This is a genomic window from Brucella sp. LJL56, from assembly GCF_054871705.1.
On the sequence record NZ_JBTXLQ010000001.1, the window covers coordinates 515,918 to 629,023 of the forward strand.

Sequence of the window (113,106 nt, forward strand, 5' to 3'; positions counted from 1 at the left end):
TTCTCGGACAATGTTGTTTCGCCGGATGTCTGGCCAGAGCCATCGCGCTATCTCGATTGTACGGACATGCAGCCGCCTGAGCCGATGGTGCGCATACTTGCCGAGGTGGAAGACATGCCTGCCGGTGCGGTTCTGTTCGCCCTGCTGCACCGCGAGCCTCTGTTCCTCTTCCCCGAACTCGAAAACCGCGGTCACGAGTGGGTCGGCAACTTCGACGAGACCGGCATCACCTATCGTATAATGATCCGCGTTGGAGACGCGAGGTAATTGTCATGCAACACGAAACACATGCCCATATGGAAAAGCAGATCATCGAAAGCCTCCGTCTGGTGCTTGATCCTGAACTCGGATTCAACCTTGTTGATCTCGGCATGATCTACAGCATCGACATTGGTGATGGCGGGAATGTCGATATCAGCATGACGACGACGACACCCGGCTGCCCGGCAGCGGGTTTTCTCACCGATGCCGTTCGTGCCAGCGCCGAAACTGTTGAAGGTGTCCGTGCGGTGAATGTCGAACTGACCTACGAACCGGAGTGGATTCCGGAAATGGCAATGCCTGAAGTGCAAGCGCGGTTCGCACTCTAAGCGCCCTATACGCCAATCACCAAAGCCAGCGAACGGAACTGATCTGTTCGCTGGCTTCACTTTTGATCGAACCTCTTCGTTTCAGCCTTTGTTCCAGCGCAAATAAAGCAGAACACATGTCAAGCAACCAACTTAACTCATTGATATTTAACAATTAATATTACTGAACTTTCCGCATCACCTTGATCGCAGTCAAGGACCATCGAAACATCTCTTTCTATGATCGGCATGACAGAGCAGGAAATGCTCGGTCCTATCGTAAAGGAGAGTATCGATGGTCGACCAGATGCAAATCAGCCGCCGCAGCATATTGGCAGGAGCCGCCCTCGCCGGAGCGCTTGCGCCGGTTCTGGCAACCACATCCGCCTGGGGACAAGGCGCGGTGAGGAAGGCAAGTGCAGCAGAAATAGCGGCACTCCCGCGCCAGAAAGTGGAGTTGGTAGACCCTCCCTTCGTGCATGCCCATAGTCAGGTTGCAGAAGGCGGACCCAAAGTGATCGAATTCACCATGGTGATTGAGGAAAAGAAGATCGTCATCGATGATGCGGGGACCGAAGTTCACGCCATGGCATTTAATGGCACCGTTCCGGGACCGCTCATGGTCGTGCATCAGGATGATTATCTTGAACTGACCCTCATCAACCCCGAAACCAACACGCTGATGCACAATATCGACTTCCACGCGGCGACGGGTGCGTTGGGCGGCGGCGGACTGACTGAAATCAATCCGGGCGAGAAAACCATACTGCGCTTCAAGGCGACGAAACCTGGCGTCTTCGTCTACCACTGCGCACCTCCCGGAATGGTTCCATGGCACGTCGTATCGGGCATGAACGGTGCAATCATGGTGCTGCCACGCGAGGGCCTGCATGATGGCAAGGGAAAAGCCCTGACCTATGACAAGATCTATTATGTCGGCGAACAGGATTTCTATGTACCGCGTGACGAGGACGGGAAGTTCAAGAAATATGATGCGCCCGGTGACGCATATGAAGACACGGTCAAGGTCATGCGCACCCTCACCCCAACCCATGTCGTGTTCAACGGCGCTGTTGGTGCACTGACCGGCGACAAGGCCATGACGGCAGCGGTCGGCGAGAAAGTCCTGATCGTCCATTCGCAGGCCAACCGCGATACGAGACCGCATCTGATCGGAGGCCACGGGGATTATGTCTGGGCGACCGGCAAGTTCAACACGCCGCCGGATGTCGATCAGGAAACCTGGTTCATTCCGGGCGGCGCGGCCGGAGCAGCTTTCTATACGTTCCAGCAGCCCGGCATCTATGCCTATGTGAACCATAATCTGATCGAGGCCTTTGAACTCGGCGCTGCGGCCCATTTCAAGGTCACGGGTGAATGGAACGACGATCTGATGACATCGGTTCTCGCGCCATCCGGCACGTAAAGCGAATGCATGGAGGCGCCTCAACTCCCAGGGTGCCTTCCGCAAACCTTCCCTGAATCGTGCTTTACGAAGAAAGGCTTGGGCTGCATCCATCTGCCTCCCGGATGGATGCACTCCCTCGATATCCGATGAACGAAGGCAGAGGAAAAAAATGCCTGCGTGATCTTGCCGTAGCCGTTCCGGCGGTTGTGCTGGCAGTCGTCGCGGGGTTGTTTGTCGTTGACGCCGTCGGGCGACCAGACCACGCAATTCCCGGTGCATCACCTGTCGGTCCCGAGACGATTGTCATCGCGCCGCGCACCATGACTTATCGGGCGGATGGCGATTTTCAGAAGAACAATTATCCTGTCGATGCCCCGTTGATCACCAGCAAACTGCAGCGGGCATTCGAGATCATGAAGTATCAGGTCAGCACGACCGATTACGAACGTTGCGTCGCTGATGGCGGCTGCCAGCCTGCCGAGACCTTGCCACACAATCACGATGCATCCGCTGCAGATGCTCCCATAGTTGGCGTCAGCTATGATGACGCGCAAAATTATGCGGACTGGCTTTCGCGAAAAACCGGCGAAATCTGGCACTTGCCCACGGACGAGCAATGGGCTTTCGCCGCTGGCTCGCGCTTTCCCGACGATGCGCTCGGCGTCGAGGACGATGCTGCAACCAATCCGGCACTGCGCTGGCTGAGGGATTATGAAAAACAAAGCGCCCGCAAACTGGACAGGAACCCTGCCAGACGTCCTGCCGGTGCATTCGGTGTCAACGAACTGGGCGTGGCCGACATCGCGGGCAATGTGTGGGAGTGGACCCAGACCTGCCACCGCCGCGTCAATATCGATGCCTACGGCAAGCAGGTTGCCGAGACGCCTTCATGCGGCGTTTATGTCGTCAATGGCAAACACCGCGCGGCGATGAGCTCGTTCATTCGCAACCCGAAAACCGGAGGATGCAGCGTCGGAGTCCCACCTGATAATCTTGGTTTCAGACTGGTCCGCGACAATCGCTGGCATGTTGTGATGTGGAAGCGCATCCAGAATATCGGCGCATGAGGGATTAACTGTGAATGCCCGATCCCCGGCCCCGAAAACAATTCCAAGCCCGCATTGCTATGCTAAGGTGGATGCAGGATTTTGGAGTGTGAGAAACGCAATGTCCATGATAGATCGCGGACTTGTCAGGAAACTGTCCTTGTTCGCCAAAATGAGTGATGGCGAACTCGACAAGCTTGTTTCCTATGCAACTACAAAGCGTGTTCCACCGGGAGAGGCCATCTTCGAACAAGGCGACGATGCGGTTCTTTTCTACCTCCTCCTGCACGGTCGACTGAAGGTCAATCAGGTGACACCGGACGGACAGCAGATCATTGTCCGCATGGTGCATCCCGGAGATCTTTTCGGGTTCGCCAGAGCCTTGCAGAGAAGCGATTATCCCGGCACTGCGATCGCCGTCGCGGAAAGCATTGTGCTCGCCTGGCCGACAGAGCTTTGGGATTACTTTGTCGAGCAGAATCCCGGTCTGGCAATGAACGCCATCCAGACAATCGGCAAAAGGCTGGAAGAAGCCCACACGCGTATTCGTGAAATGTCGACGGAAGAAGTGGAACGGCGTGTCGCACACACCGTTCTGCGCCTTGCACGTCATGCCGGACGAAAAGAAGACGACGGTATTCGAATCGATTTTCCAATCACGAAGCAGGATATCGCCGAAATGACCGGAACGACGCTGCATACAGTGTCACGCATTCTCACTAGCTGGGAAGCGCAAGGCTTCGTTCGCGGCGGACGCCAGAAACTGACCGTTCTCAACATGTCGGGTGTGAGGCGGCTTGCCGACGGCGAGCAATAAAGTCAGCAGAAAACGGGAACCTCCAAACGGAAAACGCCCTGCACAAAACAATCAAAATACAATAAAAACAATTAGATAATCTGGTTTTCTTCCAAAGAGATTCGGATAACGTCTTTGCGTCATCCGAAAACCTCCCGTTCTTCGGATTTCGCTGCAAGCAACGCTTCTATCATCAGCTTTTCCGACAGGATATGGCGGCGCACGCTCTCCAGAAAACCACGGAGCATATATGAAATGGTGTCGGAAGCGAGGCTGGAACGGCGCTCTGCAATCGCCGTCAGGGTCTGCGACAATTCCTCGGCGGCCAGCCGGTCGTAGCGATGTTCTGCCTTCAGGCGTTCAATGATAGCGGTAGCAAAATGGGACTGAGCCTGTCGGCTGAAATCGGGAAACAGAACTTCTTCTTCGAGCGCATGGGTTTCGCCGACAAGGCGCGGTATAAGCATGGCTATACGCCGATACTCCTCCATTGAAGCGTCAGTTTCGAGATCACCGGCGATTTCTTCCAACTGCAGACACAGCTCCAGCAAATCGTGATGGTGGGTTTCAAGACGACTGACATCAACCGCGTGCAAAACTGACGATGCTTCCATGGCTTTGTCTCCCCGACCTACTGACCGAGGAAAAGAACGGCTGCAATCACGATGGAAGCGGCAACTGCGGATAGCGTCCCCGCGCCCTGCAATGCCCCCATACGATAGAGAACCAGCGAGAAACCGATGATCGCGGGCGTGGCGACCATGAGTCCGATCTGTGCATCCGTCATTGAAACGTCCTTTGCTGTTACCACCATACAATGTCGTCGCCAGCACATTTCTTCTTTGCCAAAACGCAAAGAAGGTCCGAACTGCGGGCGCTAGGCATGTTCCATGTCTGGAACCGAAGAAATAGCCATAGCTGCAATAAGTTCAGAGGATCGCGCGGAAGACGATCTTCTGCTCTGGATTCTCGTGTGGAGCGAACTCATCGCCTTCGCAATCCTGCTGATTGCGTTCATTGTGATGTCGATCATCAATGTGGAAGGCGTTGCGCAATTGCGTGCGCATCTGAGCCCCGGCCTCGCTGCAACCAACACCGTCGTGCTGCTAATGAGCGGCTGGCAGGCAGCGATAGCCATGCGCAGGCGCAACGATATAAATCAGGCTCGCCGGCCACTTTTGTATGCCGCCTTTTTCGGCCTGATTTTTGTGGCAATCAAACTGGTCGAGTATTCGCATGAAATCCGGTTTGCAGGCGAGGAAGCGACGGGGTCGTTCTTCGAGCTTTATTTTCTCCTGACCGGTTTTCACCTTTTGCATGTGTTGTTCGGCTCGGTCGTACTGGCTCTTGTCGCATGGCGACCGACACGCTCGAATGTCCTCCTCATTACGACACTCTGGCATGCCATCGACCTCGTATGGCTGGTGATGTTCCCCGTTCTTTATCTGGCTTGAGGCCCGCAGTGTCCGATCGCAACCACCCCTCGCTGACCCGCACATTTGTCATTCTGATTCTTCTCGCTCTAAGCGGTGCATTCATCGCAGGCACCAGCGCCGGAATGCTTGTAGCCATCGTCATCGTGTTGATCCTCGCATTTGCAAAAGGCTGGTTCGTTATTCTCGATTTCATGGAAATGCGAGGGACCAACGGCATATTGAAGCCTGCCCTGCTGGCCTGGCCTGCTGTTTTGCTCACGCTTGCTTTTGCGCGTTCCATCATTGTGCGAGCCCTCTTCTGAACAACAGTGTCGGTATTTGCCAAATCGCAAAGAAGGCTTTCCCCTGACCGATAGAACAGTCCTGTCCCGTGATGCTGGCGAGGGGATTGACCAGCCACATTATCGACGGGGGATTTGTTGCCGGGGCTTTGTCCCTCGGCCGATGAAAGGACGAAGGGATGGCAGAACGCCTAACCAAGACCGGCGCTCGAAACGTCTTCTACGGCGGGTCTATTTTCTTTTTCGCGATCTTCGTGGGGCTGACAGCGCACAGCCACTACTACATGAAAACGACTTCCACGGATGAATCCACGCTGACGGAAGCGGTCGCGCGCGGCAAGCACATCTGGGAGAAAAACTCCTGCATCAATTGCCACACGCTGCTTGGCGAAGGCGCTTATTTTGCGCCCGAGCTTGGCAATGTCTGGAAGCGCTGGGGCGGCGAAGAAGACCCCGAAGGCGCACGCGAGACGATGAAAGCCTGGATGCAGGCACAACCTACCGGGATCGAAGGGCGTCGCCAGATGCCTCAGTTCAACCTGAGCGAACAGGAACTCAACGATCTGGCTGATTTCCTCGAATGGACCAGCCGCATCAAGACGCAGGACTGGCCGCCCAACGAGGCAGGCTGAGCGCGGGATGAACGGAGTTACACGATATGAAATATGAAAGCCAAAAGGTCGCGATGCTCTATTTCTATGGAGCACTCGTGCTGTTCATCGCGCAGGTCGCATTCGGCGTTCTCGCCGGTACGATCTATGTTCTGCCCAATACGCTCTCCGAGTTGCTGCCCTTCAACATCGTTCGCATGATCCACACCAATGCGCTGGTCGTCTGGCTGCTGATGGGCTTCATGGGTTCGACCTATTATCTGCTGCCGGAAGAAACGGAAACCGAGCTCTACAGCACCAAACTCGCCGTCATCCAGTTCTGGCTGTTCTTCGTGGCGGCCGGTATCGCTGTTGTCGGCTATCTGTTCCATATTCACGAGGGGCGTGAATTTCTCGAACAGCCATTCATCATCAAGGTCGGCATCGTCGTCGTCTGCCTGATCTTCCTGTTCAATATCACGTTGACGGCGCTCAAGGGCCGCAAGACGACCGTGACCAACATCCTTTTGTTCGGTCTGTGGGGGCTGGCGCTGTTCTTCCTGTTCGCCTTCTACAATCCGATCAATCTCGCGCTCGACAAGCTCTACTGGTGGTATGTCATCCATCTGTGGGTTGAAGGCGTGTGGGAACTCATCATGGCGTCGATCCTCGCCTTCCTGATGATAAAGCTCAACGGTATCGACCGTGAAGTCGTCGAAAAATGGCTCTACGTCATCGTTGGCCTGGCCCTGTTCTCCGGCATTCTTGGAACAGGTCACCATTATTACTGGATCGGTGCACCGGGCTACTGGCAGTGGATCGGTTCGCTGTTCTCGACACTGGAAGTCGCTCCGTTCTTCACCATGGTCATCTTTACCTTCGTGATGACATGGAAGGCCGGTCGCAAACATCCAAACCGTGCTGCCCTTCTCTGGTCTATCGGTTGTTCTGTGATGGCTTTCTTCGGTGCGGGCGTATGGGGCTTCCTGCATACCCTGTCGTCGGTCAACTATTATACCCACGGCACGCAGCTTACCGCCGCCCACGGGCACCTCGCCTTCTTCGGCGCCTATGTCATGCTCAATCTCGCAGTCATGGCCTATGCGATCCCCGAACTGCGTGGACGAGCGCCATACAACCAGATGCTCTCCATGGTGAGCTTCTGGGCCATGTGCACGGCCATGTCCGTGATGACCTTTGCGCTCACCTTCGCAGGTGTTGTCCAGACCCATCTGCAGCGTGTTCTGGGGGAAAGCTTCATGGTCGTGCAGGACCAGTTGGCGCTGTTCTACTGGATACGCCTTGGCTCCGGCGTCGTGGTGGTGATTTCAGCCTTCATGTTCATCTGGGCCGTCTTGGTTCCGGGCAAGGAACGCCGCGAAAATACCTCCGGCTTCGTACAACCCGCTGAATGATCGACACCAGGCCCCGCCATCAGGCGGGGCTTCATTGCCTGATACAAAGGAAAACGGCCATGAACCCCATTCTCAGAAATGTAGAAAATGCCGATGTCTCGATCCCACCATACAGCCCGTCCGGTAATGAATGCGCGCTCTTTGAAATGGCCTGGACGCGTAAGCTGCCATTGCTTCTCAAGGGACCGACCGGTTGCGGCAAGACGCGCTTTGTAAGCCATATGGCCGCAAAACTCGGTCTGCCGCTCTCGACGGTTTCCTGCCACGACGATCTGGCGGCGGCTGATCTGACCGGGCGCTATCTGCTGAAAGGTGGCGATACCATATGGGTCGACGGTCCGCTGACCCGCGCAGTGCGTGAAGGCGGTATCTGCTATCTCGACGAGATCGTCGAGGCCCGCAAGGACGTGGCCGTGGTTCTGCATCCGCTGACCGACGACCGCCGCCTTCTGCCATTGGAACGCACCGGCGAACTGCTTGAAGCGCCTGACGGCTTCATGCTCGTCGTTTCTTATAATCCGGGTTACCAGAACCTGCTGAAATCCCTGAAGCCAAGCACGCGACAGCGCTTTGTCGCCATCGAGTTTGATTTCCTGCCCAAAGAACAGGAAATCACGGTGGTGAGCGAAGAAAGCGGCCTCGCTGCCCAAAACGTTGCGCCCCTGGTGGCACTGGCTCACCGGCTGCGCGGACTGAAAGGCCACGATCTGGAGGAAGGCGTTTCAACACGTCTGCTGGTCTACTGCGCCACGCTGATCGACGCAGGCATGTCGCAACGCGAAGCCGCACGCGCCGCGATGATCGAGCCGCTGACCGATGAGCCGGATGTGAAAGCCGCTTTGATCGAAGTTGCTGATGCAATGCTGAAATAGGCAGAGATACAATGCTGGATTTTCTGGAACTGGAGGAAACCGTTGGCCGGGCCTGGCATCGCCTGATCGGCAAGACCGGATCGTGGCCGCATTATCCCCAGCACGCCGTGCAACTTGGCGATATTCGCCAGAAACTCGCCATCTGCTTTCGTGGTTTTGGTGGCGATGTCGCCGTACAGATTGCCCCGGCCCGTGCCCGAACCTCCGGGCACAGGCTGGGATTGCGGCAGCGCATGGCTTTGGGCGAAGAGAAACTTAGCCACCCGTTGCGGGATGAAGCGACATTGATGCTACCGCAGGAGATTGCGCTCTTCCCCGATCGCACGCTCAATTACGACCTCTATGTCTGGCTTGCGGGTTACATGGCAGTTATGCCGACCGAAGTGGACGAGCTTCCCCATGACCCTTTGCGCCGCAACCTTGTGGCGCTTGCCGTGGCATCGGATACCGTTGCGAAGACTTGCCGGATATTTCCGGGCCTGCAGCAACGTTATGCGCGCCTGTGCGAAGCAGTGCTGGCCGTGCGTCCCAAACGTTCGCTCTATGGTCTAGAGCAACAGGTGGAGGAGCGCATTCTGTCACTTCTGAAACAGGGTGCAGGACTGACGGACGATAGTCTCGCTACAATCTTCCCGCATTGTGCGCCCGCAGGATACCTGCCCGCCCTGCCCGTACCGCTTTGGCCGGAGCTGATAAGACGCGAGGAAACCGCGCCTCGCGACAGTGACGACCAGCCGGTACTCGATAGTAGGGCGAAAGGTGTCGAAACCGGACGGCAGATTGCAAACCGCGAGCAGCAGGACTCGAGGCTGGCCGACAGGAGCCCATTCATTCTCAATCGCTTTGAGAAAATCCTTGCCATGGCAGAGATGGTGAGCGTCGACCGGCCAACGGACGATAGCGACGAACAGAATGCAAAGTCTGCCGATGAACTTGACGATCTGACATTGGGCGAGCGCAAAGGCAGACCTGCAGCCCGTTTCCGTTTCGATCTCGATCTGCCGCCGGAAGCTGTCGACCGAACAGCTCTTACCGCGAAACTGACCTATCCCGAATGGGACTATCGGAAAGGCGTTTATCTTCAGGATCATTGCAGCGTTCTGGCAGCACCGGCGCAAGCCCGAGATGTGCGCATGGAACTGGACGATGAAGCGACGAGCCTTGTGCGCCGGGTGCGTCGTCAGTTCGAGATCCTGCGGCCCGGCCGCGAATTGATGCGGGCGCAGCTCGATGGCAACGATCTCGATCTTGATGCCGTGGTGCGTTCAAGATGCGATTTCGCCGCCGGAGGTCAGGGCAGCGACCATGTGCATCTGATGAGCCGACCCAAGGCAAACGACCTCGCCGTCACAATTCTGGTCGATGTCTCGCTATCCACCGATGCGTGGATCGATAATCGGCGTGTGCTGGATGTGGAAAAGGAGGCGCTTCTGGTTCTGGCCAACGGTATTGCCGCATGTGGCGACCGCTGTTCCATCCAGACATTCACCTCACGCCGCCGCTCATGGGTGCGGGTCGAAACCGTGAAGGACTTCGACGAGACCTTCGGCCCTGCCGTAGAACACCGGATTGCGGCGCTGAAGCCGGGCTTCTACACACGTATGGGAGCGGCCATTCGCCATTCAACGGCAAAGCTTGCCGAACAGCCGAACCGAAAGAAGCTTCTGCTGGTTCTGACAGACGGGAAACCGAACGATGTCGATCATTATGAGGGCCGGTTCGCACTGGAGGACAGTCGCAGGGCGGTCAGTGAAGCACGCACAACAGGTGTCAATGTCTTTGCCGTAACGGTCGACCGGGAGGCGAGCGCCTATCTCCCGGCGCTTTTCGGCCGGAGAAACTATGCGCTGGTCGCCAAACTGGCGAAACTGCCTGTCGCCCTACCGGCAATCTATCGAATGATGACCGGCTGATCTGTGCCAACCCATCTTCATCTCACAGTCGCTCGTAATCTCAATACATCAGACGCTTCGTCCTTCCCTGAAGCGTAGTCAGACCGCCGGGTCTTCGCCCGGCGGCACGGTCATCACATCTGCCCATTCCGGATGCCTGCGATATTGCGCGCGTACATAGGGGCAGAGCGGTATAATTTTCATTCCATTCTGGCGCGCATCCTCAATCATGAACGTTACGAGCGCTGCGGCCGAACCCGTGCCCTTCATACTATCCGGCGCTCCGGTGTGGTCTGCGCTGATCAGGTTGGCACCACGCTTGGTGAAGGTGATTTCAGTTTCACCTTCAATTCCCTCGATACGGGCCACATAACGTCCGCTGCGGGCATCTTCGTCTTCCTTGCCCATCCTCATATCGACCATTTTAGTCTCTCCCACTTTCTGATCTTCTAGTGGTCTGATTCCAACATTTGCATCCCTCGGTTACTGGCGCGGGACAAATGCCGGAACCAAAAGACCATTAGCAAGTTTATGAATCGAGTGGATTTTTCGAGTTTACGTTTGAAACATCGTTTCAGTTGGTCGGAATTCAAACGTCAAATTCAATCCACTAGAACGTTTCGCAGTTTTGCCGGAAACGCTCTATCCTACGCGTTGCAATTGAAGAGCGCGCTCCATATCCACCCGATTGACCATCGCGCCGAACAACGACGTTCCCGTATCGAACAAACGGCTGAAAGCCAGCGGCCCGGCATCGACAGGATCGAACCCGATCCGGTCGATAAAGGCAGCCACCTCCCGGCGCGCATCCGCATCGTTCCCGGCAATGGCCAGCGCACGGCGTTCCGGATCGCCCGCCAAACGAGCTGCCTCATCTATTTCATGATAGCCCATATGGTTAAAGCTCCGCACCAGCCGCGCACCCGGCAGATAATCCTGCACAATTTCACTGCTTGAACGCTCACCCTCAAACTCGGTGATCGTTCCGTCTGTCGGTGCCCAGTAGTTCATCGCATCGATAACGATCTTGCCCTTCAGCAGTTCCGGCGAAAGATTGCGATACTTGGACAGCGGCAATGCGAGAACGACAATATCAGCAACTGCAATCACATTTTCTGCCGTATCGGCCCGTGCGCCCGGCACCATGATTTCCAGCACAAGTGCAATATCTGCTGGCGTTTTGGAGGTTGCCATTCGCACCGCATAGCCCGCCGCAAGTGCACGACGAGCTATGGCGGTGCCGACGCGGCCCGCACCCAATATGCCGATTGTCTTGACCTGAGATGTTGGCATATTCAGTTTGCTCCTGTTTATTTTCCAGAACCCAGTTCCGCATCGACAAGCGGCTTTACCTTGGTACCTAGCAGCTCTATCGAACGCAGGAATGCCCTGTGCGACATTTGTCCGACATCCATCTGCAAGAACTGCCGCATATGGCCGATGTGCTTGTGCAACTCGACGATACGTTCGGCTATTTCCTCCGGGCTACCGGCAAAAAGCGCGCCCGCACCACTTGCCTCACGGTCATAATGCGAACGTGGCGGCGGCGCGAAGCCCCGGATTTTGCCAAGCTGTTCCATGACGGCATGCCAATGGGTCCAGAAGAATTCCTTTGCTTCCGCAGCATTCTCGCCGATGAAGCCCGGTGTTGCGACCGAGACCTTCACTCTTTCCGGGGCGATTTCCGCTTGGGCGGCTGCGCGGCGGTAAAGATCGGCCAGCGGTGCAAAACGCGACGCCTGCCCACCGATGATTGCATAGGAAATTGGCAGACCGAGCAGGCCCGCACGAACCGATGAATGCGGATTGCCACCCGTTGCGAGCCAGACCGGCAGCGAACCGCTATCTGGACGTGGCACGACAAGCGCGTCGTTCAATGCCGCGCGAAATTTACCCTGCCAGGTGACGTTCTCGCTTTCATTGATCTTCAAAAGCAGATCAAGCTTTTCGGCGTAAAGCTCGTCATAGTCGCTGAGATCATGCCCGAAAAGCGGAAAGGATTCAGTTGAAGAACCTCGACCCGCCGTGATTTCAGCACGACCGTGGGACAGCGCGTCCACCGTGGCAAACTGCTGATAGACGCGTACCGGATCATCAGTACTCAGCACAGTTACCGCGCTACCAAGCTTAATGTTCTTTGTGGTCGAAGCCGCCGCACCCAGAATGACCGTCGCAGCCGAAGCTGGCATCTCACGTGTATGATGCTCGCCAATACCGAAATAATCGAGCCCGACCTCATCGGCGAGCTGGATGGCTTCAAGCAAGTTGCGTGTTGCATCTGCGGTAGAGCCGAGCTCGCCGGTAGCGGTATTCTTCTGCACATCCCCGAAACTATATACGCCCAGTTCCATATCGTTCTCTCCTTGAGGCGTAGTGAATATCTTACGCCTAGCGGTATATATTAGTAACTGAGTGTAATATCGGTACTGCTTGTCGGCATACAAGGAGGCACATTTTCGAAACCCGGTATCCTGCAAGTGCCTTTTGCACGGGATAGTTCTACGGGCACATACGCGCTCAAATCAGAAAAACACTATCACCGCCGACCATGTAGACTGCGGGATCGTCGGTCGTTTACCTTAGCTATGAAAAGTATGGAGCAATTCCGTTTTTGCCTGAATTGTTGAAAATGCCTTAACCGGAGACGAAGCCTTAATGATCAAGGGTATAGCGCTTCTATTATTGTTCCAGCTATTTGGCGAAAGCATCATCTTCATGAGTGAGTTCCCCATACCGGGACCTGTTGTGGGACTCGTGCTTCTGTTCGTCGCCATGCAACTGTGCAAGATGTTCAACTGGAATATCTTTGCCGAAGCCGAAACGGCCGCGGATGGGTTTCTCAGCAATCTCGGTCTGCTCTTCGTGCCGGCCGGCGTTGGAGTGGTGGCCATGTGGCACCAGATTCAGGGACAAGCCACCGCAATTCTGGCAATTGTGGTTGTCTCGGCAGTTCTCACATTGGCGGTAACGGTTTGGACCTTCGTTCTCGTGCAGCGCCTCATGGAGCGGAGATAATGCTATGAAACATCCGCTTGAACTATGGGTTTATCTTTCAGCCTCGCCGTTGCTATGGCTGACACTCACATTATGCGCCTGGATCGTGGCAACGCACATTTCAGTCCGGCTAAGACGCCATCCGCTGGCCAATCCTGTTCTGATTTCCATCGTGCTGCTTTCCAGCCTGCTCGTGATCTTCGATGTTCCCTATGCGAGTTTTTTTGAGGGAGCCCAGTTTATCCACTTCCTGCTTGGTCCGGCCACCGTTGCCATCGCGGTGCCTCTATTCCACCAATGGCATCAGGTGCGCAAAGCGCTCATTCCAATGGGAGCAGCGTTGGTTGTCGGCTCCTTCTTCGCAGTTTTTTCAATCGTCGTGATGGGCAAATGGGCCAATCTCTCCAATGACGTGCTGATTTCGTTCCTGCCAAAATCTGCGACGGCAGGCGTGGCCATGGCGATCTCTTCGACACTGGGTGGCACGCCATCACTAACCGCAGTACTGGTCATACTGACCGGTATCATCGGAGCACTGGTCGTCACCCCTTTCATGAATGCGATGCGGATAACGGATTATGCCGCGCGGGGATTTGCAGTTGGGCTGACGTCACACGGCATCGGAACTGCGCGCGCTTTCGATGTTGATGAAACGGCGGGGCTTTTTGCCGGGATTGCCATGGCCCTGAATGCGATTGCAACGTCGCTTGTGGTTCCCCTGCTCGTGAAACTTATTTTTTGAGCGGATCATCCCACCAGAAAAAGGACGTATTAATATAAAGGGCGGCACTTTGAACGCCGCTGTTCATTTTCACTGAGAACTGGCTCTGACTCAAACTTGCTGCTGCCGAATGGCAAACTTTCGCTGCTTCATGGGAGGATCGGCGAACCCAACGGTTAGAGACAATCGTCCACCACCTCGGTTTGGCGCTCGGAGGCAGACCAGCAGCAGCCTTAGCCAATCGTCTTATGATGCCGGTAAGTAACGATACCCTGTTGCGGGTGGCCCGTCGGCATGCCGCCGATCAGAGCGATGATCTGACTGTCATCGGCATTGATGGTTTTGCCTTCCGACGCGGTTAGACTTATGGAAAAATTGTTTGCGATCTGGAACGACGGAGACCTGTCACTCTTCTGCCTTCGGGCGTCGGATACGTCTCGCTTATGGCTCGCCCAGCATCAGACGATCTCAATCGTCGCTCGTGACCGAGGGGGCGGATATGGCGAGGCCATCGCAAAGGCTTTACCGGATGCTGACCAGGTGGCTGTAGCTGGCGCGGCGGAGGCCAACGCCGATAAAGAATGCCCGCACACGACCTGAGCAAATAGGTTGGATTAAGCAAGCCAATGTTCCCTTCGAATGGCTCACTGACCGTATCCTAAATATAAGGCTTTAATTTTAAAGGTAATGGTGGGCGATGAGAGACTCGAACTCCCGACATCTTCGGTGTAAACGAAGCGCTCTACCAACTGAGCTAATCGCCCGACTGTCCCGCCAAATGTCTGGCCAGCCACTGTGAGAGCCGTTTAGGCAATTCGCGCGACAAGCGCAAGTGCAAAAATCAGCATTGGGCGTCTTTCTTGCGTTTTTCTACAGCTCCTTTCAATGCCTCTCCCGATAGAGAAGCCACAGGAAGAACGGTCCCCCAAAAAGCGCTGCCAGAAGGCCTGGCGACATCGGCCACGGATAAGCCAGATTGCGCCCCGCCCAATCGGCGAAGACCAGTAGCGAAGCGCCGACAATTGCCGAAGAAGCAATACGCATCAATGCGTTACGAAACCCGAGCATCGTCACAAGATGCGGCACCATAAGCCCTATGAAACTGATCGGGCCGATGGTCAGGGTCGCTGCTGTGGTGGCCATACCGGCAACGGCAAGAAGCACGGCACGGCTGGCTGAAACCTTGATGCCGATGGAGCGTGCCGTCATATCGCCCAGCGGAAAGATATCGAGCGGACGTTTGAGAAATATAGCCGCGACAAGAACAGCCAAGGCGCAGGAACAGACAAGCACCGCATCATCCCAGCCGATATTGCCCATTGACCCTGAAAACCAGTTCAAAAGCCCAGCGACGCGGGGATTTCCGCTGGCAAGCAACAGAATCATCAGGGCATGGAATATGCTTCCAAGCCCAACCCCGACCAGCAGAACGCGCTCCGGCTGGAAGGCCATGCGCCAGCCGATCAGGGAGACTGCGGTCAGGACGACGAACGCACCGATGGAAGCGATGGCGAGTTTCGACATGCCGCCGGCATCGGGCAAAAACAGCACCGCAATGGCGAGGCCAAAGCCCGCGCCATAGCCGATTCCAAGCAGATCGGGGCTTGCCATCGGGTTGCGGAGCGTGCCCTGGAGGATCAATCCGGCAACCGCCAGGCATACGCCAGCGCCCGCCGCCGCAAAAATGCGCGGAAATCGCCATGTCGTCGCCACAAAGTCCGGGGCGTTTAGCGACATGATCGGGGTGTTTTTCGCGACTAAAACCGACAAAAGCATGCAAATCACGAAAATGCCTAAAAGTTTGCAGAGCGCCAAACCTGGTTTTTTGATGCTTCTCGCTTCAGGCGTCGGTTCGTGAGCCGAAGGGGTGCTCGGCAGCCGTACCCGGCTCGCCAGAATGACGAGAATCGGACCGGTGAAAAGTCCGGCGGCGGCACCGGATGGAATATTGCCGATGAATGGGGTGACTGCCCGCAGGATCTGATCGATGCCGACAAGAAGCAACGCCCCAAGCACAGTTGACCAGACGAGACGGCGCCCATCCTGTCCCGGTGCAAACGCGCGGGCGAGACTTGGCGCAGCCAATCCGATCATGCCGATCAGCCCGAGACTGCTGGTGATGACTGCGGCCATGGCAGCGCCGGCGGCAAGAAGCACCAGCCGCATGAAGGCGGGAGAAACACCGAGCCCCCTCGCCTGATTGTCGCCCAGCGACAGGAGATTGAGCGGCCGTTGCAAAAGGAATATGAGGATCGCCAGCGGCAACAGGCGCGGCAGGAGATAGAGGAAAACCTCCCACCCGCCCTGCTGAAGCGAACCGGCCTGCCAGGTCAGAAGATTGATGAGATAGTCATGATTGAAAAGAACCAGCAGGCTGAAGATTGCATTGCAGTATAGGCCGACCATCAGACCGGCCAGCACAACCGTCGTCGATGAGAACCGCCCGGCAGAGGCGATCAGCAGCGAAAGCCCGAGCGCAAGGGCAGCGCCGGCAAGCGCGATGACTTCGCTACCGCCAGTCCACAGGCCGGGCGCGAAGACCAAAGCCAGAGCGAGCGCAATCTGCGCGCCGGAGGCGACGCCGAGCAGACCGGGTTCTGCCAGCGGATTGCGCAGGACGGTCTGGAACACCGCACCGCCCAGACCGAGCGCACCGCCGACCAGCATGGCAACGGCGAGGCGCGGCAGAAAACTGTAAAAGCCGATGACATGCCGCGGATCGTCCAGATCGGGCGCCGTAACAATCCGGAGCCATTCGCCCGGCGCGGCAATGGTCAGGAAGCCCTGAACCACCAGCAACAGGACCAGCGCGACCGAGACGCCCAGCACAAGCCAGCGCAGTGAGAAGCGGCGATCCTCACGCTCTTTTCCAGATGAAACCGAACCGATGCTCATCGGGCCTCCCTCACGCCATGGTTTTCAGCGCCGACGCAACCAGATCAGCCAGATGCGCTGCAGAAGGCACGCCCCCGAAAGGATGGAACTGGTTCAGCCATGCGACCCGCCCGTTGCGGACAGGACCGAGAAGTTTCCACATGGTGTTCTGCTGCAGGGAGCGTTCCGTCTGGAGCTTTTGCGACGGGATCTCCACCACCAGAAAAGCAGCATCGTGGTTGGCCATCAACTGGTCGAGCCCGGCACGTGCCATGCCGGTTCCGTTCACCGGCCCGGTCCACACATTGTCGAGACCGAGCTTGCGCAGGACTGCATCGGGAAGTGTACCCTTCCCGTACATGGTCATTTCCCGCCCGCCAATATCGGGCAGCATGATGCCGACGGGGTATTGATGCCCGTCTATGGCTGACCTTGCCGCGGCAAATCTCTGTTCAGCCGCTTCGGCAACCGATGCCGCCAACGCGCGCGGCAGGCCGCACAGATCCGCCACCCGGTTCAGAATATCGACCGCCAGTTGATAGCGCTCGACATTGGGCGTCGTGATGCTGGGAACAAGTTCTATACGCGCCACATCCGCTATGCGCGGTGTCATCACCAGATTGTAATCGGTTGCGATGACGAAGTCGGGCTTCAACGCCGCAAGCGCCTCCAGATTGATATCCCAGAACGGCCCGACATCGGCAACGCCGTCCGGCAGAACGGGTGAAGCCATGCGCTGGCGGTAGAAGCCGGTATCTGAAAGACCGACCGGAACGATGCCGAAGGAAAGCATGGCCTCGGCAGCCGCCCAATCGATCGCGACGATGCGTGATGCGGATGCGGCGCGCGCCGGAAAACCGGAAAGCCCCGCGCAAAGCGCGAGGCCCGGACCGGCTGACAAGCCAAGCAATATCTGGCGACGTGTCAGCAAACCTGTTCGCCCATCAGAAACTGACCTTCACGCGACCAATGACCGACCGGCGGTCGCCCTCATAGCAGCTAAAGGTGTCTTCGCAGGTCGTGAAATATTTCTTGTCGAAGAGATTGGTCGCGTTGAGCTGGAAGGTCATGTCCTTGTATTTGTAGCTCATGCCGGCATCGACCAGCGTGCGGCCATCGACCTTGACCGTATTGGCCTTGTCGCCATAGCTGGAACCGACATAACGCACGCCACTGCCAAGGCTGAGCCCTTCGAGAACGCCGCTGCCGACGGTATAGTTGAGCCACGCCGAAGCCTGATGTTCCGGCACCATGGTCGACTGGTTGCCGATGAACTGCGGCGCGTCCTCGGTCACTTCCGTCTTGGTATAGGTGTAGGAACCGATGAAGTCCCAGCCATAGGTGAGATTGACCTTGCCTTCGAGTTCCAGACCGCGCGAGCGCACCTCGCCTGTCGCCTGTGGCCCATCGACATAGCTATAGGAAACCACATTCGATTTCACGATGTCGAACCAGGCAAGCGTGAACAGACCGTCGAAATCCTTCGGTTGATACTTTACGCCAACTTCCCACTGGCGTCCTTCGGACGGATCGAAAGTGTTGCCGCTGTTATCCGTGCCCAGATTGGGAACGAAGGATTCCGAATAGCTGACATAGGGCGCAATGCCCCATGGCGTGACATAGGTAAGGCCGGCGCGGCCGCTGAACTTGCCGATATCCTGATCCGTGTCGCTATTATCAAGCCGGTTGTGATTATCGAGGCTCAGCCAGTCATAACGACCGCCGAGCGTCACGATCCAGCTCTCATTCAGCTTGATCTGATCCTGCGCGTAAACACCCGTCTGATTGTATTTCTGACGATAACTCTGCGTCATCGTGGTCGGCACCGCGATCGGAATGCCATAGGACGGATTGAAAGGATTGAGGCTTGGAGCCGGATCACGATACTGCATCACGTCGGAATCCGAATAGGAATAATCGAGGCCGAACAACGCCTGATGCGCAATGTTTCCGGTTTCAAATTCTGCAATCGCCTGATTGTCGACGACGAAACCGCTCATGTTTTCATCGAAACGGCGCGCTTGACGAGTGATGCCCGTCGGCCCAAGGCCAAGCGCAAGCACATTATCCAGCAGGAAACTGACCTGACCGTAACGCAGGTTCTGCTTCAACGTCCATGTGTCGTTGACGTGATGTTCGAACTCATAGCCGATGCTGCCCTGCTTCTGGACGCTGCGGTTGAAATCCGGGTCGCCCACCAGAATATCCGGCAGTCCCGGATAGAGATTGCTGATGGTGGCGGGCAGCACGCTGCCGCCGCTGTCGTCACGCAAAAGCTGGCCGGAAACCGTCAGTGTCGTGTCGGCATCGGGCGCCCAGGTCAGCGACGGGGCGATCATGTAGCGATCGTCCTTCACCTTGTCGCCATTGGAATATTCGAACTGCGTATCGCTCTTCCGCACCACACCGATCAGGCGATAAAGCAGGGTCTTGTCTTCATTGACGGGACCGGTCAGATCGACGCCGAACTGCTTACGGTTGAAGCTGCCATATTCAATGGAGGCTTCGTGGAATGCCTCGGCCTGCGGTTTCTTGGTGATGCGATTGACGAGGCCACCAGCATCGCTCTGGCCATAAAGCGACGACACGGGTCCGCGCAGAACCTCGACGGAATCCAGTTCATAGGGATCGTTGCGGAAGAAGGTGTAGCTGTTGGAGAGCTGGCGCAACCCGTCCTGATAGGAACTGGTAGACTGCGCGTTGAAGCCGCGCATGAGAATCCAGTCATAGCCCTTCGGGTCGGGGCCATAAGTTTCGATGGTGACGCCCGGCACATAGCGCAGCATTTCCGTCACGCTCTGGGCATTCTGGGTTTCAATCTGCTTGCGGCTGACCACCGATACCGACTGCGGCACCTCGATCAGGGGTGTGTCGGTCTTGGTGCCACCGCTGGACCTGTCGACCACGACGCTCGCCGACGTATCCCCGCTATTGTTGCCCTGAAATGTGATCGTATCCAGCAGAAGCGAACCGTCGGCGGCAACCGTGCCGTCCTCACCCGCCCACTGCGCTGCGATGGTGACGGTGTTGCCGCGAATGCGATAGGACAGGCCCGAGCCGGACAGGATGCGGCCCAGCGCTTCCGACCGCGTCAGGCTGCCCTGCGCACCGCCCGAATTCTTGCCGCGCACGATGTTCGCATCGTAGAAAAGCTGAACGCCGGTCTTGCTGGAATATTGCACCAGAGCTTTTGAAAGCGGCTGTGCCGCAATATCGAATGAAATGCGCTGGACCTGCGCAGCCCCTGCCGTCTGGGCCAGAACCGGATTTGGCGCAAGTGCTGCCACGGCAATGAGTGCAGTGGCAGCGAGCAATTTTACGGGCAATCCGGATTTGAGAAGAGCTGCACGTTTCTGGTTGTTTCCGGTCTGAATTTCGCTCTTCCTATCGACGCGCATGCTCTAATCCCCGATGTCTGACGCCCCTGCCATAAGCAGGATTTTCCCGTTCTATGCTGGCTGCAAAACAGCCCTTCAGAGAGTCAGACACCTCGGAAACGCAAACTAATGATCGGTCAGGAAATTTTTTTGACTTTTTTTATCCACTTATGGTCTGCACATGGAAAAGCTCCAACTATTGGATGCTTATCTGCGCGTCACGACAGTCACCCATCCGGAAGCATTCAGAACTTTGACTGGAAGGGTTTCGGCAATGGTGGTGAGTGCGGCTTCCGCATCGCGCGTGTCGAAGATTGCCGTCACCGGCATGTTGCCGATTTCGGCATCGGTCAGGAAAATACGGCCACGCCGGTAGCGCTCCAGCTCGCTCAGGACACGGCGCAGCGGAACATCCTCAAAGATGACGCGGTCATTGCGCCAGGCTTCCACGATCTGCGTATCGGCACGATGCGGCATGGCGATCTCGTCCCCGCCATAGGTAACCTGCCATCCTTCATCGAGACGGATTGGATCGGCAACACCGAAAGCCACAGAGACGGCATGCTCGACCACCGAGACCGTCACGGCATCATCCGACAGCTTGACGTCGAACGCCGTTCCAAGTGCGGTAATCGTGCCGCCGCCGGCATTGACGACAAAGGGACGTGCCGGATCGGCTGCGACCTGAAAGAAGCCCTGTCCTTGATGAAGCACGAGATTGCGCCGACTGTCCGAAAAATCGACCGAAAGCGCTGAATAGCTGCCAAGTTCCACAGTGCTGCCATCGGCAAGGGTGAAACTGCGACGCTCGCCGACATCGGTTCGGTATGTGGCGAACAATCCCGGACGCGACAGCATGTAAGCGCCAGGCGCAAGGATCGCAGCGGCGAGCGCTCCCAGCACAACGCCCCGACGATTGACGCGGCTGGACCGGCGGTAACGATCATATTCCGGCTTCACCGCATCAAAACGCTGCCACAGCGTCTGTGCGCGTTCATAAGCCACACGATGCGCCGGATCGGAGGCCATCCAGACCGAAAAGGCGCGCCGGTCCTCGGCGCTGGCGGTTTTGTCCTGCAAGAGAACAAACCATTCCAGCGCTTTCATGAAAACCGGATCGGTCTCGAAATCCTTCATGCGCGTTTGAACGTTCCCATTATCGGCTTTGGTTAGAGTGCATCTTGTCCGAAAACCGTTCATACTTTTCGGAATGCGCTCTATTCCGCAAGCCGTCTGTCCAGTTCGGCAAGTGCTGCCACGATCTGCGTTATAACCGTATTGCGGGAAATTCCCATACGCTCCGCGACCTCGTCATAGGTCAGCCCCTCAATCCTGTTGAGAACGAAGGCCTCACGACGGCGCGGTGGCAGAAGCGCAATGGCCTGCAGAAGCTGGCGCAGTTCGCTACGATAAAGCGCCGTCATTTCCGGCGACGGACGGCTATCGGCAAAACGCTCCGGCGCATCATCCTGAACTTCGACGTCGCTGCGGCGGCGCATATCGCGCAAATGATTGAGCGCAAGATTGCGCGCGGCGCGTTTCACATAAGCAGGCCCCGGCGCTTGCATCCCATCGTCGGGTCTGGCCAGCAGGTTGAGAAAGGCCTGTTGCACGACATCTTCCGCCGTGGTCGAGTTTCCGACGATACGCCGCACGAAAGCGTGCAGGCTCGAGCGCTCGCTTTCATAGAGTTCTGTCAGATCCCACAACCGGGAAGTCATTCGCGCCCGCTCTCCAGACTTGCATATGTACAGGCCTGCGCAAACCGTGCGAGCCCTGCATCATGCCATAACCGCCTGAAAAATATCGCGCAATCACAGTGATTTAGAAGGATTCCAAGTGCTGTATATAAACATGCGTATTACACTCATGTTTTATCCAGTCAAAACATGAGCTTCTGTGTGTTCTTACCGAAAAAAACCGGCAAGACCGTGTGGGCAATTTCCACACAACATATTGCAAAAATACAACAAGCTTCTGGAGGGGCGACCAATGCCGCCCCTCGTCTTCATCCAGCCAGTCGTTCGGGCGAACGCAGGATGGAGGCGCCACCTGCCGCCTGTACGGCGAGGCTTCCATATTCGATACCGGCTGCAAGTGCCCGGTGCGCGTCGTGACCTTCGAGCCATGCATCGATAAAGCCGGCATTGAAAGCATCACCCGCTCCGGTCGTATCGATGACCGGTACGTCCTTTGCCGCCATGTGAAGGTCCGTTTCGGCTGTACGCAACCATGCGCCGTCGCCGCCGCCCTTGAGAGCCACGACCGGGAAGTGCCCGGCAAGTGCGTCGAGCGCCGCAGCCGGATCGTCATGGCCGGTTATGGCCTGCGCTTCCTCGCGGTTGGGAAGGAAGATGTCGACGCCTTCGCAAGCTGCGAGCAGGCCGGGATCGTAGATCAGGGTTTCATCCCAGCTCGGATCGAGCGAGACGGAAAGACCTGCCGCCTTTGCCTGCTGCACGAGATCGGGGATTTCGTGCAGCGTGGCGAACTCGGCGATATGCAGATGCCCTGCATCCTTCCATTGCAACGCGGTTTCGAGCGTCGACGGAAGTGCAGAACCGGCGCGGCGCGAGAGGAATGCGCGATCATTGCCGATCACGCTTGCCACCGTCACCTGCGGCCCGGCATCGTCGGCCCGCTCCAGAAAGCGCAGATCGACACCGTCGATCTTCAGGTCCGGCTCCAGCCCGCGCGACAGGCCGTCGAAGCCGAGCCGTGCGACCAGCGCGACCGCCCTTCCCGCATGAGCCAAATGCGCAGCGGAAATGAAGGCGCCGCCACCTGCCGCCATCTTCATGCTTTCGGCAAAGACCTCGCGGCCGGGCTGCGGCAGCGATTGCAGCCCGGTGAAGATGAGGTCGCAGTAAATCCGCCCGATGCTGAGTACTGCCGGACGCCTGAATTGTTGCGGCATCATAGGCGACCCAGACTTTTCTCGGTCTTGGCGTCGAAGAGATAGAGGCTTCCGGCAGGTGCGGACACGGAAAGCATGCCGCCCGTTGCGGGAATGACCTTGCCCGGAGCCGTTGCAATCACCGAAACGCCGTTGACGTCGAGATGCACCAGCGTCTCCGCGCCAAGCGGCTCTACCGCCGTCACTGTACCGGTGAGCGATAAGCCGCTGGCTGTCCCGTCCTCGACTTTCAGGTCATGCGGGCGAATTCCAACCAGAATGTCCCCATCCGGCGCAAGTTCCACACCAGATCCATTGCGGCGCCCCGCAATCAGGTTCATCGACGGACTGCCGATGAAGCGCGCCGTAAACACGTCGGTCGGATTTTCATAAAGCTCGGTCGGCGTACCGGTCTGGAGAATACGGCCGTCTCGCATGACAACGATGCGGTCGGCCATGGTCATGGCTTCAACCTGGTCATGGGTCACGTAAACGGTCGTCGTCTTGAGACGCTGATGCAGGCGCTTGATTTCGATGCGCATCTGCGCGCGGAGCTGGGCGTCGAGGTTCGACAGCGGCTCATCGAAAAGGAAGGCTGACGGATTGCGCACCATGGCGCGACCGATGGCAACGCGCTGGCGCTGGCCACCGGACAGTGCCGCCGGGCGACGGTCGAGATAGGGTTCCAGCCCGAGCGCCTTGCCGGTTTCCTCGATGCGCTTGTCCTTCTCGGCCTTGGACAGTTTCGACGTATAAAGCCCGAAGCCGATATTCTGGCGCACGGTCATATGCGGATAGATCGCATAATTCTGGAACACCATGGCGATGTTGCGCTGCTTCGGATCGCGTTCGTTGACAACTTCGCCGCCGATCTTCAGATGACCGCCGGAAATGTCTTCAAGCCCGGCGATCATGCGCAAGGTCGTGGACTTGCCACAGCCCGAAGGGCCGACAAAAACGACGAACTCGCCATCCTTGATCTGGAGATCGATTGCCCGGACCGCCTCGACCTTGCCATAACGCTTGACCAGCTTTTCAAGTTCGATGGTTGCCATCAGCGTGCCTCCACAAGTGCACTGAATTTTTCATTAAGCTCGCGGGCAGCCTTTGCTTCGGCGGCCGCGTGGTCGAAAGCGATTGCCTTGAAGCGGTCCGCTTCCGCCTTGTGCCGCGCGAGTGCCGCGTTCATCGCGGTTGGTGCCGGACCGCCGAGACGGTCGCGCACGGCTACGAAATGCTGCGGCGAAACCAGTTCCTCGAACTTCTCGCGCCCGAAGGATGGCTCGCGCCCGGCAGACTCGCGGAAAGCATCGAGGAAAGGCTCAAAACCGTCCTTCTCCAGACCGCCGCCCATCGCGACGACAGCGCGCGCGACCTTGGCTGCGATTTCATGCGCCTGCCGGAACGAAAGCCCTTCGATGCGCACCAGCGAATCCGCCAGTTCGGTGATCGTGATGCAGGAGCGGCGGATATTTTCCGCCACGCGGGCCGGGTCGATCCGGATCGCGCCGATGAACGCGGCCAGAAGATCCAGCACGCGGCCAGCGGAAGCGAATGCCTCATAACCCATCGCTTGGGTCTCGCCCTCACTGTCATTCATGTCGGTGAAAGGTGTGTTGTGCATCACGTCGAGGACGGTGCGGGCGCGGCCCATGGTCTGGCTTGCCAGGTGGCGCATATGTTCGATTGGAACGGGATTGCGCTTCTGCGGCATGATCGACGAAATCTGCACGAAGGCGTTCGGCACGTAAATCTGGCCGACCTCGAAACTGGTCCAGAACTGGAAGTCCTGAATGAGGCGCCCCAGATGCACGAACATCAGCTCCAGAGCCGAATAGGTGGAGGTTATGTAGTCTACCGCCGCAATGCAGCTATAGGAATTGGATAAGGGGGCAGCAAAGCCCAACAGGCTCGCCACTCGTGCGCGATCGATCGGGAAGCCTGAGGTGGTGATGGCCGCCGCCCCCATGGGTGACAGGTTGACGATGGCGCGCGCGGCTTCCATCCGTTCCATATCCCGGATGAGAACCTCGATTGCCGCCGAAAGATAGTGACCGAAGGTCGATGGCTGTGCAGGCTGGCCATGCGTATAGGCGACGATCAGCGTCTCCTTTTCACGCTCGGCGGCTGCAATCATGCTATCCAGCAGATTGCGCGCCTGCGTCATCAGCGTATCGATACGATCCTTGAGGCCAAGCTTGAACAGCGTGTGGTCAATATCGTTGCGCGAGCGCGCCGTGTGAAGGCGACCGGCAGTATCGGCACCAATGCGCGCCTTCAGCTCCTTCTCGATGAGGAAGAAGAAGTCCTCCACTTCACCCGTATAGGTGAGCTTCGCAGGATCGATTTCCTTGTCGATGGCTTCCAGTGCACCCGCAATGGCTGCGGCCTGTTCGCGGTCGAGAATGCCGGCTTCGGTCAGCATGACGAGATGGGCGCGGTCGATGCGGCGAAAGCCGTCGACGTGATGGGTCTTGGCGCCGTCAAAAAGCGGGCGAAGCACGGTTTCCTTGTAAACCGGATCGGGGAAGACGCTTTTATCGGACAGCCGTGGATCGAGATCGGACATGGTTCAACCCTTGAGGCCAGCAAGCATGACACCGCGCACGATGTAACGCTGGAGAAGAAGAAAGACGACGAGCGTGGGAAGCGTGGCGATTGCCGCGCCGGTCATAATCATTTCCCACTGGATGGACTGCTCGACGGCGAAGCTCGAAAGCCCGACCGGCAGCGTATAAAGCTCCGGGCTGGTTGCAACGATCAGCGGCCAGAAGAATGCGGTCCAGTTGCCGAGGAAGGTGAAGATCGCAAGCGCCGAGAGCGCAGGCGTCACCAGCGGCATGGCAACTTTCCACCAGATCTGGAATTCGTTGAGGCCGTCGACGCGGGCAGCTTCCAGAAAGTCGTTGGGAACACCTTCGAAGAACTGCTTCATGAGGAACGTACCGAAGGCCGTCATCATGCCGGGGAACATGATGCCCCAGTAGCTGTCCAGCCAGCCGAGCTTGCTCGACATCAGATACCACGGGATCACCAGCATTTCGGTGGGGATCATCAGTGTGGACAGGATGGCGAGGAAGATGAAATAGCGCCCGCGGAACTGGAATTTCGCCAGCGTATAACCGACGAGACTGTCGAAGAAGACATTCGACAGCGTGACCACGACCGCAACGATCATGGAATTCAGGAACCAGCGCAGGAAGCGCCCATCGGCAAGAATAGTGACATAGTTCTGCAGTGTCGGCTCCGCCGGAATCAGGCGCAGGTCATAGACCTGTCCTGCCGTCTTGAGCGAGGTAGAGAACATGAAGGCCAACGGCGTGACCATGATGAGGCCACCGATGAACAGCAGCGTCCATGTCAGGATGCGACCGGGCCGCAGATTCTGGAAAGGGAGCGGTTTGTTTTGAGCGGACGCTGTCATTTCTTTTCCCTCAGGATCCAGAGCTGCAACAGCGAGACGCAAAGCAGGATGGTGAACAGAACGACGGTTTGCGCAGCCGCATAACCCATCGCATAGGAGGAGAAGGCCGTCTGATAGATCATCAGCACCAGCGGCTTGGTGGAGCCAAGCGGGCCGCCGGGATCGTTCGTGGTCATGTTGTAGACCTGATCGAAGATGCGCAGGAAACCGATGGACGAGAAGACGACGAGAAAAACCGTGGTGGGCTTCAGAAGCGGGATCGTGATCTTGCGCAGGATCGCCCACTCACCGAGGCCGTCGATGCGTGCGGCTTCATAGAAAGTGTTGGGAACAGCGCGCAGACCCGCCATGAAGATGATGATCTGGAAGCCGAGACCGGCCCAGATGGACGTCGCCATGATCGCATAGAGACCCTGATCGACCGAGCGCAGAAAGCCCTGCTGCGGAAGCCCGACCGCATTGAGGATATTATTGATGAAGCCGATCGGCGCGGGCTGATAGAACCAGCGCCAGACCCATGCCATGGCGGCAGCCGTGGTGAGGTAAGGCAGGAAATAGAGCGCGCGGATAAAGCCGTGCATGATGCGCACGCGATCCAGGAAATAGGCGATTGTAAACGCCACCACGAGGCTTATCGGCGTACCGACCAGCAGATAGGTGAAAGTGTTCTTGAACACTTTCCAGAATTCCGGATCGGCAAAGAGCTTCTGGTAATTGGCGAAGCCGATGAACTTTGGCGGGTTCATCAGGTCCCAGTCCGTGAGAGACAGCCAGAAGGCCTCTATCGTCGGGTAAAAGCGGATGACCGAATAGAACAGGATCGGGAGAGCGAGGAAGCTCCACACCCAGATCAACCGTCTTGTGCGCATGGAAAGGCGATCCGTCAGGCGATTGCCCGAAGGCCCGTTCGCTCTGCCGCCTGTTTCTGCAGTCATTGTCATGTTTCAAGATCCTTCGGCTACGGATGAGCCGTGCCGCGAGAAGAGCGGCGAGGCCCTGCCCCGCCGCATTTCAAGCCTGTTACTTGGCCGCGTCGAGCACATCCTGCTCGGCCTTGGCCGCCTGGTCGAGAGATTCCTTGACCGGCTGCTTTTCGAGAATGACGCGGTTGGCCATATCGACAGCGATCTGGCGCTGCTTCAGCTCATCCACGAACATGGTCGTGTGCGCATATTCCAGACCTTTGAGGAACGGGCCATAGATCGGATCGGCAAGGTTCGCTTCCGTCAGGGCTGCCGAACGGCGCGCAGGCAGTTCACCCACATCCTTCAGCCAGATTTCCATGGCTTCCGGCGAGGAGATGTAGTTCAGGAACTTCTTGGCGGCTTCGAGTTTCTCGCCGCTTGCCTTGGCGCTGATGCCGTTGGCGAAGTAGCTCGCATAGTTGGAGCGCACGCCTTCCGCATTGGCGGGCAGCTCTGTCACGCCCCATTCGAAGTCCTTGATGGTGCGGAACGAACCGAGGCGGAAGGTGCCGTCGATGGTCATGGCGGCCATGCCAGCGCGGAAAGCAGCCTGGCCTTCATCCATGAACTTGACTTCGCCGACCTTATGTTCGGTCTGGAGACCGGTATAGAAGGCAAGCGCCTTTTCACCGGCAGCGTCGTTATAGGCGACCTTGCGGTCATTGTCGGTATAGGGCTGACCGCCGAACTGGCGCACCAGAACCTCACGCCACCAATGCTGGTCCTGTCCCGGCATATCGAGCGTGATGCCTTCGGCCAGAAGATTGCCGGAAGCGTCGCGCTTCGTCGTCTTCTTGGCGGCTTCGACCATTTCATCCAGCGTCTTTGGCGGATTGTTCGGATCGAGGCCAGCGTCGGTGAACAGCTTCTTGTTGTAGAACAGGGCCAGCGAACGCACAGCGGTCGGCAGACCGTAATATTCATCGCCGCGCTTCATCGCCGAAACGATCGGGAAGAACTCGCTCTCGATCTTGTCATGCGGGAACGTGTCCTGCGGCAATGGCTGCAGAATGCCGCCAGCCACGAACTTGTCGAGCCAGCCATAGAAAAGCTGCATCACGTCCGGGCTCTTGCCCGCCATTTTCGCTGCGATCACGCGCGTCTGATAGTCGTCGTAAGGGAACGTGACCTGCTTGACCTTGATGTCCGGATTGGCCTTCTCGAAATTCTCGATCAGCTTGTCCATCGCCTTGACGCGTGTCTCGAAGACATATTGCCAATATTCGATTTCGACAGCCTGAGCGGCATTGATCGCAAAGGTGCTGAGCCCTGCAACCAGACCTGCCAATAACAGCTTACGCATTTAAACCTCCCTAATGCCCCGCCCACCGGTTCGAATGCGGTCGCCAGGCACGGCTGCGGCAGTGCCTCGCACAATCCGCATATTCCACCACATGCCGCGCAGATCGTGCGCGGCGCCCATTTTCACCCATGCGGAAACCCACTTCCCCGTCATGAGGCCGGACGGTCTTCACCACCCTGCCTTTACGGTTCAACGTTGCGGGCATTTTGTCAATAAGATAATTTAGTTGAATTAATATATTGCTGTTAAAAGCGCCTCGCGTTATCTCTTTTGACGGGAGACAGGAGGGACCATGACATCGAAATCAGATGGACACTCTGGAGACGGATCGCTCATCGCGCCTGCTGGCGCACAGGGCGGGTCGCTTGCGGTCACCCTTGGCAAGAACCCCGAGCGGATCCGCGATCATAACCGGCGCGTGGTGCTTGATGTCGTTCGCCGCCACGGTCCTCTGGGCCGGATGCATATCGCCCGCCTCACCCATCTGACCGCACAGGCCATCGCCAATATCGTCGATGAGCTGGTTTCAGAGAATCTGCTCATGCAGCTTGGACGGCTGAAAACGGGACGCGGCCAGCCGCCGATCCAGTTTGCCGTCAATCCCGACGGTGCGATGACCATCGGTGTCGAAATGGGTTCGACGCATATGGTGACGACAGTGCTTGATCTGTCCGGCAAGCCGCGCATGCAGCATGTGCGCCCCATTCAGGATGTCAGCCCCGACAGGCTCTCCGCACAATTGCGAAAAGAAGTCGATGCCGTGAAGGCTTCATTTCCCGCGCGCCTGCTTGGCATAGGTGTCGTGATGCCGGGCCCGTTCGACATTGAAGGCATGAGTTCGGTTGGCCCGACCACCCTGCCCGGCTGGTCCGGGATCGATGCAGCAGCGGTCCTGAGTGAAGCCTGCGGCGAATCCGTTCTGGTCGAAAACGACGCCAACGCCGCCGCCGTCGGCGAACGCCTGTTTGGTGCGGGACATGCGATTTCCAATTTCGCCATGATCTATTTCGGTGCCGGTATCGGGCTTGGCATGATTCAGGACGGCGCGCCGTTTCGCGGCGCTTTCGGTAATGCCGGTGAAATCGGCCATATCGTCATCACACCCAATGGACGCAGTTGCGCCTGCGGCCAGAAAGGCTGTCTTGAAACCTATGCCTCCCTTCATACCTTGCGCGAAAAGCTTCACGCCGCGGGGGTCAAGGACACCGATTTCGATGCGCTGGAAAAGCTGCATGAAGATCGCAACCCGGTTCTGATGGGCTGGGTGCAGGAAGCCGCCGACCATCTGGCGCCAATGATTGCCATGATCGAAAACATTCTCGATCCCGAGACAATCATTCTGGGCGGCATGGTGCCCGATGCGATCATCGACGACCTGATCTGGCATATGGGCGGCCTGCCGATTTCGGTTGCGAGCCGCCGCGCCCGCGCATTGCCGCGCGTCATTCGTGGGCAGACGGGGCAGTTCACCGCTGCTCTGGGTGCTGCCTCCCTGCCGATGTTCGAGGCCATGACGCCGAAACTCGATACAAATTCGGAAATCTGACCATGCTCACCGCCCACCAGCGCATCGAGCGCCAGAAGTCGTCTCCGGCCCTTGTGCGTCTGCACCGGGCACTGAGCAGGCTGCGCTCGACAGTCACGCTGATGCATACGGGTGCGCATCCTGACGACGAGCAAAGCGGTCTCCTGGCCTATATGCGTTTCGGACTTGGCATGCGGGTGGTGATTGCCTGTTCGACACGCGGCGAAGGCGGGCAAAATGCACTCGGCCCCGAACGTGGCGGCGCGCTTGGCGTGATCCGCAGCCGCGAGATGGAGGAAGCAGCCCGCATTCTGGATTGCGACGTGCATTGGCTTGGGCATGGTCCTGACGATTCGGTTCACGATTTCGGCTTCTCCAAGGATGGTGACGGCACATTCGCCCATTGGGGCGAGGAGAAGACCGTCGAGCGGCTGGTCCGCGCCTATCGCACCGAGCGCCCGGATATCGTGCTGCCGACCTTTCTCGATGTTCCCGGCCAGCATGGCCACCATCGCGCCATGACGCGGGCGGCGGAAACGGCGATACGGCTGGCCGCCGACCCCACCGCCTTTCCACAACACTTTGCCGAAGAGCTAATGCCGTGGCAGGTGGCGAAATTCTATCTCCCTGCCTGGCCGGGTGGCGGCGATACCTATGATGACGAGCTTCCACCACCCGACACAACATTGACGGTTCATGCGGCGGGGCGCGATGCGGCAACCGGCGCCGATTACGACCGGATCGGTGAATGGTCGCGAGCCTGCCATGCCACACAGGGCATGGGTCGCTGGCCGGAAGCGCCGAAGGTTGAGTGGCCATTGCATCTGAAATTGCCGAACAGCCATTCGGAAACGACAATCCTTGACGGGCTTCCCGAAACTCTGGCCGCACTCGCGGAAATCAACGGACTGGCGCTTGAAAGCCGAAAGCAGCTTCTTGATGCCCATTTGTCTGTTGAGGGCGCAATCGCAGCTTTTCCTAACAGAGAAGCCATTATCAAAAATCTGGTCGAGGCTGCGAAAAGCCTGAAAGCTGTGCTAGCCAGCGCACCGGAAGATTTCCTTTTGCAACACGGGCACAGGCTGGAACGCAAGCTGCGGGAAATCGATGCCGCGCTGATCGAAGCCGCCTCGCTGTTTGAGCGCGCTTATCTGGACGAACCTGTGTTGGCGGCGGGCAGCGAGACGCGCCTTGTCGTCGAATACGGACCCGGAACGACGGCAATCGCAGTATCGGCAGAACCCGTATTGCCGGAAACCTGTTCGATTTTCTGTGAAGAAGAGGCGCCAGAGCGAGAAATCCTGACCATTTCCCTGGCGAAAGATACAGCACCTTCCCCGCTTTTCGAACCTGTATGGCGGTCACTCGGTGGCAATGGACAAGCCTATATCCGGCTGAAAGCGCAGTTTGACGGGCATCTTGCAGAACGCAGCTTCGATCTTGAGGAGCCGCTCGCCATTGTGCCGCCTGTCTCGTTGCAGATCGACCCGCCAGCCGTCATCATATCGGGCGAACACGACCCATTGCCGATCCAGCTTCAGGCCAATGGCCCGGCAAAACAGATCACCTTCGCATCGCAGAACGGCTGGGAAGTCGGTGTAAACGGGCTGAGCACCGTCTTGTATCCACCTTCCGATCCGGCACCCGGACTGACCTGCCTGCAGGCATTGGTTGATAGAACTCCGGCCTGGCAAACACACGCCGCCAGCTATTCGCATATCGGCAAAACCGTCTGGCGCGAGCCTGCCATTCTGCCTGTGCTAACCCTCGACGTGAAGCTGCCCGACGCACGCATCGGCTATATCGGTAGTGGCGCCGACAATGTCGGCCTGTGGCTGAAACGCATGGGGCTTGATGTCACCGACATCGAACCGCATCATCTTGCCGGTGATCTTTCGCAATTCCCCACAATCGTGGTCGGCATATTTGCCTTTGGCTTGCGCAATGACCTGGCAGCAGCGACGACCAAACTGCACCGCTTTGTCCATGATGGCGGACATCTGGTGACGCTCTATCACCGACCATCAGATGGCTGGCATCCAGACAGGACACCACCGCGAAAACTGACCATCGGCTCTCCGTCATTGCGCTGGCGCGTTACGAACCCGCATGCGGCAGTTACGGTTCTTGAGCCTGAGCATCCCCTGCTTGTCAGTCCCAATATGATCAGCGAGCGCGATTGGAACGACTGGCACAAGGAACGCGGGCTTTACTTCGCCTCCGCATGGGATGATGCCTATCAACCGCTGCTTTCCATGCATGATGATGGAGAGCAGCCGCTTTACGGCTCTCTTGTTTCCGGCAAGATCGGCAAGGGTCGTCATACGCATACGAGCCTTACCCTGCATCATCAGCTCGACAAGCTCGTTCCCGGCGCATTCCGCCTGATGGCCAATCTGGTGCAACCAGCTTGAGAGAAAAGGCAGGTTGAAGAAGTCGCGCTTTATGTAAGTTAAAGCTAATACAATAAGGAATCTCTATCTGCTATTTTTGTTTTAAATTCAGTAATTTATTAATCATATGCGATGCTCATTTTCCGTTTACCATGCAACTTAAGAGGGTGCACATAATTGCCGCGTAGTTTGCTCCCAGGTCACAGAGACCACCAAACAACCAAGAATGATCTCAGGAGCAACACATGACCAAGTTTTTCGCACGTTTCCGTAAGGATGAATCCGGCGCAACCGCTATCGAATACGCGCTGATCGCCGGCCTCGTCGCTGTCGTCATCATCACCGGGGCAACGACGCTCGGCACAACAATCAGCCAGAAGTTCACAGACATCGCGACCTCCGTAGAAAACGCTGGCAGCACTTCAGCCGAGTAACAAGGTCCCCACGAATAGGAATGCAACCGCCCTTCGGGGCGGTTTTACTTTGTAGAGCCCTTCCGCCCTCACCAGAGGCAACTTTCGAAACCTCAATGCGTTTACTAGATATGCTAGACGCATAATATCGAGATTTGATGGCCTCGGCGTGGAGGTACGAACTCAGCTAACCAAGCTAACGTTCTGCAATCTTTATTGATTATGGGTGCTCGACAGAAACGCGCATAATCCCTCTAAATAGTGGTTCGCCGCGTGGTTGTTGCGTATTCCAGCGCCGACCCCGGCCTTTCGGGAGTAGCGAACATGTCATTGAAATCCATTTTACTGGCGCTCGGCATCGGCGCTGCCGGTTTGACGCTCAGCGGTTGTGTTTCCGAGGGATATTATGGCTCGGGCTATTACGATCCATATTATGTTCGTGGCGGCTATGTCGGTACCGGCGTCGTCTATAATAGCGGCGGTTACTATCGGAACTATCCGCGCTACCCGCGTTATTACAGAGATTCGCGCTATTATCGTGACCGGGATCACTATCGTTATCGCGACCGGGATCGCCCGCGCCGTCCCGACACCAACAGGCCGGATCGCCCACGTCCGCCTCGGCCGGACCGCCCGCCATCAGGCAATGCAGGCCGTCCAAATCCGGGCAATCTGCCGGTTATCCAGCCCATCAAGCGCGGTCCGCATAACTAAAACAAAACACCCGCCGAAATCCGGCGGGTGTTTTTGCATAGAACGAACTGATGTCAGAGCTTGATGACATATTCCTTGCGGGTGGTCTCGATGACGTCCCAGCTTCCCTTGAAGCCCGGACGGATGACGAAACTGTCACCGGCAACCACTTCGCGGGCTTCGCCGCCTTCTTCGCTGACGACGGACCGCCCGGACAGGATGTGGCAGAATTCCCATTCGTCATATTCGATGCGCCATTTTCCGGGCGTGCTCTCCCAAATGCCTGCAAAAAGCGTGCCCTCGGGATTTTCTTCCAGATTCCACGTGCGGAATTTTGGAGCACCTGAAAGAAGGCGCTCCGGTGACGGTGCGCCTTCCTCCGGTTCAATGCCGGTCAGGTCGAAATCGAGAAACCGGCTCATAAATCAGACCTTTGCCAGCGCCTGCTCGATGTCGGCGATGATATCATCTGCATCCTCGATGCCGATAGACAGCCGCACGACATCAGGGCCCGCACCCGCCGCCACCTTCTGCTCGTCGCTGAGCTGGCGATGCGTCGTCGATGCCGGATGGATCACCAACGAACGGGTGTCGCCAATATTGGCCAGCAGCGAAAACATTTCGAGGCTATCCACAAACTTGACGCCAGCTTCATAACCACTCTTGAGACCGAAGGTGAAAACAGAGCCTGCACCCTTTGGCGCATATTTTTGCTGGAGCGCGTGAAATTTATCATGCGGCAACCCCGCATAATTCACCCATGACACTTTTTCATGGCCGTGCAGCCAGGATGCGACCTTCAGCGCATTGTCGCTGTGGCGCTGCATGCGCAGCGGCAAGGTTTCCGCCCCGGTCAATATCTGGAAGGCATTGAACGGTGAAATGGCAGGGCCGAAGTCACGAAGCCCCAGCACACGGGCAGCGATGGCAAAGGAAATATTGCCGAAGGTCTTGTGCAGTTCCAGACCCGCATAATCCGGGCGCGGTTCGGTCAAAAGCGGATAATTTCCGGATTTTGCCCAGTCAAAAGTACCGCCATCGACCAGAATACCGCCCATGGAATTGCCGTGACCGCCGATAAACTTGGTCAGTGAATGCACGACGATATCTGCACCATGTTCGATCGGACGCACCAGATAAGGTGATGCTAGCGTATTGTCGACGATCAGCGGCAGGCCGTTTCTGTGCGCGATTTCGGCAATGGCTTCGATATCTACCACGATACCGCCCGGATTGGCGAAGCTTTCGATGAAGATGGCGCGCGTCTTGCTATCGATCTGCTTTGCGAAATCGGTCGGGTTGGTGGCGTCGGCCCAGCGCACCTGCCAGCCGAAGGATTTGAAAGACTGACCAAACTGGTTGATCGATCCGCCATAAAGCTGGCGTGCGGCAACGAAATTATCGCCCGGTTGAAGCAGCGTATGGAAAACAAGAAGCTGCGCGGCATGGCCGGATGCAGTCGCGACCGCCGCCGTACCACCTTCGAGTGCGGCAATGCGCTCTTCCAGAACAGCGGTCGTCGGATTTGTGATGCGCGTATAGATATTGCCGAACGCCTGCAGGCCGAACAGGGATGCCGCGTGGTCGGCATCATCGAACACAAACGAAGTCGTCTGATAGATCGGTGTTGCACGCGCACCTGTCGTCGGATCGGGCTTTGCCCCAGCGTGAACAGCGAGCGTTTCAATCCCGGGAGAGCGTTTTGACATCATTTCCTCCTGTGTCCTAAACCCCAATCAGGTCCGGACGTTAGGCGTTGCCGTCAGGAAAGCAAAGGAGGATTTTCCGCCAAATGCAGGAATCGCAGAAATTAAATCCGAAAGCTCTTATTCAGCGACCAGACGTGGATATTCGATAGCCGGGCAGCGGTCCATGACGACGGTGACGCCTGCTTCTCTGGCCCTGTTTCCAGCCTCTTCGTGCACGACACCAAGCTGCGTCCACAAGACCTTCGGGCGATGCTTCATTGCGAGAACCTCATCCACGATCCCCGGTAGCGAATAAGGTTCGCGAAAGACATCCACCATATCCACCGGTTCTTCGATATCTGCCAGATGCGCCACGACACGCTGACCGTGGATCTCCTTTCCCGCCTGCCCCGGATTGACAGGAATCACGCGATATCCCTTGGAAAGCAGGAACACCATCACGCCATTGCTCGGGCGCTCTGGTTTTGGCGATGCACCGAGAAGCGCAATTGTTTTGACAGAAAGAAGAATCTCACGAATCTGCTCGTCGATAGGGTTTTTCATCTTTGTTCTCCTCAATCGCTTGAGCCAACGCTTGCATCAAAGCAGGCGCTCTAAGTTCTTTTAAGTGAAGCATAATCTTATCGATCCTCGTTTCACTCCGGTCGGATTATGCTTTATTGATGAATAAACTTGGGAGGAACGCATGAATATCAATACCGCACAGGACCGGAATGTCGATCCGATGACAAACCATTCGTTGAGCCCTGTCATGAATATCGAAGACCTGCGTGCCTTCATGAAGCACGAGTTTCCGCAACTCGGACACGCTTTCGAGATCACGGCAATCGACGACGGTTCGGCATCCATGCGGCTTCACGCCGATGAACAACATCTGCGTCCTGGCGGCACCGTTTCCGGCCCCTCGCTTTTCGCGCTCGCCGATGTGACGGCCTATGCAGCCATATTGGCCCATATCGGTCCGGTGGCGCTGGCGGTGACAACGAACCTCAATATCAACTTTCTGCGCAAGCCCTCCCCCGGTACAGTCGAGGCTGTTGCGCGCCTCCTGAAACTCGGCAAGCGCCTTGCCGTACTCGATATCAGTCTGACTGACGGTGCGAGCGGCGAACTGGTTGCCCATGCAACGGCAACCTATTCGATTCCACCGAGATAAAAGCGTTAAAATATACGGTACTATAATACCAATGCAATAACCTTTTGATTTTACTTGCCTTTTAAAACAAAGCTCTGAATATAGGACTTGACGGCCACGCCGCCATTGTGTATCGACCCGCCAGACGCGAGCAGAAGTGATCTTTTGCCCGCTCGTTCGGGTTGGACACGATCCAACACAAGCAACAAAAAAAGCCCTGATTTCAAGATCGGGGATTAAGTCAAGGAAGACTTCAATGGCAACTTTTTCTCAGAAGCCGGCTGAAGTGGTGAAGAAGTGGGTGCTGATCGACGCCGAAGGTCTCGTCGTCGGCCGTCTCGCATCGCTCGTCGCCAACCGCCTGCGTGGCAAGCACAAAGCAACCTTCACCCCGCACGTTGACGATGGCGACAATGTCATCATCATCAATGCCGACAAGGTTGTTCTGACCGGCAAGAAATACACCGACAAGGTTTATTACTGGCACACCGGCCATCCGGGTGGCATCAAGGAGCGCACTGCTCGCCAGATTCTCGAAGGCCGTTTCCCGGAACGCGTTCTCGAGAAGGCTATTGAGCGTATGATCCCGCGTGGTCCGCTCGGCCGTCGCCAGATGAAGAACCTGCGCGTTTATGCAGGCTCGAACCATCAGCATGAAGCTCAGCAGCCGGAAGTCCTCGACGTCGCAGCGCTGAACCGCAAGAACAAAGGGAATGCATAATCATGGCTGAGCAGCTCAACTCGCTCGAAGAACTCGGCACCGTTGCCAAGACCGAAGCTGCCGCTCCGGTTCACGTCCAGAAGCTGGACGCACAGGGCCGCGCTTATGCCACCGGCAAGCGTAAGGACGCCGTTGCACGCGTTTGGGTCAAGCCGGGTTCCGGCAAGATCATCGTCAACGACAAGGAATTCGCACAGTATTTCGCGCGTCCGGTTCTGCAGATGATCCTGCAGCAGCCGATCATCGCTTCGAATCGTGCCGGCCAGTTCGACATCGTTGCCACCGTTGCCGGTGGCGGTCTCTCCGGTCAGGCCGGTGCTGTTCGTCACGGCATCTCCAAGGCCCTCACCTACTACGAACCGGGCCTGCGCACGGTTCTCAAGAAGGGTGGCTTCCTGACCCGCGACAGCCGCGTCGTCGAACGTAAGAAGTACGGTAAGGCCAAGGCTCGCCGTTCGTTCCAGTTCTCCAAGCGCTAACGCGCTTAGGGCCAGTTCTCCAAGCGCTAATATCTGTCGCTTCAGAGCTTACAGAAAAGCGGGCCTTCGGGTCCGCTTTTTTGTTATGTAAAAGGAGACTCAAGCCAGCACGGAACCAGTCGAATGTCGTCCAGTCGTTTTGCCGCCACACCGGAGCCTCCCTATCTGATCGTCACCTTCGCTTCGCAGCGTATTGCGGGCGAGGATGATGGCTACGGCGACATGGCGGTTCTAATGGGAGAACTCGCGGCCAAACAGCCGGGCTATCTCGGCATTGAAAGTGCCCGCGACGCGGAAGGCTTCGGCATCACCAATTCTTTCTGGGCTGATGAGGAAAGCATCCGCGCATGGAAGCGCGACGTCGATCATCTGGTGGCGCAGAAGCTTGGTCGCCAAAAATGGTACGAAGCCTATCGCGTGCGCATTGCCCGTGTGGAACGCGCTTACGGATTTGATGCCAAGAGCGAGTGAAAGCGCTATAGAAGCCACACTATCATCCGGATAACCGCCATGTCTTCAAAGACCATCGACCACGCGATCACCGCCCGCAGCCTGACCGGGGCAGCAACCGATCCCACCCATGCGGGTGTGTTGTCATTCATGCGGCGCATGTACACGAAGTCGCTGAAGGGCGCGGAAGCCGTCGTCTGGGGTATTCCCTTCGATGCCGCCGTATCCAATCGGCCCGGTGCGCGCTTCGGCCCGCAGGCGATCCGGCGGGCGTCGGCGATCTTCGACAATGATCCGCAATATCCGTTTCAACGCGACCTTTTCGAGAATCTCGCCGTCATCGACTATGGCGACTGCCTGCTCGACTATGGCAATCACTATAAGACCCCAGCCACTATCGAGCGCGAAGCGGCGAAAATCCTGAAATCCGATGCATTCCTGCTGACACTCGGCGGCGATCATTTCATCACATGGCCGCTGCTCAAGGCCCATGCCGCCAAGTATGGTCCGCTGGCGCTGGTGCAGTTCGATGCGCATCAGGATACGTGGTTCGACGACGGCAAGCGGATCGATCACGGCTCTTTCGTGGCCCGCGCGGTGCGCGACGGCATTATCGATCCCGACCATTCGATCCAGATCGGCATCCGCACGCACGCGCCGGAAGATTGCGGCATCAGGATCATTTATGGCCATGAGGTCGAGGATATGTCAGCGGCGGCGATTGCCGATGAAATCCTGAAGCGCACCAATGGCCGGAAGACCTATCTGACCTTCGATATCGACTGTCTCGATCCGGCCTTTGCGCCGGGAACCGGCACGCCGGTCGCGGGTGGCCCGTCTTCGGCAAAGATGCTGTCTGTCCTGCGCAAGCTGACGGCCCTTGACTTTGTGGGCGCCGATGTGGTCGAGGTTGCACCGGCCTATGACCATGCCGATATAACAGCAATCGCGGGAGCGACGATCGCAATGTACTATTTGGGCCTTCTGGCCGAACGGAAAGAACGACGATGAAGCGCAGCGCTTGTTCATAGATTGATTCAAGCGCCTCGAGAACTGATTCCGAATATTGTCGTAACTTTCTGAATTCAAAGGCAAAACGCATGAAACCGAAAATCTTCATTGATGGCGAACACGGCACCACCGGCTTGCAGATCCGCACCCGTCTGGCCGAACGCGACGATCTTGAAGTGATCTCCATTCCGGAAGCCGAGCGGCGCAACAAGGATTTGCGCGCCGACTATCTGCGCTCTGCCGATATTGCGATCCTGTGCCTGCCGGATGATGCTTCCAAGGAAGCGGTTTCCCTGCTCGAAGGTCATAACTCGACCCGCATCATCGATACCTCGACCGCGCATCGCGTGCATTCTGACTGGGCCTATGGCTTTGCGGAACTGGCTAGGGGCCAGCGTGAACGGATTGCAGAGGCACGCCTTGTTGCCAATCCGGGTTGCTACCCGACCGGCGCGATTGCGCTTGTCCGTCCGCTCCGCGATGCGGGCCTACTGCCTGCCGACTATCCGGTGAGCGTCAATGCCGTCTCCGGCTATACGGGCGGCGGCAAGCAGATGATTGCGCAAATGGAAGACAAGAACCATCCGGAGCATCTTGCTGCGAATAATTTCCTCTACGGCCTGCCACTCAGGCATAAGCACGTGCCGGAACTGCAATTGCATGGCCGTCTGGATCGCCGCCCGATCTTCTCGCCCAGCGTTGGACGCTTCCCGCAGGGCATGATCGTGCAGGTTCCCCTGTTCCTGAGCGAACTGAAGGGAACGCCATCACTTGCCGCGATTCATGCCGCACTGACAGAGCATTACGCCGGTCAGGACATCGTCGAAGTCGTGCCGCTTGAAGAAAGCGCAAAGCTTCCGCGTGTCGATGCGGAAGAGCTTGCTGGCAAGGACGGCATGAAGCTTTTTGTCTTCGGCACCGAAGGCGAAGGCGAGGTCAATCTGGTGGCGCTACTCGATAATCTCGGCAAGGGTGCATCGGGCGCGGCAGTCCAGAACATGAACCTCATGCTCGGCAAAGCCTGATGACGACGAAGCCGATGTTTCCCATAGAATGGAATATCGGTTCATCTGAGCCCCTGGCAGATACACATTCAAGCCTCGTCTGGAAGGTCGAACGCAGCGACCATCCGGACGAGATTTTTGTCGTCAAGCAGTTGAAACCAGCCGGAATGGACGAACTGCGCGGCGCGCATTATCTGGATTGGCAGGATGGCCATGGTGCGGCACGATTATACGGCCTCAAGGGCACATCGATGCTGCTCGAATATGCGGGCGACTATCATCTCGATGAGCACCTGAAACGCGGCAAGGACGCCGAATGTCTACAGATGTTCGGCGAGGTTCTGAACGCGCTGCATACGCCCTCTCCTGCCCCGATACCGGCTGACCTGCAACCTCTGGAGAAGCACTTTTCCGGTCTCTTCGCAGTAGCGCATGAAAGCCCCATCTATGCGGAAGGCGCGTCTGTTGCAAAGCGTCTGCTGGCGACGCCGCACAAGGCCATTCCGCTGCATGGTGACATTCACCATGAGAACATCATCAAGGGACCACGAGGCTGGCTCGCCATCGACCCGCACGGGCTGGTCGGCGACGCAGCCTTCGATGCAGCCAATATCTTCTACAATCCGCTCGATCGGGACGATCTATGTCTCGACCTTGAACGTGCCCGGCACATGGCCGAGCATTTCGCACCGGTCATCGGGCACGAACCGGCCTATATTCTGGATTATGCCTTCGCTTATGGCTGCCTGTCAGCCGCATGGCATCGTGAAGACGGCAACGATACGGACGAAGCGCGGGAACTGAAGATCGCGTCCGCGCTCAGACACTTGCGCCAAACGGCTTATACCGCGTAAGCGCCCTTTGTTGCGCGCCAGTGCGCGACCGCGAAGGCCAGCACGATCAGCGCAAAGAACTGATGCGTCAGACCCAGATGCAGCGGAACGCTCATCAAAAGCGTCGCAATGCCGATAACGGCCTGCACCAGAACCAGGCCAACCAGAACAACGGTGCGGCGCGCATGGGTGGTGCCGGGCGCCTGTTTCCAAACCTGCAGCGAATGCAGGGCCGCCAGAACCAGAACCGTATAGGCGAACATGCGGTGCACGAACTGTACAGTTTTCGGGTTTTCAAACAGGTTGCGCCACCATGGCGACTGGATGAACAGATCTGACGGGATGATAGCACCATCCATCAGCGGCCATGTATTATAGGTCAGACCGGCGTGAAGCCCGGCCACCAGACCGCCCAGATAAATCTGCACCAGAACTGCGAACACGACCCATCCGGCAAAGCGCTGGATCGGCCTTTCCGCCGGTCGTTCGCTATAGGTGACAAGCCCGCGCGCAATATAGAACACTGCCGTTATGATGATACAGGCTGTCGTCAGATGGATCGCCAGACGGTACTGGCTGACGCTGGTAAGCTCACTCAGGCCGGAAGCGACCATCCACCAGCCGATAGCGCCCTGCAAGCCGCCGAGCGCGAGCAAGCCCAGCATACGGTACTTAAGACCGCCCCCGAGACGCCCGGTCATCCAGAAGAAGGCGAGCGGGACAGCAACCAGAAATCCGACAAAGCGCGCCAGCAGGCGATGCGCCCATTCCCACCAGAAAATATACTGGAATTCTTCAAGAGACATGCCCTTGTTGATCTGCTGGTATTGCGGAATCTGGCGATACTTGTCGAACTCTTCCACCCATTCGGCGTGGTTGAGCGGCGGAATGACGCCGTGAATGGGCTTCCATTCGGTGATGGAGAGGCCCGATCCGGTCATACGGGTGGCCCCGCCAACCATGACGATAGCAATCAGCACGACGAACACCGCATAAAGCCAGTATCGCACAAGGCGACGGTCTCGATCCTCTTTCGATGATCTGGACCCCTGCCCTACACGCTGCGCCGTTGATGCCGTCATGCCATACACCCTTCGATAATGAGCCGAAGGATACATGCAGCATCGACCTGTGAGTTACAAGTTCATGTCACGCGACATGCCGCCGCGTTTTTGCCCTTTCACTGTCCCTTCTCACGCGCTAGTGATGAGCCGGGAAAAGGAGAGATGCATTATGCCCGTTCGGCTGAAGAAACTGATCGGCACTTTTTTGCTGGTTTCACTGGTCATCATCTATGCGGTGTTCGCGACCATCATCGCCGTGGCGCATCTTGCTGAATCAAGTGCCTGGGTGCATCTCCTTTATTTCTTCGTGACCGGCATTCTCTGGGTTCTGCCAGCCATGGGCATCATCTGGTGGATGGCACAGCCACCGCGCAAGAAACAACACTAATTTAGAGCGCGTTTCGATCTGACTGAAGCAGATCAGCGCTCTAATCATTTGTTTTACGCGCATCTTTCCGAAAACCGTTTCACACTTTTCGGGATGCGCTCACTTGAGGATGCTGCGGACGATGGCGGGCGAAGTTGCAGCGCGCATTCTGACAGATTTCAGCGAGATCAGACGTCTCTGGAACGATATCGTAGCTGTTCACGGCGCGCCGCAATCATTTGCGTGGATCAATAACTGGCGCGCAATCGTCAATGCTGACAGTTTTGTCGTGGGGCTTTTTGACGGCGATGGTCCAATCCTGCTTCTGCCGCTAGAAGTCATCAGCCAGAACGGCGCGAAAATTGCGCGCTTTCCCGGCGGAAGCCACGCCAATTGCAATTTCCCATGGCTGCGAAAGGAATATGGCGGCATCCTCGGACGCGAGGTAGTCCGACAACTGATCGAGGCGATCCGCAAAGCAAGGCCTGATATCGACGCACTGTCACTGACACGTCAGCTTTCCGAACTGCAAGGCGCAGTCAATCCGCTGCTTGCTCTCGCAAAAGCGCCCAATCCAAATCCGGTTCTTGCTGCCTCGCTCGACGGTGGCTTCGATGCTGTGCTTGACCGCGCCAACCGCAAGCGAAAGCTGAAAAAGCATCGTCAGCACAGTCGCCGTTACGAGGAAAGCGGTGGCTGGAGAGTTACCGGGCCGCAAACTCGCGCGGAATCCGACACGATTCTCGATCTCTATTTTGCGATGAAGGCACAGCGCTTCCGGAAGATGGGAATCCGTGATCCTTTTGCCGATGAAAATGTACGCAGTTTCTTCAAAGCTTTCTTCGGTGAAGGACTGGCAAAAGGTCAGAATCTGAATGAACTGCGCTTTCTCGAAGTTGGCGGCACTGTGCGCTCGATCATCGGAAAACTGTTCAGCGATACTGGCCCTACCGTCGAGTTCGCTGCCATCGCAGAAGACGAACTGATGGCGGCAAGTCCAGGGGAATTTCTCTTCTTCGAGGATATAAGCCGCAGTTGCGACGAAGGCCATTCGATCTACAGTTTCGGTATTGGGGATGAGCCATACAAACGCGAATGGTGCGATATCGAGCGCACGATCTATGACACGCTGGTGCCGCTTTCCGCCAAGGGCAGGCTTTTCACGACACTGCAATCAAGCCGCAATGCGATTGCCGGAAGCCTCAAGCGCAATCCGCGTCTGTGGAGCCTGGCCAAGACACTGCGCAGCAGGTTCGCAAAAAGGTAGAGAGTGTTAGCAATCTGATTCAGGAATGCTACCTAAAGCACTGTTCTGGAATCAGATTCGACAATCAGGCGGTTTCGTCCATCAGAATGACGACGTCTTCATACCCCCCCTGATCGAGATCGAGAGCGGCCAGCGCAACGCCCTTATCGTCCGGATCGACGATACTCATCACCACGGAAGCAAGTCCGTCGGCAATGCGTCGGATTTGTTCCGAAGATGACGGACCACATTCCACAACGACAAAATCATAGACCGTTTCCAGCGCATCCAGAATGAGCGGCAGACGATCAGCAGAACGCATGGCGGTTTCAGGATCGGCCTCGCCCAGCGGAACGACGTGAGCCTGCGAGAACCGGTCACTGTGGATGACCTCGTTGAAGCGGCGCTTGCCGGACAGAAGCTCGGTAATACCGGGCAAATGTGTACCGTCCAGCATGGCAAGCCCGACAGTTCCCTGTGCGGTCATATCCACGAGAATTGCGCGTTTGCCACGGTCGGCGAATTCACGCAGCAGACGTACCGTGCCTGCCGATGCTTTATCGCCCTCGGGAGAGACGACCACGATACGTTTCGGCTTTCCGCCGGACAGCAGATCGGCAACAGCTTCCACACCATTTGGATTGCGTGATTTCGTCTCGCGCTGCCTGATCTCACTTTGCTTGGTCTCACCTTGCTTTATCACGGGAAACTCCTCCACGGATTTCCTTGTTTCGGAAACCGGCGGCTTCGCCGCAAACGGCATAGTCCATGAACGGCGCGGCGCCGCAATTGTTTCCTCTAAAACAGCGTCTCTGCCTTCGCCTCTGGACGGCGGCACGGCACCAGCTTCAGCGGCAGCAGCAATAACCGGCATTTCGATTTCCTCGACGGCGGCAACTCTTTGGCCATCCGCGGTCACGAAAGCACGCCCGCTGAACAATTCACGCAGGAGAACGAAAATTGACAGCAAGAGCAGACCGGCGGTGAAGGTCGCGCCGACAATCGGCAATATCATCGGATAATAGGGAACTGCCGGGGCTTCGGCAGAAGAAAATACCCGAGCGTCAACCGGCACATAATTGCGGTCGGTGCGCGATGCAGCTTCGCGATAACGTGTCAGGTAGGTTTCCAGAAGCTGGCGCTGTGCTGTCGCCTCGCGCTCCAATGCGCGCAATTCAACTTCCTGATCGCCCGCCTGCGCCGCCTGTGCTTTCACGCGGTTGAGTTCACGATTGAGTTCGTCTTCGCGCAGCTTTGCCGTAGAGACTTCGTTGTCGAGGCTTGCAACAAGCTTGCGGCCTTCGATCCTGATCTGCTGGTCGAGATCGGCAAGCTGCGAACGCAGTGCCTTTATACGCGGATGGCCGTCCAGAAGTGTCGTTGAAAGATCGGCAATCTGGGCATTGAGCTGGATGCGCCTTTCAGCAAGCCGCTGCATCATGCCGGAAGCAATCACGTCCGGCAGCGTGTCGATGGGCGCGCCAGAGGCGAGTGCTTTTCGAATGCTTTCCGCCTTTGCTTCTGCCGAAGCGCGGCTGGTGCGAACCCGCGTCAGTTCGGTTGAGACCTCAGAGAGCTGCTGTGTCGCTATCGTGCTGTTGCTCTGGCCGGTCAGGAGCCCGCGCGAAGCACGATAATCCGCAACCTTCTTTTCCGCATCGCGGACGCGGTTGCGCAGGTCGTCAATCTCGGGCGCGAGCCAGCCGGTAGCATCGTCGTTCGATTCCAGCTTCGCGGCCTGTTGAAACAGGATATACTGGTTGGCCAGCGCATTGGCGACGTTTTTGGCCGTTTCAGGATTTGCCGAATTATATTGCACCACAATGACGCGTGAAGCGGTAACGGCAAAAACCTGCATGTTCTTGCGAAGCTTCTGTAGAACGCGCTCCTCCGGGGTCAGCCGTGCAGGATCGGTGCGCATGCCGAGCAAGATGAGAACACGAGTCCACGGCTTCACTTCCGTCGTCGTGAAGGCTTCGTTGCTGGTCAGCTTGAGTTCGTCGGAAACTTTCTTGAGAAGATCACCGGAGGAGAACACCTCGACCTGACTCTTCACGCCCTCGGCGTCGAAGACGGGTCGCTCGGCTGCTGTTTCGCCATTGGGACGGGTATAGATGGATTCGCGAGCCTCGATCATGATGCGGGCTTCGGCACGATAATCCGGCGTCAGAAGAAGGCAGATGGCCCATGCCAATGCCGCCATGAAAAGTGCGCCAACCACAATGAACAGCCAGTGGCGGCGCAGGCTGGAGAACAGCGCGCCGATATCGATATCTGCGTCCCTTGATAACGGATCGACTTCTGCCATTCCCCATTCTCCATGGACTTCGCGAGTGCGCTTGCGCACGTGATCGCTCTCGCCCGCGTGGGGTAATGCACCCCCGAATCTGGAGCGCTTTTCGATCTGATTACATCAGATCGGCGCTCTGCATGTTTCTTTTCACAGCGCATCTTGCCCGAAAACCGCGTCGCACTTCTCGGGATGCGCTTTACTGGAAGGTAAAGGAACAAGGTAACCAGAGGGTTAAGCAGGATAAGTTCCCAATTGTCAGCGAGGCATAAAGATTTTGCGCCGAACCCTGTCTTCTTTACCAGCCATTAACCCTAATCAATCGATAACGCTTGCAACCGATATTCGTAATCGCGCTGTCCGTACCGCGTCGATTGCGTTCGTAAGAAATATTGCTTTTCGGAAGAACCGAGGCGGATGATGACGGCGAAGACAATTCACAACAAGCGCAAAGGCCACGCTTTGCTCGTGGCACTCGGCCTTGCCGCCATGACGCTTTCCGCCTGTTCCAGCTATCGCCCTGCCCCACCTGCTTTCCACGAGGCGCTGAACCAGCCTTACATGCTGGATGCCGGTGATCGCGTGCGCATTACCGTTTTCGAACAGCCGAGTCTTACAAACACCTATAGCGTCGATCAGGCTGGCTATATCGCTTTCCCGCTCGTCGGCAGCATTCCGGCACGCGGCAAGACGTCCAAGCAGCTTGAAGGACTCATCGCGTCCAAACTGCGCGGCGGTTATCTGCGCGATCCTGACGTCAGCGCGGAAATCGACCGCTACCGCCCGATCTTCGTGATGGGTGAAGTTGGCGCCGCTGGTCAATATTCCTATGTTCCGGGCATGACCGCACAGAAGGCCATTGCTGCCGCTGGCGGTTACAGTCCCCGCGCCAATCAGGAGAATGTGGACATCACGCGCCAGTTCAACGGCAAGGTGCTGACCGGTCGGGTGCTGATTTCCGATCCTATCCTGCCGGGCGACACGATCTATGTACGCGAACGTCTGTTCTGATGGCGATTGATGGCTGATGACACGAATGTCTCCCCACTGCGCATCGTCCACTGTTTCCGCGAACCGACCGGTGGACTCTTCCGCCACGTTCGCGATCTCGTGGGCCTGCAGGCGGAAAAAGGCCACGCGGTTGGCATCGTCTGCGATGCAACGACCGGCGGCCCGCGTGAAGATGCATTTCTGGAAGAATTACGGCCAAAGCTCGCGCTCGGCCTTCATCGCATCGCCATGCAGCGCCACGTCGGACTGGGCGACGCAGCGGCCGCACTCAAAGCATACCGCATCATCAAGAAATTGCGGCCGGACATATTGCACGGACATGGCGCCAAAGGCGGGGTCTATGCGCGGTTGTTCGGCTCAGTCTTACGGGTATTTAGGTCTCGCGTAGCCCGTATCTATTCACCGCATGGCGGTAGCCTGCATTTCGACCGGAAGACGCGCCGTGGTGGCGCCGTCTTTCTGGTCGAGAGAATGCTGGCTCCGATGACCGACGCGGTGATGTTCGTTTCCAACTTCGAAAAGCGTATCTATGAAGAAAAGGTAGGGCGGCCCCATGGCCTCCATGCCGTCGTATATAACGGTCTGGCGGAAGAAGAATTTGTATCGGTGGCAGACGCGCCCGGTGCCAGTGACTTTCTCTTCGTCGGCACGATGCGTGAGTTAAAGGGACCGGACCTCGTGATCCGTGCCCTTGCCCGCTTGCGCGAACAGCATCAGCGCAATTTCACCGCGACCATGGTGGGAGACGGTGCGGAAAAGCCCGATTTCATTGCTCTCGCTGACGAACTTGGCGTTTCCGGGCAAATCCGCTTTTTGCCCGGAATGGCGGCACGAGAAGCTTTCGGTTTGGGACGGATAATGGTGGTTCCGTCGCGCGCCGAAGCATTTCCCTATATCGTGCTGGAAGCGCTCGCAGCCGGAAAGCCGGTCATCGCCAGCAATGTCGGCGGCATTCCTGAAGTGTTCGGACCTCGTTCCCCGGCATTGGTGGAACCCGAGGTCGAGGCGCTGGAGAACAAGATGCTGGGCGCAGCGGATGATCTCATAACATTTCACGCCGCAATGCCCGATGTGATCCGGCTGCATGAGCGTTTCAGCCTTCCATCCATGGCGCACTCGATCGAAACCATTTACTTCGAGGCGCATCCGGATCGGACAGTACCGGAAGACTGAACACCTCCTGCTCCTACAAACCTGCCATCGCAGCAAAGGGTTCGGATGCGGATATGGTCCTGTCGAACTGTGACCGAAATCCGCCTCGCGCCGCAAAATAGATATAGTGGAACGCATCGGCACGCCCGCCGATGAGCGAAATATCCTCGCGCTGCCAATGCCAGGGCAGCATGTCGAGCTTGTCTTCAAACGGGTCCGATATGGTGGCCGACCAGAAAGCAGCAATACCATTCGGCTTGAGCGCTCTTTCCACCAGCCTCAGACCGCCATCTTCATAGATGGCTCCATTGGCCGCGCGGACGGTAAAATCCGGCCCGTTATCCGTATCCATCAATATGGTATCGTATCGGCCCGGCTCTGCGCGAAGAACATCCATAACGTCGGCAATCCGAACATCGACACGCGGATCATTCAACGGATGGTCGGCAAGATGACCGATATGGGTCCGGTTCCAGTCCACGATTTCCGGGACAAGCTCGCAAACCGTCACCCTGGCATCAGATCCGAGCAAATCGAGTGCTGCCCGAAGCGTGAAGCCCATGCCAAGCCCACCGATAAGCATATGCGACACCTGCCGACCGTAAAGACGCAGCGATCTTTCGGCCAGTACCGTCTCGGACTGGAAATTGACGTTGGACATCAACTCCAGGCCGTTGTAGCGAATTTCGTAGATATGGTCGCGTTTTCGCAACAGAATTTCATCGTCGGCAAGATTGCCCGCTCTAGCCAGTTCGGCCCAAATAGTCATGATCAACCCTAAAGCACCCTGCGAAGCGGCCGAAACCAGTTCGGTTAAAGTGCATTAAAACAAACAGTTAATGCGACCTTGCAGGGTCGCAGCTTGAATTGCTCTCATCAGGATTTTTGGGTCGCTGTGCGTCAGGCGCGCAGCAACCTCATGACATCGTCCGATCTGGTGCCGATCAGGAGCGGAAAGAGGGCCGGTTTGTTGGCGGCAATATGTGCCGAACAGTCCAACGGCGAAATGCCGCTTGCAGCTTTATCTTCCAACGGTTTCATATCGTCGTCCTAGGCAATATAGTCAGACAAGGCAAGCCTCGTGTCGGTTTGCCTTGCGACAACTGGCGCATATCGGTTCCCGTCGCCAATGCTGTAACAGTATAGGCAGAAACCATATTATATTAGCCGTCACTAACAGTAACGACTTTCAGCCGGGTGTTTACCGGGTATTCGCCAGATGTTTAATTGAGTGTTTACCTAAGTCAAAAGCTTGTCATGCTGCGTTTATATTCTGCTTAGGACTCTCGGTCTAATTACTACGCTGTCATTTTACGATCAGGGGCAATGTTGTGCGAGATAATAATGGGCTTTCTCCATTTGGCCGCAAAGCCATGGAAGCCAGCGGCAAACAGGATTCCGGACAAGACTCCAAGCCACGAGGCCCGGTGAAACTCAGTCCACTGGCCCGCCAGATGGCCGAGCAATATCAGCGCGACACGTTTTCGCCGCTGATGTTGAGCGGCGTCATGCGCATGGTGGAGTTCGGGCTGGTCTTTTTCTCGGGCATTGTAAGCTTCCTGCTTTATGTCGGCATCCGCACGCACCTTATCTTCTATTATCCGCTTATCATGGTCGTCGGCGGCGCGCTTTTCGTCCTGCTGATGGAAATCAACGACGGCTACCAAATCAACGTTTTGCGCAGTCCCGGCCGCTATCTGCGGCGGCTTTTCATCAGTTGGGCTGCTGTGCTCGGCACCCTTGCCATTGCCGGGTTCCTGATGAAGGCGTCTTCCGATTTCTCACGCGGCTGGTTTCTTTATTGGGCGCTCAGCGCTTGCGCATTGCTGTTGCTCTCGCGCATTTTCATCGCCTGGAAAATCAAACGCTGGGCACGCAATGGTACCATGGAGCGTCGCGCCGTCATCGTCGGCGGCGGCCCCAATGCAGAAACGCTCATCCGTTCGCTGGAACAGCAGCCCGACAATGATATTCGCATCTGCGGAATCTTTGACGACCGCGACGACAAGCGTTCGCCGCCCATTGTCGCGGGTTACCCAAAACTCGGCAACATCAACGAATTGATTGAGTTCGCGCGCATCGCTCACATCGATATGCTGATCGTGTCTCTGCCGATCAGCGCCGAGGCGCGTGTGCTGGCTCTGCTGAAGAAGCTATGGGTTCTTCCGGTGGACATTCGTCTGTCAGCGCTCAACAATCACCTGCGATTCCGCCCACGTTCCTACTCCTATGTCGGCGCGGTGCCGATGCTGGATATTTTCGACAAGCCGATCAACGACTGGGATTCCGTCGCCAAACGTGTCTTCGACGTCGTCTTCAGCGTTCTGGGCATCGTTCTTCTGTCGCCGATCATGCTGGGCACGGCGATCGCCATCAAGCTGGACAGCAAAGGCCCGGTGATCTTCAAGCAGAAGCGACATGGCTTCAACAATGAAGTCATCAATGTCTGGAAGTTCCGGTCGATGTATACTGAAATGTGCGACCCGACTGCCAAACAGGCTGTCACCAAGGACGATCCTCGCGTAACGCGTGTCGGGCGCTTCATTCGCAAAGCTTCCATCGATGAGCTGCCACAGTTCTTCAACGTCCTTGCAGGCTCCCTGTCGCTCGTCGGCCCGCGTCCGCATGCAGTCGCAGCCCATTCGCATAACGTGCTCTACAATGAGGTGGTCGACGGCTATTTCGCACGTCACCGCGTAAAGCCCGGCGTCACCGGCTGGGCACAGATCAATGGCTGGCGCGGCGAAATAGACAATGAAAACAAGATTCGTATGCGCACGGAGTTCGATCTCTACTATATCGAAAACTGGTCGCTCTGGCTTGATCTCAAGATCCTGTTCCTGACACCGATACGGCTTCTCAACACGGAAAACGCCTATTGATCAGCGTGGCGGAAAGGTTTGACGGCAGTCCGCATCCAGCCATGATTCCGCCGGTGGATGTGGCGCGCAAACGCGCGCTCAACCGTCTCATTGCCAATACCGCAATTGGCATCGGCGTATTTCTGCTCGGCTTTGTGATGAGCGAGCCTGCGCCCTATGAACTTTATATGGTCGGCCTGATCGCGCTGGCATTGCTGTTCGGACTGCGGCTGACCCGCACCAGCCTTGTGCTGCTGGCCGTCTTCGCCGTATTCAATTTCGGCGGCATGATTTCGGTCATGCAGATGGCGGACGTCAAAAAAGCCCCGCTCTATATCGCCGTTTCACTCTTTCTGGCTTTCACATCGGTGTTCTTCGCCGCTGCCATAGAAGGCGATTACAGGCGTCTCAGAACCATCTTCAACGCCTATCTTCTTGTCGGCGTGCTTTCTTCCGTGCTCGGCATTGCAGGCTATCTCGGTCTCTTTCCCGGCGCCGAAATCTTCACACGCTACGGGCGGGCGCAGGGCGCATTTCAGGATCCCAATGTCTACGGACCTTTCCTGATACTACCCTTGACCTGGACACTTTACCGCATCATGCGCGGCAGTGCGCGCGATGCACTTGTATACCTGCCTTTCTGCTGCCTGCTCACGCTTGGGGTTCTGGTGTCATTCTCGCGCGCGGCGTGGGCGATGGTTCCCCTCTCCTTCGCCATTCTGTTCGGCGTGCTCTTTCTGCAAAGTAACAACAATCGTTTTCGCCTTCGGCTGATCGCAATCGGCCTGCTCGCCGTTGTAACGATTATTCTCGCCATCCTGATTATTCTGCAAATTCCCGGCGTTGGTGATTTTTTCCGGGAGCGCGCCCGCCTCGAACAAAGCTATGACAGTGCAAGGCTCGGACGTTTTGCGCGGCATTGGCTTGGAATGATCCTCGCCACACAGCATCCGCTTGGCATCGGTCCACTCGAATTTGGGCCTATGTTCGGCGAGGATACGCACAATATCTGGCTCAAAGCCGTTCTCGACTATGGCTGGATCGGTTTCATAGCCTTTTTGACGCTGACATTTCTGACGCTCGGAATCGGTTTCAAGCTTTTGTTTCGCAATCGCCCGTGGCAGCCATATCTCCTGGTCGCTTACGCGACTTATCTCGGTCATGTTCTGATCGGCAACGTCATCGACACCGATCACTGGCGTCACTTTTATCTTCTTTTCGGAATCATCTGGGGTTGTGCAGGGCTGGAATACAGGTATCAGCTTTCACCCAAACTCAGAGACCAACCAAGAGGGCAGCGTCTTGCAATTCGTGATATACGCCGCAGCAGCCCTCTTTGAAATTGCCGGATGCTTCGCCTTCTGGGCATGGTTGAAGCTCGACAAATCAGCACTCTGGTTGGCACCGGGTATGATGTGCCTTGCATTGTTCGCCTATCTGCTGACCCTCATTGAAAGCAACGTGGCCGGTCGTGCTTATGCTGCCTATGGCGGCATCTATATCATCGCGTCGATCTTGTGGATCTGGTTTGCCGAAGGCGCCCGCCCGGACCGTTGGGATGTGGTCGGCGCATGTATGGCTTTCGCCGGCACTTGCATCATCCTCTTCGCACCGCGATCCTGAGCTTTCAGCAACTCCGGAATGTCATGTGCAATTTGTCAGTTTCCGGAAATTAGGCCTTGCGTGCCAAGACGTTATATTCTACGGCTTTTCCCGGCTCGGAGCGTAGCGCAGCCCGGTAGCGCACTTGACTGGGGGTCAAGGGGTCGTGGGTTCGTTATACGGAGTCAACGAAAGTGTTCATCACTGAGCTTTTTTCCTTCGGGCAGTAGCGCAGCCCGGTAGCGCACTTGACTGGGGGTCAAGGGGTCGTGGGTTCGAATCCCGCCTGCCCGACGGAAAGAAGCTCAGTGATATCAGTTATTTACCCAATTCGTTGATGCTCATCTTTACGTTACCCTAAAAAGAATGCTCGACCGTCGAACGACTATCTGCACGTGTCCGACCGAACGGAATATCCGGAATCCGGTTGGACTGTACACTTGCGGATAACTTATTGATAAAAAGAGAAAATTTTTATTCTTCGTCGCCCAAAAACAGTGACTTGTTCTCTGTTGAACACTTTATTGCGTTATTGGACGGGCTACAACCAACGATTGGGCATTGCGCAGGCTCTAATGCAGTTCCGTTTTGAACGGCCTACGTTATCTCTACTATTAGATCCCATCGAAATCCATTCAGCCCCTGTTCCCATCGATAGCCAAATGGATTGCAAATAATCCGACTTCGGCCAATCTGCACGTCGAATGCATGATGTGTATGCCCGCAGATCCACAGCGCAGGTGCTCGTTCGGAGTGAAGGATGTCATCGAAGGCATCTGATCCGCACGCAAACAAATAGTTGCCGATTGAGTGTGCATAGACTGGTGGTGTGCAATCGGAGTGTGGCATGTGATGTGTGAGAACAACCGTGGGACCAGTAAAATGTTCTGTTAGTTTTTGCCGAATGTAAGCGGCATCTGACAGGTGTAGATCGAGCATATTTTCGGGCGTGAATGACTTCCCGTTTTTCAAGCGGATCGCACGGAAGTCATTCAGTATTGCTCGCGCTTCTTGCATTCGCCGCGCTAGATCAGACTTTAGGGAGAGATTCATCTGAAAATCTACCCATAAGCTAGCCCCAACGAATCTGATGTTGTCGATAATCACCTCGTCCTGATCAAGGCAGTAAAACCGCTGCGGCCACTCCAAAGAGAGGGCTTCGATTGTCTTGATCGTTTGCCTGTCACTCTCCAGCGACCGTTCTCGATCATTCATGAGCCATTTGTTCTGATAGAATTCGTGGTTGCCGGGGACATAGATGATGGGCTTCTCATAGTGCCTGATCAAGAATTCCAGCGTGATGTGAAGGTCAGGCGCTGCATTGAGATCGCCCGCAATGATGATCACATCGCATTCTGGCGCGTTCTCATGTGACGGATAGTCGACTTCTTGCAATTCATGGTGGAGGTCAGACCAGATCCAAAGTTTCATTCCCTTATCCCCTTTGTTGTCCGCAATTGCCGACAGTTCTCATGCCAGTTTTCCTCTGGCAGGCGCTGACGTCTTTCAGCTTGTACGCAGCGAAACTCAAACTGCGATGTCAGTCGACGACGTGCAGCACGATGTACGTTTTTCTCAATTACCGATGTCTTTTTGGCCCAGTCGGTAAAAGCGGCTGAAAGTTCTCGCGTAGTTTCTGTCGAGATCGAGTAGCCAGAGCTCGGACGTGATGCCATTCGGCACGATGAAACCGAGCCTGGGATGCTCAAACAATACGCCTTCGAGACATGTTGTCGGCCGTTTGCTCAGCTTCCAGCTTGTGATTGCTGGCGAATTTGAAAGTTGGCGTTCGTCTGGATGCTCTCCGTTGATTATGCGTTCAAGATCAGTGACCAGGGCTTTCAGCATATTAATTTCGATTTCGAGTTGTTCGCGATTGTATTTTCCATTTTTGATTATGACAGCCATAATAAGATCCTGGAGAATGAAGAAATGAGGGGCCATACGGGCGCGCGACAACGCACCCGTGGATTGGCGTTTCTTGAATTTCAACGTGTTTGATTGATGCTGCGAGCAGACGCTGAACCGTTAAGCGTGGAGCATGCAACAGTCGCAAAATGGCTCAGGAACCCCGATTACAGAGCTCGATCAGGAACGAGTGTTTGAAAGTGCAAAGGTTTTGCTCGTTTCAGTTCTTCGTGCGCCAAGCGATGAAAGATCGAATTGAGCTGTCGATGCTTTTCCATCTCACTGCCGGAAAGGCTGTTACTAAACCAAAAGCTCAGCATGTGTCTTTGCTGTCTCTGTATTTCCAGCACGTGTTGTGCAGTACCCGATCTACCAGTTAGCTGATCCAAATCATGAAGAGCCCACACGCCCTCTAAATACTTCGTCTCATTAAGTAATGGGTCTATCGTGACGAACTCTGTCCGTTCTATCTCAACGCCGAAATATTGTGTTCCAATTCGCGGCAAAAAGCTTGCAAGCTTAGCTTTATCTTCTTCCCACTGGATTTGCGCGCTTCGTTCATTGCCAATCCCGTATGCGATATGAATATAACGCAAGCATTTTTGTTGCAAATCGTAAACGATGAGATCGAATGCAAAGCCGCCTGATAAATAAGTCGGCGTCAGAGAAGGCTGATAGTGCATAATGCCCTCGGCTTCTTCCGAAAGAGCGCCCACCAATTTTCTCATGCTACTGGATGATATTGGAATTCCTGACGTTGTCGTGGAAGTTCTTTCATCAGCGACCGAAATTATACTCTCAAGGTAACCAATGATTTTTTCTCCTTCGCTCCAGATTGCGTAACGAAAATATTCGTCGACACGCTCCGTACTCTGAGGATCGCGTTCTTGCTTGTTAATGCGATTGTGAAGTTCACTTAGCTGCAATGCCGCATTCAATCCACGTCCTGGATGCCGTCGTGGAACTTCATTTTTCATGAGAATAACATGACCGATTGGGGAGTTTTCAGACATAAGTTCTCCTGTCCGGCACATGGGTTACATGGGCCAAATTCGATGTGAAACCAGTTTAGACGATGACGTCATCGACGGAAAAAATGGGTAATCCGCCTATTTCATCAAATCTTTAACTCACTGATTCGGTGTCTGTGTGAGCGATAATCTGGCTTATGTCAGAATTGCCAGAAATAGGCAATTAAATTCCTAAATATGGCAAATAAATACCGATTTAAGGCAAATTAGGGGGTGTAGCAGTTGCATACTCCCTGAATTAAAAGAAAAGGATGGATATACCGATTGCACTTTTGCGAGCCGCAAGACTCGCACTCGATTTAAGTCGAGAAGAGCTCGCCGCAGAAGCGGGGGTAAGCGTGCGGACTATCGGAAGCTTTGAAAGAAATGCAGGCGTAAAAATTGAAACTCAGCGGAAAATCCAATCAGCTCTGGAACGAAAAGGTGTAACCTTTATTTATAGAGATAAATCCAAGGGCTTCGGTTTAATAATGCCGAAAAGCTGGCCTTCATAAATTTCAATTTATTTTAGCTTTTTCATAAAAAATCGCCGCCCTTAACTTTTATGGGCCGCCAAACATAATGCTCGTGAGTACGTTCAAAATCTGGCCATTCCAATGTCGAATTACAATTGGTGGAGTCGCAGGTCGTGCATTTAAACTTGAGGGTATAGGGGTTGCTTCCGTGGCCAAAGATCGATGCGAGATCGCTGGCCAGAAACCGGGCACTCCGTTTGCAGGTACGGCACTCGGCCATTACGAACAATCGATGCCGTGAAGCCTGTCCAAGTGTTTTAATCGTGCTTGTCATGCACTAGGTATAGAACAAAACAGGAACTCAGATAAAGGACTATTCCGACGAACCAATTAGATCTGCGACCAATCGCGGTACAAATTCGCGAGCTGTCCGACCTGCACCGATTAATGTCGCAGATGCCGCACCCGTCCAGTTGCCATAACCAGCAAGCCACAAACCAGGTTCTTTAATGGATCGTTGTTCAATGACTTGAACCCGTCCGTTCGGTTCAACAACGCCGAGGGGTTTCAGGTGATCCGTTGCAGGACGAAATCCTGTACACCAGATTACCGCGTCGATTTTGGTCTCTGTTTGGTCAGCCCAAACGACACCATCTTCTGTAAATTGCTTAAAGGGGCGTACGGCGTTCAATACGCCTCGGTCCCGCGCGGCTTTTACCGGAGCGACCATAATAATGTCCCCAATTGTCGTATTGGCGTCGACATCTCCCCGTACGCGTGCACTGGCGTTTTCAAAAAGCACTCGGCCGTCAATTTCGTCAGGCAGAAACACTGGCGGCGTCAGTGTCACCCAAATTGTTTCTGCGACGGTACTTAAGTCAGCGAGAATTTGTGCCCCTGAATTGCCTCCGCCAACAATAAGCACACGCTGGCCAGCAAAATCATCGGCAGTTTCATAATGTGCAGAATGAATCTGAACGCCTGAGAACAGGTCCTTGCCGAGGTAGTCGGGGACAAACGGTTTCGACCATGTCCCAGTGGCACTGATAACCGCATGGCAGGTTCGGCTCGATCCATCCGCCAATATAACCCTAAGAACATCACTTTCACGGGTGACAGATTCTACCTTGTGTGGGCGTTCGACAGGAAACTTATAGCGTTCCTCATAACGCTGAAGGTAGCTGATCACTTCATCGCGCGTAGGATAACCATCTGATTCCCGACTGGGAGGCATCAGCCAGCCAGGGAGCGAACTGAAACTGGCAGGCGAAAAAAGGCGCAGAGAATCCCATCCATGCAGCCATGCCCCGCCTGGTTCATTGCCGTCATCCAGGATAGTGAATTCTACTTCAGCACGGCGGAGATAGTACGCAGCCGCAAGCCCGGTTTGACCTCCACCGATTATGATCACATCGTGATCGATTTTCGGGCTATCCATGGGTACCGGAGTATTCAGATTTATTGTCACGCTACCTATCCCCGCCAATGTACCATTACAAAGACAATCAATTGCAAGCAGCTTATAATGCCACCTTGGCTAATCGGGCTTTTTCAGACTCATTTTCCAGTCGGACCAATAACCCGAAGGCAATGAGCGAGGATACGCTACAAACAATAACGATTGCGAGCGCCGCCTTTACACCCAAATGCCCCATTGCGAATGCCATCGCAAATGGAGCCATTGCTGACACAATAAGCCGTGCCGACATTATTTTACCCTGCATTGCGCCATATCCTTCGCTTCCGAACAGCGAAAGAGGCAACGTCCCTGACACTATACTGAAGAGGCCGTTACCAAAGCCGAACAGACAGGCAAATATTAACGCCGCAGCTATGAATGGAGCGCCGAGCATCAGGCAGGTGACTGCAAGCGCCATTAGTGAGGAAGAAATGATCGCGAGTTTGATCGGAGCAAGGTTCTTGCCGCCGATCATGTTTATCAGACGGCTGGTCACCTGGGATGGACCAAACATCGCCCCTATCAAGGCTGCCGATCCTGCAAGACCAAGGCCTTTCAACATCGGAATCATATGAACGAGGATAGCTGCTGCGATCAACGATTGAAACGAAAGACCGATTAGCAGGTACATGAAACCTCGCCGACGAAAAAGCCTTGGCAGCGTCCCTTCAGTTATCGTGCGCGATCCATTCGCCGAACTTGTACGAGCTTTCGACGCGAGATTTCGCGCTAGCCAAAAGTGAACTGGCATACAAAGAGCGAAGTGAAGACATGCGAACAGCAGATAAATTTGCTGCCATGTCAGCCATTGCTGAAGAGATGTGGTGATCGGCCAAAAGATTGTCGAGGCAAATCCTGCAATCAAAGTCAGGTAAGTGATGCTGCGCTGTGCAACCGTTGGTGCAAGTTGCACCAGAAGAACAAAGGCCGCGCCGTACTGTACCAGGTTCGCGGCCACTTCGATAAGCGTCAGGGTTGCTGCGAATGTGACCGCATTCGGTGAAAAGGCACTGGCGACCAATGCAGTGGCCGCTATTATTGAGCCAACGGTCATCACGCGACCTGCACCGAGGCGATCAATTAGACGTCCCATCCAGGGTGCCAGGAAGCCCCCCGTCAGGAGAGCGACCGACAACGCTCCGAATATCCATTCATTCGAAACAGAGAAATCTTGCGCCATAGATGGCGCAAGAATGCTGAAGGAATAATATAATGTGCCGTAGCCAATATTCTGGGTCAGTCCTAGACCGACAATGGCGGCGATAGGAAGCCGTTGGACGCTCATGATGATTTTATCGCCATAGTTTTGCAGTTTAACGGCGTCAAAGAACTAAACCTGCATCATGCACAACATTGCGAGTTAGTTGGGTCACAGCAAGAACTGGCTCCTTTTATTTGCTCTGCCAGCCACCGATCTCTGGGTTTGCAGCTGGAAGGACGTGCCGTTAAAGCCACTTCAAAGGTACCGTTGGTCAGAAGCGGTGCAGTTGCGTAATAAAGTGCCATGGGCCGCTTTCCATCGCTGACTTCAAATGTGAGCCTGGCACCGGGTTCCAACTGGACGTGCTTCGATACTTTGTGAATGATTGCCGCGAATTTCGCCGCTGGCATATGGCTTCGGTCGTCTTCGTCTATGTCCCAGAGCTGAACAAACATCTCTGACCATGCTTCCGGATTAGCGCCACAATCCAGAGCAGAGAACTGACCTGCCTTGACTTAGGTAACATGATAGCCGGGTTTCGTTGGATGCCCTTCATAGAAGAACACCAACGGTGCCTCTGGGGCTTCTTGCAATCCATTGAGGAGATCGTCGAGGCTGATTTCAGGCGATACGCTCTTGTCGATTACGTTCATGTTCGGTATCCTCGATTCAATAATTCAAGGATTGTTGAAATATGGATGACCGTCAAGCTCTTTTATCATTTGCGGCACTCTCACAGGAAACGCGTCTTGGCATTATCAGGACGTTGGTCGTTGCTGGACGAGAGGGACTGGCCGCAGGAGCAATTGCGGAACGCATGGGCGTATCTCCGTCAAATGTCAGTTTTCATTTGAAAGAACTGGAAAGGGCGGGATTGATATCGCAACGGCGTGAGTCACGTTCGCTCATCTATGTCGCCAATTATCAATCCATGGCCGATCTCATCAAATTTCTGATGGAGGACTGTTGCGCGGGCGATCAGATCATTAAGGCGACTGTGGAGGAACCAGATGGCTGCTGTACTTCTGGGCGGGAAACGGAAGCTGGGTCACTTCGCTGAAGCAGACTCATTTGTTTCAAAATGGCTGGAATATTGAGCGCTCGCACAACAGGATGTCTTGCGAGACGCTCAATCTTTTTCTGAATTCAGATTGATTTCAACGAAACACGCTTTTCGAGTTTGGCTGCTTCTTCCTTGCGCTCGCTATAACGGTCTGTGAGATGATCCGAGATGCCACGCGTCAGAAGTGTAAACTTCATCAGTTCTTCCATTACGTCCACCACGCGATCATAGAACGACGAGGGTTTCATCCGTCCAGCGTCGTCAAATTCTTGCCATGCCTTTGCGACGGATGACTGGTTTGGAATGGTGATCATTCGCATCCATCGTCCAAGAATGCGCATCTGATTGACCGCGTTGAAGCTCTGCGATCCGCCTGATACCTGCATCAATGCCAGAGTTCGGCCCTGCGTCGGACGAATTGCTCCACCCGGCAAAGGAATCCAGTCGATCTGCGATTTCATGACGGCGCTCATGGCTCCATGACGTTCTGGACTGGTCCAGACTTGCCCTTCTGACCAAAGCATTGCCTCACGCAATTCCTGAACCTTCGGATGCTCTGCCGAACCATCGTCAGGCAAGGGAAGACCATTGGCGTGAAAGACACGCGTTTCAGCACCCATCGCATCGAGCAGACGCTGTGCTTCCAGCGTCAGAAGCCGACTATAGGAACGATCACGAAGTGAGCCATAGAGCAAAAGGATACGAGGCTTATGCTTTGGAAAGTCGGCGCGTAGTGCATCCAGGTCGGGCAATGCGAAGGAATTCTGATCGAGGTTCGGCAGGTCCATGTCAGCGGGACTTTCTTTCATAGGTGATGACTTCTCCGTCCTCTTTGGTGAATGACGACACCGGGTTTTCCAGAATGTCGAGAACCAGTTCTGACGGACGGCACAATTTGGTGCCAAGTGGCGTTTCCACGATTGGACGATTGATCAGGATAGGATGCGCCATCATGAAGTCGACCAGTTCGTCATCGGTCCAGTTTAGATCGGACAATCCCAACTCGGCATATGGTGTGCCTTTCTCGCGAAGGAGTTGGCGAGGCGTCATCTGCATTGCTCGAAGCAATTCAACCAGTCGTTCTCGCGACGGCGGATTTTGCACATATTCGATGACAACAGGCTCTTCGCCGCTGGCATGGATCAAGGCCAATGTGTTGCGAGAGGTGCCGCATTTCGGATTGTGATAGATCGTAACTGACATCAGAGTTTTCCTGTTTCGCTGACTGGCTTTTGATTGGCACCGCGTTCGTACCAACCCTTTGAGCGGTTCACGATCCAGACGACCGAGAGCATGACGGGCACTTCAACAAGAACGCCAACCACTGTTGCAAGTGCTGCGCCAGATGAGAAGCCGAAAAGACTGATTGCGGCTGCTACAGCCAGCTCGAAGAAGTTTGAAGCACCAATCAAAGCCGAGGGACCGGCGACGCAATGTTGCTCGCCTGAAATGCGATTCAACAGATAAGCGAGGCCAGAGTTGAAATAGACCTGGATGAGGATCGGGACGGCCAGCATTGCAATGATCATGGGCTGTGCGATGATCTGCTCTCCTTGAAACCCGAAAAGCAAAATCAGGGTAGCGAGAAGGGCTAGGAGAGAAATAGGTTGGAGAGCATTCAGAAGGCGCGTCAGGGACTGCTGTCCACCGCCCTTAAGAAGGCCACTGCGCAGGACTTGCGCAATTATAACGGGGATCACAATGTAAAGAACGACAGAAATTACGAGCGTATCCCACGGCACGGTGATTGCAGACAAACCTAGAAGCAGTCCAACAATCGGTGCAAATGCGATGACCATGATCGAATTGTTTAGTGCCACCTGAGAGAGCGTGAAATGCGGCTCGCCTTTCGTCAAATTCGACCAGACGAACACCATTGCCGTACAAGGGGCCGCTGCCAGAATAATCAGCCCAGCAATGTAGGAATCGATCTGGTCTGCAGGCAGATAAGGGCGAAACAGCCAACCGATAAATAGCCAACCGAGAAGCGCCATAGAGAATGGTTTGACGGCCCAATTGATAAATAGCGTGACACCGATACCGCGCCAATGTTCTGTGACTTGCTTAAGCGCCCCGAAATCGATTTTCAGAAGCATCGGAATAATCATAAGCCAGATCAGCACAGCGACTGGGATATTGACGTTTGCGACCTCGGCAGAGCCAAGCAGATGAAAGAATGCTGGGAATATATGCCCCAATGCGACACCGGCGACTATGCAAAGCGCCACCCAGACAGTCAGATAACGTTCGAAAGTGGACATCAGTTATTCTCCACATTTGTCTGTGTGCTACCTTCCATGGTGCCGATTTCTTTCAGATTCTTTTGAAGCGCCATGCGGTCTATCGTGGCGTGGGGAAGGCTCAGGAAAGCCGATATCCGGTTCTTCAGAAAGCGGGCCGCCTGTGCAAAGGCGCGCTGTTTTTCTGCGTCATTTCCTTCGGCAGCGGCAGGGTCTTCGATGCCCCAGTGGGCTGTCATCGGATGTCCGATCCAGACAGGGCAGGCTTCTCCGGCAGCGTTGTCACAGACCGTGAAAATGAAATCCATCTGAGGGGCGTCGGTACCTGAAAACACGTCCCAACTTTTCGAGCTCAGGTTCTCGGTGGAATAGCCGAGAGCGTCCAGTTCCTTGATCGCGAGGGGATGCACTTCGCCCTTCGGCTGGCTACCAGCCGAAAAAGCTCGAAAACGTCCTTCGCCATCCTTGTTCAGGATCGCTTCGGCCAAAATTGAGCGTGCAGAATTGCCCGTGCACAAGAAGAGCACGTTATATACATGGTCAGTCATTTGATTAGTCCGTTAGATGAGGGCCAAAATCATCGAGAATAGTTCATTGCGTTGCCGCTTTTGGTTCGCAGCACGGTGTCAGGCTTTCAATTAAAGGCGCACAAAGTTTCGCATTGCCACCACAACAGTCGTTGATCATGAAAAGCGTCAGATCTCGAAAACGATCAAGATCAGCGCGATAGATGATCGAACGGCTCTGACGTTCGCCCCTCACGAGACCTGCACGCGACAACGTCGCAAGATGCGCGGACATTGTGTTCTGCGGAACATCCAGAATGCGTGCCAGTTCCCCTGCCGGAATACCGTCAGGTTCGTGCTTTACCAGCAGGCGGAATGTGTCGAGCCGTGTTAACTGAGCGAGGGCAGCCAGTGCCGCAATTGCGTCTTCGTTTTCCATATATCCAGAATAACGGATATATAGCCGTTGTCAACCTGCTCTGATAAATTATTGGTTTCCAGTCGCACTATGTGGCGCTGCGATTGTTTCGGGCAATGGAGACTGCTTTTCCGAAAATAAAACAAAAAGGTCATCCCCAGTGTTTTTGATAATCTGGGCCCTTCGATTCTGGCTGCTGAGCCTTTTCGGGGTGAGTTATAATCACTGGTAACGGTGCAGGAAGATCGGGTCCGACAATGATTGCTTCACCTTGCGCCAACGATGGAATGAACGCTGCCGCATCACGATCTAGATCGCCGCATGCTCTTTCAATTGTCTCCCGGTCGCGATCATTGGTTAGGCGGTGTACAAAAAGAGTTCCCAACTGGCTTAGAACGTCGGTCGGAACGTCTCTCGGTCGCTGTGTGGCAATAGCAGCCGTTAGACCAAATTTTCTGCCTTCTTTTGCAATCAATCCAAAAGCATCCAGTGAGATACGGTTGGTATCATCACCTATGGAGCGTCCCACGAATTGATGAGCTTCATCCAGGAAGCAAATGAGCGGGCATTCTTTGAATGCTTCTTCTCGCGCTAAATTCAGCAGGTATCGACCGATTGTATTTAGTAATATCTCGCGCGTATTATATTTAAAACTGACGCGTTCAAACGACAGTAAAAGCGCATTCTGTTTTGGGTCGTCAATAAAACTTTTGATGATTTCACATACGTCTTCGCCGTCTTCAGAAAATAAGCATCTCATTTCTGAAGAGGAAAGATAGTTTTCTATTCTGACGATCAACGAATTACAGAATCCTAGCGCGGCATCATCTACCTTGCCATAAAATCCATTAACATTGGCGTCGTAAGAACTATGCTTAACACATTCGTCCCGAATTTGGGCAGAGAGTAGGTGAATATCGAAGTCGCAGAATTGCGAGTCCAGATCGGAAGAATGATTGATCAGAGCCTTACTAATGGAACTCCGACTTCGCCCAACTTTTATGATCGTTCCACTTTCCCTGATCTCAATGAAGTGGTTTTTCTCTTCCAAATATATTGTGTTACCATTTGCTTGTTTCTTAGCGCCAAATTTTTGCGGATCACTTCGTAATAGTGCTGATAATCTGAGGTTTTTAATTGCGCTTCGTAAATTGGGACCTTGCATCTGAGTGGAAGGCGTCAGAAGGCCGTACAGGTCGGTTTCCGACAGATACTTGTAAGGAAACCTTACAAGCGGGTGCTGTGCATCACCTGTCGAGAAACGGTACTCTTTCGCCCCAGCTATTCTACCTTCGAACTCCCCAGTCGGGTCGAACAATATACATTTGCCTTTGAGACGAACCACTTCGTTAACAAGTCGCGATAACGTCCAGCTTTTCCCGCCACCCGTTGCACCAAATATGCCGCAATGTCTGCCAAAGAGTTTTTCTGGCGGGATCATAATATAAGCGTCATTCAGTCCAGAAAGGCGTCCCAGCTCGATGAGGCTTTGAGCACCTTTTTCCGTTGTTGTTTCGCCAGAAAGAGCAGATTGGATCGCCGCTGCGAGTGCGTGTCCTTCCGCTAAATATACGCTGTCTCCAATCCTAGGCTGGGTGTTGATACCGCGAGAAACTTCTTTCGTTGTTTTATCAATTGTGGCCAACAACTGAGCGCGGCCTTGTGGATCGGTGACGATTTCCTGCTCCAGTTGACGTTCCAACGCCGAACGTTGACGCTCCGGAACGATGACTTCTGTCAAACGACCAAGAACTATCGCTGTGTCACAATCAATAAAAAGGAAATCGCCAGTTGTACCTCTGGCGAGACCCCGTTGTCCGGAGATGGCCAGACCTAGCGGAACCGTCAGTTCAACAGACGAGGCTCCCACTCGGGTTACGGTACCCACGCGCTTATCAGGATCGATCAACGCATAATCGTTTGTTGCAGTCATTACACGCCCCCCAGATCTTCCAAACGCATTAGAAGCCTCTGGCGGTCGGTTTCGCCGGACACAGAAGGAATCGCGTCAACCAGATCTTCAAAGCGCCCGTTAAGGACCGTTAGTCTGTTGTCCCCTTGCTGGATCAAGCGCATCAGTTTCAATTGATATTTATTGGGCAGAAATTCCTCTGCTTTCAAAGCGTGATCAGGTTGGATAGCGTCTAGCTTCTGTTCTTCAATAAAGCCTGGATCAACAAGTACTAGTTTTAAGGAAAGGTTGGATTCTACGGCAGACCAGATAGGTGAGCTTATATGATCGTCTGCGAAGCCAAAACCTGCGATGAAGATAGTAGTATCTGGCTCTCTTAATGCAGATTGAAACGCTGCAAACATGTCCAGATAAGGCATTTCGAACGCCTCTTGATACTTCGTTGATCTCGGATAGATCAAAACAGGAGCGAGTTCATTTCCTTCGCCTTTGGCTCGCCGAATAACCGCGCCGTCTGATCTTCTTCTCCAGTCAACGGAACCATGCATTTTGTACAAATGAAAGACGCTGTCGATGTAATCGGCCTTTGTGCCAGACGATGATCTTCGTACGATATCGGTTTGAAAAAAATCTCGATTAAAGCGTTGTTCGGCACTGTGCGAAAATCCGTCAATGAAAACAATGCCTAGCCGCGCTCCAGCTTCTTCCAGACAAAGATCATAGTTGGTGGTAAACAGCTTTACGCGCTGTTTCTCAGCACTTCGCTTTGAAAACTTTCTCAGCAAATTCGAATGAGCGGGGAGAGATGTATTCTCGTTTACAAAACCAACCTCGCTCAAAATAGCGGCTTCGGCCTGCGAAATAAAATCTGTAAGAACGGCTACTTCTGATTTCGGGTCTAAATGAACATCATTTGTCGCACGAACGCTGAGCAGCTCCAGTTTCATTTTACAGAGACTAAGCAGCTTTTCGATATTACCTGCGCTATTCTCATTCGGTCCAGACGGCTTGCCCAGTAATTCATCGGCGATGTCGTCGAAGCTTTGACCGTCTTTAAGTTTTTCTTCGTCAATTTTTTCGCGTACAGCATTCCAGAGTGTTGCCATTCCAGGGGCTTGGTTTCCACCACTAGGATTTACAGCGGAGACAGATGCACCCGACCCCAAGAGAAATATGACATTTGTAGAATTGAAGGCATTGCGAAGCGTCTCTCCGACCTTATTCTTCGCTCCAGGGATTGTCCTGCTACTGACATCTTTAGGATCGGCAGGTTGGTCTTCCCAAGCGAGCCACCTGTCTTCGCGCGTGTACAAACGCAAATACTCGGCCATACCCGTCTTTTTTTTCCAATAACCGGTCACGCCCCCTCCGATTCGATCACGCAAACTGGACGCCATGTTCCATCATTTATTCGAGCTTAGTAAGGTGCAAAGAGCCTTCCTGTTCGCAATCCAAGCAACAGATAAATGAAAATAGCAAATCTTATTAGCCCCGAGCAAAAGGCCTCACTATCATTCTCGCAACTGGGCGCGAATGATCATTGATTAGTAAGAAGGGGAATGATTTAGGAACTCTAACGAAATCACGTGAACGGTTTATCTAGAGTTTCACTTCGGACAACGAGTTCCTTTTACCCAACTTCATACATGCTTGGGCGAGCTCATGTTCCAGCCGTTCGCAGCGCTTTTCCAGCTCCCAAACGTGTAACGATGCATCGTGTAAGCGTGTGGCCAGAACGCCCACATGACGCTCAAGGGTTATTTTATCCTCACGAAGAAGTCTGACGAGTTCTGCAGCCGATGGTGGGCGCTCATCCAAAAAACCCTTGTTCATTGCAGCTAACACTGCTTCCCGAACTTTAGGATAACGGCAACCTGCGGAACCGATTAGTGTTCTGCTTCTACCCGCTTCACGCGCTACTGTAGCGATAGTAACTCGCAAACAGCCCCGGTTTGCAAGCGCTACATTTCGGTCGTCTCTCGGATTACCACTTTTTATCCGATTAAGAGCTTGCATCAATGCAATCTCGGCATCGGACTTTTGTTCCTTTACTTTCTTAGTGAGTTTCATTGTGTATCCCCATTCCCACTTCGTCGAAAGCCCCGTTCGCTTCGACACCGAGCCTTCGAAGGATCACAATCGAAGTGCGGACCGCTTCCGCTGCAACCGCAGCGGCCCCGAATTCGCCCGCGACTCTATTTGATTCGTACACTGCCAAATTGCTGTCGTATCTCGCCTGCCAGAAGTCGAGGTTATCGGAGAAAACTAGGAAATTTGCGCTCTGACAACATATGCCTGGCCGTCTGGTACCGTAGTGAGGATGTCGTGCACTGAGGTCAAAGGCCCCATTCGCTGTGTGGTGACAACGGGCGCATTCACTACGAAATAAGCAATTTCCCCATGGTGCGGGCCAAACGCGAACATCGTCCTCCTTTAGCGAAAGCGCTAGCCTAGAGATACGCTCTCCATCAGTACCATCCCTGCCGATCAGTTGCTCAATAGCCTGCCGCCTTTCGCAAATTTTTTCCGTCATGTTTCCAGCGGCAGGCCTGCCGTTTAAGACATCGAGTATGAACTTTGATGCTGCATAAGTGGCTTCATCATCAATAAGCCCGAGCATTTCCGGGTCCACTCCTAGATAACCCCGCTCTGTCATAGCAATTGACATATGCTTAAAATGATCACGCACGCCGTGCACTAAGCGAGCATCTGAGCGAACCATATAGATAGCGAAACTCTTTCGCCATTGATGCGTCGATACTCGCCAAGACTGCAAGTCCGGCGGAATATCGACATTTTCTTTGATCCATTGATTCTGGGTAACACGCAGTGACCCGCTTAATATCCTGCCGATTGAACCGGCTTCTCTCGGGAAGCCTCGAGCAATCTTAAACGAAACAAGAAGCTCCTTGCGATTATCTAAGTCTCGCCATGGTCGGAAGAGTTTCCATAATATTGTGATTGCTCTAACTGCGGGTGGGATATACTTTGACCCCATAGGTCGGGACCCTGCTAGCCACTCAACGTTCTCAAACACATCTTGTTGTTTAAATACCCGTCCGTGCAAATGGAATAGTTCTGTCAGCCCGCTGATTGACGGGGAGGTACTGATGCAACTCGGCCAAAGGTCTTCTTCCTGCATATTACCAGCGATAATTCCGCAGATCTCGCTAACTCTGAGTCCAAGCATTCCCTGCACGGCTATTATTGCCGCATCTCTAACTTTTATAAATAGATTCCTAAGTTCATTTATCGCATTATTCTTCGATAGAGTTCGAGAACGATTTCCATGCTTTTGGCAAGGCCACTTAAATTTATATTTTGATAGCTCCCTGTTAATATAAAATCCGTAAGAGTTAGATCTTAAATGTAAAACATCTCTGCGTGCCTTCAGGTGAATCTCTTGCAGTTCTAAAACATCGGCGGCTCGAACATCTAACCATTGCAAAGCCTTATTCATACTACCTAGAAAGATGGAATCTGGCACTGCGGGTATGAACCCTATATCGCCATAGGCCCCCGAAATTTCCATAACCGTTTCATTGGCGGTTCTCCCACCAAAAGGATGACGCGCCATTACTAAATCTGGAACATCACGGAACAAATTTGACTGCTCGTATATTCGACAAAGTATATCTGCGTACCTATGAATCGTACCATTTGATGGAGCAGATAAATAATGCTCACCAGACACCATATCCTCAATATAGTTTATACATATAATTGGATCCATCTGGGAGAACTTCGTAAGTTCGTTTGCGTACATCCATTGTATCAAATATTTTAGCTCACTAAAAAGATTTGAATACGTAGCTACTTTTGGATTTCTACCTCTTTGATTATTATTTATTATTGAATAAAATAATAGTTTCGCGTGCTCAAGAAGTCGACCGTTCTCTTTATCAGAAAGAAAAACACCATTTGCTAGTGGAATCTCCCATCGTATAACTACATTTCTACATCCAGCAGTCGTCGCCTCAAAATACCATATATTATCATCCCAACGACTTCTCTCAGAGACATAACATTCTCTTAAGTTAAGCAATTGAAACCGAAAAGAATTATTATCATCAACCAATGAAAGGGAAGTTTTCATTATGTTACTCCAATTCTGGGAATGGAGGCAGTACCAGCGACACTCCATTTCTTGCCGTTTCAGTAAACTTCGGCAACCAATACTCCTGAAGATACCTCAATTGACGGGCCCAACCGTCGAGATAGCGGGCCGGATCGAGAGCCATACGAGCATCGTCGAGACGATCTTTAAATTGAAGTAAACGCGCATATGCACGGGGATCATCACTATCGACGTATGCGAGAGGACATGCTGCGCAGGCACCGAAAGCTGTACACAGTTTTCCTGCTTGCTGATGTGTAACTGGAGAATTATATGGATCGGCACATCCAAACCCAGGCGTTGCAGCTCGCTGCACTCCATTGTTAAGCAGGCCGTCTCTCGAATCTGACTTGCCGTTTGTTAAGGTATACCGTTCCCGCGCAGCCATTGCCTTGGAGAGAAGTTCTTCATCCCGTTTCTTCGCTGCTGTTCCTCGATAGTGCTTAGCTGTGACGTCGAGGTTTGCGTGACCCAACGCCAGCTGTTGCATCTTCATGTTCCCCGTAGCCTTATGCACAAGGTCACCGCCACTTGCACGTAAAGTTCTCAAAGTGAAATGCGGGAGACCATTGGCATCGATAAATGTCCTTAACGCGTTTCTCCAAGTACTACCGGCAGAAGATGTCGAGTTTTTAGACATGAAAAAAGATTTGTATTTACTTGATCTAATGCTTTTTCTTTCATCTGTATAAAAAATGAATACTTTATCCACATCTTGCGGTTCCACCAGATTCCGGGTCAACCGTGTGAAGCGTTCCAGAAGCCTTAAAAGGTTTGGAACGGAATCAAGACCTGTTGGCTTGGTACTGTACGACCTCACATGGCGGTTAGGTCTGGCCTCTGTCTTGCCTAGCTTCGACCTGTTTTTCGGTACCGCTATCTGTAATCGGTCGCTCCCAAAAATAGGATGTTCACCGATCTGCGACCACGTTAAACCAAGTAAACCCTCCGCATTGAAAAGCGTGTCGAAACCTAATAGAACAATATATGGAACGAGGTGACGGACTGAAAAATGTAAACGGTCCATTACTTCTCGAATTGTACCGTAAGGCTGCCTTAGAGACCGACTAAACCCCGGATAGACCTTCGGATCTATATTGGTATAACTCGCATCGAAAATCTTAACCAACAAGTTGAGTTTGATATCCATTTCTTTGAACGGAACGACACTCCGCGAACGGGGATCTGGTAGCGGTATAGTATTGTCATCAAGTACGTTGAAAGTTGTCTCGCGAAGAGCTACATCAGCGGCGATTTCATTTATAGCGGCCGCACGGATTCTTGAACAGGATATTGGATCGAGTATATTAGTCGCGATAATCTGATGATGTGCGCCTGGCCAAAGATTTTTGCTTGTTAGAAATGAGCTTGGCAAGAGGGATTTATAACGTTCAGATCTGGCCCAATACATAAAAATATTTTTAATCTTATTGTAATGTTTCGATTTCACCGACTTCTTTAGTTGCCTTGAAGGACCGTGTTCAAATTCCTGACTGCCATTCAACCAGTTTCCAAACATTAGCAGAACATTTTCGGGGAAATGCGCTACGCTCACCCGAGACCTGGTAGTTTCGAGGTCAAACGATCTAAGGAAAATTCTAAACTTTGTAAGGCTCTTCTTGAACGAAATGCGAGTGCCATGTGCTTGACCACGCCCCCAGTCCGCCAAGTAGTCAGCAATGCCTAAACCAATATCCCCGAAAGAGATCCAATCACTGAGATCTATTTCCTCCGCCGCGTCATTTGGTCCATTATAAAAACGCACCTTGAGCATCCCAGCCTTCGAAATAACGCCAAATTCTTCATTCGCTCGAATGGCGTGAACATTTGAAAACGCCTTTGAAGGACGCTGCGTGAGATGCTTTGGGACACCGTTTGTCTTTCTCTTATCACCGAACGCCATACAAGCTCATCCTGGTATAATGCGCGGCAATATCAGAGATTGTTGCTTCTTCTGTATCGATATACTTTAAGTATATTTTGCGTGTCGTTTCTGCGGTCGAGTGGCCTAAGAGTTGCCTCAGCTTCTCCCAAGGCTCACTGTTGCCCCGCAAAACTTCTGATTTGTAAAACATAACGGCGAACGTATGCCGAAGGTCGTGAAAGGTGTGTGCGGCAAGGTCAATTGAGAACGTGATAGGCCTGCCGTCTGAGTCGACTAGTTTGTCTCCGCTTTCAGGGTCCAACTTAAAGCCTGCGCTTCTGATAATTAAACCTTCAGCCAACACAGCTTTGGTAAATGCTCTCGACGGCGTCTGGGCACTTACTGGATTACCAACATCTCGAAAATTGGCACAAACCCCGTTGACGAATAAATGTGTGGGCTCTTTAAAAGCGAGATGGTCCAGGTTATGCTTTTTCGCGCAAAGAATTGCCTCATACCGTTCCGTGTCGTGGTACGTCACCAACGCTCTTAGCACGACTGAGGAAACAACCACTTTTCGCGTTGCTCGCCCCTTTGTTCGAACCGTAAGAACAAATTGCTGCCACTTGTCGGTCGAACTCAGTTTTCTTGCTTGATTAAGAACGTCCGATGTAGAGATGCTGGCGATTTCATCTACCCGCATCCCTGTGTGATAGGCGATTTCAGCCATTAAACGATTTCTCTTGGATGGATCCCCGACTTTCCATGGCAATACTGCACCATCAGAACCGAATATTCGGGGACCCAACCTATTCAGAACACCACGAAGTTCATTTACCTTAAGCGGTCTAGGATTATCTTCAGGATCCCGCCCTCGTGGACCTCTCCGTTTTCGTTGAACAATACTGGCGGTAGCAAGATGTGGCAAAAGCGCTGATTTCGGGCCAATCGGAAATCTCGATATACTATCTTGACATCCCTCTTGAGGATTCTCCGACAGCATTCCTGTTTGCCACGCCCAAGAGTAAAAGTTTTGGATACTAGCTAATCGGCGACTAACTGTACTTGTGCTGTATTGTCGATGGGTGAATGGCGAAACTGATTCTGCCATCAAATACCCGTACTCTGAAACATCTTCAGCACTAATGGCGTCCCATTCCAGATTATTGACTAAAACAAAACGCCACCATTGTGCCAAATCGTTAGCGATTGCTTTTTGAGTGTTTTGCCAACGAGCACTCTTCATCGGCTTATAGATTCTCTGCATTGAAAAAAGGTTGGCAGGCATGATGGGATGCCAATCGTTTGTGAAAAGCATCTGAAGCTCAGTTGGAGTAATCATCTGTGGCTGAGGTAAAGGGCCAGCAATATCGTGACCATCCCGACGTGCTTTAACTACACGGACATCACAAACGTGAATAGAGATTGGTTCTGACACGTGTTGCTCCTCTCTTCTTTTACCAATTCGAGTGGATTCAATATCTGCATGTAAGCTGCAATTGTCACTTCTCACCGCAATTACCTGCCGCAGCGATACCGGAATAAGTAACAGGATCATGAATGCGAAAAGAAATAAATCAAGTGGAAAGTTCAGAATATATAATTATTTCAATATGTTAAACTAGCAGAAAAACAAATTGTTAATCTAACAAACTAACAATAAACTATACTTCTCAGAACAAAATGGGATTGCAATCAGTCGAGTGTTTGCACGGCAACACCAATTCCTAAATAATTTAGAGCAGATAGTTGGATGAACTCGTCGTGCAAATTCGGCTTTCACAAAAAAGTCTTTCAAGTAAGAATCATCTCAAAATTTGATCGCCACGCGAGAATTCAAAATTCCAAGCGGCGATGCCGCCCGGAATTTCCAATCCTCTTGTGACGATGCTGAAAGGAGGTTGATCGAACGTAGCGCACGTAAAGGACAGCTAAGCTTTCTAATCGTTGTGCACAGTTCGACTCCGTATAAGGTTCGAATCCCGCCGCTCCGACCATTTTTCTTCCCCAAACCTTTATTTTCATACGATCTTTCCTTTGCACCGTGCGTGCAAATCGGATTAGCTCCGCCATGAAGTGCATGGAGGAGAGGCATGAAGAACGTTCTGATCACCGGTGGTAGCCGCGGCATCGGTCGCGCTACAGTTTTGCGCAGTACGGCGCAAGACTGGTCTGTGGCCCTGAACTATGCGGGGAACGAGCAGGCTGCACAGCAGACGGTGGCCGAGGCTACGAAGCTCGGCGCGAAAGTGCTGGCGGTCCGGGGCGACATATCCAGCGAACAAGACGTCATCGCCATGTTCGACAGGGCAGAAGCCGAACTCGGTCCACTGAAAGGCGTCGTCCTGAATGCCGGGATCGTGGCGCAAACCATGCCGCTTGCAGAAATGAGTGCTGAGCGTTTGAAAAACATGTTCGACGTGAATGTTTACGGCACCTATCTATGCGCGCGTGAAGCGGCACGCCGGTTGCAGCCGGACAGTGCCATCGTCATCGTTTCGTCCATGGCCTCGCGACTTGGATCACCGTTTGAATATGTCGATTATGCCGGGGCGAAAGGTGCCCTTGATACGCTGACCACCGGTCTCTCGAAGGAGCTTGCGCCGAAAGGCATTCGCGTCAATGCGGTGCGTCCCGGCCTGATCGATACCGACATTCATGCCAGCGGCGGCAATCCGGATCGAGCGGCAAAACTGGGCGCTGGCACACCTGTTGGACGGGCCGGCAAGGCGGAGGAAGTCGCTGAAGCCATCTTCTGGCTGCTGAACGACGCCCCCGCTTATGTAACCGGAACATTCATCGACGTTGCCGGCGGGCGTTAAAACCAACAGTTGGAACGCCTCGCTCTATTTCTCACGCAACTGATAGGTCTCGGCGACGTAACGATAGCCCTCGCCTTCCCGCTTGAGATAGGCCAGTGCCGGAAACGGCATATGGTAGCCGATGAACGGCAGCCTTTCGGTCGCGATCATGTCGAACATGCGCTTGCGCGTCTGCACGGCGGCTTCCTTGTCGATATCGAAGGAAACGTGCCATTCGGGTCGTTGCAATGTAATCACGAAATGGTTTGCCGTATCTGAGATCAGCATGAGCGACTTCCCGCCCGCTTCAACGCGGAAAGCCAGATGGCCCGGCGTGTGACCGTAGGCCGCCACGGAATGAATACCGGACACGACCTCGCTGTCATCGCCCAGAAAAGTCATCTTCTCAGCCAGTGGCTTGACGTTTTTGGTCACCATTTCGGCAACCATCTTTGCCGGACTGTCGAGCCGGGCTGGATCAGTCCAGAAGTCGAACTCCTTCTGTCCGGCGGCGTAGCGCGCATTGGCGAAGGCCGGCTTGTCCCCCTCCATCAATCCACCGATATGATCGGGGTGGAAATGGCTCAGCACCACCAGAGAAACATCATCCGCCTTGTAGCCCGAAGCCTCAAGCGCACTAGTCAACTTGCCCAATCCCGCTTCGCGGGCTCCTGCTCCCATACCGGTATCAAACAGAACAAGCTCCTTGCCCGTATTGATGAGCACCGGCGTGAAGCTGTTGACGAAACGGTCGGCAGGCAGAAGGTTTTCCTCGAGAAGTGCAGCGACCGCTTTCGGGTCCTGATCGACCGCATATGTCTTTTCCGGCGCTTCACCTGCCCTGCGCCCATCGGAAAGCATGGTGATCTCGAACTCACCGAATTGAAAGCGATGAAAGCCCGGATTGTCTGTCTGTGACGGGATTTGCACTTTGGAACTGCCTGTTTCGGCTGCTGCCCTGGCGAGATCAAGAGGCGACAAGGCCAATCCGGCCCCGGCAGCAGATGCTGTAACAATGAAATTACGTCTTGAGATGGTCATCGATCAATCTCCCGGCATAATCTATGGGTAAGAACGACAGGATACTCGAAAACGCTCCCCGATACATGGGATGCTTGATCAAGTTTCTGTTGGGCCATAACAATGATGGCCCCCTTGCCTCGCCGCTCAAGAATCACTATTTACAGGGCCGCGCGGGACGACCCGTGCCTGTGTTCGCGTCGGGGACGGCCCCATAGGAGGGTGTCCTATGGCAGGGCCGATCGAACAATTCGCAATCAAGCCCATCGTCGAACTTGGCGAAATCGGCGGTCAGCCGGTTGCTTTCACCAATTCTGCACTCTTCATGGTACTGACGGTGCTGGGTGCGGCTGCGTTCATGTTTCTGTCGACCCGCCGGAGTGCTGTTGTTCCGGGACGTTGGCAATCCTCAGCCGAAATCCTCTACGAATTCGTGTCGAAGACATTGCGCGAGAATGCCGGTGAAAAAGGCATGACCTTCTTTCCCCTCGTCTTCTCGCTGTTCCTGTTTATCCTGTTTGCCAATCTGATCGGCATGTTCCCTTATGCCTTCACGGTGACGAGCCACATCATCGTAACGTTTGCGCTGGCCATGCTCGTCTTTCTGACGGTCACGATCTACGGTCTAGTGCGGCACGGTTTCAAGTTCTTCCGGCTGTTCATGCCGGCAGGCGTGCCGGTCGTGCTGGCGCCGATCATCGTGCCGATCGAAATCATGTCCTATATCTCGCGCCCGGTCAGCCATTCGGTTCGTCTGTTTGCCGTCATGCTTGCCGGGCACATTACGCTGAAGGTCTTTGCGGGGTTTGTCATCGGGCTGGGCAGTCTCGGAACACTCGGCATGCTGACTGCCGTGCTGCCGCTTGCAATGACCGTGGCGCTGACCGCACTCGAATTGCTGATGGCGATCATTCAAGCTTACGTATTTACTATGCTGACCTGCATGTATCTCAACGATGCACTGCATCCGTCGCACTAAACCAACGACATTGCGTGAAGGACAACCTTCCCGCCTTCTCAACGAACGGGACGGCCCGTTCAGAACCCTTGTGAGGGAGCATTTAAATGGCATGGATTTATCTGGGACTGGCCGGAATTCTTGAAGTCGTCTGGGCCTATTTCATGAAAAAGTCGGAAGGGTTTTCACTTCTGACACCGAGCGCCATCACTATCGTGACGATGATCGGCAGTTTCATTCTGCTGTCCATCGCCATGCGCAGCCTGCCGCTCGGCACGGCCTATGCAATCTGGACCGGTATTGGTGCGGTGGGTGCATTTCTGGTGGGCATCTTCATTCTCGGTGAGGCTGCGACCTTCTTTCGCGTCGCAAGCGTGTCGCTGATTCTTGTCGGCATCATCGGATTGAAGCTCTCATCCACCTGATCCAGCCCGCTTGCAAAAGAAAAGGGAGGCACCAGCCTCCCTTTTTTCGTGTACCCTAAGACAGGTCAACGCACCTGATCGAGAAGCCGCTTGCATTCAAGAAGATCGAACAATGCCTCTTGCAGAAGCGAGCGATTATCCTTCGAAGGCCGCTTTCCGTCGGCCCCGATGGGACCATCTTCCTCGCCCTTCAACAGACCGAAAAGCTTGCGAGCCGGTTGCGGTGCCTTGATACCGCTCGGCAGAGCCATTTCATTATCTGCCGCCTCTTCAGCGGCGCGCTTATCGGCAGCAGCCTGCTTCTGACGCGTGATCGCCTCAATTGCCTGAACGTCGCCATTGCCAAGCGCGATGATGAACTGGGCGTTGTTTTCGCGAAGCAGACGCTGCACGCCCTTGATCGTGTAGCCCTGATCGTAAAGCAGATGGCGAATGCCCTTGAGCAGTTCCACATCGAGCGGCCGGTAGTATCGGCGCCCGCCGCCGCGCTTCATGGGCTTGATCTGGGTAAAACGCGTTTCCCAGAAACGCAGCACATGCTGCGGAAGATCGAGATCATCCGCTACTTCGCTGATCGTCCTGAATGCATCAGGGCTCTTGTCCATTCCACTTGCCCTTTCCAGTGGTTCGGGTTTCGCCATCACGGCGCAACCTTGCCGATCCAGATAGTTCAAACTCGTTGCCAACGCGAACGCGTCTGCTACACGAAAGGCGCTTGTCACCATCGGATTTTAAGAGACGGGAGTTAATAATCTCCAGCGTGCAAAAAGGCACTGCTTAAACGTCATTCAAAACCAGAGGGCGTTCAACACAAAACCATTTCTGAGAAACGTATCGTCTCTCAGATTTCAATGCCAGCGAAGCGATTCGTTCCGCTACTTCCATTATATAATATCATAGCTTTATAAGCATCCCTTCACGCAGAGCGGAAGGCGACAAGGCCGTTTCCTGATCAGTTCGGAGCCTGTTCGGGGTCTATCCGCGACAAACCGCAATCATCACGCCCTCAAGAACCTGACGGCTGAAACAAAACAGCGTTCTCCGCGCCTGGCCATAGGCCAGGCACGGAAACAATATCAATTTTGCAATGATGTGCCAAAAAACAAAAATGCCGCCCGACAGGCAGCATTTCAGTTATTATTTCTGGCTTTTGGCTTCGCGCTTCTGGTGTTCCTGCAGAATACGCTGCTTGAGAACATTGGAAGCTTTGAAAGTCATCACACGACGGGGAAGGATTGGAACCTCCTCGCCTGTCTTCGGATTACGGCCAATGCGCTCGTTCTTGTCGCGAACCTGAAACGTCGCGAAAGACGACAGTTTCACGGTTTCACCGTTGACGATAGCGTCACAGACTTCATCGAGGATCATCTCGACAAGAGCCGCCGACTCCGTTCTGGAAAGGCCTACCTTCCGGTAAACAGCCTCTGCCAGATCAGCTCGCGTGACCGTTTTACCTCCCATGACCGAACCTGCCTGGTTAGCGTTTGAACAGATAATATCCTTACGTGACAGGACGTTACACAAATAAAAGCGTAACGGTCAAGCCGGGAGTTCCATCAACGCAAATCAAATTTGCTACCTACCAGCGCAACAGAACCGCGCCCCACGTGAATCCGCCGCCCATAGCCTCCAGAAGAACGAGGTCGCCCTTCTTGATACGGCCATCCGCAACAGCGGTCGCCAGCGCCAGCGGAACCGATGCCGCGGAGGTGTTGCCATGGCGATCAACGGTAATAACCACCTTGCCTTCAGCAATATTCAGCTTCTTGGCGGAAGCGTCGATAATACGCTTGTTGGCCTGATGTGGAACAAACCAGTCGATATCCTCGGCAGTGAGCCCGGTATCCTCGAAAGAAGCCTCAATAACGTCCGTAATCATGCCGACAGCATGCTTGAAGACTTCACGGCCTTCCATGCGCAGGTGGCCGACGGTCTGGGTTGTCGATGGGCCTCCATCGACATAAAGCTTTTCCCGGTGATTGCCGTCCGAGCGCAGATTGGCAGCAAGAACGCCACGATCCGAGGTCAGTCCGTTGCCTTCAGCAGCTTCCAGAACCAGCGCGCCGGCACCGTCGCCGAACAGAACGCAGGTCGTGCGGTCGCTCCAGTCGAGAATACGCGAGAAGGTTTCTGCCCCGATCACCAGAACCCGCTTCGCCATACCGCCGCGGATATAGAGGTCTGCGGTCGTGATGGCATAGATGAAGCCGCTGCAGACGGCTTGCATATCGAACGCAAAACCACTGGTGATTCCAAGCTCACGCTGGATTTCCACCGCACTTGCCGGAAAGGTGTGGTTGGGTGTCGAGGTGGCCAGAAGAACGAGATCAATGTCAGTCGGCTGCAAACCGGCACTCTCGATTGCGGCGCGCGCCGCCGCAGTGCCGAGCGAAACCGTGGTTTCGTCGTCGCCTGCGATATGGCGCTCACGGATACCCGTGCGCTGCACGATCCATTCGTCCGAGGTTTCGATAATACCTTCGAAATCGGTATTCTTCATGACCCGCTTCGGCAATGCCGAACCGATACCCCGTACGACAGATCTTATCATCTCTTATTTCCTGTCCTTATGCGACCGGCGCGGCGAACATGCTCGCGCGCAGTCGAGAATTCTGGCCCTACACATAATCGGTAAAAGTTACTTCACCGCTTCGGTACCGAAAAAATAATCGGCAACCCCAAATCTTTTCCAAATGCATCTTCCGGATGGCGTTACCGGAACTAGAGCGGTTTCAGTTAAAACGGAGTCGCTGGAACCACTCTATATATTTGTTTCGTCGCATTATCCTACGCAAAACCGCTTCGCACTTTTGCTGGAAATGCTCTAAGCCTTCGCAGCCTCGCCACCATCGTTCGAAACATGCGGATGACTGTGGTGGAAATGTGCCAGATCAGCCTCGATCTTTTCCAGAAGGCGATTTCTCACCATGTCATAGCCGACTTCCACTGCCGAGCTGAAGCCTTCAGCATTTGCGCTGCCATGGCTTTTGATGACGACTCCGCTGAGCCCGAGAAAGACACCGCCATTGACCTTGTTCGGGTCCATCTTTTCGCGAACGCGATCGAATGCGCCCTTTGCAAAAATATATCCGATCTTCGCAAGCCACGTACGAGTCATTGCCTGCCGAAGCAGTGTGGCCATCTGGCGTGCCGTACCTTCGGCAGTTTTCAGGGCGACATTACCCGTAAATCCTTCCGTCACGACGACATCGACTGTGCCCTTGCCGATATCGTTGCCTTCAACAAAACCGGTATAGTGCAATCCCTCAAGCGGCATATCGCGCAGAATTTGTGCAGCTTCCTTGATCTCGTCGAGGCCCTTGACCTCTTCCGTACCGACATTGAGGAGACCAACAGTCGGCTTGCGTATCTCGAAGAGCGCGCGCGCCATTCCGGCGCCCATCACAGCATAATCCACGAGCTGACGAGCATCGGCGCCGATTGTGGCGCCCACGTCCAGGACAACACTTTCACCACGCAAAGTCGGCCATATGGCGGCTATTGCCGGACGCTCAACATCAGAAAGCATGCGCAGGCAGAATTTTGACATGGCCATCAGTGCGCCGGTATTTCCGGCTGAAACACAGACATCAGCATCGCCCGTCTTTACTGCTTCAATCGCTTGCCACATGGACGATTTGCCGCGACCGGAGCGAAGCGCCTGACTTGGTTTGTCATCCATTTTAACCGCAACCTGACTGACGCGGAATTCGGATGCAGCTTGCAGTTTTGGGTAACGTGCCAATACAGGCTCGACCTGACCGGCCAGCCCGAAAAAAATGAACCGGATGTCAGGATGGCGTTCAAGTGCCTTCGCCGCGCCGGGGATGACCACTTCTGGGCCAAAATCACCGCCCATGGCGTCAATCGAAATTTTAATCACTCTAGATTATTCCTGTGCGATCCCTGCCCCTGTGCTGCATTTGCAGCAGACAGGTTTTCGGCGAAAATAGTGTTTTTGCGTTTCCGCACAACCAAATTCTATCAAACTCACTGTGAACTACGGCTTCTTTTGCCATTCTGAAAGTTTCGCAAACGGCGAAACGGGCTCCTCGTCACCGTCGTCGTCCCCGAAAACTTTCGATTCGCTTTCGTCAGGTAGGCCCGGTTTGCGAGGATAAGGATCAATGGCGAGATCGAAGAATTCCTCCGCAATCGCACCAACGTCGATCTTGTCGCCGACAAAAACTTCCGGACTGTCCGCACCTTCCGCATCGAGCAGCATTTCACCGCTTTCATCAAGCTGAATCCGAGCGAGCCGCGAATTTTCCGGCACGAAGATCGTGTCGACTTCTTCGCCGACACTATTGGTCAGCGGCTCCAGCGTCACAATGCAGGACTGCACGATTTCCGCATCGATACGACCGCGCACGCGGATACCGTCTTTTTTCCAAGGCGTGATCAGAAATTCCGCACTGAACGCGTTTATGGCCTCAAGTCCATGGTCTGCCGCGAGCGCTGCGCGCTCTTTCTCATCCGTACCTATTTTCACCGTTACGCCCTTTTGCGGCAGGTGACGAACCGGAACAGGATAGGTGAGCGCCGGTTTATCAGTCATTCTTTCTGGCCTCGTTATCATCAACCAATGGCGCAAAGTCCATTTGATCAGCATCCATATAGGAAATGTCGCCTGCCGCCAAAGCGTCGTCCGCAATTTTTTGCAGGCGATCACGGCACCCTATAACATATTCGCTTAGATGGTGCGCATGCGGCCAGAATTCGAGATCCGGGCGGATATTTCGCGTCAGCGCGGCCGCCAGCGTATCCGCATCATCTGCGTCCAGCGCCTCACCATAAGCCGCGACGCGGCCATAAAACATGCGCGCAAGCTTCTTCATGCGTTTAGGCACGCCTTGGTCGCCGATGCCCAGCTCGCGCAGCGAATGGTCGACATCCTTGAAAAACTCGTCGGCAATTTCCTGTGCCAGATTGGCAAGCGCCACATTTTCTCCCCTCATGCGATGAAGAGCGAGAAAAATATGCACGGAAAGCATCTCATAGCGACCGAGCGGCGTATCGGGCACCTGAAATTGTGCATAAAATCGTTTTTGCCGCGCCGCCGCCACGATCACCTCGTAAACGCGAAGCATGATTGCCTCGTTTGCTTTCGATTTGCGGCGGAATAGTTGGAGAATCATGTCCGTACGACCGTTCCAGTTGCATAAATAGGCAAGGTGGTTTACCGAAGTTCTCCCGACGGCGAAAGTGCCGCGCTGATTTAGAATGTATGGAGAGGTCTTTGTTGCAGCGAATTTTTCCAAGTGCATCCTCTGGCGTACGCAAGCAGCGTGCCCTTCTTGCAGGCACGGCAATTCTCGTCGCAGTGACTCTTGCAGGGTGCAACACTGCATCCACGCTCAATCCGTCCGAAACGCTGACAGAGGGTTACGTACTCGACCAGCAGGCACTCGATTCGGTGCCGGTAGGTTCCAGCCGCGAGCAGGTGCTTCTGGCGCTCGGTACGCCGTCCACCACCGCGACCTTCGATAATGAAGTCTTCTATTACATCTCGCAGAAGCGTTATCGCGCAGCGCAGTTCATGAAGCCGAAGATCATCGAGCGGCAGATCCTCGCTATCTATTTCGACAAGGACGGCAAAGTCGAGCATATCGCCAATTACGGCCTGAAGGACGGCAAGCTGTTCGACTTCGTGTCGCGCACCACACCGACAGGCGGCAAGGACCAGACCTTCCTCGGCCAGATCATACAGGGCGTTTCCAAGGCCCCGACATCATTGCCGGGCATGGGCTCTTCAGGCGGCGCCAACAACTGATCCGTCAAATATCTACAAAAAGAAAACCCGCCTGCACGGCGGGTTTTCTGTTTTGGAGCCATTGATTCCGTCAGGACATATGCGCCAGAACAGCCAACAGCAGAAGAGCCACGATATTGGTGATCTTGATGGCCGGATTGACCGCAGGACCGGCCGTATCCTTGTAGGGATCGCCAACGGTATCGCCGGTCACCGACGCTTTGTGCGCTTCCGATCCTTTCAGGTGCTTCACACCATCGGCATCTGTAAACCCGTCTTCGAAGCTCTTCTTGGCATTATCCCACGCACCGCCGCCGGAGGTCATGGAAATCGCCACGAACAGGCCATTGATGATAACGCCGAGAAGCGATGCGCCGAGCGCCGCAAAGGCCGCGGCCTTCGAACCCGAGATGAGCAACACGCCGAAATAAACGACAATCGGCGCCAGCACAGGCAGGAGCGACGGGATGATCATTTCCCGGATGGCGGCCTTGGTCAGAAGATCGACAGCACGGGCATAATCGGGACGTTCCTTGCCCGTCATGATTCCCGGCTTTTCGCGGAACTGGCGGCGCACTTCCTGCACGACCGCGCTCCCGGCCCTACCCACCGCCGTCATTGCCATGCCGCTGAACAGATAGGGGATCAGACCGCCGAAGATCAGGCCAGCAACCACGTAAGGGTTTGAAAGATCGAAGGAGACTGGCCCCATATCCGCGAAATACGGATAAGTCTGTCCGTTGGCAGCGAAATAGGCCAAGTCGTTGGAATAAGCCGCGAACAGCACAAGCGCGCCCAGGCCCGCCGAACCGATGGCATAGCCCTTCGTGACGGCCTTGGTCGTATTGCCGACGGCATCGAGCGCATCGGTGGCTTTGCGGACCTCCGGGTCGAGGCCAGCCATTTCCGCGATGCCACCTGCATTGTCCGTGACCGGACCGAAGGCATCGAGCGCCACGATCATCCCTGCAATACCGAGCATGGCAGTAACGGCGATTGCCGTACCGAACAGGCCCGCAAGCTGATAGGTCGAAATAATGCCGCCAACAATCACGATTGCCGGCAGAGCCGTGGATTCAAGCGAAACCGCCAGCCCCTGAATGACATTCGTGCCATGGCCCGTGACGGAAGCCTGCGCGATGGAATTGACCGGGCGCTTGTTGGTGCCCGTATAATATTCCGTAATCACGACGATCAGACCGGTCACGATCAGGCCAATCAGCCCGCACATGAAGAGATTGGTGCCGGTAATGCTTTTGCCGGCCACAGTTCCGATTTCGCCCCAACCGATGGTCAACATGTTGGCGACGGCAAGACCAACAATGGAGAGCAGCCCTGTCGCGATCAGCCCCTTGTAGAGCGCACCCATGATGGAACCATCGACGCTGAGCTTGACGAAAAAAGTGCCCACGATCGACGTGATGACACAGGCACCACAGATCATCAGCGGATAGAGCATGACACTCGGCAGAACGTCCGACCCATTGAAGAAGATCGCACCAAGAACCATCGTCGCAACCACGGTAACAGCATAGGTCTCGAACAGGTCGGCGGCCATGCCTGCGCAATCACCGACATTGTCGCCGACATTGTCTGCAATAGTCGCAGGATTACGCGGATCATCCTCGGGAATACCGGCTTCCACCTTGCCCACCAGATCGCCGCCGACGTCGGCGCCCTTGGTGAAGATACCACCACCCAGACGTGCGAAGATCGAAATCAGCGAAGCGCCGAAACCGAGCGACACCAGCGCATCGATAACGGTGCGGTCCGAAGGCGAGTAGCCAAGCCAGACGGTGAGAATGAAATAATAGACGGAGACGCCAAGCAGCGCGAGCCCGGCCACCAGAAGGCCGGTAATGGCCCCGGACTTGAAAGCCAGTTCAAGCCCTCCGGCTAGGCTCAGCGAAGCTGCCTGCGCGGTGCGCACATTGGCGCGAACCGACACGTGCATTCCGATGAAGCCGGTGACACCAGACAGAACTGCGCCGATCAGGAAGCCGATTGCGGCGCTGATCGACAACAGATACCAGGCTGCCAGAAAGACCACGACGCCGACGATGGCAATCGTTGAATATTGTCTTGTGAGATAGGCTGAGGCACCCTCGCGGATGGCTTCAGCGATTTCCTGCATGCGCTGTGTCCCCTGATCGGCCGCAAGAACCGAGCGGATCGCCCATATGGCGAAGAGAACGGAAAGCACACCGCAGGCAATGACGAGAACTAAGACTGCCACTCCCATTTGCATAAAGGCCAACTCCCATTGAGTTTGCGCTGGCTACCGTCAGACCGCGAGCTGCGATTGTCGGCAGGCACATGCGCAGGATAGGCCCGAAAACCCCTCCCCGGACCCGATTGAGCGGCATGGAAGTGCCTGAAGCCAATACAAGATACCGGGCTTCATCGGTATATTCACGTCTGGAACTTACGCCTTGGAATCAATCAATTGGCGCGATTCCTTGTATTTCAGCATTCTCAATGCCGCACGCCCAACATGCGAAACGGTTTAACAAACGTCAAGTCGTTCTTTGCCAGCGCACAATGAAAGAAGGGCTGCGATTTCTCACAGCCCTTCTTTCGTATTTGTTGTTGCTTAAATCTGATCAGCGCGGCTTCACGCCGCGGCTCTCGCCACGAATGACAAATGCGAGGCGATCAAGCACAGCGTTGACCAGCTTCGGCTCGTCTTCCGTGTAGAAAGCCTTGGCGATATCGACATATTCGGACACGATCACAGCCGTTGGCACGTCCTTACGTGTCTGCAATTCCCAAGCGCCAGCACGCAGGATGGCGCGCAGCGTCGAATCGAGACGCGACAGCGGCCAGTCTTCCGTCAGCGCCTGATGAATCAACGGATCGAGCTTCAACTGTTCATCGACGACACCGGCCACAATCGCGCGGAACCATTGCGGATCGGCATCGAGATATTGCGTGCCGTCCACTTCCTTGCCGAGACGGAAAGCTTCGTACTCAGCCACCACTTCCAGAACCCCCGTCCCGGCAACATCCATCTGATAAAGTGCCTGAACTGCAGCAAGACGGGCAACGCCGCGCTTGTTCGCCGTGCGTGGAAGATTGGGGGTCGGGCGGCCTTCGGTAGAAGAAGTCATGGTAATCAGACTCCGAACTTCTTGCGCAGATCGATCATGGTCAGCGCAGCACGGGCAGCAAAACCGCCTTTGTCCTTGTCTTCGCGGCGGGCGCGAACCCATGCCTGCTCTTCGTTCTCGACCGTCAGAATGCCGTTGCCGATTGCGATGCTTTCCTCGACCGAGAGATCGGTGAGAGCGCGGCAGGATTCATTGGATACTATATCGAAGTGATAGGTTTCACCACGGATAACCGTGCCGAGCGCGACAAATCCGTCATATTCTTTGCCGCCATTCTCTTCGCCATCGAGAGCAAACGAGATAACCGCCGGAACTTCAAGCGCACCGGGAACCGTCACGACGTCGTAGGTTGCCCCTGCCTCATCCAAGGCTGCCTTTGCGCCATCCAGAAGCGCGTCGGCGAGATCATCGTAGAAACGCGCTTCAACAATAAGCAAATGCGGCGCATGCGCCTCGTGCTTGGACATGAGAGACTCCATGACAAATTTTGCGGACCGCAACGATTGCGGTCAACGCTTAAAATCGGGATATGCTTTTACAGCCTGGGAATTTAGGCTGTAAGCCTATTTCTGATATTGCGCAAGCCTTGCTGCGTAACGTGCCAACTGGTCGATCTCGATATTCACCTTGTCACCTGCTTTCCGCTCGCCCCAAGTCGTGACTTCCAGCGAATGGCGGATCAAAAGCACATCGAACTCGCTTCCATTCACGCCGTTGACCGTCAGCGAGGTTCCGTCGAGGGCAACCGAACCCTTCTGGGCGATGAATGGTGCCAGTTCTTCCGGCGCGCGCAGAGTGAAGCGCACTGCGTCACCCTCATCCTTGCGTTCGATGATTTCAGCCTGTCCGTCGACATGGCCCGAAACGAGGTGGCCGCCCATTTCATCACCGAGTTTCAGCGAGCGCTCCAGATTGATATTCCGTCCGCTCTGCCAATTGGAGATCGTGGTCAGGCGCAGAGCCTCTTCCCATGCCTCGACTTCGAACCAGCGGGCATTCGTGCCTTTTTCCGGAAGTGCCACTACCGTGAGACACACACCGGAACAGGCAATCGATGCGCCAAGCTCGATCGTTTCGGGATCATAGGCGGTTTCGATACGCAGAAGAACGCCTTCATTCAGCGGCTTGATCCGGTCAACCTTGCCGATATCGGTAATAATGCCTGTAAACATCAAGTCTTCCTTACATATTCCGCATAGGCATCGTCACCATAGCGAGCCTGCCTCAGAATTTTGAATTCGTCTGCGATATGGGTTTCAAGCCCTTCCACGGCAACCCCGTGTTCGCCGCCGATTTCAACCGGCGAGCGGAAGATAGCAAGCCGATCTACCAATCCCTCGTCCATAAAGCTTTTCGCAACACCTGCTCCGCCCTCAACGAGAACCGATGAAATACCCTGCGCCGCAAGATCATCCATCAGTTCAGGCAAGGCGATGCGGCAGTCGTGTGCTTCTGTTGCGAGAATGCGGCAACCAGCGGCCTTCAATTCATACCGCCGTTCCGGCGATGCCTCTTCACCGCAGGCGACCCACAAGGGCTGCGCATCGGTCGTCTGCACGAGCTTCGAGGAAAGCGGCAGGCGCAATCCGCTGTCGAGCACCACACGAACGGGCGAGCGCTGTTCCAAACCCGGCAGGCGACAGTTCAACACAGGATCGTCGGCCAGCGCTGTTTCAATACCAATCAGGATCACATCGGTTTGCGCTCGCAGAATATGCGACTGCGCACGCGCGATCGGCCCCGTTATCGCAACCTGCCCCTCACCCCGGCGACCGATCATGCCATCGGAGGAAAGCGCAAGTTTCAGAATCACTTCCGGGCGTTTCTTTGCAGAACGATTCAGATAACCGGCAAGATCGTCAGCAGCCTGTTCGGCGAGAATGCCCGGCACGACCTCAATCCCTGCCTCGCGCAGTATGGCAAAACCTTTTCCGCTGACACGCTCATCCGGATCTGTCGCGGCAACCACGACACGTGCCACCCCTGACCGCACCAGCGCTTCCGCACAGGGCGGCGTGCGTCCGTGATGTGCGCATGGCTCCAGCGTCACATAAGCCGTCGCGCCACGAGCGGCCTCTCCCGCATCAGCCAGTGCCTGCGGCTCGGCATGGGGTCTGCCGCCAATTGCGGTTACACCGCATCCGACGATAATACCGTCCTTGACGAGAATCGTTCCAACGGACGGATTGGTGCCTGTCAGCCCTTTATGACGCCGCGCATGACGGATCGTCGCGTCCATGAAGCGAACATCATCCGGAGTTGCGTTTGAATGCGGAAACTTGCTGCCACTCATTCTTAAGCGTCCAGATCGTCCTCGGTTTCAGCAACGGTTAGTTCATCAATGACGTTATGGAAATCGACGGCCTTGCTGAAATTGCGATAGACCGATGCGAAGCGGATATAGGCAATATCGTCGATGCCTTTCAGCGCATCCATTGCCAGCCGTCCTATTTCATCGGATGTCACCTCCGCCTCGCCCGAGCTTTCAAGCTGACGGACAATGCCGGAAATGGCGCGTTCGACCCGGTCGCTATCGACTTCGCGTTTGCGCAGCGCCACCTCGATGGACCGCGTGAGCTTGTCACGATCGAAGGGGACCCGACGCCCGCTTTTCTTCACGACCATCAGGTCGCGCAACTGCACGCGCTCAAAGGTCGTGAAACGACCGCCGCACACCGAACAGACACGGCGCCTGCGAATGACCGCGCCGTCTTCCGCAGGGCGGGAATCCTTCACTTGCGTATCTTCAGACTGGCAATAGGGACAACGCATGGAACTCTTTCGATTTCAATATCGGCAATTTCAATATCGGCAGCTTCAATGCTGGCAACTTTGCACTGGCGACGAACTGCTCATATGTGGGGTTACCCCCGCCAAAAACTCAAGAGCTGTACCACCGGCAACCGATTCCCGGCAATCATAGCCCATAAGCGGCAACCTACCTACCAGATGCGACAATGAAAAAGCCCCGCTCAACAGAGTTGAAACGGGGCTTCATCTTGATCATGGAAACGGGTTTAGCCCTGATAGTCGTACATCGGGAAACGGGCGGTCAAGGTCATGACCTTTTCCTTCACGGCCTGTTCGACAGCAGCATTGCCTTCGTCGGAATTGGCAACCTTGAGGCCGTCGAGCACTTCGGCGATCAGCGAACCGATTTCCTTGAATTCAGCAGCGCCGAAACCGCGGGTCGTGCCTGCAGGCGTACCGAGACGAACGCCCGACGTGACGAACGGCTTTTCAGGATCGAACGGAATACCATTCTTGTTGCAGGTGATGTTGGCGCGGCCGAGAGCGGCTTCCGCACGCTTGCCCGTTGCGTTCTTCGGACGCAGATCAACCAGCATCAGATGGTTGTCGGTACCGCCGGAAACGATATCGAGGCCATTCGACTTCAGTTCTTCGGCAAGCGCGCGCGCATTGTCGACGACGTTCTTGGCATAGAGCTTGAATTCAGGCTTCAGCGCTTCACCGAAGGCAACCGCCTTGGCGGCAATGACGTGCATCAGCGGGCCGCCCTGAAGACCTGGGAAAACAGCCGAATTGAACTTCTTCGCCAGGTCGGCATCATTGGTGAGGATCATGCCGCCGCGTGGACCGCGAAGCGACTTGTGCGTCGTGGTCGTGCAGACATGGGCATGCGGAACCGGCGAAGGATGAACGCCACCGGCAACCAGACCGGCGATATGCGCCATATCGACCATGAGATAGGCACCGACTTCGTCAGCGATCTCGCGGAAGCGCTTCCAATCCCAGACGCGCGAATAGGCCGTGCCTCCTGCGAGGATGAGCTTCGGCTTGTTCTCACGTGCAAGGCGGGCAACTTCGTCCATGTCGAGCAGATGGTCGTCCTTGCGAACGCCATAGGACACGACATTGAACCACTTGCCAGACATGTTGACCGGCGACCCGTGCGTCAGGTGACCGCCCGAATTGAGGTCGAGGCCCATGAACGTATCGCCCGGCTGAAGCAGAGCGAGGAACACGGCCTGGTTCATCTGGCTGCCGGAGTTCGGCTGAACATTTGCGAATTCGCAGCCGAAGAGCTTCTTGGCGCGTTCGATGGCCAGTTCTTCCACGACGTCCACATACTGGCAGCCGCCGTAATAGCGCTTGCCCGGATAGCCTTCGGCATATTTGTTGGTGAGGATGGAACCCTGTGCTTCCAAAACAGCGCGCGAAACGATGTTTTCCGAGGCGATCAGCTCGATTTCATGGCGCTGACGACCGAGTTCGTTGCGGATTGCACCGAAAATCTCGGAATCGATGTCCTCGAGGCTTGCATTGAAGAAAACGTCGGAAGACGCATTCTTGGCGGCGGCGTTGGCTTGAGACATGTTTCACACCCTCCGGGTTAGCCGGTAAAAGCTATATGGATGAGGCGCATTATCACACTTGAACGCACAAGGCCAATGGTCGCAAAGCGAAAAGCTTATTCCAAAATGCGGCAAACCGATTTGATAATTAAACGGAGACGAAAAAGCCGCCCGAAAAGCTTTCGGACGGCTTCGAAAACTCAAACTTAGGATGAGAATCAGGTGTCGGTGCCGAGTGCGAGTTCGGTCGCACCGTCCATCTTGTAGATGTCGTCGCGGAACTGCACCACGCCATCGCCAGTGGACCAGGCGGAAATGTAGACAAAGTGCAACGGAACCGGATCGGCAAGCTGGATCGGGGTGTTGGTGCCGGATTTGATCGTGCTTTCGATGTTCTGACGATCCCAGCCCGCAGTGTTCTTCAACAGCCATACATCAAGATCGCGCACATTCTGGACGCGAACGCAGCCCGACGAGTCGAAGCGCATGAGCTTGTTGAAATAGCTCTTCTGCGGCGTGTCGTGCATATAGACCGCGTGCTGGTTGTGGAAGTTGATCTTGGTCGAGGACATGGCGTTGATCTTGCCTGGGTCCTGACGGAACATCAGCTTCACCGCATCGTCCGTATTCCAGTCAATGCTTTCCGGTGCCACTTCCTGGCCGGACTGGTCGTAGAGGCGGATCTTGTTCTTCGCCAGATATTGCGGGTCTTTCCGCATCAGCGGAATGATGTCCTTCTGGATGATCGACTTCGGCGCGGTCCAGTAAGGATTGAGAATGACTTCGTGAATCTTCGAATTGAGGATCGGCGTCTGACGATCGATTTTGCCGACAACCGCCGTGTGGCGCTGCACGACGCTGCCGCCTTCAACGGCCTCAATGCGCGCGGCCGGGATGTTGACCATCACGAAACGCTGTTCCTGCAGCCCCTGATTGGCCAGAGGCGAAAGGCGCTGCAGGTTGGTCTGAAGCTGTCCGAGGCGCGTATTGGCGTCCACATTCATGGCCGCATAGGTAAACTGCCCCATGACGCCGTCGGCTGGCAGGCCATGACGGGACTGGAAGCGCTTCACGGCAGCATCGACATAGGTGTCGAAGGAGCTGGAAAGTCCCGCTTCCTGCGGCAGATCGCCGGAGATTATGAGACGCTTGCGCAGCGCCTGTACGGACGGATCGGTGACGCCGATCTGGAGCTTTGCATTACCCGGAACGCTCGGCCAGCCGCCGCGACCGGCGATATCGGTATATTGCGCGATAGCGGTCTGGAGATTGCCAACCGTCTGCGGGCTCAATACCGGCTGGTTGGTTGCAACCCGCTGGCCACCTGTCGCACGGGCGTCGAACTGGTCAGCCCAGTTGCCGCGGCGCGGTGCTGCGATGACATCGGTCAGAGCTTGCTGGGCGTAAGCCGAGGAAACCATGGCGGAGGCTGCCACGGAAAGGCCGGCGGTTGCCGCACCGCGCAGGAAGCGGCGACGATCGGCCCTGAAAGCATCGGCTGGTCTGTCGGTCTTGGTCATTTTGCTTAGTCCCAAAAGGCTAACCGCTCGCGCGGGATCTTCCCAGAGAATATCAGCAATAGGTCAACAAGGCGATAACCGGATTGCAAGCAACGCAAAGCTGCTCGCTTATCCGAAATTCGATTTCGAGCCCATTCCTGACTGAAGGTGGCACAATATTGCCCGTGCCATTCTAAAACGCTTATGTCGTTTTTTATGGCTTAATCATGTCGCGGGGCCTGAATTTCAAGCCATGCGCCTTACGATTGGGAGCTTCATAGCGCCTTATTCATCTCAATGGCAGCCTGTTGTGACAGTTCTGCAACAAGGCAGACAGCCAGCAACACTCGGTTTATTTAGAGCCGATAAGCGATGCTGTCGTTCCAGAAGCGGTCAAGACGCTGCAGCGACTTGTTCATTGCCGTGAATTCGTTAACCTGGATGCCGCCGACCTGCTCAATCGAGGAGATATGACGTTCGTAGAGCGAGGCCACCTGATCGGCGATCTCATTGCCCTGGTCCGTCAGGCTGACGCGTACCGAGCGACGGTCAACGCGCGAGCGCTGATGATGAATGAAGCCCATCTCGACAAGTTTCTTCAGATTGTACGAAACGTTGGAGCCGAGATAGTAACCGCGCGAGCGCAGTTCACCGGCAGTCAGTTCCGAATTGCCGATATTGAACAGCAGAAGAGCCTGCGTCGCATTGATATCGCTCTGGCCGTTACGGTCGAACTCGTCCTTGACGACGTCGAGCAGGCGGCGATGCAGGCGCTCGACGAGCTGGAGTGCTTCCAGATAAAGCGAGCGAAGTGCAGTTTCCGGTGTCGTGAGCGGAGCGGATACGTCCGTCTTGCGCTGTGCGTTGATCATTTCTTTTGCCTCTCTGCCGGAGCCGCATTCCATGAAACCATGATGCAGCTCTCTGTCCTGTTTTATTCGGTGTATTGTTTCTCACCGTGTCTGGAGAGGAATTTAGGGGAGATGCATAAAATTCGACTTAAAAGTCAGCCTTAACAGTAACTTACCGGCGAGATTGGCTATTCAGGCTTAATGTTTGCTTACTCCGTGCCATTTTCAGTGCCTGATCAGGAAGCCCTATTCCAGCGCAAAAATGCCTGTTTTCCGGGTGTTCCCAAGGTCGCCACATTAAACTTTCGTCATTTGAGAAGTGTCTCGATAGCAGCTAGATATTGGCCACCAACAATCCATTGGAGGGACCATGGCGCTTCGTCTTGCACAGTATTTTGTGGTCGGCGGACTGTTAAGCTTTACCGGCTTTACGAATTTCGCTCACGCTGAACCGGTTACCACAGCTCCGCAACTGACCATGTATAAAGACCCCTATTGTGGCTGCTGCGAGGGCTGGGCGGAACATATGAAAGCCGCTGGCTTCAATGTCACTGTGAAGGTCGAGGAAGCGATGGATACCGTAAAGGCAAAGTATGGCATCGGTGCCAATCTTGCCTCATGCCACACAGCAGTCGTGGACGGATATGTCATCGAGGGACATGTTCCAGCCGGTGCGGTCAAGCGGCTGCTGGCTGAACGTCCGCAGGCCACGGGACTGACCGCGCCCGGTATGCCGATGGGATCGCCGGGCATGGAAATGCCGGGCAGCAAAGCCGATACCTATGATGTCCTGCTTTTCAAAGGCCAGATGACGAAGCCATTTGCCCGCTATGAAGGAACACAAGCGCTATAAAAGCTAGATCGGCAGGCTCGCGCGGGCTTGCCGTCTCTTCTCGAAGAAGAGCAGAATACGAAAAGCGATGAAAATGACGATGCAGGCCGCGTTGAAACCAACTGTCAGCGGCTTGTATTCGAAATGCCGGGAAAAAACGGAATAGATGGCGATTTCGCCGAGTGCCGCCACGAACCACAGCACAGGCCCCCACGGCGCGCGCATCCACAGCCCGGTCGCGGCAACAGGCATCAGAACCGCCAGAGCAACAACGGCTGTCTGCCAGGGCCACGGCATCAAATCGAAACGCCAAAGAAGCCCCGGGTGAATACCGATCAGCCTGACCCAGTAGAAAACGCCGCTGGCCAGCGCCACAAGAGCGAGTATCCGAACGAACCATGTGAAGGCCCATTCTGTTCCGCTCGGCTGGGTATGCTGGCGCAGCTCGTTCATATGCATCAAAAGGTCAGTTCCTTGTCACCCAGATTTGCAAAATAGGCATTGACCTGTTCGGGCTTCACTTCATCGAGCGTTGCCGGTTTCCACGCTGGTGCACCATCCTTGTCTATAAGCAGTGCGCGAACGCCTTCATAGAAATCGTGCCCTTCCAGCATCCGGTTGGCAATGCGGTATTCCATGCGCATGCAATCATCGAGATCGAGCGGGCGACCGTCGGCAATCTGGCGGAAAGTTACCGCGACGCTGGTTGGCGAACGGGTGGCGATCACCTTCACGATGTCCATCGCAGCCTTGCTGCCCGCTTCGGTTTCTTTTTCCAGTGCAGCCATGCAATCGGCAAACGTTGCGCCGGAAAAGCAATCTGCAATGATCTGCCGCGTTTCAACGGATGTTTCAAAATCAGGATACTGGCTGCGTGTCAGCGCCGCATCAATGTCGGCGGTCGCAATGATGTCGTCCCGTAAATCATGCAGATCACTTGCAGCTACAGCATGGGTTGCAATCCCGCTCTGCAGGCAGTCGCCCCAGCGGATGCGATTACCGGTCAGTGCCAGATAGTATCCGAAATTGTCATGCAGATGCGGCAGGAACGCACTGCCACCCACATCGGGGAAGAAGCCAATGCCGGTTTCCGGCATGGCAAACATGGTGTTTTCCGTCACGATGCGGTGCGAACCGTGAACGGAAATGCCCGCGCCGCCCCCCATGACAATTCCATTGATCAGGGAGATATACGGCTTCGGATAACGGCCAATGCGCGCATTGAGCCTGTATTCGTCACGGAAGAACTCATAGGCGGGCTCTCCGGCCTGACCAGCCTTGAAAGCGGCAACCACATCACCGCCGGCGCAGAATGCGCGCCCTTCGCCTTCGAGAATCACGCAAGCCACCTCAGGATCGTCTTCCCAAGCCTGCAAAGCGCGATCCAGCGCCAGAATCATATTATGCGTGAGCGCATTGAGGGCTTCAGTCCGCGTAAGCTTCACAAGCCCCGCTTTTCCCTTGCGTTCAAAGCTGATTTCGCTGCCGCCGCCGAAGTCAATCTGCATATCCTGTCTCCCGTTCCATCAAATGGGTAGAAAGTGAGACGCCCCGCGTCAATCCTGCACAGGTCAATGTTCTTGGTTTAACCACTTTTCCCATGATAAACGGTGCGCATCCGGTGCCAGCCTTGAGATTTCATATTCCAAGGCATCAATTCTCGGGAATAGCTTCATGACCGACCGCCAGTCCAAATATTTGCCCGCCAATATCAGTCAGCATGTCGATGACGTCACCGGCAGCAGACGTCTGCGTCGCATGCGCAAGGCCGACTGGTCGCGCAGGCTGGTGCAGGAAACCCGGCTGACGGTCGATGACCTCATCCTGCCTTTCTTCCTGACCTATGGAACCGGCGTTGCGGAACCTGTCGAAGCAATGCCCGGTGTCGAACGCTATTCTGTCGATATGGCTGTTCGCATGGCGGAAAAGGCCGCCAAGCTTGGCATTCCTGCCATTGCCCCCTTCCCCCGCGAAAAACTGGAAGTGAAAACCGAGGATGGCGCCTTCGTCGCCAGCCCGGACAACCTGATCAATCGTGCCGTGCGCGCAATCAAGAAGGAAGTGCCGGAAATCGGGATCATTACCGATGCGGCGCTCGATCCCTTCACCACGCATGGCCATGACGGCATCTTGCGAAACGGCGAGATCGTCAACGACGAATCGGTCGCCATGGTGGTTCGCGGTGCTCTTTCGCAGGCTGAAGCCGGTGCGGATATCATCGCGCCGTCCGATATGATGGACGGTCGTGTCGGCGCTGTGCGTCAGGCGCTGGACGAACATGGGTTCTGCCACCTGCCTATCATGTCCTATGCCACCAAATTCGCGTCGGCCTTCTATGGTCCGTATCGCGATGCCATCGGCACGCAGGGACTGCTCAAAGGCGATAAGAAGACTTATTATCTCGACCCGGCCAATCCGGAAGAAGCCGTGCGCGAAGCCGAGCAGGATATTGCCGAAGGTGCGGATATGCTGATGGTCAAGCCGGGCCTGCCCTATCTCGACATCATCCATCGCCTGAAGCGCGAGTTCCGCCTGCCCACCTATGCCTATCAGGTGTCGGGCGAATACGCGATGATCAAGGCCGCCGGGATCAATGGCTGGATCGACGAAGAAAAGGTAATGATGGAAAGCCTTCTGGCGTTCAAGCGCGCCGGTTGCGACGGAATTCTTACTTACTTCGCAATGGAAGTGGCTGAAAAGCTTAAGCAACAGGGTTAAGCTGCCAGCCCGTCGGCGGGAAATCATCATATTTCCTTGAAACCGCCGATTTTGGTTCCCATGTTGATGACTGTTCCGCTGAGGTAGCGGAACAGCGCCGGTTGTCACACTCCCCCGGACGCTTCCTTGGAAACGACTGGAAGGAAAAATGTCCGACCATATTCTGCACGGCGAAGTCATGGGTCCGCGTTATGAAAGCCGCGCATTCTTTGAAGGCGTGCGTACGCGCCGCATTATGGCTTTTCTTATCGATTATCTGATTGTCTTTCTGCTCTGCATCCCTGCAGCAATCGTCATTGCAATCCTCGGCATCATTACGCTGAGCCTCGGCTGGATGCTCTATGGCATCATGTTTCCCATGGTGGCGCTGTTTTATGTAGCGCGCACGCTGGGCGGACCGCAGCAGGCCACCAAGGGCATGCAGATGATGAACATCAAGCTCGTACGACTTGAAGGCGGCACGGTCGATCCGATGCTCGCAATCGTTCACACGGTTCTGTTCTGGGGTCTCAATGTGGTGCTGACGCCGCTGATCCTGCTTGCAACGCTGGTTCTCGACCGCAAGCGCACCGTGCACGACCTCCTGCTCGGCACGGCGGTGATCCGTTCGGATCGCTGAACCGATAGAGTTGAAGACGCATCGTGTTTTGCGAAAATCGATTCCGATTTTCGGGCTGATGCTTCAGATCAAAAAAAATCAGAGCCGGCTGCGCAAAATGCCTATTGACGTTTTGTGCCGTCGGCTCAATCCTTAGAGATAGTATCGTGATGGTTTCGGTATTACCATTTCGTGGATATTGAATGACCCATCAACCGCAACAGTCTCCGCAGTTCTTTCTGACAGCTCCGTCGCCCTGTCCTTATCTCGAAGGTCAGATGGAGCGAAAAGTCTTTACGCATCTGGTCGGCGACAAAGCGAACGAGATCAACGATCTCCTGACCCAAGGCGGTTTCCGTCGTTCCCAGAACATTGCCTACCGCCCGGCCTGTGAATTGTGCAGAGCCTGCATATCCGTTCGCATCCTCACCGGTGAGTTCAAGATGACGCGCAACATGCGCCGCGTCTGGACGCAGAACAGTGACCTGATCGGGCGCGTGCACAAGGCACAGCCCAGCACCGAACAATATGCACTTTTTCGCGATTATCTCGACGCGCGCCATCGTTCCGGCGGCATGTCGGACATGACTGTCCTCGACTATGCGATGATGATCGAGGATACGCATGTGAACACGCAGATCATCGAATATCGCAAGCGCGGTCCGGAAAGCTTCATCAGCGCCAAAGGCGACGGCGAGCTGATCGCCGTAGCGCTCACCGACGTGATGGCCGACGGCCTGTCGATGGTTTATTCATTCTTCTCACCGCATATGCATGACCGGTCGCTTGGGACCTACATGATCCTGGATCATATCCAGCGCGCCCATGCTGCAGGTCTGCCACACGTCTATCTCGGCTATTGGGTCGAGGGATCACGCAAGATGCAGTATAAAATCCGGTTTACGCCGCAGGAGCATCTTGGCCCCCGCGGCTGGCAGCGGTTTGAGGGTTAGGGCGCAATTTCAGGCGACAGCTTTTGCCACCATATCGGGGTGTTGTCCGATTACACGAACATAAGCGATAGCGAAATCAGGTGCGGTCACACGCGCCTGTTCCCAATCGCGCAATGTACCGACAGGAACCCGGAAACGATTGGCAAATTCGGATTGTGACAAGCCAAGTCCCATTCTTGTCTTGCGGATCAAGCGGGCACGCTGGCCGCGGTCCAACGCTTCGACCGTCACGTCAAAGTCTTCGGCATCGTTCGGATCAGCAGGTAGCGTGATATGCTCTTTCTTCACCCTTGTTGCTCCTTCTCACCGAAATGAAGCGGGCCAGATCACCTCGCCAGACGAATACGCCGGTGAACAACTTTTCCTCAACGAGACCGATCACCTTGAAACGTTCTTCTCCATCAATCTCTCGTATGGACGGAACGATCAGATGATTGTCGTCCTCAAAGAGGTGGCAACCAAACGATAGCGGCAAGTTGTGCTTTTCACGATTAACCGCGTCCTTGACGGGATCAAAACTATCCTCCGTCATGCCGCATAATACGGGATTTCCGTATAGCTTGCAAGGCTCCGCATTTGCTTACTATCGCATCTGCGGAAACTCATGTTTAAAACTTGCCCGAACGCGGGAAGCCCTTTGGCACCAGACGTCCGGCAGAAGCGCGCGCGCCGATCCACTCGACAAGCTCTTCCTTACTGCGATTGAAGGTGCGCTCCGCCGAATCCTGCCAGGAAAGCCCTTCGGCAATTGCAAAGGTGCGGACGTCGGATACACCGCCATCCTTGTACTTTTGCAGGCGCACGCCCTTGCCGCGTGTCATTTCCGGAATATCGGAAAGCGGGAAGACCACCATCTTGCGGTTCTCGCCGACGACAGCGATATGATCGCCGGAAACACGCTGGCACAGCTTCGCCTCGTCCGGAGCCTTGACGTTCATCACCTGCTTGCCCTTGCGGGTGTTGGCGGCCGCCTCATTCTCGGAAACGATGAAACCGTTACCTTCGTGGCTGACCAACAGCAGTTTCGCGGATGGATCGTGCACAAAGGCCGTCAGAATATCCTGATCGTTCTCCATATCGACAAGGATGCGGATCGGCTCGCCATGACCGCGACCACCCGGAAGCGTATTCGCGCCGATGGTGAAGAACTTGCCGCCCGTCGTGAAGAACAGAAGCTTGTCCGTCGTCTCGGCATGGAAAGCGAGCTTGAGCTTGTCGCCTTCCTTGAAGGCAAGCGTCGAGAAGTCGGCCAGATGCCCCTTCATGGCTCGCAGCCAGCCCTTTTCCGAAACCACGATGGTGACCGGCTCGCGCTCAATCATCGCCTGATGAATGTCCTCAAGATCATGGGTGGGCGCATCGGCAAAAGTGCTGCGGCGTTTGCCCAGCTTGGTCGTTGGGCCAAATTTCTCGCGGACAGATTTGATTTCAGCGCTGATCTTCTTCCACTGGCGTGTGCCGGAAGCGAGCAAGCCTTCCAGCTCAGACTTCTCGGCGCTCAAGCCGTCAAATTCTTTACGGATTTCAAACTCTTCAAGCTTGCGCAAGGAACGCAGGCGCATGTTGAGAATGGCTTCGGCCTGATTATCTGTCAGCTCGAAAGTCCGCATCAGTTCCTGCTTCGGCTCATCCTCTTCACGGATGATGCGGATGACTTCATCGAGATTGAGATAGGCTTTCAGAAAACCACCAAGGATTTCCAGTCGCTTCTCGATTTCTGCCAGACGGTATTCAGAACGGCGAACAAGCACTTCCTTGCGATGGTCGAGCCACTCACGCAGAACTGAACCCAGTGAAAGGACGTTCGGCACCTTGCCATGCGACAGCACGTTCATGTTGAGTGAAACGCGGTTTTCAAGCTCTGTCAGCTTGAATAGCGATTCCATCAGCAATTCCGGATCGACCGTCCGGTTTTTGGGCTCCAGAACGATCCGAATGTCTTCCGCCGACTCGTCACGAATGTCATCGAGCAATGGCAGCTTCTTTGCCAGCAGCAGTTCGGCAATCTTTTCGATCAGACGCGATTTCTGCACCTGATAGGGAATTTCGGTGATAACGATCACCCAGGTGCCGCGATTGCCCTCTTCCTTCTCCCAGCGGGCACGAACGCGAAATGCGCCGCGCCCCGTGCGATAGGCGTCGAGGATATTGCCATGCTCTTCGACAAGGATACCGCCCGTCGGGAAATCCGGGCCACGCACCTTGCACTTCAACAGAGCAGCCGGATCGGTCTCGGCTTCACGCTTCAGCTCTTCCCATTGTTCCGGCGAGGTAACCAGTTCCTCCACCGGCGCGTCGGGATGATTGATGAGATAGAGTGCCGACGAGCAAAGCTCCGCAACATTATGCGGCGGAATATTGGTCGCCATGCCGACTGCGATACCTGCCGAACCGTTTGCAAGCAGGTTCGGGAAGGCGCCCGGAAGAACGATCGGCTCCTCGTCCTCTTCATTATAGGTCGGACGGAAATCGATGGCGTTTTCGTTGATGCCTTCCAGCAGCAGCGTCGCCACTTCCGTCATGCGCGCTTCGGTATAACGCATGGCGGCAGCGTTATCGCCGTCGATATTGCCGAAATTGCCCTGCCCGTCCACGAGCGGATAACGCACCGCGAAGTCCTGCGCCAGACGCACCAGCGCATCATAGATCGACGCATCGCCATGCGGATGGAACTTACCCATCACGTCGCCGACAATACGGGCACATTTTGCATAGGCCTGATCGGGATTGAGGCGCAGCAGGCGCATGGCGTGCATGATGCGGCGATGCACCGGCTTCAAGCCGTCGCGCACGTCCGGCAGCGCGCGATGCATGATCGTCGACAGCGCATAAGCGAGGTAACGTTCCTCGAGAGCCGATTTGAGATCGACCCGTTCGATGTGTTCTTCGCCGTCATCCGGCGGAATCAGACTTTTTCCCATGTCTCTCAGTACCAACTGCGCGATTCGCCAGCAAGAGTTCAGGAGAACCAATCCAGTACATTCGTGTGTAATAGTCGCAATCCTGCCGCCATTTGCGTCCTATAGAGCTATCAGGGGTGAATTTCCCCGGCTGCAATCGCAGGCTGAGTAAATCATGTTGTTATTGCGCATGATTTCCGCCTATGAATGCCGCGCTAAATTAGAGATCAGGCAGGAGCTTCGAATGCAGGTTTTCGTCAATATCAAGCCAGCGGCACGTGTTTTGGCCGCCGGTACAGCGCTTTCGCTGATTTTTGGCAGCGCGGCCATGGCAGCCGACGCCAATGCAGTCGCCGAGCGTATCAAGGCACTTTATGCAAAGCAGGGTGGCGAACTGAGCTTCGCCAATGTCCAGGCGAACGGCTCCGACATCGTGCTCCAGGGCACCAAGATCAAGCTGCCGACGATCGGTGAAAAAGAAACGGCGCTCGGTGACGTTACGCTCCAGAACGTTCAGGATGCACCGGACGGCGGCTACAGCATCGAACAGGTCACCGTACCTGACCTCGCCTTTGCCGGACAGGAAGACAAGAACGACAAGGCCGAGCTCAAGGGCCTTGCGATGCAGAACGTCCATATCCCGTCGGAAACAGCCAAAGGCCCCCTCGACAGCATGGTCATGTATGACAAGCTGAAGATCGACGAAATCCAGTTCGGCACGCCCGGCACGGATGGCGCCACGGTGAAGGGTTTCGACCTGTCGCTCGACACCTCCAACAAGGCCGAGAAGATCGGCTATGTCTGGACCATCGCCAATATCGACGCGACCTTTGAAAAGGGCGGCAAGAACCCGCTTGCACCGCTCGACATGAACACCTTCAACGGTTCGCTGAACTCCAAGGGCAGTTGGTCGCCAGCTTCGGGTGACACATCGCTGGACCAGTTGGAGCTTCAGGCAGAGGAACTCGGCAAGATCAACATCACCGGCAGCCTCGGTGGGTATGATCTGGCTTTCCTCGAAGCCGTCCAGAAGACGCAGGAAAACATGAGCAAGGCCGATGCAGACAAGGATGCTGCGGGTCTTGCAATTCTGGGCCTGGCTGAACAGCTCAACCTGAAGAACCTGTCGATCCGCTTCGACAACGAAACCCTGACCCAGAAGCTTCTTGATTATTACGGCAAGCAGCAGGGCGCCGATGGCGAGCAGCTTGGCCAGCAGATGAAGATGATGGTTCCGCTGATGGCGACACAGTTGAAGAACCCGGAATTTGCCCAGCAGCTCAAGGCAGCATCCGACAAGTTCTTCGACGATCCGAAGTCGCTGACCATCAGCGCATCGCCGGACCAACCGGTGACCTTCGCTTCCATTGTTGCCACCGCATCGCTGGACCCGACGAAGATCATCCAGCTTCTGAAAGTCAGCGTCGACGCTAATAATTAAAACCAAAAAGCCCGGTGAGAAAACTCATCGGGCTTATTGTTGCCTAATAAAAAAACCCGGCTCAAGGCCGGGTTTTTGCTTTTCATAGAGGTCGCTTAGCTCTTCTGTACCGGAGCCAGACGGATATGCAGGTCACGCAGTTGCGCGGGCGACACATCCGAAGGCGCATTCATCAGAAGATCGAGCGCCTGCTGGTTCATCGGGAACAGCGAGATTTCGCGCAGGTTCTTCGCGCCGACCAGAAGCATGATGACGCGGTCAATACCGGCAGCCATGCCGCCATGCGGAGGTGCACCGTACTGGAACGCACGATAGAGACCACCGAAACGCTCTTCCACGTCTTGCTGGCTCAGGCCGACCTTTTCAAAGGCCTTGACCATGACATCCGGCAACTGGTTACGGATCGAACCGGAAGCAATTTCGAAACCGTTGCAGACGAGATCGTACTGGTAAGCCTTGAGCGACAGCGGATCCTGCGTTTCCAGTGCCTCCATGCCACCTTGCGGCATCGAGAACGGATTGTGCGCAAAGTCGAGCTTCTTGTTGTCCTCGTCCCATTCGTAGAACGGGAAGTCGATGATCCAGGCCAGTTCGAAGCGGTCGCGATCGACGAGGTTCAGTTCTTCACCGGCGCGCGTGCGGGCATCGCCTGCGAACTTGTAGAACTTGGACGGCAGACCGGCAACGAAGAAGCAGGCATCGCCATCTTCAAGACCCATTTGCGTGCGGATCGCTTCTGTGCGTTCTTCACCGATATTCTTGGCAATCGGGCCTGCGCCCTCAAGCTTGTCGCCTTCCTTGCGCCAGAAGATATAGCCGAGACCCGGCTGCCCTTCACCCTGCGCCCAGGAATTCATGCGGTCGCAGAATGCGCGGCTGCCGCCGGTCTTGGCCGGAATAGCCCAGACTTCGACCTTTGGATCGTTGGCGATCATGTTCGCGAAGACCTTGAAGCCGGAACCGGCAAAGTGATCGGTCACAGCCTGCATTTCAATCGGGTTGCGCAGGTCTGGCTTGTCCGAACCATAGGTGCGGATCGCATCGTCATAGGCGATACGGCGGAAGGTCTGCGTCACCGGTTTGCCTTCGGCAAACTCTTCAAAGATGCCGCGCATGACCGGTTCCATCGTTTCCCATACTTCTTCCTGGGTCACGAAGCTCATTTCAAGGTCGAGCTGGTAGAACTCACCCGGCAGGCGATCTGCACGCGGGTCTTCATCGCGGAAGCAAGGTGCAATCTGGAAGTAGCGGTCGAAACCGGCAACCATCAGAAGCTGCTTGTACTGCTGCGGCGCCTGCGGCAGCGCGTAGAACTTGCCCTCGTGAATACGGCTTGGCACGAGGAAGTCGCGTGCGCCTTCCGGCGACGAAGCCGTCAGGATCGGCGTGCTGAACTCATTGAAACCGATCTCGGTCATGCGGCGACGCATCGCCGCGATGATCTTCGTGCGGCTCATGATGTTCTTGTGCAGCGTTTCGCGGCGCAGATCGAGGAAGCGATACTTCAGGCGGATATCTTCCGGATAATCCGGCTCGCCGAATACAGGCAGCGGCAATTCCTTGGCGGCTGCGAGCACTTCGATCTCGGTCGCGAAGATTTCCACTTCGCCGGTCGGCAGATTCGTATTGACCGCATCGCCTGCGCGGGCCTTCACTTCACCATCGACACGAATAACCCATTCGCCGCGAACGGTTTCGGCGACCTTGAAGGCGGGCGAATCGGGATCGGCCACGATCTGGGTAATGCCGTAATGATCGCGAAGATCGATGAAGAGAATGCCGCCATGGTCACGGACGCGGTGAACCCATCCGGAAAGGCGAACGTTAGAACCAACGTCCGTCTTGCGAAGGGCTGCGCAGGTATGGCTGCGGTAACGGTGCATGATTTCTGCCTTTGGAATAATAAGTCAGGACTACCTGACGAAACGCTTTAAATTCTCGCGGAAAAGCGCATTTTGACCGGGTTTTGTCAAGTCTGCACTCCCTACGGGGTTTGGTGTTAAACCACCTTGACGTAAAGTGTCGACAAAAAACACTATGTGCACGTTCCGTGGAAGCTCTTTCCTGATTATTTCGCGACAAGCGACAAAGCTTTGTCTATTTGTTTTGTCGCATTATCCAACGCAAAACCGCTTCGCACTTTTGCTGGAAATACTCTAAAAGGTAGACATGCATCTGATTACGACCACACAGGCCCTTGAAGAGGCCGTATCCGCCCTCGCCAAATCCGATTTCGTAACAGTCGATACGGAATTCATCCGTGAAACGACGTTCTGGCCGGAATTGTGCCTTATCCAGATGGCTTCGCCGGACCATACGGCGCTCGTGGACGCGCTTGCGCCGGGGCTCGACCTCGCGCCGTTCTTCCGCCTGATGGCGGACGAAAAGGTGGTCAAGGTTTTTCACGCTGCACGGCAAGACATCGAAATTGTCTTCCACCTCGGCGCCCTCATCCCGTCGCCTGTCTTCGACAGTCAGGTGGCGGCAATGGTCTGCGGCTTCGGCGACGCCATTTCCTATGACCAGCTTGTGCAGAAAGTTACGGGCAAGCAAATCGACAAGTCGTCCCGGTTTACCGACTGGCGCCGTCGCCCGCTTTCAGACAAGCAACTCGACTATGCCCTGGCCGACGTTACCTATCTGCGCGACATCTATCTCTATCTGAAGGAAGAACTTCGCAAAGAAGGCCGCAGCGAGTGGGTGAACGAGGAAATGGCAGTGCTGACCGCTCGTGAAACCTACGACATGCACCCGGATGATGCGTGGCGACGGGTGAAGGCCCGCGTTCGCAAGCCGATCGAACTGGCCATCATGCAATCCGTCGCCGCCTGGCGTGAACGCGAAGCGCGCGAACGCAATGTGCCGCGCGGCCGCATCATCAAGGACGACACCATAGCTGAAATCGCCCAGCAGCAGCCGCGTGACGCGGAAGCACTGGGCCGTTTGCGCTCGATCCCGAAGGGATGGGAGCGTTCGGCACAGGCTACCGGGCTTGTTGCCGCGATCCAGTCTGCACTTGAAATTCCCAAGGAAGATTTGCCGAAATTGCCGAAGCCGTCGCATTCGCCTGAAGGCAGCGCTGCTGCTGCAGATATCCTCAAGGTTCTGCTCAAGCTTGTGACGGAAGAGCACGGCGTCGCTGCAAAGATCGTGGCCAGCTCGGACGATATCGACAAGATCGCCTCAGAAGGTGACAAGGCCAATGTACCTGCCCTGCATGGCTGGCGTCGCGAGGTTTTCGGCCAGAAAGCCCTAGATCTCATCGACGGCAAGATTGGCATCAAGTTCGAGAACCGGCGGATCAGGGCGGTTGAGTTAGGGGAGTAAGTGGTTAAGGCATTAGGGCAGTAAGGCAGTATGTTTAACGCGAACATTAACATATTGCCTTACTGCCCTACTCACTTACTGCCTTATTCCCGCGTCCCCTCAATCGCCGCGTCACCGACCGCGAAATAGATATTCTTTCCCGTCAGCTTGGAAAGCTGCTGCAAGCGGCCTTCGGGACGATCCGAAATCAGGTCTGCAAGATCGCCGGGAACAACCAGCGCAATACCGGTTTCCTCCTCGCGCCACACAAGGCGCGGGATGACGCCCGGCATAGACGCCGACAGAAGATAGACCACACGCAGCAAGGCTCCGAGCAACTTCGCCCTTTCACGCAGGCGCGGCGTGGCGAGTTGCATGATTTCCGGTGCAATCTCGTCTTCGATCAGGCCTTCGTGGCGGTAATAATTGGCAAGCGCCATGAAGGAACGTCCGGCATGGTCGATACCGCCGAACGAGCCGTGAGCGATGATGTTCAGCGCCTGCGACCCCCGATAGTCGGGGTGCGCGCGCCAGCTTATATCGGCCACAAGGCAGGCAGCCTGCCTGTAGCGCGCTTCGTCTTCGGTTTCGTCAAAACCGAGCACCGGCAAGGACAAAGTCGTCCATGTTGCCAGTTCGCGAGCATGACGCGGAGAGCGTGAGCGCAGAATGGACAGTTCGTCTGCCGAGGCCAGCAGCGGATCGAGCCGCTGTTCGTTCTTGGGCAAAAGCGAATAAAGATAGCCTTCGCGTACGCCGAGCGCCGAAAAGACGATCTTCGAAGGCTTCATCAGACGGATCGTCTCAAGCAGTACCGTGGCGCCATAGGCCAAAAGCTGGCGACGGTTTTTCGAAACCGCCTCGATGCCGCGCATCGTGTCGAGATTGCCCTTGGCAACGCGCTTGAGGAAGCTTTGCGCTTCCACCGGGTTTATTTCATAGCCATGCATGACATGCAGCGGATAGTTTTTCGCCGTCATATGCAGCTTGGCAAGGTTACGCCATGTTCCGCCCACCGCATAGAAAACCTGGCCCTGATGCGCTTCCAGAAGCGTTGCCTTTGCCAGTTCCGTACGAGCAATCTTGGTTGCCTCTGGCAGCCGTCCATCGGACATATCCTGCAAGCGCAGGCCGCCGAGCGGCAAGGTGATCCCCTCGCCTACCTCGTGGTCGTCCACTGCGATCAGTTCAAGGCTGCCGCCGCCAAGGTCACCTGTCACGCCCTTCGGTCGATAGAAGCCCGAAATGATACCAAGCGCCGAATAATGGGCTTCTTCCTTGCCGGACAGCACTTCAATGTGCCGGCCGAGAATGGCCTCTGCCTGTGCGATGAAATCCGGGCCGTTCTTCGCTTCGCGTGCAGCGGCTGTGGCCAGCGCGTGAATGGAAACCGCGCCGGCCTGTTCGGCCAGAGCGCGGAAACGCTTGAGCGCACGAAGCGCCGCTTCAACGGATTTCTCGTTGAGCTTGCCGGTTTTCGCCAGGCCTTTTCCGAGGCCGCAGAGTATCTTTTCGTTGAAAAGCACCGTCGGAGAACGGACGATGCCTTCATAGATGACGACACGGATCGAGTTCGAGCCAATGTCGATGACCGCAACGGGCTTGAGTCCCTTCAGGCGGCCTTGTGCCAAAGCTGCGCTCATGCAGTCGTTTTTCTTTCCGCCTGCGCGCGCTTGCGATGCGCGATAAGGCGGGGGGCCGAAGACTTCAGCGACTTTCCGCGACCCGACAGGCTAGGATTGGTCATGAAATATTCCTGCGCGTTGAAAGCTTCTTCTCCAGCTTCCTTTTCTATCCGGCGAGAGGTGCCGTCCGCAAGTAGCTGATAGCTCTGTTGGTTATCAATTATGTTGGCAAACATGATTTGCGACAGGATTTGCTGATGCACTGTTGCATTTGTGATCGGAACAAGCGTCTCCACGCGGCGATCAAGATTGCGCGGCATCATGTCGGCGGACCCGATGTAGACGATTGCCTTGTCGGAAGGCAGGTCGTTGCCGTTTCCGAAACAGAATATACGGCTGTGTTCCAGAAAACGCCCGACAATCGACTTGGCGCGAATATTGTCGGAAAGCCCCGGAACACCCGGACGCAGGCAGCAGATGCCGCGCACGACCAGATCAATCTGCACGCCCGCCTGGCTCGCCATATAGAGCGCGTCAATTATCTGTGGATCGACAAGCGAATTCATCTTCATCCAGATCGCAGCCGGACGCCCCGCCTTCGCATGCGCCACTTCATCCTCGATGTGCTTGAGGATTCGCGCGCGCAAAGTGAAGGGAGAAATCGCGATTTTCATCTCTTCGGCAGGCTGGGCATAGCCCGTGATGAAATTGAAGATATGTGCCACGTCGCGGGCGATATCCGCGTCCGACGTGAAGAACGACAGATCGGTATAGATGCGCGCTGTAATCGGATGGTAGTTGCCCGTGCCCAGATGCACATAGGAACGCAGCCTCTGGTCTTCACGGCGCACCACGAGCGACATTTTCGCATGGGTTTTCAGTTCGATGAAGCCGAACACCACCTGGACGCCTGCACGCTCCAGATCGCGCGCCCAACGAATGTTCGCTTCCTCATCGAAGCGGGCCTTCAGCTCGACCAGCGCCGTCACCGACTTGCCAGCTTCTGCGGCATCCACCAGCGCGCGCACGATCGGACTGTCATTGGAGGTGCGATAAAGCGTCTGTTTGATCGCCAACACATCCGGGTCGGCTGCGGCTTGCCGCAGGAACTGCACCACCACGTCGAAAGATTCATACGGGTGATGAACCACAATGTCCTTTTCGCGAATCGCGGCGAAGCAATCGCCACCATGCTCGCGAATACGCTCCGGGAAACGCGGATTGTAGGACACGAATTTGAGGTCCTCACGCGGGATCGAAACGATCTCGGAAATCATATTGAGTGCCAGAAGGCCTTCATGCACACTGATGCGGCTTTCCGAAACGCCGAGTTCCGTTGCCACGAAAACACGCAGGGCCTCCGGCATTTCGCCGTCAAACTCGATGCGGATCACCTGTCCCCGGCGGCGCCGCTTCAGCGCCGTCTCAAAGAGACGTACGAGATCTTCGGCTTCTTCCTCCACTTCAATATCGCTGTCGCGGATGATGCGGAATGTACCGGCGCCACGCACTTCATAACCAGGGAAAAGCCGCCCGATGAACAGGCTCACCGCATCCTCGATCGTGATGAAGCGATAAAGGTTCTGCTGGTCTGTCGGGAGTTGGATAAAGCGCTTCAGCGCGACCGGGATACGCAGGAGCGCGGTCATCGGATGATTGTCGGCACGACGCGCAAGCTGCAGGGCGATGGAAAAGCCGAGATTCGGAATGAACGGAAACGGATGCGCCGGATCGATGGACAGCGGCGTCAGGACCGGGAAGATCGTTTCGAGGAAGTGGTTTTCAAGCCATTCCTTTTCAGGCCTTGCAAGCGCCGACGGACGGACGATCTCGATGTTCTCCTGTTCCAGTTCCTCGCGCAACGTCCGCAGACGTTGCTGCTGTTCTTCCTGCAAGCGCCCCACTTCGTCCAGAACGAAGTCGAGCTGTTCCTGCGGCGTGCGTCCATCGGCGCTGCGCAGCGCCACACCGGCGCGCACCTGAGCGGCCAGCCCGGCGATGCGAACCATGAAGAATTCATCGAGATTGGCGGCAGAAATGGACAGGAAGCGCAGGCGTTCGAGCAAGGGCTGGCGCATATTCGCGGCTTCTTCGAGAACACGCCGGTTGAACTGCAACCAGGAAAACTCGCGATTGACGAAGCGGTCGGCACTTTGCATCAGCTCGCCGTTCAAAGCTTTGTGAACGCCGGGGCCTGCTTCCATGTCGGGAACGATGGTTGGGTCGGGGGCTAATCCGGCTGCCATCTCGTGTGTCCCGCCTTCGGTCGCGTTGGGGGTATCGCTCGCCATAACGCTGTTTTCGCTCATTTTTCCTGTCCCGACTTCCACCGGAATATTCCGGCTCTGCCTACTGGCTTTACGTGCATCTAATCCCGAAAACCGCTTCGCACTTTTCGGGATGCGCTATAAGCCTATGACTGTCATATGACAGTTTGATAGCAATTAGCCTGAAATGTCCTCAGAATTGATGAAAACGCTTCCGGAAACAAGACTTTCGCGGTACACGCATGCCAATGTCTATGCATGATCTTATCCGGCACCCGGTTTGAGACCATGCCCATACCGCCCATCGACCAGAACCGGAGCATATCATGTCCGATCACATCATTCCTCACTTTCAAAACGACGCCGGCCATGCGGCCATCGAAATCGGCGTGAAGGAATTCATGTGCGTCGGTGCAAACCCGCCTTTCGATCATCCGCATGTGTTTCTCGACATGGGCGATGAAAGCGAAGTCGTTTGCCCGTATTGCTCGACGCTCTACAGCTACAACGCCAAGCTCCATGCCGACGAAACCGTTCCGGCTGGCTGCGTTTACGAAGCACCTGCGGATAAGGCTGCTTAATCCAAACAGCCTCATAAGAATGCCGGATGATCTCATCGACATGAGCAAAGGGCGCATATTGATTGCCGGGGCCGGCGTTGCCGGTCTATCGGCCGCACTGGAGCTGGCAGCTCGCGGCTGGAATATCCGGCTTGTCGAAAAGGCTGAAACCCTTTCGGAAGTCGGCGCGGGCCTCCAACTTGCGCCCAATGCAATACGCCATCTGGAACGGCTCGGCATTGCCGACCGTCTGTCCGGCAAGGCCGTGACACCCGAAGCGCTCTATCTGATGGATGGGCGCAAGGCGCATCCGCTGATGGAAATGAAACTCGGCGACAAGGCTTGTCAGCGCTGGAATCATCCCTATGTCGTTTGCCATCGCGCCGATCTGCAATCCGCCTTACTCGATGCCTGCCTTGAAGAGCCGGGCATCGAGATCAGCCTCGGCACTGAAATCACAAGCCATCACGTTGAAAACGGGATCGTTGCTGCCACCATCCGTCATGGCAATTCCGAAGAATCCCTTGATGTCGCCTATCTGATCGCTTGCGATGGTGTCTGGTCGGCGGAACGGTCAAAAGCAGGTTTCAGCAAAGCTCGTTTCAGCGGCCATATTGCCTGGCGGACAACCCTTGCCACCGATGCCCTCCCCGTCTCTTTCCTGAACGCGATGCCGAAGCGCAATGCCGTCTCCGCATGGCTGGGCAAACAGGCGCATTTCATCGCCTACCCGGTCAAGGGCGGCAATTTCGTCAATTTCGTCGCGATCACGACGGGCGAAAACCCTGGCGAAGTGTGGTCCAGAACCGGCGACCCGGCGCGTCTGCGCTCCATCTACGCGGATTGGGGCACTCCTGTTCGCGATGTACTGGCAGCAGCCGATGCATGGACCTACTGGCCGCTTTTTGAAATGGCCAACGCTCAATTCGTCGGACCGGACCGGACGATCTTTCTGGGTGATGCATCACACGCGGTCACACCATTTGCTGCGCAGGGCGCAGCTATGGCGATCGAGGATGCCGCAGCGCTTGCCGAAGCGCTCGACAGCGGCAACCGCGAAGCAGGACTGAAGCGTTTCGACATCGCCCGCAAGGAACGGATCGCAGCAGTCGCCAAGCGCGGTCAGTTGAACAGGTTCGCCTATCACGCCACCGGCATTTTCGCGCTTGGCCGCAACACACTCTTCGCCATGCGCAGCCCGGATAGTTTCCTGAAGGATCTGGACTGGCTCTATGGCTATGATGCCATTGCGGCAGTGCGGAATTAAGCTGCGTCGCGCGCAGCTTCGAGCGTCGCAACGTCGAGCTTGACCATCTTCATCACGGCATCGGCCACGCGCTGGCGCTGTTCGGCTGTGCCGTTCTGCAGGACATCCAGCAACATCTGCGGCACGACCTGCCACGAGAAGCCATATTTGTCCGTCAGCCAGCCGCATTCCATCGGCGCGCCGCCCTCCATCAGTTTCTCCCAGAACATATCCAGTTCCACCTGATCCTTGCATTGGACGAAAAGTGAGGCTGCCGGGGAAAACTTGAATGTCGGTCCGCCGTTGAGACCGGATATCGCCTGTCCGTCGAGCGTGAAGTTCGCAACCACGACATCGGTGCCTTCGGGCTGATGGGCATGCTCAAACCGGATGAAACCATCGACGGAGGCCGATCTTCCGCAGGCGCGGAAGATCGAAACATAGTGGTTCGCAGCTTCTTCAGCCTGCCTGTCGAACCAGAGACAGATTGTCAGACCTGACATTTTCTCCTCCCTACCGCATCGGCCCGAAAATCGGAATCGATTTTCGGAAGCACGATGCGTAGATTCATTCGTTTAGAAGATTAGAGTGCTTTGTGCGCCCGTAAGAACACACGACACTCTAAGCATTTGTTTTATCGAACTTTTATGGGAAATCTCTATCCCATAACCTTGCTGGCTTCTTCCATGTCCATCCACATCAGCTCCCAGATATGGCCATCAAGATCTTCGAAGCTGCGTCCATACATGAAGCCGTAATCCTGTTTCGGACCCGGATCGGCCTTTCCGCCAGCCTTCACTGCCTTCTCCACGGTTCCGTCGACTTCTGCCTTGCTTTCTGCAGACAGACAGACCAGCACTTCGCTGACCGTGCCAGCATCGGCAATCTTCTTCGGCGTGAACTGGCTGAATTTTTCGTGGTCAAGGATCATCGCGTGAATGGTGTCCGAAAAGACCATGCAGGAAGCCGTTTCGTCCGAGAACATGGGATTCTTGGTGGCGCCTATGGCTTCGTAGAAGCTGGTGGACTTCGCAACATTCTTCACTGGCAGGTTCACGAAAATCATTTTCGGCATGAGATTTCCTCCGTTGGCGGGCTATGCGGCCCGATCTTATTTTACGATTATCTATCGCCTGCCCGCCTCCCCCGGCGATAAGGTCGAGCCATGTGTCTCAGGCCCGGTATGCATTCGATTCTTGAGCGTTCCGGGCGTGTGGCAATTCACGCAATTCGCATTGGAAGAACTCAAAGTTCGCTTGTGCATAATGGCAGATAAGTTATAATTAGCAACCATGAAGTTAGAAAAAATAACCAACCTAGGAAAGCCAGCCGCCAAACGCAGTTATGACGACGCCTGCGCTGCAGCCCATGCCCTTGATTTAATTGGGGAACGCTGGTCTCTTCTGGTCATGCGCGAATTGATGTTCGGCCCCAAACGCTTCAGTGATCTGAGGGCTGACCTGCCGGGGGTGAGTGCAAATGTCCTTACGCAGAGGCTGGAAGGGCTGGAAGAGGCTGGCATTCTGCGCAAAACGAAACTCCCCCCTCCGGCATCGGTGCAGGTCTACGAACTGACCGAGTGGGGTTACGAGAGCGAACCAATTCTTCAGACATTGGGTCGTTGGGCTGCACGCTCGCCAAAACATGATCCCAACCTGCCGATTTCAACCGCTTCCTTCCTGCTTTCACTGCGAACCATGATGGATCATGACAGGTCTCTCGGTCTGCGCGCCGTGATCGGTCTCCGCTTGGATGGGGAGGATTTCACCGCCCGTCTGGATGATGAAGGGATTCAGATAGAGCGCGGCATAGCGCAGAAATACGATCTGCATTTTGAAAGTTCGCCGCGGATGCTGGCTGCTGCGATCTATGGCGGACAATCTCTTTCCGCTCTGGAAATCGCTAATGTTCTCAAAGTCATAGGCGACCGTGCCTTGGCGGAAAAATTCGCGACATTGTTTCCGCTTCCCGACAAGGCTCCGGCGCCGGAATAAAATGTGCAACTTTTTAGTTGCGCATTTTCTCGATCGCCTTATATTGGCAACCGTTGAGTTGCCAATTACGGAGGATGCATATCATGACTATTGCAAGCAATACAGACCGCATCGTGAAGACCGTCGACATTCATGCAGGGATCGACCGCGTATGGCGCGCGCTCACCGATCATGAAGAATTCGGAAGTTGGTTTCAGGTCAAGATCGACGGTCCATTCATCGTCGGCACCCACTCGTCAGGACACATCACCTATCCCGGCTTCGAGCAAGAGCCTTGGGAATCCTTTATCAAGGAAATGAAAGCTCCAACCTATTTCGCCTTCACATGGCATCCCTACGCCATAGACCGGAGCATCGACTATTCCAAGGAACCGCCGACGCTGGTGGAATTCAAACTGGAGCCTGTCGAAGCCGGAACGCGGCTGACGGTCGTCGAAAGCGGTTTCGACGCCTTGCCTGCCGAACGTCGACCGCTGGCATTGAGAATGAACGAACGTGGTTGGGAGGAGCAGGTTGGCAATATCAAAAGACACGTCGAAAATGCATGACGGGGCAGAGATGACAGGTACGGACATCTCCATCGTTTTTGCAGCGCTAGCCGATCCGACCCGGCTGACGCTCATAGAAACCCTGAGCGATGGCGAAAGCCGTTCGATTGTGGTGCTGTCGCAAAATGGCAGCATCACCCGACAGGCCGTCACCAAGCACCTGTCGGTGCTGGAACAGGCAAGACTGGTCGAACGAGAAAGGGTGGGACGGGAAAGCAGGTTTCGCCTGCAAGCTGCCCCGCTGATCGACGCCCGCGCCTATCTCGCAACTGTTTCCAGCCAGTGGGATAACGCACTCCAGCGCCTGCGCCGGTTTGTGGAAGATTAAAGCATGTCGCGGAAAAGTGGGAACCGGTTTTCCGATGACGACATGCGTAAAAACAAACAGTTAGAG

General features: G+C 55.2%; 113 protein-coding genes, 2 tRNA genes and 2 pseudogenes (1 of these 117 running past the window's edge). 50 read left to right on the top strand and 67 right to left on the bottom strand.

All coding sequences use genetic code 11. The features are described 5' to 3' along the window. From ACYSN1_RS02510 to ACYSN1_RS02530, 5 genes are all read left to right on the top strand, one after another. Positions 1 to 267: the final stretch of a DUF2249 domain-containing protein gene (locus ACYSN1_RS02510; RefSeq protein ID WP_461724267.1), read on the top strand. 267 nt of this gene lie to the left of the window's left edge; 267 of the gene's 534 nt are visible here — the last part of the coding sequence; its start codon lies off the left edge, out of view; its stop codon occupies positions 265 to 267. Between the two features lie 5 nt (positions 268 to 272). After that, positions 273 to 590 carry a metal-sulfur cluster assembly factor gene (locus tag ACYSN1_RS02515; RefSeq protein WP_461724268.1) on the top strand — a complete coding sequence of 106 codons (318 nt, stop codon included), beginning with the start codon at positions 273 to 275 and terminating at the stop codon, positions 588 to 590. A gap of 274 nt (positions 591 to 864) precedes the next feature. Then, on the top strand, positions 865 to 1,995 hold the full coding sequence (nirK, locus tag ACYSN1_RS02520) for a copper-containing nitrite reductase (RefSeq protein WP_461724269.1): 1,131 nt from the start codon (positions 865 to 867) through the stop codon (positions 1,993 to 1,995). Between the two features lie 128 nt (positions 1,996 to 2,123). Next, complete coding sequence (locus ACYSN1_RS02525) at positions 2,124 to 3,044, top strand: SUMF1/EgtB/PvdO family nonheme iron enzyme (protein WP_461724270.1); 921 nt, start codon at positions 2,124 to 2,126, stop codon at positions 3,042 to 3,044. Positions 3,045 to 3,144: 100 nt separating this feature from the next. Beyond that, entirely contained in the window at positions 3,145 to 3,840 is a 696-nt protein-coding gene (locus ACYSN1_RS02530) for a Crp/Fnr family transcriptional regulator (protein WP_461724271.1), read from the top strand. A 119-nt stretch (positions 3,841 to 3,959) separates the two neighbouring features. Here ACYSN1_RS02530 and ACYSN1_RS02535 read toward each other — a convergent pair whose 3' ends face one another. Continuing rightward, positions 3,960 to 4,433, bottom strand: coding sequence for a hemerythrin domain-containing protein (locus ACYSN1_RS02535; RefSeq protein WP_140019724.1), 474 nt, complete (start codon positions 4,431 to 4,433; stop codon positions 3,960 to 3,962). A gap of 17 nt (positions 4,434 to 4,450) precedes the next feature. Then, positions 4,451 to 4,606 (bottom strand): hypothetical protein, encoded by a 156-nt coding sequence (locus tag ACYSN1_RS02540; protein WP_010660610.1) that lies wholly within the window; start codon positions 4,604 to 4,606, stop codon positions 4,451 to 4,453. Between the two features lie 103 nt (positions 4,607 to 4,709). On the opposite strand from ACYSN1_RS02540, the gene ACYSN1_RS02545 reads away from it, so the two are divergent. From ACYSN1_RS02545 to ACYSN1_RS02570, 6 genes are all read left to right on the top strand, one after another. Beyond that, positions 4,710 to 5,273 carry a cytochrome c oxidase subunit 3 family protein gene (locus ACYSN1_RS02545; protein WP_461724272.1) on the top strand — a complete coding sequence of 188 codons (564 nt, stop codon included), beginning with the start codon at positions 4,710 to 4,712 and terminating at the stop codon, positions 5,271 to 5,273. Beyond that, positions 5,237 to 5,557: a cytochrome C oxidase subunit IV family protein gene (locus tag ACYSN1_RS02550; RefSeq protein ID WP_461724273.1), complete on the top strand. Its 321-nt coding sequence runs from the start codon at positions 5,237 to 5,239 to the stop codon at positions 5,555 to 5,557. Before ACYSN1_RS02545 ends, ACYSN1_RS02550 begins: the two co-directional genes overlap by 37 nt. 158 nt (positions 5,558 to 5,715) lie before the next feature. After that, positions 5,716 to 6,168 (top strand): c-type cytochrome, encoded by a 453-nt coding sequence (locus ACYSN1_RS02555; RefSeq protein WP_140019727.1) that lies wholly within the window; start codon positions 5,716 to 5,718, stop codon positions 6,166 to 6,168. 26 nt (positions 6,169 to 6,194) lie between these two features. After that, positions 6,195 to 7,541 carry a cbb3-type cytochrome c oxidase subunit I gene (locus ACYSN1_RS02560; RefSeq protein WP_461724274.1) on the top strand — a complete coding sequence of 449 codons (1,347 nt, stop codon included), beginning with the start codon at positions 6,195 to 6,197 and terminating at the stop codon, positions 7,539 to 7,541. Between the two features lie 59 nt (positions 7,542 to 7,600). Continuing rightward, positions 7,601 to 8,413 (top strand): AAA family ATPase, encoded by an 813-nt coding sequence (locus ACYSN1_RS02565; protein ID WP_461724275.1) that lies wholly within the window; start codon positions 7,601 to 7,603, stop codon positions 8,411 to 8,413. Positions 8,414 to 8,424: 11 nt separating this feature from the next. Beyond that, positions 8,425 to 10,326 carry a nitric oxide reductase activation protein NorD gene (locus ACYSN1_RS02570; protein ID WP_461724276.1) on the top strand — a complete coding sequence of 634 codons (1,902 nt, stop codon included), beginning with the start codon at positions 8,425 to 8,427 and terminating at the stop codon, positions 10,324 to 10,326. Between the two features lie 78 nt (positions 10,327 to 10,404). On the opposite strand, the gene ACYSN1_RS02575 is transcribed toward ACYSN1_RS02570, so the two are convergent. The 3 genes from ACYSN1_RS02575 to ACYSN1_RS02585 all read right to left on the bottom strand — a co-directional run bounded on the left by ACYSN1_RS02575 (position 10,405) and on the right by ACYSN1_RS02585 (position 12,656). Beyond that, a complete protein-coding gene (locus ACYSN1_RS02575) occupies positions 10,405 to 10,728 on the bottom strand; it encodes a GNAT family N-acetyltransferase (protein ID WP_140019731.1) in 324 nt (107 codons plus the stop codon). A 219-nt stretch (positions 10,729 to 10,947) separates the two neighbouring features. Next, positions 10,948 to 11,598 carry an NADPH-dependent F420 reductase gene (locus ACYSN1_RS02580; RefSeq protein WP_461724277.1) on the bottom strand — a complete coding sequence of 217 codons (651 nt, stop codon included), beginning with the start codon at positions 11,596 to 11,598 and terminating at the stop codon, positions 10,948 to 10,950. A 17-nt stretch (positions 11,599 to 11,615) separates the two neighbouring features. Beyond that, entirely contained in the window at positions 11,616 to 12,656 is a 1,041-nt protein-coding gene (locus tag ACYSN1_RS02585) for an LLM class flavin-dependent oxidoreductase (RefSeq protein ID WP_461724278.1), read from the bottom strand. 304 nt (positions 12,657 to 12,960) lie between these two features. Between ACYSN1_RS02585 and ACYSN1_RS02590 the strand changes: the two genes are divergently transcribed. The 3 genes and pseudogenes from ACYSN1_RS02590 to ACYSN1_RS02600 all read left to right on the top strand — a co-directional run. Then, a complete protein-coding gene (locus tag ACYSN1_RS02590) occupies positions 12,961 to 13,320 on the top strand; it encodes a CidA/LrgA family protein (protein ID WP_461724279.1) in 360 nt (119 codons plus the stop codon). A gap of 4 nt (positions 13,321 to 13,324) precedes the next feature. Continuing rightward, positions 13,325 to 14,041 (top strand): LrgB family protein, encoded by a 717-nt coding sequence (locus ACYSN1_RS02595; protein ID WP_461724280.1) that lies wholly within the window; start codon positions 13,325 to 13,327, stop codon positions 14,039 to 14,041. A gap of 140 nt (positions 14,042 to 14,181) precedes the next feature. Continuing rightward, positions 14,182 to 14,566, top strand: a pseudogene (locus tag ACYSN1_RS02600) (transposase); the annotation flags it as partial. Positions 14,567 to 14,708: 142 nt separating this feature from the next. Here the strand turns inward: ACYSN1_RS02600 and ACYSN1_RS02605 are convergent. The 12 genes from ACYSN1_RS02605 to ACYSN1_RS02660 form a co-directional block, all read right to left on the bottom strand. Then, positions 14,709 to 14,784 (bottom strand) — tRNA-Val (locus tag ACYSN1_RS02605). 118 nt (positions 14,785 to 14,902) lie between these two features. Continuing rightward, positions 14,903 to 16,915, bottom strand: a complete 2,013-nt coding sequence (gene fhuB, locus ACYSN1_RS02610; RefSeq protein WP_461724281.1) for a Fe(3+)-hydroxamate ABC transporter permease FhuB — start codon at positions 16,913 to 16,915, stop codon at positions 14,903 to 14,905. 10 nt (positions 16,916 to 16,925) lie between these two features. After that, positions 16,926 to 17,825, bottom strand: a complete 900-nt coding sequence (locus ACYSN1_RS02615) for an ABC transporter substrate-binding protein (protein WP_461724282.1) — start codon at positions 17,823 to 17,825, stop codon at positions 16,926 to 16,928. Positions 17,826 to 17,838: 13 nt separating this feature from the next. After that, positions 17,839 to 20,292 carry a TonB-dependent siderophore receptor gene (locus tag ACYSN1_RS02620; protein ID WP_461724283.1) on the bottom strand — a complete coding sequence of 818 codons (2,454 nt, stop codon included), beginning with the start codon at positions 20,290 to 20,292 and terminating at the stop codon, positions 17,839 to 17,841. Between the two features lie 186 nt (positions 20,293 to 20,478). Further along, complete coding sequence (locus ACYSN1_RS02625; protein WP_461724284.1) at positions 20,479 to 21,408, bottom strand: FecR family protein; 930 nt, start codon at positions 21,406 to 21,408, stop codon at positions 20,479 to 20,481. Between the two features lie 80 nt (positions 21,409 to 21,488). After that, complete coding sequence (locus ACYSN1_RS02630) at positions 21,489 to 21,992, bottom strand: RNA polymerase sigma factor (RefSeq protein WP_461724285.1); 504 nt, start codon at positions 21,990 to 21,992, stop codon at positions 21,489 to 21,491. A 287-nt stretch (positions 21,993 to 22,279) separates the two neighbouring features. Further along, entirely contained in the window at positions 22,280 to 23,191 is a 912-nt protein-coding gene (locus tag ACYSN1_RS02635; RefSeq protein WP_461724286.1) for a carbohydrate kinase family protein, read from the bottom strand. Continuing rightward, positions 23,188 to 24,222 carry an ABC transporter ATP-binding protein gene (locus ACYSN1_RS02640; RefSeq protein WP_461724287.1) on the bottom strand — a complete coding sequence of 345 codons (1,035 nt, stop codon included), beginning with the start codon at positions 24,220 to 24,222 and terminating at the stop codon, positions 23,188 to 23,190. The genes ACYSN1_RS02635 and ACYSN1_RS02640 overlap by 4 nt, the downstream gene beginning before the upstream one ends. Then, positions 24,222 to 25,736, bottom strand: a complete 1,515-nt coding sequence (argH, locus tag ACYSN1_RS02645; RefSeq protein WP_461724288.1) for an argininosuccinate lyase — start codon at positions 25,734 to 25,736, stop codon at positions 24,222 to 24,224. The genes ACYSN1_RS02640 and argH overlap by 1 nt, the downstream gene beginning before the upstream one ends. 3 nt (positions 25,737 to 25,739) lie before the next feature. Continuing rightward, on the bottom strand, positions 25,740 to 26,591 hold the full coding sequence (locus ACYSN1_RS02650; protein ID WP_461724289.1) for a carbohydrate ABC transporter permease: 852 nt from the start codon (positions 26,589 to 26,591) through the stop codon (positions 25,740 to 25,742). Next, complete coding sequence (locus ACYSN1_RS02655; RefSeq protein WP_461724290.1) at positions 26,588 to 27,532, bottom strand: carbohydrate ABC transporter permease; 945 nt, start codon at positions 27,530 to 27,532, stop codon at positions 26,588 to 26,590. Before ACYSN1_RS02655 ends, ACYSN1_RS02650 begins: the two co-directional genes overlap by 4 nt. A 79-nt stretch (positions 27,533 to 27,611) precedes the next feature. Then, a complete protein-coding gene (locus tag ACYSN1_RS02660; RefSeq protein WP_109987570.1) occupies positions 27,612 to 28,859 on the bottom strand; it encodes an extracellular solute-binding protein in 1,248 nt (415 codons plus the stop codon). A gap of 292 nt (positions 28,860 to 29,151) precedes the next feature. Here ACYSN1_RS02660 and ACYSN1_RS02665 point away from each other — a divergent pair, with 292 nt between their 5' ends. The 4 genes from ACYSN1_RS02665 (at position 29,152) to ACYSN1_RS02680 (ending at position 33,904) form a co-directional block, all read left to right on the top strand. Further along, positions 29,152 to 30,405, top strand: a complete 1,254-nt coding sequence (locus ACYSN1_RS02665) for an ROK family protein (RefSeq protein WP_461724291.1) — start codon at positions 29,152 to 29,154, stop codon at positions 30,403 to 30,405. Positions 30,406 to 30,407: 2 nt separating this feature from the next. Further along, entirely contained in the window at positions 30,408 to 32,798 is a 2,391-nt protein-coding gene (locus tag ACYSN1_RS02670; RefSeq protein WP_461724292.1) for a PIG-L family deacetylase, read from the top strand. Positions 32,799 to 33,022: 224 nt separating this feature from the next. Further along, complete coding sequence (locus ACYSN1_RS02675) at positions 33,023 to 33,211, top strand: Flp family type IVb pilin (RefSeq protein WP_461724293.1); 189 nt, start codon at positions 33,023 to 33,025, stop codon at positions 33,209 to 33,211. A gap of 303 nt (positions 33,212 to 33,514) precedes the next feature. Continuing rightward, a complete protein-coding gene (locus ACYSN1_RS02680; protein WP_140019747.1) occupies positions 33,515 to 33,904 on the top strand; it encodes a hypothetical protein in 390 nt (129 codons plus the stop codon). A 53-nt stretch (positions 33,905 to 33,957) separates the two neighbouring features. Here the strand turns inward: ACYSN1_RS02680 and ACYSN1_RS02685 are convergent, their stop codons facing one another. From ACYSN1_RS02685 to ACYSN1_RS02695, 3 genes are all read right to left on the bottom strand, one after another. Next, positions 33,958 to 34,305, bottom strand: a complete 348-nt coding sequence (locus tag ACYSN1_RS02685; protein ID WP_140019748.1) for a cupin domain-containing protein — start codon at positions 34,303 to 34,305, stop codon at positions 33,958 to 33,960. 3 nt (positions 34,306 to 34,308) lie between these two features. Continuing rightward, positions 34,309 to 35,592, bottom strand: coding sequence for an O-acetylhomoserine aminocarboxypropyltransferase (locus tag ACYSN1_RS02690; RefSeq protein WP_461724294.1), 1,284 nt, complete (start codon positions 35,590 to 35,592; stop codon positions 34,309 to 34,311). A gap of 117 nt (positions 35,593 to 35,709) precedes the next feature. Continuing rightward, the gene (locus ACYSN1_RS02695; RefSeq protein ID WP_461724295.1) at positions 35,710 to 36,135 is read right to left on the bottom strand and encodes a CoA-binding protein; all 426 of its coding nucleotides are present in this window, start codon (positions 36,133 to 36,135) and stop codon (positions 35,710 to 35,712) included. 142 nt (positions 36,136 to 36,277) lie between these two features. On the opposite strand from ACYSN1_RS02695, the gene ACYSN1_RS02700 reads away from it, so the two are divergent. The 7 genes from ACYSN1_RS02700 (at position 36,278) to ACYSN1_RS02730 (ending at position 41,246) form a co-directional block, all read left to right on the top strand. After that, positions 36,278 to 36,748, top strand: a complete 471-nt coding sequence (locus ACYSN1_RS02700; protein ID WP_461724296.1) for a PaaI family thioesterase — start codon at positions 36,278 to 36,280, stop codon at positions 36,746 to 36,748. A 235-nt stretch (positions 36,749 to 36,983) separates the two neighbouring features. Further along, positions 36,984 to 37,448, top strand: coding sequence for a 50S ribosomal protein L13 (gene rplM / locus ACYSN1_RS02705; RefSeq protein WP_105541520.1), 465 nt, complete (start codon positions 36,984 to 36,986; stop codon positions 37,446 to 37,448). A 2-nt stretch (positions 37,449 to 37,450) separates the two neighbouring features. Then, complete coding sequence (rpsI, locus tag ACYSN1_RS02710) at positions 37,451 to 37,927, top strand: 30S ribosomal protein S9 (protein ID WP_140019751.1); 477 nt, start codon at positions 37,451 to 37,453, stop codon at positions 37,925 to 37,927. A gap of 123 nt (positions 37,928 to 38,050) precedes the next feature. Continuing rightward, entirely contained in the window at positions 38,051 to 38,398 is a 348-nt protein-coding gene (locus ACYSN1_RS02715) for an antibiotic biosynthesis monooxygenase family protein (RefSeq protein WP_461724297.1), read from the top strand. Between the two features lie 39 nt (positions 38,399 to 38,437). Continuing rightward, positions 38,438 to 39,388: an agmatinase gene (gene speB / locus ACYSN1_RS02720; protein ID WP_461724298.1), complete on the top strand. Its 951-nt coding sequence runs from the start codon at positions 38,438 to 38,440 to the stop codon at positions 39,386 to 39,388. A gap of 89 nt (positions 39,389 to 39,477) precedes the next feature. Next, on the top strand, positions 39,478 to 40,413 hold the full coding sequence (argC, locus tag ACYSN1_RS02725; RefSeq protein ID WP_461724299.1) for an N-acetyl-gamma-glutamyl-phosphate reductase: 936 nt from the start codon (positions 39,478 to 39,480) through the stop codon (positions 40,411 to 40,413). Continuing rightward, on the top strand, positions 40,413 to 41,246 hold the full coding sequence (locus tag ACYSN1_RS02730) for an aminoglycoside phosphotransferase family protein (protein ID WP_461724300.1): 834 nt from the start codon (positions 40,413 to 40,415) through the stop codon (positions 41,244 to 41,246). The genes argC and ACYSN1_RS02730 overlap by 1 nt, the downstream gene beginning before the upstream one ends. Here ACYSN1_RS02730 and ACYSN1_RS02735 read toward each other — a convergent pair. Continuing rightward, positions 41,234 to 42,307, bottom strand: a complete 1,074-nt coding sequence (locus ACYSN1_RS02735) for a COX15/CtaA family protein (RefSeq protein ID WP_461724301.1) — start codon at positions 42,305 to 42,307, stop codon at positions 41,234 to 41,236. The two genes, ACYSN1_RS02730 and ACYSN1_RS02735, sit on opposite strands and share 13 nt — an antisense overlap. A gap of 151 nt (positions 42,308 to 42,458) precedes the next feature. On the opposite strand from ACYSN1_RS02735, the gene ACYSN1_RS02740 reads away from it, so the two are divergent. Both ACYSN1_RS02740 and ACYSN1_RS02745 read left to right on the top strand, forming a co-directional pair. Next, a complete protein-coding gene (locus ACYSN1_RS02740) occupies positions 42,459 to 42,677 on the top strand; it encodes a DUF2842 domain-containing protein (RefSeq protein ID WP_010661115.1) in 219 nt (72 codons plus the stop codon). A gap of 121 nt (positions 42,678 to 42,798) precedes the next feature. Continuing rightward, the gene (locus ACYSN1_RS02745; RefSeq protein WP_461724302.1) at positions 42,799 to 43,923 is read left to right on the top strand and encodes a GNAT family N-acetyltransferase; all 1,125 of its coding nucleotides are present in this window, start codon (positions 42,799 to 42,801) and stop codon (positions 43,921 to 43,923) included. A 64-nt stretch (positions 43,924 to 43,987) separates the two neighbouring features. On the opposite strand, the gene ACYSN1_RS02750 is transcribed toward ACYSN1_RS02745, so the two are convergent. Next, on the bottom strand, positions 43,988 to 46,210 hold the full coding sequence (locus ACYSN1_RS02750; protein ID WP_461724303.1) for a GumC family protein: 2,223 nt from the start codon (positions 46,208 to 46,210) through the stop codon (positions 43,988 to 43,990). 402 nt (positions 46,211 to 46,612) lie between these two features. Between ACYSN1_RS02750 and ACYSN1_RS02755 the strand changes: the two genes are divergently transcribed. Together ACYSN1_RS02755 and ACYSN1_RS02760 are read left to right on the top strand one after the other, a co-directional pair. Further along, the gene (locus tag ACYSN1_RS02755) at positions 46,613 to 47,203 is read left to right on the top strand and encodes a polysaccharide biosynthesis/export family protein (protein WP_461724304.1); all 591 of its coding nucleotides are present in this window, start codon (positions 46,613 to 46,615) and stop codon (positions 47,201 to 47,203) included. 9 nt (positions 47,204 to 47,212) lie between these two features. After that, positions 47,213 to 48,376: a glycosyltransferase family 4 protein gene (locus ACYSN1_RS02760; protein ID WP_461724305.1), complete on the top strand. Its 1,164-nt coding sequence runs from the start codon at positions 47,213 to 47,215 to the stop codon at positions 48,374 to 48,376. A 13-nt stretch (positions 48,377 to 48,389) separates the two neighbouring features. On the opposite strand, the gene ACYSN1_RS02765 is transcribed toward ACYSN1_RS02760, so the two are convergent. Beyond that, a complete protein-coding gene (locus ACYSN1_RS02765) occupies positions 48,390 to 49,124 on the bottom strand; it encodes a spermidine synthase (RefSeq protein ID WP_461724306.1) in 735 nt (244 codons plus the stop codon). A 131-nt stretch (positions 49,125 to 49,255) separates the two neighbouring features. Further along, positions 49,256 to 49,396, bottom strand: a complete 141-nt coding sequence (locus ACYSN1_RS02770; RefSeq protein ID WP_461724307.1) for a hypothetical protein — start codon at positions 49,394 to 49,396, stop codon at positions 49,256 to 49,258. Positions 49,397 to 49,728: 332 nt separating this feature from the next. On the opposite strand from ACYSN1_RS02770, the gene ACYSN1_RS02775 reads away from it, so the two are divergent. The 4 genes from ACYSN1_RS02775 to ACYSN1_RS02790 all read left to right on the top strand — a co-directional run bounded on the left by ACYSN1_RS02775 (position 49,729) and on the right by ACYSN1_RS02790 (position 53,112). Then, a complete protein-coding gene (locus tag ACYSN1_RS02775) occupies positions 49,729 to 51,237 on the top strand; it encodes an undecaprenyl-phosphate glucose phosphotransferase (protein ID WP_461725257.1) in 1,509 nt (502 codons plus the stop codon). Further along, positions 51,234 to 52,556 carry an O-antigen ligase family protein gene (locus ACYSN1_RS02780; protein WP_461724308.1) on the top strand — a complete coding sequence of 441 codons (1,323 nt, stop codon included), beginning with the start codon at positions 51,234 to 51,236 and terminating at the stop codon, positions 52,554 to 52,556. The genes ACYSN1_RS02775 and ACYSN1_RS02780 overlap by 4 nt, the downstream gene beginning before the upstream one ends. Next, positions 52,519 to 52,839 carry a YnfA family protein gene (locus ACYSN1_RS02785; RefSeq protein WP_461724309.1) on the top strand — a complete coding sequence of 107 codons (321 nt, stop codon included), beginning with the start codon at positions 52,519 to 52,521 and terminating at the stop codon, positions 52,837 to 52,839. Before ACYSN1_RS02780 ends, ACYSN1_RS02785 begins: the two co-directional genes overlap by 38 nt. A gap of 199 nt (positions 52,840 to 53,038) precedes the next feature. After that, positions 53,039 to 53,112: transfer RNA gene (locus ACYSN1_RS02790), tRNA-Pro, on the top strand. Between the two features lie 303 nt (positions 53,113 to 53,415). Here the strand turns inward: ACYSN1_RS02790 and ACYSN1_RS02795 are convergent. From ACYSN1_RS02795 to ACYSN1_RS02805, 3 genes are all read right to left on the bottom strand, one after another. Beyond that, entirely contained in the window at positions 53,416 to 54,249 is an 834-nt protein-coding gene (locus ACYSN1_RS02795) for a metallophosphoesterase (protein ID WP_151591269.1), read from the bottom strand. A 144-nt stretch (positions 54,250 to 54,393) separates the two neighbouring features. Further along, positions 54,394 to 54,726 (bottom strand): hypothetical protein, encoded by a 333-nt coding sequence (locus ACYSN1_RS02800; protein ID WP_235913379.1) that lies wholly within the window; start codon positions 54,724 to 54,726, stop codon positions 54,394 to 54,396. A 167-nt stretch (positions 54,727 to 54,893) separates the two neighbouring features. Beyond that, positions 54,894 to 55,739: a hypothetical protein gene (locus ACYSN1_RS02805; RefSeq protein WP_151591267.1), complete on the bottom strand. Its 846-nt coding sequence runs from the start codon at positions 55,737 to 55,739 to the stop codon at positions 54,894 to 54,896. A 269-nt stretch (positions 55,740 to 56,008) separates the two neighbouring features. Between ACYSN1_RS02805 and ACYSN1_RS02810 the strand changes: the two genes are divergently transcribed. After that, positions 56,009 to 56,251 carry a helix-turn-helix domain-containing protein gene (locus ACYSN1_RS02810; protein WP_084486796.1) on the top strand — a complete coding sequence of 81 codons (243 nt, stop codon included), beginning with the start codon at positions 56,009 to 56,011 and terminating at the stop codon, positions 56,249 to 56,251. A gap of 334 nt (positions 56,252 to 56,585) precedes the next feature. On the opposite strand, the gene ACYSN1_RS02815 is transcribed toward ACYSN1_RS02810, so the two are convergent. From ACYSN1_RS02815 to ACYSN1_RS02825, 3 genes and pseudogenes are all read right to left on the bottom strand, one after another. Next, positions 56,586 to 57,680: an ArsO family NAD(P)H-dependent flavin-containing monooxygenase gene (locus ACYSN1_RS02815; protein WP_235913381.1), complete on the bottom strand. Its 1,095-nt coding sequence runs from the start codon at positions 57,678 to 57,680 to the stop codon at positions 56,586 to 56,588. Positions 57,681 to 57,732: 52 nt separating this feature from the next. Then, positions 57,733 to 58,956, bottom strand: a complete 1,224-nt coding sequence (gene arsK / locus ACYSN1_RS02820; RefSeq protein ID WP_151591265.1) for an arsenite efflux MFS transporter ArsK — start codon at positions 58,954 to 58,956, stop codon at positions 57,733 to 57,735. Between the two features lie 56 nt (positions 58,957 to 59,012). Next, positions 59,013 to 59,525, bottom strand: a pseudogene (locus tag ACYSN1_RS02825) (DUF6428 family protein). A gap of 41 nt (positions 59,526 to 59,566) precedes the next feature. Between ACYSN1_RS02825 and ACYSN1_RS02830 the strand changes: the two are divergent. Next, positions 59,567 to 59,932 (top strand): ArsR/SmtB family transcription factor, encoded by a 366-nt coding sequence (locus ACYSN1_RS02830; RefSeq protein WP_151591261.1) that lies wholly within the window; start codon positions 59,567 to 59,569, stop codon positions 59,930 to 59,932. A gap of 86 nt (positions 59,933 to 60,018) precedes the next feature. Here the strand turns inward: ACYSN1_RS02830 and arsH are convergent, their stop codons facing one another. The 11 genes from arsH to ACYSN1_RS02885 all read right to left on the bottom strand — a co-directional run bounded on the left by arsH (position 60,019) and on the right by ACYSN1_RS02885 (position 72,430). Next, on the bottom strand, positions 60,019 to 60,744 hold the full coding sequence (gene arsH / locus ACYSN1_RS02835; protein WP_151591259.1) for an arsenical resistance protein ArsH: 726 nt from the start codon (positions 60,742 to 60,744) through the stop codon (positions 60,019 to 60,021). Then, entirely contained in the window at positions 60,725 to 61,138 is a 414-nt protein-coding gene (arsC, locus tag ACYSN1_RS02840; RefSeq protein WP_151591257.1) for an arsenate reductase (glutaredoxin), read from the bottom strand. The genes arsH and arsC overlap by 20 nt, the downstream gene beginning before the upstream one ends. Continuing rightward, the gene (arsB, locus tag ACYSN1_RS02845) at positions 61,138 to 62,196 is read right to left on the bottom strand and encodes an ACR3 family arsenite efflux transporter (protein ID WP_151591255.1); all 1,059 of its coding nucleotides are present in this window, start codon (positions 62,194 to 62,196) and stop codon (positions 61,138 to 61,140) included. The genes arsC and arsB overlap by 1 nt, the downstream gene beginning before the upstream one ends. Further along, positions 62,196 to 62,723, bottom strand: coding sequence for an arsenate reductase ArsC (locus tag ACYSN1_RS02850; protein WP_151591253.1), 528 nt, complete (start codon positions 62,721 to 62,723; stop codon positions 62,196 to 62,198). Before ACYSN1_RS02850 ends, arsB begins: the two co-directional genes overlap by 1 nt. A 43-nt stretch (positions 62,724 to 62,766) precedes the next feature. Further along, positions 62,767 to 63,120, bottom strand: coding sequence for an ArsR/SmtB family transcription factor (locus tag ACYSN1_RS02855; protein ID WP_151591251.1), 354 nt, complete (start codon positions 63,118 to 63,120; stop codon positions 62,767 to 62,769). A 130-nt stretch (positions 63,121 to 63,250) separates the two neighbouring features. Further along, positions 63,251 to 65,032 (bottom strand): ATP-binding protein, encoded by a 1,782-nt coding sequence (locus ACYSN1_RS02860; RefSeq protein WP_151591248.1) that lies wholly within the window; start codon positions 65,030 to 65,032, stop codon positions 63,251 to 63,253. Then, positions 65,032 to 66,372 carry an SIR2 family protein gene (locus ACYSN1_RS02865; RefSeq protein ID WP_151591246.1) on the bottom strand — a complete coding sequence of 447 codons (1,341 nt, stop codon included), beginning with the start codon at positions 66,370 to 66,372 and terminating at the stop codon, positions 65,032 to 65,034. The genes ACYSN1_RS02860 and ACYSN1_RS02865 overlap by 1 nt, the downstream gene beginning before the upstream one ends. A gap of 238 nt (positions 66,373 to 66,610) precedes the next feature. Then, on the bottom strand, positions 66,611 to 67,081 hold the full coding sequence (locus tag ACYSN1_RS02870) for a hypothetical protein (protein WP_151591244.1): 471 nt from the start codon (positions 67,079 to 67,081) through the stop codon (positions 66,611 to 66,613). Next, on the bottom strand, positions 67,068 to 69,107 hold the full coding sequence (locus ACYSN1_RS02875) for a site-specific integrase (protein WP_461724310.1): 2,040 nt from the start codon (positions 69,105 to 69,107) through the stop codon (positions 67,068 to 67,070). The genes ACYSN1_RS02870 and ACYSN1_RS02875 overlap by 14 nt, the downstream gene beginning before the upstream one ends. 4 nt (positions 69,108 to 69,111) lie before the next feature. Beyond that, positions 69,112 to 71,031, bottom strand: coding sequence for a hypothetical protein (locus tag ACYSN1_RS02880; RefSeq protein ID WP_151591240.1), 1,920 nt, complete (start codon positions 71,029 to 71,031; stop codon positions 69,112 to 69,114). Then, positions 71,018 to 72,430 carry a tyrosine-type recombinase/integrase gene (locus ACYSN1_RS02885; RefSeq protein WP_167522256.1) on the bottom strand — a complete coding sequence of 471 codons (1,413 nt, stop codon included), beginning with the start codon at positions 72,428 to 72,430 and terminating at the stop codon, positions 71,018 to 71,020. Before ACYSN1_RS02885 ends, ACYSN1_RS02880 begins: the two co-directional genes overlap by 14 nt. A gap of 655 nt (positions 72,431 to 73,085) precedes the next feature. Between ACYSN1_RS02885 and ACYSN1_RS02890 the strand changes: the two genes are divergently transcribed. Next, the gene (locus ACYSN1_RS02890) at positions 73,086 to 73,814 is read left to right on the top strand and encodes an SDR family oxidoreductase (RefSeq protein WP_461724311.1); all 729 of its coding nucleotides are present in this window, start codon (positions 73,086 to 73,088) and stop codon (positions 73,812 to 73,814) included. Between the two features lie 24 nt (positions 73,815 to 73,838). Here ACYSN1_RS02890 and ACYSN1_RS02895 read toward each other — a convergent pair whose 3' ends face one another. Next, a complete protein-coding gene (locus tag ACYSN1_RS02895; protein ID WP_461724312.1) occupies positions 73,839 to 74,834 on the bottom strand; it encodes an MBL fold metallo-hydrolase in 996 nt (331 codons plus the stop codon). Between the two features lie 208 nt (positions 74,835 to 75,042). Between ACYSN1_RS02895 and ACYSN1_RS02900 the strand changes: the two genes are divergently transcribed. Both ACYSN1_RS02900 and sugE read left to right on the top strand, forming a co-directional pair. Further along, positions 75,043 to 75,792, top strand: a complete 750-nt coding sequence (locus tag ACYSN1_RS02900) for a F0F1 ATP synthase subunit A (protein WP_461724313.1) — start codon at positions 75,043 to 75,045, stop codon at positions 75,790 to 75,792. A gap of 86 nt (positions 75,793 to 75,878) precedes the next feature. Further along, positions 75,879 to 76,196, top strand: coding sequence for a quaternary ammonium compound efflux SMR transporter SugE (gene sugE, locus ACYSN1_RS02905; protein WP_461724314.1), 318 nt, complete (start codon positions 75,879 to 75,881; stop codon positions 76,194 to 76,196). 65 nt (positions 76,197 to 76,261) lie between these two features. Here sugE and ACYSN1_RS02910 read toward each other — a convergent pair whose 3' ends face one another. From ACYSN1_RS02910 to ACYSN1_RS02935, 6 genes are all read right to left on the bottom strand, one after another. Continuing rightward, positions 76,262 to 76,801, bottom strand: coding sequence for a MerR family transcriptional regulator (locus ACYSN1_RS02910; protein ID WP_010661103.1), 540 nt, complete (start codon positions 76,799 to 76,801; stop codon positions 76,262 to 76,264). A gap of 532 nt (positions 76,802 to 77,333) precedes the next feature. Then, a complete protein-coding gene (locus ACYSN1_RS02915) occupies positions 77,334 to 77,657 on the bottom strand; it encodes an integration host factor subunit alpha (RefSeq protein WP_006472791.1) in 324 nt (107 codons plus the stop codon). A gap of 118 nt (positions 77,658 to 77,775) precedes the next feature. Next, complete coding sequence (locus ACYSN1_RS02920; protein WP_461724315.1) at positions 77,776 to 78,747, bottom strand: beta-ketoacyl-ACP synthase III; 972 nt, start codon at positions 78,745 to 78,747, stop codon at positions 77,776 to 77,778. Positions 78,748 to 79,020: 273 nt separating this feature from the next. Next, positions 79,021 to 80,079, bottom strand: a complete 1,059-nt coding sequence (plsX, locus tag ACYSN1_RS02925; protein ID WP_461724316.1) for a phosphate acyltransferase PlsX — start codon at positions 80,077 to 80,079, stop codon at positions 79,021 to 79,023. Positions 80,080 to 80,196: 117 nt separating this feature from the next. Continuing rightward, positions 80,197 to 80,754 (bottom strand): YceD family protein, encoded by a 558-nt coding sequence (locus ACYSN1_RS02930; RefSeq protein ID WP_461724317.1) that lies wholly within the window; start codon positions 80,752 to 80,754, stop codon positions 80,197 to 80,199. Beyond that, positions 80,747 to 81,334 (bottom strand): ubiquinol-cytochrome C chaperone family protein, encoded by a 588-nt coding sequence (locus ACYSN1_RS02935; RefSeq protein WP_461725258.1) that lies wholly within the window; start codon positions 81,332 to 81,334, stop codon positions 80,747 to 80,749. The genes ACYSN1_RS02930 and ACYSN1_RS02935 overlap by 8 nt, the downstream gene beginning before the upstream one ends. Before the next feature lie 101 nt (positions 81,335 to 81,435). Here ACYSN1_RS02935 and ACYSN1_RS02940 point away from each other — a divergent pair, with 101 nt between their 5' ends. After that, positions 81,436 to 81,969, top strand: coding sequence for an outer membrane protein assembly factor BamE (locus ACYSN1_RS02940; RefSeq protein WP_461724318.1), 534 nt, complete (start codon positions 81,436 to 81,438; stop codon positions 81,967 to 81,969). A 70-nt stretch (positions 81,970 to 82,039) separates the two neighbouring features. On the opposite strand, the gene ACYSN1_RS02945 is transcribed toward ACYSN1_RS02940, so the two are convergent. From ACYSN1_RS02945 to ldtR, 9 genes are all read right to left on the bottom strand, one after another. Further along, complete coding sequence (locus tag ACYSN1_RS02945; RefSeq protein WP_461724319.1) at positions 82,040 to 84,196, bottom strand: sodium-translocating pyrophosphatase; 2,157 nt, start codon at positions 84,194 to 84,196, stop codon at positions 82,040 to 82,042. A 355-nt stretch (positions 84,197 to 84,551) separates the two neighbouring features. Further along, positions 84,552 to 85,058, bottom strand: coding sequence for a transcription antitermination factor NusB (gene nusB / locus ACYSN1_RS02950; protein WP_461724320.1), 507 nt, complete (start codon positions 85,056 to 85,058; stop codon positions 84,552 to 84,554). Between the two features lie 5 nt (positions 85,059 to 85,063). After that, positions 85,064 to 85,525: a 6,7-dimethyl-8-ribityllumazine synthase gene (locus tag ACYSN1_RS02955; RefSeq protein WP_105541496.1), complete on the bottom strand. Its 462-nt coding sequence runs from the start codon at positions 85,523 to 85,525 to the stop codon at positions 85,064 to 85,066. 96 nt (positions 85,526 to 85,621) lie between these two features. Further along, positions 85,622 to 86,230, bottom strand: coding sequence for a riboflavin synthase (locus ACYSN1_RS02960; RefSeq protein WP_461724321.1), 609 nt, complete (start codon positions 86,228 to 86,230; stop codon positions 85,622 to 85,624). Continuing rightward, positions 86,230 to 87,351, bottom strand: coding sequence for a bifunctional diaminohydroxyphosphoribosylaminopyrimidine deaminase/5-amino-6-(5-phosphoribosylamino)uracil reductase RibD (ribD, locus tag ACYSN1_RS02965; protein ID WP_461724322.1), 1,122 nt, complete (start codon positions 87,349 to 87,351; stop codon positions 86,230 to 86,232). Before ribD ends, ACYSN1_RS02960 begins: the two co-directional genes overlap by 1 nt. A 2-nt stretch (positions 87,352 to 87,353) precedes the next feature. Beyond that, complete coding sequence (gene nrdR / locus ACYSN1_RS02970; protein WP_140019774.1) at positions 87,354 to 87,830, bottom strand: transcriptional regulator NrdR; 477 nt, start codon at positions 87,828 to 87,830, stop codon at positions 87,354 to 87,356. Positions 87,831 to 88,075: 245 nt separating this feature from the next. Continuing rightward, complete coding sequence (gene glyA, locus ACYSN1_RS02975) at positions 88,076 to 89,395, bottom strand: serine hydroxymethyltransferase (protein ID WP_109988403.1); 1,320 nt, start codon at positions 89,393 to 89,395, stop codon at positions 88,076 to 88,078. Positions 89,396 to 89,592: 197 nt separating this feature from the next. Next, positions 89,593 to 90,894, bottom strand: a complete 1,302-nt coding sequence (locus tag ACYSN1_RS02980) for a L,D-transpeptidase family protein (RefSeq protein WP_461724323.1) — start codon at positions 90,892 to 90,894, stop codon at positions 89,593 to 89,595. A gap of 335 nt (positions 90,895 to 91,229) precedes the next feature. Continuing rightward, positions 91,230 to 91,745, bottom strand: a complete 516-nt coding sequence (gene ldtR, locus ACYSN1_RS02985) for a transcriptional regulator LdtR (RefSeq protein WP_461724324.1) — start codon at positions 91,743 to 91,745, stop codon at positions 91,230 to 91,232. Between the two features lie 349 nt (positions 91,746 to 92,094). Between ldtR and ACYSN1_RS02990 the strand changes: the two genes are divergently transcribed. Further along, entirely contained in the window at positions 92,095 to 92,577 is a 483-nt protein-coding gene (locus ACYSN1_RS02990; protein ID WP_461724325.1) for a DUF411 domain-containing protein, read from the top strand. A 3-nt stretch (positions 92,578 to 92,580) separates the two neighbouring features. Here ACYSN1_RS02990 and ACYSN1_RS02995 read toward each other — a convergent pair whose 3' ends face one another. Further along, positions 92,581 to 93,015, bottom strand: coding sequence for a DUF6163 family protein (locus ACYSN1_RS02995; RefSeq protein WP_461724326.1), 435 nt, complete (start codon positions 93,013 to 93,015; stop codon positions 92,581 to 92,583). Next, the gene (locus tag ACYSN1_RS03000; RefSeq protein ID WP_461724327.1) at positions 93,015 to 94,064 is read right to left on the bottom strand and encodes an enoyl-CoA hydratase/isomerase family protein; all 1,050 of its coding nucleotides are present in this window, start codon (positions 94,062 to 94,064) and stop codon (positions 93,015 to 93,017) included. Before ACYSN1_RS03000 ends, ACYSN1_RS02995 begins: the two co-directional genes overlap by 1 nt. A 166-nt stretch (positions 94,065 to 94,230) precedes the next feature. Here ACYSN1_RS03000 and hemB point away from each other — a divergent pair, with 166 nt between their 5' ends. The 3 genes from hemB to ACYSN1_RS03015 all read left to right on the top strand — a co-directional run bounded on the left by hemB (position 94,231) and on the right by ACYSN1_RS03015 (position 96,825). Then, positions 94,231 to 95,274 (top strand): porphobilinogen synthase, encoded by a 1,044-nt coding sequence (gene hemB, locus ACYSN1_RS03005; protein WP_461724328.1) that lies wholly within the window; start codon positions 94,231 to 94,233, stop codon positions 95,272 to 95,274. A 148-nt stretch (positions 95,275 to 95,422) separates the two neighbouring features. After that, on the top strand, positions 95,423 to 95,893 hold the full coding sequence (locus ACYSN1_RS03010) for an RDD family protein (RefSeq protein WP_006472776.1): 471 nt from the start codon (positions 95,423 to 95,425) through the stop codon (positions 95,891 to 95,893). A 182-nt stretch (positions 95,894 to 96,075) separates the two neighbouring features. Next, positions 96,076 to 96,825: an arginyltransferase gene (locus tag ACYSN1_RS03015; RefSeq protein WP_140019784.1), complete on the top strand. Its 750-nt coding sequence runs from the start codon at positions 96,076 to 96,078 to the stop codon at positions 96,823 to 96,825. A 9-nt stretch (positions 96,826 to 96,834) separates the two neighbouring features. Here the strand turns inward: ACYSN1_RS03015 and ACYSN1_RS03020 are convergent, their stop codons facing one another. From ACYSN1_RS03020 to ACYSN1_RS03030, 3 genes are all read right to left on the bottom strand, one after another. Next, positions 96,835 to 97,113 (bottom strand): helix-turn-helix domain-containing protein, encoded by a 279-nt coding sequence (locus ACYSN1_RS03020; protein WP_461724329.1) that lies wholly within the window; start codon positions 97,111 to 97,113, stop codon positions 96,835 to 96,837. Continuing rightward, on the bottom strand, positions 97,082 to 97,357 hold the full coding sequence (locus ACYSN1_RS03025; protein WP_461724330.1) for a BrnT family toxin: 276 nt from the start codon (positions 97,355 to 97,357) through the stop codon (positions 97,082 to 97,084). Before ACYSN1_RS03025 ends, ACYSN1_RS03020 begins: the two co-directional genes overlap by 32 nt. Before the next feature lie 76 nt (positions 97,358 to 97,433). Continuing rightward, positions 97,434 to 99,746 carry a DNA topoisomerase IV subunit A gene (locus ACYSN1_RS03030; RefSeq protein ID WP_461724331.1) on the bottom strand — a complete coding sequence of 771 codons (2,313 nt, stop codon included), beginning with the start codon at positions 99,744 to 99,746 and terminating at the stop codon, positions 97,434 to 97,436. 223 nt (positions 99,747 to 99,969) lie between these two features. On the opposite strand from ACYSN1_RS03030, the gene ACYSN1_RS03035 reads away from it, so the two are divergent. Continuing rightward, a complete protein-coding gene (locus ACYSN1_RS03035; RefSeq protein WP_461724332.1) occupies positions 99,970 to 101,166 on the top strand; it encodes a YdgA family protein in 1,197 nt (398 codons plus the stop codon). Positions 101,167 to 101,261: 95 nt separating this feature from the next. Here the strand turns inward: ACYSN1_RS03035 and aspS are convergent, their stop codons facing one another. Beyond that, on the bottom strand, positions 101,262 to 103,049 hold the full coding sequence (gene aspS, locus ACYSN1_RS03040) for an aspartate--tRNA ligase (RefSeq protein ID WP_461724333.1): 1,788 nt from the start codon (positions 103,047 to 103,049) through the stop codon (positions 101,262 to 101,264). 286 nt (positions 103,050 to 103,335) lie between these two features. Between aspS and rnd the strand changes: the two genes are divergently transcribed. Then, positions 103,336 to 104,493 carry a ribonuclease D gene (rnd, locus tag ACYSN1_RS03045; RefSeq protein WP_461724334.1) on the top strand — a complete coding sequence of 386 codons (1,158 nt, stop codon included), beginning with the start codon at positions 103,336 to 103,338 and terminating at the stop codon, positions 104,491 to 104,493. A gap of 83 nt (positions 104,494 to 104,576) precedes the next feature. Here the strand turns inward: rnd and ppx are convergent, their stop codons facing one another. Then, on the bottom strand, positions 104,577 to 106,115 hold the full coding sequence (gene ppx / locus ACYSN1_RS03050) for an exopolyphosphatase (protein WP_461724335.1): 1,539 nt from the start codon (positions 106,113 to 106,115) through the stop codon (positions 104,577 to 104,579). Next, positions 106,112 to 108,301, bottom strand: coding sequence for an RNA degradosome polyphosphate kinase (locus ACYSN1_RS03055; RefSeq protein ID WP_461725259.1), 2,190 nt, complete (start codon positions 108,299 to 108,301; stop codon positions 106,112 to 106,114). Before ACYSN1_RS03055 ends, ppx begins: the two co-directional genes overlap by 4 nt. A 389-nt stretch (positions 108,302 to 108,690) precedes the next feature. Here ACYSN1_RS03055 and ACYSN1_RS03060 point away from each other — a divergent pair, with 389 nt between their 5' ends. Both ACYSN1_RS03060 and ACYSN1_RS03065 read left to right on the top strand, forming a co-directional pair. Next, a complete protein-coding gene (locus ACYSN1_RS03060; RefSeq protein ID WP_140019791.1) occupies positions 108,691 to 108,945 on the top strand; it encodes a zinc-finger domain-containing protein in 255 nt (84 codons plus the stop codon). A gap of 40 nt (positions 108,946 to 108,985) precedes the next feature. Next, positions 108,986 to 110,191 (top strand): FAD-binding protein, encoded by a 1,206-nt coding sequence (locus tag ACYSN1_RS03065; protein ID WP_461725260.1) that lies wholly within the window; start codon positions 108,986 to 108,988, stop codon positions 110,189 to 110,191. On the opposite strand, the gene ACYSN1_RS03070 is transcribed toward ACYSN1_RS03065, so the two are convergent. After that, complete coding sequence (locus ACYSN1_RS03070) at positions 110,188 to 110,673, bottom strand: VOC family protein (RefSeq protein WP_461724336.1); 486 nt, start codon at positions 110,671 to 110,673, stop codon at positions 110,188 to 110,190. The genes ACYSN1_RS03065 and ACYSN1_RS03070 overlap by 4 nt on opposite strands. 155 nt (positions 110,674 to 110,828) lie before the next feature. Then, complete coding sequence (locus tag ACYSN1_RS03075) at positions 110,829 to 111,245, bottom strand: VOC family protein (protein WP_461724337.1); 417 nt, start codon at positions 111,243 to 111,245, stop codon at positions 110,829 to 110,831. A gap of 217 nt (positions 111,246 to 111,462) precedes the next feature. On the opposite strand from ACYSN1_RS03075, the gene ACYSN1_RS03080 reads away from it, so the two are divergent. The 3 genes from ACYSN1_RS03080 (at position 111,463) to ACYSN1_RS03090 (ending at position 113,040) form a co-directional block, all read left to right on the top strand. Beyond that, complete coding sequence (locus tag ACYSN1_RS03080; RefSeq protein ID WP_461724338.1) at positions 111,463 to 112,164, top strand: winged helix-turn-helix transcriptional regulator; 702 nt, start codon at positions 111,463 to 111,465, stop codon at positions 112,162 to 112,164. Positions 112,165 to 112,247: 83 nt separating this feature from the next. Then, on the top strand, positions 112,248 to 112,712 hold the full coding sequence (locus ACYSN1_RS03085) for an SRPBCC family protein (protein WP_461724339.1): 465 nt from the start codon (positions 112,248 to 112,250) through the stop codon (positions 112,710 to 112,712). Positions 112,713 to 112,722: 10 nt separating this feature from the next. Then, positions 112,723 to 113,040, top strand: a complete 318-nt coding sequence (locus ACYSN1_RS03090) for an ArsR/SmtB family transcription factor (RefSeq protein ID WP_461724340.1) — start codon at positions 112,723 to 112,725, stop codon at positions 113,038 to 113,040. Positions 113,041 to 113,106: the final 66 nt, after the last annotated feature.

Coding starts and splice junctions, on each gene's coding strand:
- ACYSN1_RS02515 (WP_461724268.1), top strand. CDS start 273: ATGCAACACGAAACACATGCCCATATGGAAAAGCAGATCATCGAAAGC.
- nirK (WP_461724269.1), top strand. CDS start 865: ATGGTCGACCAGATGCAAATCAGCCGCCGCAGCATATTGGCAGGAGCC.
- ACYSN1_RS02525 (WP_461724270.1), top strand. CDS start 2,124: ATGAACGAAGGCAGAGGAAAAAAATGCCTGCGTGATCTTGCCGTAGCC.
- ACYSN1_RS02530 (WP_461724271.1), top strand. CDS start 3,145: ATGTCCATGATAGATCGCGGACTTGTCAGGAAACTGTCCTTGTTCGCC.
- ACYSN1_RS02535 (WP_140019724.1), bottom strand. CDS start 4,433: ATGGAAGCATCGTCAGTTTTGCACGCGGTTGATGTCAGTCGTCTTGAA.
- ACYSN1_RS02540 (WP_010660610.1), bottom strand. CDS start 4,606: ATGACGGATGCACAGATCGGACTCATGGTCGCCACGCCCGCGATCATC.
- ACYSN1_RS02545 (WP_461724272.1), top strand. CDS start 4,710: ATGTCTGGAACCGAAGAAATAGCCATAGCTGCAATAAGTTCAGAGGAT.
- ACYSN1_RS02550 (WP_461724273.1), top strand. CDS start 5,237: ATGGCTGGTGATGTTCCCCGTTCTTTATCTGGCTTGAGGCCCGCAGTG.
- ACYSN1_RS02555 (WP_140019727.1), top strand. CDS start 5,716: ATGGCAGAACGCCTAACCAAGACCGGCGCTCGAAACGTCTTCTACGGC.
- ACYSN1_RS02560 (WP_461724274.1), top strand. CDS start 6,195: ATGAAATATGAAAGCCAAAAGGTCGCGATGCTCTATTTCTATGGAGCA.
- ACYSN1_RS02565 (WP_461724275.1), top strand. CDS start 7,601: ATGAACCCCATTCTCAGAAATGTAGAAAATGCCGATGTCTCGATCCCA.
- ACYSN1_RS02570 (WP_461724276.1), top strand. CDS start 8,425: ATGCTGGATTTTCTGGAACTGGAGGAAACCGTTGGCCGGGCCTGGCAT.
- ACYSN1_RS02575 (WP_140019731.1), bottom strand. CDS start 10,728: ATGGTCGATATGAGGATGGGCAAGGAAGACGAAGATGCCCGCAGCGGA.
- ACYSN1_RS02580 (WP_461724277.1), bottom strand. CDS start 11,598: ATGCCAACATCTCAGGTCAAGACAATCGGCATATTGGGTGCGGGCCGC.
- ACYSN1_RS02585 (WP_461724278.1), bottom strand. CDS start 12,656: ATGGAACTGGGCGTATATAGTTTCGGGGATGTGCAGAAGAATACCGCT.
- ACYSN1_RS02590 (WP_461724279.1), top strand. CDS start 12,961: ATGATCAAGGGTATAGCGCTTCTATTATTGTTCCAGCTATTTGGCGAA.
- ACYSN1_RS02595 (WP_461724280.1), top strand. CDS start 13,325: ATGAAACATCCGCTTGAACTATGGGTTTATCTTTCAGCCTCGCCGTTG.
- fhuB (WP_461724281.1), bottom strand. CDS start 16,915: ATGAGCATCGGTTCGGTTTCATCTGGAAAAGAGCGTGAGGATCGCCGC.
- ACYSN1_RS02620 (WP_461724283.1), bottom strand. CDS start 20,292: ATGCGCGTCGATAGGAAGAGCGAAATTCAGACCGGAAACAACCAGAAA.
- ACYSN1_RS02625 (WP_461724284.1), bottom strand. CDS start 21,408: ATGAAGGATTTCGAGACCGATCCGGTTTTCATGAAAGCGCTGGAATGG.
- ACYSN1_RS02630 (WP_461724285.1), bottom strand. CDS start 21,992: ATGACTTCCCGGTTGTGGGATCTGACAGAACTCTATGAAAGCGAGCGC.
- ACYSN1_RS02635 (WP_461724286.1), bottom strand. CDS start 23,191: ATGATGCCGCAACAATTCAGGCGTCCGGCAGTACTCAGCATCGGGCGG.
- ACYSN1_RS02640 (WP_461724287.1), bottom strand. CDS start 24,222: ATGGCAACCATCGAACTTGAAAAGCTGGTCAAGCGTTATGGCAAGGTC.
- argH (WP_461724288.1), bottom strand. CDS start 25,736: ATGTCCGATCTCGATCCACGGCTGTCCGATAAAAGCGTCTTCCCCGAT.
- ACYSN1_RS02650 (WP_461724289.1), bottom strand. CDS start 26,591: ATGACAGCGTCCGCTCAAAACAAACCGCTCCCTTTCCAGAATCTGCGG.
- ACYSN1_RS02655 (WP_461724290.1), bottom strand. CDS start 27,532: ATGACAATGACTGCAGAAACAGGCGGCAGAGCGAACGGGCCTTCGGGC.
- ACYSN1_RS02660 (WP_109987570.1), bottom strand. CDS start 28,859: ATGCGTAAGCTGTTATTGGCAGGTCTGGTTGCAGGGCTCAGCACCTTT.
- ACYSN1_RS02665 (WP_461724291.1), top strand. CDS start 29,152: ATGACATCGAAATCAGATGGACACTCTGGAGACGGATCGCTCATCGCG.
- ACYSN1_RS02670 (WP_461724292.1), top strand. CDS start 30,408: ATGCTCACCGCCCACCAGCGCATCGAGCGCCAGAAGTCGTCTCCGGCC.
- ACYSN1_RS02675 (WP_461724293.1), top strand. CDS start 33,023: ATGACCAAGTTTTTCGCACGTTTCCGTAAGGATGAATCCGGCGCAACC.
- ACYSN1_RS02680 (WP_140019747.1), top strand. CDS start 33,515: ATGTCATTGAAATCCATTTTACTGGCGCTCGGCATCGGCGCTGCCGGT.
- ACYSN1_RS02685 (WP_140019748.1), bottom strand. CDS start 34,305: ATGAGCCGGTTTCTCGATTTCGACCTGACCGGCATTGAACCGGAGGAA.
- ACYSN1_RS02690 (WP_461724294.1), bottom strand. CDS start 35,592: ATGTCAAAACGCTCTCCCGGGATTGAAACGCTCGCTGTTCACGCTGGG.
- ACYSN1_RS02695 (WP_461724295.1), bottom strand. CDS start 36,135: ATGAAAAACCCTATCGACGAGCAGATTCGTGAGATTCTTCTTTCTGTC.
- ACYSN1_RS02700 (WP_461724296.1), top strand. CDS start 36,278: ATGAATATCAATACCGCACAGGACCGGAATGTCGATCCGATGACAAAC.
- rplM (WP_105541520.1), top strand. CDS start 36,984: ATGGCAACTTTTTCTCAGAAGCCGGCTGAAGTGGTGAAGAAGTGGGTG.
- rpsI (WP_140019751.1), top strand. CDS start 37,451: ATGGCTGAGCAGCTCAACTCGCTCGAAGAACTCGGCACCGTTGCCAAG.
- ACYSN1_RS02715 (WP_461724297.1), top strand. CDS start 38,051: ATGTCGTCCAGTCGTTTTGCCGCCACACCGGAGCCTCCCTATCTGATC.
- speB (WP_461724298.1), top strand. CDS start 38,438: ATGTCTTCAAAGACCATCGACCACGCGATCACCGCCCGCAGCCTGACC.
- argC (WP_461724299.1), top strand. CDS start 39,478: ATGAAACCGAAAATCTTCATTGATGGCGAACACGGCACCACCGGCTTG.
- ACYSN1_RS02730 (WP_461724300.1), top strand. CDS start 40,413: ATGACGACGAAGCCGATGTTTCCCATAGAATGGAATATCGGTTCATCT.
- ACYSN1_RS02735 (WP_461724301.1), bottom strand. CDS start 42,307: ATGACGGCATCAACGGCGCAGCGTGTAGGGCAGGGGTCCAGATCATCG.
- ACYSN1_RS02740 (WP_010661115.1), top strand. CDS start 42,459: ATGCCCGTTCGGCTGAAGAAACTGATCGGCACTTTTTTGCTGGTTTCA.
- ACYSN1_RS02745 (WP_461724302.1), top strand. CDS start 42,799: ATGGCGGGCGAAGTTGCAGCGCGCATTCTGACAGATTTCAGCGAGATC.
- ACYSN1_RS02750 (WP_461724303.1), bottom strand. CDS start 46,210: ATGGCAGAAGTCGATCCGTTATCAAGGGACGCAGATATCGATATCGGC.
- ACYSN1_RS02755 (WP_461724304.1), top strand. CDS start 46,613: ATGACGGCGAAGACAATTCACAACAAGCGCAAAGGCCACGCTTTGCTC.
- ACYSN1_RS02760 (WP_461724305.1), top strand. CDS start 47,213: ATGGCTGATGACACGAATGTCTCCCCACTGCGCATCGTCCACTGTTTC.
- ACYSN1_RS02765 (WP_461724306.1), bottom strand. CDS start 49,124: ATGACTATTTGGGCCGAACTGGCTAGAGCGGGCAATCTTGCCGACGAT.
- ACYSN1_RS02770 (WP_461724307.1), bottom strand. CDS start 49,396: ATGAAACCGTTGGAAGATAAAGCTGCAAGCGGCATTTCGCCGTTGGAC.
- ACYSN1_RS02775 (WP_461725257.1), top strand. CDS start 49,729: ATGGAAGCCAGCGGCAAACAGGATTCCGGACAAGACTCCAAGCCACGA.
- ACYSN1_RS02795 (WP_151591269.1), bottom strand. CDS start 54,249: ATGAAACTTTGGATCTGGTCTGACCTCCACCATGAATTGCAAGAAGTC.
- ACYSN1_RS02800 (WP_235913379.1), bottom strand. CDS start 54,726: ATGGCTGTCATAATCAAAAATGGAAAATACAATCGCGAACAACTCGAA.
- ACYSN1_RS02805 (WP_151591267.1), bottom strand. CDS start 55,739: ATGTCTGAAAACTCCCCAATCGGTCATGTTATTCTCATGAAAAATGAA.
- ACYSN1_RS02810 (WP_084486796.1), top strand. CDS start 56,009: ATGGATATACCGATTGCACTTTTGCGAGCCGCAAGACTCGCACTCGAT.
- arsK (WP_151591265.1), bottom strand. CDS start 58,956: ATGAGCGTCCAACGGCTTCCTATCGCCGCCATTGTCGGTCTAGGACTG.
- ACYSN1_RS02830 (WP_151591261.1), top strand. CDS start 59,567: ATGGATGACCGTCAAGCTCTTTTATCATTTGCGGCACTCTCACAGGAA.
- arsH (WP_151591259.1), bottom strand. CDS start 60,744: ATGAAAGAAAGTCCCGCTGACATGGACCTGCCGAACCTCGATCAGAAT.
- arsC (WP_151591257.1), bottom strand. CDS start 61,138: ATGTCAGTTACGATCTATCACAATCCGAAATGCGGCACCTCTCGCAAC.
- arsB (WP_151591255.1), bottom strand. CDS start 62,196: ATGTCCACTTTCGAACGTTATCTGACTGTCTGGGTGGCGCTTTGCATA.
- ACYSN1_RS02850 (WP_151591253.1), bottom strand. CDS start 62,723: ATGACTGACCATGTATATAACGTGCTCTTCTTGTGCACGGGCAATTCT.
- ACYSN1_RS02855 (WP_151591251.1), bottom strand. CDS start 63,120: ATGGAAAACGAAGACGCAATTGCGGCACTGGCTGCCCTCGCTCAGTTA.
- ACYSN1_RS02860 (WP_151591248.1), bottom strand. CDS start 65,032: ATGACTGCAACAAACGATTATGCGTTGATCGATCCTGATAAGCGCGTG.
- ACYSN1_RS02870 (WP_151591244.1), bottom strand. CDS start 67,081: ATGAAACTCACTAAGAAAGTAAAGGAACAAAAGTCCGATGCCGAGATT.
- ACYSN1_RS02875 (WP_461724310.1), bottom strand. CDS start 69,107: ATGAAAACTTCCCTTTCATTGGTTGATGATAATAATTCTTTTCGGTTT.
- ACYSN1_RS02880 (WP_151591240.1), bottom strand. CDS start 71,031: ATGGCGTTCGGTGATAAGAGAAAGACAAACGGTGTCCCAAAGCATCTC.
- ACYSN1_RS02890 (WP_461724311.1), top strand. CDS start 73,086: ATGAAGAACGTTCTGATCACCGGTGGTAGCCGCGGCATCGGTCGCGCT.
- ACYSN1_RS02895 (WP_461724312.1), bottom strand. CDS start 74,834: ATGACCATCTCAAGACGTAATTTCATTGTTACAGCATCTGCTGCCGGG.
- ACYSN1_RS02900 (WP_461724313.1), top strand. CDS start 75,043: ATGGCAGGGCCGATCGAACAATTCGCAATCAAGCCCATCGTCGAACTT.
- sugE (WP_461724314.1), top strand. CDS start 75,879: ATGGCATGGATTTATCTGGGACTGGCCGGAATTCTTGAAGTCGTCTGG.
- ACYSN1_RS02910 (WP_010661103.1), bottom strand. CDS start 76,801: ATGGACAAGAGCCCTGATGCATTCAGGACGATCAGCGAAGTAGCGGAT.
- ACYSN1_RS02915 (WP_006472791.1), bottom strand. CDS start 77,657: ATGGGAGGTAAAACGGTCACGCGAGCTGATCTGGCAGAGGCTGTTTAC.
- ACYSN1_RS02920 (WP_461724315.1), bottom strand. CDS start 78,747: ATGATAAGATCTGTCGTACGGGGTATCGGTTCGGCATTGCCGAAGCGG.
- ACYSN1_RS02930 (WP_461724317.1), bottom strand. CDS start 80,754: ATGACTGATAAACCGGCGCTCACCTATCCTGTTCCGGTTCGTCACCTG.
- ACYSN1_RS02935 (WP_461725258.1), bottom strand. CDS start 81,334: ATGATTCTCCAACTATTCCGCCGCAAATCGAAAGCAAACGAGGCAATC.
- ACYSN1_RS02945 (WP_461724319.1), bottom strand. CDS start 84,196: ATGCAAATGGGAGTGGCAGTCTTAGTTCTCGTCATTGCCTGCGGTGTG.
- nusB (WP_461724320.1), bottom strand. CDS start 85,058: ATGACTTCTTCTACCGAAGGCCGCCCGACCCCCAATCTTCCACGCACG.
- ACYSN1_RS02955 (WP_105541496.1), bottom strand. CDS start 85,525: ATGTCCAAGCACGAGGCGCATGCGCCGCATTTGCTTATTGTTGAAGCG.
- ACYSN1_RS02960 (WP_461724321.1), bottom strand. CDS start 86,230: ATGTTTACAGGCATTATTACCGATATCGGCAAGGTTGACCGGATCAAG.
- ribD (WP_461724322.1), bottom strand. CDS start 87,351: ATGAGTGGCAGCAAGTTTCCGCATTCAAACGCAACTCCGGATGATGTT.
- nrdR (WP_140019774.1), bottom strand. CDS start 87,830: ATGCGTTGTCCCTATTGCCAGTCTGAAGATACGCAAGTGAAGGATTCC.
- glyA (WP_109988403.1), bottom strand. CDS start 89,395: ATGTCTCAAGCCAACGCCGCCGCCAAGAATGCGTCTTCCGACGTTTTC.
- ACYSN1_RS02980 (WP_461724323.1), bottom strand. CDS start 90,894: ATGACCAAGACCGACAGACCAGCCGATGCTTTCAGGGCCGATCGTCGC.
- ldtR (WP_461724324.1), bottom strand. CDS start 91,745: ATGATCAACGCACAGCGCAAGACGGACGTATCCGCTCCGCTCACGACA.
- ACYSN1_RS02990 (WP_461724325.1), top strand. CDS start 92,095: ATGGCGCTTCGTCTTGCACAGTATTTTGTGGTCGGCGGACTGTTAAGC.
- ACYSN1_RS02995 (WP_461724326.1), bottom strand. CDS start 93,015: ATGCATATGAACGAGCTGCGCCAGCATACCCAGCCGAGCGGAACAGAA.
- ACYSN1_RS03000 (WP_461724327.1), bottom strand. CDS start 94,064: ATGCAGATTGACTTCGGCGGCGGCAGCGAAATCAGCTTTGAACGCAAG.
- hemB (WP_461724328.1), top strand. CDS start 94,231: ATGACCGACCGCCAGTCCAAATATTTGCCCGCCAATATCAGTCAGCAT.
- ACYSN1_RS03010 (WP_006472776.1), top strand. CDS start 95,423: ATGTCCGACCATATTCTGCACGGCGAAGTCATGGGTCCGCGTTATGAA.
- ACYSN1_RS03015 (WP_140019784.1), top strand. CDS start 96,076: ATGACCCATCAACCGCAACAGTCTCCGCAGTTCTTTCTGACAGCTCCG.
- ACYSN1_RS03025 (WP_461724330.1), bottom strand. CDS start 97,357: ATGACGGAGGATAGTTTTGATCCCGTCAAGGACGCGGTTAATCGTGAA.
- ACYSN1_RS03030 (WP_461724331.1), bottom strand. CDS start 99,746: ATGGGAAAAAGTCTGATTCCGCCGGATGACGGCGAAGAACACATCGAA.
- ACYSN1_RS03035 (WP_461724332.1), top strand. CDS start 99,970: ATGCAGGTTTTCGTCAATATCAAGCCAGCGGCACGTGTTTTGGCCGCC.
- aspS (WP_461724333.1), bottom strand. CDS start 103,049: ATGCACCGTTACCGCAGCCATACCTGCGCAGCCCTTCGCAAGACGGAC.
- rnd (WP_461724334.1), top strand. CDS start 103,336: ATGCATCTGATTACGACCACACAGGCCCTTGAAGAGGCCGTATCCGCC.
- ppx (WP_461724335.1), bottom strand. CDS start 106,115: ATGAGCGCAGCTTTGGCACAAGGCCGCCTGAAGGGACTCAAGCCCGTT.
- ACYSN1_RS03055 (WP_461725259.1), bottom strand. CDS start 108,301: ATGGAAGCAGGCCCCGGCGTTCACAAAGCTTTGAACGGCGAGCTGATG.
- ACYSN1_RS03060 (WP_140019791.1), top strand. CDS start 108,691: ATGTCCGATCACATCATTCCTCACTTTCAAAACGACGCCGGCCATGCG.
- ACYSN1_RS03065 (WP_461725260.1), top strand. CDS start 108,986: ATGAGCAAAGGGCGCATATTGATTGCCGGGGCCGGCGTTGCCGGTCTA.
- ACYSN1_RS03070 (WP_461724336.1), bottom strand. CDS start 110,673: ATGTCAGGTCTGACAATCTGTCTCTGGTTCGACAGGCAGGCTGAAGAA.
- ACYSN1_RS03075 (WP_461724337.1), bottom strand. CDS start 111,245: ATGCCGAAAATGATTTTCGTGAACCTGCCAGTGAAGAATGTTGCGAAG.
- ACYSN1_RS03080 (WP_461724338.1), top strand. CDS start 111,463: ATGAAGTTAGAAAAAATAACCAACCTAGGAAAGCCAGCCGCCAAACGC.
- ACYSN1_RS03085 (WP_461724339.1), top strand. CDS start 112,248: ATGACTATTGCAAGCAATACAGACCGCATCGTGAAGACCGTCGACATT.
- ACYSN1_RS03090 (WP_461724340.1), top strand. CDS start 112,723: ATGACAGGTACGGACATCTCCATCGTTTTTGCAGCGCTAGCCGATCCG.